This is a genomic window from Spirosoma soli (assembly GCF_042684525.1).
In the GTDB taxonomy this organism is placed as follows: Bacteria; Bacteroidota; Bacteroidia; order Cytophagales; family Spirosomataceae; genus Spirosoma; species Spirosoma soli.
This window is the reverse complement of sequence record NZ_JBHULN010000009.1, coordinates 1-115,343: the sequence shown is the minus strand read 5'-3', so window position 1 is coordinate 115,343 and position 115,343 is coordinate 1. Positions and strand designations below refer to the sequence as shown.

At 51.6% G+C, this 115,343-nt stretch carries 86 protein-coding genes and 1 pseudogene (1 of these 87 running past the window's edge); 38 read left to right on the top strand and 49 right to left on the bottom strand.

The genetic code is table 11. The annotated features are described in order from the left end of the window. The 4 genes from ACFSUS_RS15825 to ACFSUS_RS15810 form a co-directional block, all read left to right on the top strand. Positions 1-1,254: the 3' portion of an aldehyde dehydrogenase family protein gene (locus tag ACFSUS_RS15825; protein WP_381524208.1), read on the top strand. It extends 270 nt beyond the left edge of the window; 1,254 of the gene's 1,524 nt are visible here — the last part of the coding sequence; its start codon lies beyond the left edge, outside the window; its stop codon occupies positions 1,252-1,254. A gap of 104 nt (positions 1,255-1,358) precedes the next feature. Then, complete coding sequence (locus ACFSUS_RS15820) at positions 1,359-1,739, top strand: DUF779 domain-containing protein (RefSeq protein WP_381524207.1); 381 nt, start codon at positions 1,359-1,361, stop codon at positions 1,737-1,739. A 120-nt stretch (positions 1,740-1,859) separates the two neighbouring features. Beyond that, positions 1,860-2,294, top strand: a complete 435-nt coding sequence (locus tag ACFSUS_RS15815) for a DoxX family protein (protein ID WP_381524205.1) — start codon at positions 1,860-1,862, stop codon at positions 2,292-2,294. A gap of 36 nt (positions 2,295-2,330) precedes the next feature. Beyond that, entirely contained in the window at positions 2,331-2,528 is a 198-nt protein-coding gene (locus ACFSUS_RS15810) for a hypothetical protein (protein WP_381524204.1), read from the top strand. A gap of 294 nt (positions 2,529-2,822) precedes the next feature. On the opposite strand, the gene ACFSUS_RS15805 is transcribed toward ACFSUS_RS15810, so the two are convergent. Beyond that, positions 2,823-3,359 carry a hypothetical protein gene (locus ACFSUS_RS15805; RefSeq protein WP_381524202.1) on the bottom strand — a complete coding sequence of 179 codons (537 nt, stop codon included), beginning with the start codon at positions 3,357-3,359 and terminating at the stop codon, positions 2,823-2,825. Positions 3,360-3,618: 259 nt separating this feature from the next. Between ACFSUS_RS15805 and ACFSUS_RS15800 the strand changes: the two genes are divergently transcribed. Both ACFSUS_RS15800 and ACFSUS_RS15795 read left to right on the top strand, forming a co-directional pair. Further along, positions 3,619-3,819 (top strand): hypothetical protein, encoded by a 201-nt coding sequence (locus tag ACFSUS_RS15800; RefSeq protein WP_381524200.1) that lies wholly within the window; start codon positions 3,619-3,621, stop codon positions 3,817-3,819. Between the two features lie 70 nt (positions 3,820-3,889). Next, positions 3,890-4,069: a hypothetical protein gene (locus tag ACFSUS_RS15795; protein WP_381524199.1), complete on the top strand. Its 180-nt coding sequence runs from the start codon at positions 3,890-3,892 to the stop codon at positions 4,067-4,069. Between the two features lie 80 nt (positions 4,070-4,149). On the opposite strand, the gene ACFSUS_RS15790 is transcribed toward ACFSUS_RS15795, so the two are convergent. After that, positions 4,150-5,187 carry a spore photoproduct lyase family protein gene (locus tag ACFSUS_RS15790; RefSeq protein ID WP_381524197.1) on the bottom strand — a complete coding sequence of 346 codons (1,038 nt, stop codon included), beginning with the start codon at positions 5,185-5,187 and terminating at the stop codon, positions 4,150-4,152. 115 nt (positions 5,188-5,302) lie between these two features. Then, complete coding sequence (locus tag ACFSUS_RS15785; RefSeq protein ID WP_381524195.1) at positions 5,303-6,349, bottom strand: chemotaxis protein CheB; 1,047 nt, start codon at positions 6,347-6,349, stop codon at positions 5,303-5,305. A 172-nt stretch (positions 6,350-6,521) separates the two neighbouring features. On the opposite strand from ACFSUS_RS15785, the gene ACFSUS_RS15780 reads away from it, so the two are divergent. Beyond that, the gene (locus ACFSUS_RS15780; RefSeq protein WP_381524194.1) at positions 6,522-11,171 is read left to right on the top strand and encodes a CheR family methyltransferase; all 4,650 of its coding nucleotides are present in this window, start codon (positions 6,522-6,524) and stop codon (positions 11,169-11,171) included. Positions 11,172-11,270: 99 nt separating this feature from the next. Beyond that, complete coding sequence (locus tag ACFSUS_RS15775) at positions 11,271-11,705, top strand: response regulator (RefSeq protein WP_381524192.1); 435 nt, start codon at positions 11,271-11,273, stop codon at positions 11,703-11,705. 120 nt (positions 11,706-11,825) lie between these two features. Here the strand turns inward: ACFSUS_RS15775 and ACFSUS_RS15770 are convergent, their stop codons facing one another. Together ACFSUS_RS15770 and ACFSUS_RS15765 are read right to left on the bottom strand one after the other, a co-directional pair. Next, a complete protein-coding gene (locus ACFSUS_RS15770) occupies positions 11,826-13,391 on the bottom strand; it encodes a sensor histidine kinase (protein ID WP_381524190.1) in 1,566 nt (521 codons plus the stop codon). Between the two features lie 245 nt (positions 13,392-13,636). Further along, complete coding sequence (locus ACFSUS_RS15765) at positions 13,637-14,113, bottom strand: response regulator (protein WP_381524189.1); 477 nt, start codon at positions 14,111-14,113, stop codon at positions 13,637-13,639. Between the two features lie 202 nt (positions 14,114-14,315). On the opposite strand from ACFSUS_RS15765, the gene ACFSUS_RS15760 reads away from it, so the two are divergent. Continuing rightward, complete coding sequence (locus ACFSUS_RS15760; protein WP_381524187.1) at positions 14,316-15,980, top strand: M28 family metallopeptidase; 1,665 nt, start codon at positions 14,316-14,318, stop codon at positions 15,978-15,980. A 132-nt stretch (positions 15,981-16,112) separates the two neighbouring features. On the opposite strand, the gene ACFSUS_RS15755 is transcribed toward ACFSUS_RS15760, so the two are convergent. After that, positions 16,113-16,733, bottom strand: a complete 621-nt coding sequence (locus ACFSUS_RS15755; protein WP_381524185.1) for a thioredoxin family protein — start codon at positions 16,731-16,733, stop codon at positions 16,113-16,115. Between the two features lie 6 nt (positions 16,734-16,739). After that, the gene (locus ACFSUS_RS15750; RefSeq protein ID WP_381524183.1) at positions 16,740-17,231 is read right to left on the bottom strand and encodes a TlpA disulfide reductase family protein; all 492 of its coding nucleotides are present in this window, start codon (positions 17,229-17,231) and stop codon (positions 16,740-16,742) included. 437 nt (positions 17,232-17,668) lie between these two features. Here ACFSUS_RS15750 and ACFSUS_RS15745 point away from each other — a divergent pair, with 437 nt between their 5' ends. The 5 genes from ACFSUS_RS15745 to ACFSUS_RS15725 all read left to right on the top strand — a co-directional run bounded on the left by ACFSUS_RS15745 (position 17,669) and on the right by ACFSUS_RS15725 (position 22,903). Next, complete coding sequence (locus tag ACFSUS_RS15745; RefSeq protein WP_381524181.1) at positions 17,669-18,043, top strand: YtxH domain-containing protein; 375 nt, start codon at positions 17,669-17,671, stop codon at positions 18,041-18,043. A 266-nt stretch (positions 18,044-18,309) separates the two neighbouring features. Then, positions 18,310-19,617, top strand: a complete 1,308-nt coding sequence (locus tag ACFSUS_RS15740; protein ID WP_381524179.1) for an APC family permease — start codon at positions 18,310-18,312, stop codon at positions 19,615-19,617. Positions 19,618-19,682: 65 nt separating this feature from the next. Continuing rightward, positions 19,683-20,852: an LLM class flavin-dependent oxidoreductase gene (locus tag ACFSUS_RS15735; protein WP_381524177.1), complete on the top strand. Its 1,170-nt coding sequence runs from the start codon at positions 19,683-19,685 to the stop codon at positions 20,850-20,852. A gap of 42 nt (positions 20,853-20,894) precedes the next feature. Further along, positions 20,895-21,491: a hypothetical protein gene (locus ACFSUS_RS15730; RefSeq protein WP_381524175.1), complete on the top strand. Its 597-nt coding sequence runs from the start codon at positions 20,895-20,897 to the stop codon at positions 21,489-21,491. Continuing rightward, positions 21,488-22,903, top strand: a complete 1,416-nt coding sequence (locus tag ACFSUS_RS15725) for a glycosyltransferase family 39 protein (RefSeq protein WP_381524173.1) — start codon at positions 21,488-21,490, stop codon at positions 22,901-22,903. The genes ACFSUS_RS15730 and ACFSUS_RS15725 overlap by 4 nt, the downstream gene beginning before the upstream one ends. Before the next feature lie 3 nt (positions 22,904-22,906). Here the strand turns inward: ACFSUS_RS15725 and ACFSUS_RS15720 are convergent, their stop codons facing one another. The 8 genes from ACFSUS_RS15720 to ACFSUS_RS15685 form a co-directional block, all read right to left on the bottom strand. Then, on the bottom strand, positions 22,907-24,199 hold the full coding sequence (locus ACFSUS_RS15720; protein ID WP_381524171.1) for a sensor histidine kinase: 1,293 nt from the start codon (positions 24,197-24,199) through the stop codon (positions 22,907-22,909). A 95-nt stretch (positions 24,200-24,294) separates the two neighbouring features. Beyond that, the gene (locus ACFSUS_RS15715) at positions 24,295-25,665 is read right to left on the bottom strand and encodes a sigma-54-dependent transcriptional regulator (protein WP_381524170.1); all 1,371 of its coding nucleotides are present in this window, start codon (positions 25,663-25,665) and stop codon (positions 24,295-24,297) included. A 49-nt stretch (positions 25,666-25,714) separates the two neighbouring features. Beyond that, positions 25,715-26,083: a four helix bundle protein gene (locus ACFSUS_RS15710; RefSeq protein ID WP_381524168.1), complete on the bottom strand. Its 369-nt coding sequence runs from the start codon at positions 26,081-26,083 to the stop codon at positions 25,715-25,717. An 86-nt stretch (positions 26,084-26,169) separates the two neighbouring features. Further along, on the bottom strand, positions 26,170-27,324 hold the full coding sequence (locus ACFSUS_RS15705; protein ID WP_381524166.1) for an ABC transporter permease: 1,155 nt from the start codon (positions 27,322-27,324) through the stop codon (positions 26,170-26,172). 88 nt (positions 27,325-27,412) lie between these two features. Continuing rightward, a complete protein-coding gene (locus ACFSUS_RS15700) occupies positions 27,413-28,660 on the bottom strand; it encodes an ABC transporter permease (RefSeq protein WP_381524164.1) in 1,248 nt (415 codons plus the stop codon). 78 nt (positions 28,661-28,738) lie between these two features. Continuing rightward, complete coding sequence (locus ACFSUS_RS15695; RefSeq protein WP_381524162.1) at positions 28,739-29,401, bottom strand: ABC transporter ATP-binding protein; 663 nt, start codon at positions 29,399-29,401, stop codon at positions 28,739-28,741. 120 nt (positions 29,402-29,521) lie between these two features. Beyond that, positions 29,522-30,973, bottom strand: a complete 1,452-nt coding sequence (locus tag ACFSUS_RS15690; RefSeq protein ID WP_381524160.1) for a TolC family protein — start codon at positions 30,971-30,973, stop codon at positions 29,522-29,524. Positions 30,974-30,985: 12 nt separating this feature from the next. Further along, positions 30,986-32,245, bottom strand: a complete 1,260-nt coding sequence (locus tag ACFSUS_RS15685; RefSeq protein ID WP_381524158.1) for an efflux RND transporter periplasmic adaptor subunit — start codon at positions 32,243-32,245, stop codon at positions 30,986-30,988. A gap of 198 nt (positions 32,246-32,443) precedes the next feature. Between ACFSUS_RS15685 and ACFSUS_RS15680 the strand changes: the two genes are divergently transcribed. Both ACFSUS_RS15680 and ACFSUS_RS15675 read left to right on the top strand, forming a co-directional pair. Next, positions 32,444-32,995 (top strand): carboxymuconolactone decarboxylase family protein, encoded by a 552-nt coding sequence (locus ACFSUS_RS15680; RefSeq protein WP_381524156.1) that lies wholly within the window; start codon positions 32,444-32,446, stop codon positions 32,993-32,995. A gap of 2 nt (positions 32,996-32,997) precedes the next feature. Continuing rightward, complete coding sequence (locus tag ACFSUS_RS15675; RefSeq protein ID WP_381524154.1) at positions 32,998-33,801, top strand: mycofactocin-coupled SDR family oxidoreductase; 804 nt, start codon at positions 32,998-33,000, stop codon at positions 33,799-33,801. 128 nt (positions 33,802-33,929) lie between these two features. Here the strand turns inward: ACFSUS_RS15675 and ACFSUS_RS15670 are convergent, their stop codons facing one another. Further along, positions 33,930-34,715: a hypothetical protein gene (locus ACFSUS_RS15670; RefSeq protein ID WP_381524153.1), complete on the bottom strand. Its 786-nt coding sequence runs from the start codon at positions 34,713-34,715 to the stop codon at positions 33,930-33,932. Positions 34,716-35,023: 308 nt separating this feature from the next. Between ACFSUS_RS15670 and ACFSUS_RS15665 the strand changes: the two genes are divergently transcribed. From ACFSUS_RS15665 to ACFSUS_RS15655, 3 genes are read left to right on the top strand one after another with little or no spacing between them, the layout of a single operon-like run. Continuing rightward, positions 35,024-35,455: a MarR family winged helix-turn-helix transcriptional regulator gene (locus ACFSUS_RS15665; RefSeq protein ID WP_381524151.1), complete on the top strand. Its 432-nt coding sequence runs from the start codon at positions 35,024-35,026 to the stop codon at positions 35,453-35,455. A gap of 11 nt (positions 35,456-35,466) precedes the next feature. After that, positions 35,467-35,910 (top strand): organic hydroperoxide resistance protein, encoded by a 444-nt coding sequence (locus ACFSUS_RS15660; protein WP_381524149.1) that lies wholly within the window; start codon positions 35,467-35,469, stop codon positions 35,908-35,910. Beyond that, complete coding sequence (locus ACFSUS_RS15655) at positions 35,907-36,905, top strand: NADP-dependent oxidoreductase (RefSeq protein ID WP_381524146.1); 999 nt, start codon at positions 35,907-35,909, stop codon at positions 36,903-36,905. Before ACFSUS_RS15660 ends, ACFSUS_RS15655 begins: the two co-directional genes overlap by 4 nt. A gap of 44 nt (positions 36,906-36,949) precedes the next feature. Here the strand turns inward: ACFSUS_RS15655 and ACFSUS_RS15650 are convergent, their stop codons facing one another. The 3 genes from ACFSUS_RS15650 to ACFSUS_RS15640 all read right to left on the bottom strand — a co-directional run bounded on the left by ACFSUS_RS15650 (position 36,950) and on the right by ACFSUS_RS15640 (position 40,600). Continuing rightward, complete coding sequence (locus ACFSUS_RS15650; protein ID WP_381524144.1) at positions 36,950-38,032, bottom strand: DUF4421 family protein; 1,083 nt, start codon at positions 38,030-38,032, stop codon at positions 36,950-36,952. A gap of 444 nt (positions 38,033-38,476) precedes the next feature. Further along, positions 38,477-39,640: a chromate transporter gene (locus ACFSUS_RS15645; protein ID WP_381524142.1), complete on the bottom strand. Its 1,164-nt coding sequence runs from the start codon at positions 39,638-39,640 to the stop codon at positions 38,477-38,479. A gap of 63 nt (positions 39,641-39,703) precedes the next feature. Beyond that, positions 39,704-40,600, bottom strand: coding sequence for a chromate resistance protein ChrB domain-containing protein (locus ACFSUS_RS15640; RefSeq protein WP_381524140.1), 897 nt, complete (start codon positions 40,598-40,600; stop codon positions 39,704-39,706). A 52-nt stretch (positions 40,601-40,652) separates the two neighbouring features. Here ACFSUS_RS15640 and ACFSUS_RS15635 point away from each other — a divergent pair, with 52 nt between their 5' ends. The 4 genes from ACFSUS_RS15635 to ACFSUS_RS15620 are packed head-to-tail and all read left to right on the top strand — an operon-like array spanning position 40,653 to position 45,085. Then, positions 40,653-41,549: an SAM hydrolase/SAM-dependent halogenase family protein gene (locus ACFSUS_RS15635; RefSeq protein ID WP_381524139.1), complete on the top strand. Its 897-nt coding sequence runs from the start codon at positions 40,653-40,655 to the stop codon at positions 41,547-41,549. Between the two features lie 22 nt (positions 41,550-41,571). Beyond that, positions 41,572-43,332 carry a hypothetical protein gene (locus ACFSUS_RS15630; protein ID WP_381524137.1) on the top strand — a complete coding sequence of 587 codons (1,761 nt, stop codon included), beginning with the start codon at positions 41,572-41,574 and terminating at the stop codon, positions 43,330-43,332. A 26-nt stretch (positions 43,333-43,358) separates the two neighbouring features. Further along, a complete protein-coding gene (locus ACFSUS_RS15625) occupies positions 43,359-44,297 on the top strand; it encodes a glycosyltransferase family 2 protein (protein WP_381524135.1) in 939 nt (312 codons plus the stop codon). A 26-nt stretch (positions 44,298-44,323) separates the two neighbouring features. Then, positions 44,324-45,085, top strand: a complete 762-nt coding sequence (locus tag ACFSUS_RS15620) for a class I SAM-dependent DNA methyltransferase (protein ID WP_381524134.1) — start codon at positions 44,324-44,326, stop codon at positions 45,083-45,085. A 105-nt stretch (positions 45,086-45,190) separates the two neighbouring features. Here the strand turns inward: ACFSUS_RS15620 and ACFSUS_RS15615 are convergent, their stop codons facing one another. After that, positions 45,191-47,950: a glycoside hydrolase family 2 protein gene (locus tag ACFSUS_RS15615; RefSeq protein ID WP_381524132.1), complete on the bottom strand. Its 2,760-nt coding sequence runs from the start codon at positions 47,948-47,950 to the stop codon at positions 45,191-45,193. Positions 47,951-48,240: 290 nt separating this feature from the next. Between ACFSUS_RS15615 and ACFSUS_RS15610 the strand changes: the two genes are divergently transcribed. The 7 genes from ACFSUS_RS15610 to ACFSUS_RS15580 all read left to right on the top strand — a co-directional run bounded on the left by ACFSUS_RS15610 (position 48,241) and on the right by ACFSUS_RS15580 (position 60,473). Continuing rightward, entirely contained in the window at positions 48,241-52,398 is a 4,158-nt protein-coding gene (locus ACFSUS_RS15610) for a hybrid sensor histidine kinase/response regulator transcription factor (protein WP_381524130.1), read from the top strand. Positions 52,399-52,772: 374 nt separating this feature from the next. Further along, the gene (locus ACFSUS_RS15605) at positions 52,773-54,659 is read left to right on the top strand and encodes a 3-keto-disaccharide hydrolase (protein ID WP_381524128.1); all 1,887 of its coding nucleotides are present in this window, start codon (positions 52,773-52,775) and stop codon (positions 54,657-54,659) included. Between the two features lie 73 nt (positions 54,660-54,732). Then, the gene (locus tag ACFSUS_RS15600) at positions 54,733-56,901 is read left to right on the top strand and encodes a plastocyanin/azurin family copper-binding protein (RefSeq protein WP_381524126.1); all 2,169 of its coding nucleotides are present in this window, start codon (positions 54,733-54,735) and stop codon (positions 56,899-56,901) included. Positions 56,902-56,993: 92 nt separating this feature from the next. Next, positions 56,994-58,799 carry a glycoside hydrolase family 9 protein gene (locus ACFSUS_RS15595; protein WP_381524124.1) on the top strand — a complete coding sequence of 602 codons (1,806 nt, stop codon included), beginning with the start codon at positions 56,994-56,996 and terminating at the stop codon, positions 58,797-58,799. 263 nt (positions 58,800-59,062) lie between these two features. After that, positions 59,063-59,494, top strand: a complete 432-nt coding sequence (locus ACFSUS_RS15590) for a hypothetical protein (protein ID WP_381524123.1) — start codon at positions 59,063-59,065, stop codon at positions 59,492-59,494. A gap of 25 nt (positions 59,495-59,519) precedes the next feature. Then, positions 59,520-59,813 carry a hypothetical protein gene (locus tag ACFSUS_RS15585; RefSeq protein ID WP_381524121.1) on the top strand — a complete coding sequence of 98 codons (294 nt, stop codon included), beginning with the start codon at positions 59,520-59,522 and terminating at the stop codon, positions 59,811-59,813. Between the two features lie 255 nt (positions 59,814-60,068). Further along, positions 60,069-60,473 (top strand): GlcG/HbpS family heme-binding protein, encoded by a 405-nt coding sequence (locus tag ACFSUS_RS15580; RefSeq protein ID WP_381524119.1) that lies wholly within the window; start codon positions 60,069-60,071, stop codon positions 60,471-60,473. A gap of 149 nt (positions 60,474-60,622) precedes the next feature. Here ACFSUS_RS15580 and ACFSUS_RS15575 read toward each other — a convergent pair whose 3' ends face one another. The 13 genes from ACFSUS_RS15575 to ACFSUS_RS15515 form a co-directional block, all read right to left on the bottom strand. Further along, entirely contained in the window at positions 60,623-60,865 is a 243-nt protein-coding gene (locus ACFSUS_RS15575; protein ID WP_381524117.1) for a hypothetical protein, read from the bottom strand. A 468-nt stretch (positions 60,866-61,333) separates the two neighbouring features. Then, positions 61,334-62,788 (bottom strand): phytoene desaturase family protein, encoded by a 1,455-nt coding sequence (locus tag ACFSUS_RS15570; protein ID WP_381524115.1) that lies wholly within the window; start codon positions 62,786-62,788, stop codon positions 61,334-61,336. A 9-nt stretch (positions 62,789-62,797) separates the two neighbouring features. Then, positions 62,798-64,459 (bottom strand): hypothetical protein, encoded by a 1,662-nt coding sequence (locus tag ACFSUS_RS15565; protein WP_381524113.1) that lies wholly within the window; start codon positions 64,457-64,459, stop codon positions 62,798-62,800. A 14-nt stretch (positions 64,460-64,473) separates the two neighbouring features. Then, positions 64,474-65,892 carry a DoxX family protein gene (locus ACFSUS_RS15560; RefSeq protein ID WP_381524111.1) on the bottom strand — a complete coding sequence of 473 codons (1,419 nt, stop codon included), beginning with the start codon at positions 65,890-65,892 and terminating at the stop codon, positions 64,474-64,476. Positions 65,893-65,911: 19 nt separating this feature from the next. Beyond that, positions 65,912-66,802 (bottom strand): cyanophycinase, encoded by an 891-nt coding sequence (locus tag ACFSUS_RS15555; protein ID WP_381524110.1) that lies wholly within the window; start codon positions 66,800-66,802, stop codon positions 65,912-65,914. Between the two features lie 79 nt (positions 66,803-66,881). Then, positions 66,882-68,219: a RagB/SusD family nutrient uptake outer membrane protein gene (locus ACFSUS_RS15550; protein WP_381524108.1), complete on the bottom strand. Its 1,338-nt coding sequence runs from the start codon at positions 68,217-68,219 to the stop codon at positions 66,882-66,884. 19 nt (positions 68,220-68,238) lie between these two features. Next, complete coding sequence (locus tag ACFSUS_RS15545; protein WP_381524106.1) at positions 68,239-71,247, bottom strand: SusC/RagA family TonB-linked outer membrane protein; 3,009 nt, start codon at positions 71,245-71,247, stop codon at positions 68,239-68,241. A gap of 196 nt (positions 71,248-71,443) precedes the next feature. Further along, complete coding sequence (locus ACFSUS_RS15540) at positions 71,444-72,046, bottom strand: beta-class carbonic anhydrase (RefSeq protein ID WP_381524104.1); 603 nt, start codon at positions 72,044-72,046, stop codon at positions 71,444-71,446. 39 nt (positions 72,047-72,085) lie between these two features. After that, positions 72,086-72,538 carry a DUF4395 domain-containing protein gene (locus tag ACFSUS_RS15535; protein WP_381524103.1) on the bottom strand — a complete coding sequence of 151 codons (453 nt, stop codon included), beginning with the start codon at positions 72,536-72,538 and terminating at the stop codon, positions 72,086-72,088. Between the two features lie 5 nt (positions 72,539-72,543). Continuing rightward, positions 72,544-73,266, bottom strand: a complete 723-nt coding sequence (locus tag ACFSUS_RS15530) for a peroxiredoxin family protein (RefSeq protein WP_381524102.1) — start codon at positions 73,264-73,266, stop codon at positions 72,544-72,546. A 627-nt stretch (positions 73,267-73,893) separates the two neighbouring features. After that, complete coding sequence (locus tag ACFSUS_RS15525) at positions 73,894-77,079, bottom strand: efflux RND transporter permease subunit (protein WP_381524100.1); 3,186 nt, start codon at positions 77,077-77,079, stop codon at positions 73,894-73,896. A gap of 97 nt (positions 77,080-77,176) precedes the next feature. Then, the gene (locus tag ACFSUS_RS15520) at positions 77,177-78,343 is read right to left on the bottom strand and encodes an efflux RND transporter periplasmic adaptor subunit (protein WP_381524098.1); all 1,167 of its coding nucleotides are present in this window, start codon (positions 78,341-78,343) and stop codon (positions 77,177-77,179) included. A 56-nt stretch (positions 78,344-78,399) separates the two neighbouring features. Next, positions 78,400-79,740 (bottom strand): TolC family protein, encoded by a 1,341-nt coding sequence (locus ACFSUS_RS15515; RefSeq protein WP_381524096.1) that lies wholly within the window; start codon positions 79,738-79,740, stop codon positions 78,400-78,402. A 205-nt stretch (positions 79,741-79,945) separates the two neighbouring features. On the opposite strand from ACFSUS_RS15515, the gene ACFSUS_RS15510 reads away from it, so the two are divergent. Further along, on the top strand, positions 79,946-81,673 hold the full coding sequence (locus ACFSUS_RS15510) for a glutamine--tRNA ligase/YqeY domain fusion protein (protein ID WP_381524094.1): 1,728 nt from the start codon (positions 79,946-79,948) through the stop codon (positions 81,671-81,673). Positions 81,674-81,884: 211 nt separating this feature from the next. Here ACFSUS_RS15510 and ACFSUS_RS15505 read toward each other — a convergent pair whose 3' ends face one another. Then, entirely contained in the window at positions 81,885-82,493 is a 609-nt protein-coding gene (locus ACFSUS_RS15505) for a class I SAM-dependent methyltransferase (protein ID WP_381524092.1), read from the bottom strand. Positions 82,494-82,698: 205 nt separating this feature from the next. After that, complete coding sequence (locus ACFSUS_RS15500) at positions 82,699-83,238, bottom strand: hypothetical protein (RefSeq protein WP_381524090.1); 540 nt, start codon at positions 83,236-83,238, stop codon at positions 82,699-82,701. A 365-nt stretch (positions 83,239-83,603) separates the two neighbouring features. Between ACFSUS_RS15500 and ACFSUS_RS15495 the strand changes: the two genes are divergently transcribed. Then, complete coding sequence (locus tag ACFSUS_RS15495; protein WP_381524088.1) at positions 83,604-84,470, top strand: glycosyltransferase family 2 protein; 867 nt, start codon at positions 83,604-83,606, stop codon at positions 84,468-84,470. 64 nt (positions 84,471-84,534) lie between these two features. Here ACFSUS_RS15495 and metF read toward each other — a convergent pair whose 3' ends face one another. From metF to hisG, 12 genes are all read right to left on the bottom strand, one after another. Continuing rightward, positions 84,535-85,494 (bottom strand): methylenetetrahydrofolate reductase [NAD(P)H], encoded by a 960-nt coding sequence (gene metF / locus ACFSUS_RS15490; protein ID WP_381524087.1) that lies wholly within the window; start codon positions 85,492-85,494, stop codon positions 84,535-84,537. 51 nt (positions 85,495-85,545) lie between these two features. Beyond that, entirely contained in the window at positions 85,546-86,400 is an 855-nt protein-coding gene (locus ACFSUS_RS15485; RefSeq protein WP_381524085.1) for a phosphatase PAP2 family protein, read from the bottom strand. A gap of 50 nt (positions 86,401-86,450) precedes the next feature. Beyond that, positions 86,451-87,269: a phosphatase PAP2 family protein gene (locus tag ACFSUS_RS15480; RefSeq protein WP_381524083.1), complete on the bottom strand. Its 819-nt coding sequence runs from the start codon at positions 87,267-87,269 to the stop codon at positions 86,451-86,453. A gap of 64 nt (positions 87,270-87,333) precedes the next feature. Continuing rightward, positions 87,334-90,654, bottom strand: coding sequence for a UvrD-helicase domain-containing protein (locus ACFSUS_RS15475; protein WP_381524081.1), 3,321 nt, complete (start codon positions 90,652-90,654; stop codon positions 87,334-87,336). A gap of 75 nt (positions 90,655-90,729) precedes the next feature. After that, complete coding sequence (locus tag ACFSUS_RS15470; RefSeq protein ID WP_381524449.1) at positions 90,730-91,239, bottom strand: hypothetical protein; 510 nt, start codon at positions 91,237-91,239, stop codon at positions 90,730-90,732. A gap of 36 nt (positions 91,240-91,275) precedes the next feature. Next, positions 91,276-92,403: a histidinol-phosphate transaminase gene (gene hisC / locus ACFSUS_RS15465; protein WP_381524079.1), complete on the bottom strand. Its 1,128-nt coding sequence runs from the start codon at positions 92,401-92,403 to the stop codon at positions 91,276-91,278. Positions 92,404-92,433: 30 nt separating this feature from the next. Continuing rightward, entirely contained in the window at positions 92,434-92,943 is a 510-nt protein-coding gene (locus tag ACFSUS_RS15460; protein WP_381524077.1) for a peptide deformylase, read from the bottom strand. A gap of 13 nt (positions 92,944-92,956) precedes the next feature. Further along, entirely contained in the window at positions 92,957-93,748 is a 792-nt protein-coding gene (locus ACFSUS_RS15455) for a hypothetical protein (RefSeq protein WP_381524076.1), read from the bottom strand. 10 nt (positions 93,749-93,758) lie between these two features. Continuing rightward, complete coding sequence (locus tag ACFSUS_RS15450) at positions 93,759-94,943, bottom strand: aminotransferase class V-fold PLP-dependent enzyme (protein ID WP_381524074.1); 1,185 nt, start codon at positions 94,941-94,943, stop codon at positions 93,759-93,761. A 327-nt stretch (positions 94,944-95,270) separates the two neighbouring features. Beyond that, a complete protein-coding gene (locus ACFSUS_RS15445) occupies positions 95,271-95,531 on the bottom strand; it encodes a hypothetical protein (protein WP_381524072.1) in 261 nt (86 codons plus the stop codon). 32 nt (positions 95,532-95,563) lie between these two features. Next, positions 95,564-96,853: a histidinol dehydrogenase gene (gene hisD, locus ACFSUS_RS15440; protein ID WP_381524070.1), complete on the bottom strand. Its 1,290-nt coding sequence runs from the start codon at positions 96,851-96,853 to the stop codon at positions 95,564-95,566. A 90-nt stretch (positions 96,854-96,943) separates the two neighbouring features. Further along, complete coding sequence (gene hisG / locus ACFSUS_RS15435) at positions 96,944-97,804, bottom strand: ATP phosphoribosyltransferase (protein WP_381524069.1); 861 nt, start codon at positions 97,802-97,804, stop codon at positions 96,944-96,946. Between the two features lie 622 nt (positions 97,805-98,426). Between hisG and ACFSUS_RS15430 the strand changes: the two genes are divergently transcribed. The 6 genes from ACFSUS_RS15430 to ACFSUS_RS15405 are packed head-to-tail and all read left to right on the top strand — an operon-like array spanning position 98,427 to position 113,838. Beyond that, positions 98,427-98,855 carry a DUF3592 domain-containing protein gene (locus tag ACFSUS_RS15430; RefSeq protein WP_381524067.1) on the top strand — a complete coding sequence of 143 codons (429 nt, stop codon included), beginning with the start codon at positions 98,427-98,429 and terminating at the stop codon, positions 98,853-98,855. Between the two features lie 26 nt (positions 98,856-98,881). Continuing rightward, positions 98,882-100,591, top strand: a complete 1,710-nt coding sequence (locus ACFSUS_RS15425) for a hypothetical protein (RefSeq protein ID WP_381524065.1) — start codon at positions 98,882-98,884, stop codon at positions 100,589-100,591. Beyond that, the gene (locus tag ACFSUS_RS15420; protein WP_381524062.1) at positions 100,575-108,239 is read left to right on the top strand and encodes a hypothetical protein; all 7,665 of its coding nucleotides are present in this window, start codon (positions 100,575-100,577) and stop codon (positions 108,237-108,239) included. Before ACFSUS_RS15425 ends, ACFSUS_RS15420 begins: the two co-directional genes overlap by 17 nt. A 3-nt stretch (positions 108,240-108,242) precedes the next feature. Next, on the top strand, positions 108,243-110,249 hold the full coding sequence (locus ACFSUS_RS15415) for a fibronectin type III domain-containing protein (protein WP_381524060.1): 2,007 nt from the start codon (positions 108,243-108,245) through the stop codon (positions 110,247-110,249). 11 nt (positions 110,250-110,260) lie between these two features. Continuing rightward, on the top strand, positions 110,261-113,395 hold the full coding sequence (locus ACFSUS_RS15410) for a fibronectin type III domain-containing protein (RefSeq protein WP_381524058.1): 3,135 nt from the start codon (positions 110,261-110,263) through the stop codon (positions 113,393-113,395). Continuing rightward, positions 113,392-113,838, top strand: coding sequence for a hypothetical protein (locus ACFSUS_RS15405; protein WP_381524056.1), 447 nt, complete (start codon positions 113,392-113,394; stop codon positions 113,836-113,838). Before ACFSUS_RS15410 ends, ACFSUS_RS15405 begins: the two co-directional genes overlap by 4 nt. 24 nt (positions 113,839-113,862) lie before the next feature. On the opposite strand, the gene ACFSUS_RS15400 is transcribed toward ACFSUS_RS15405, so the two are convergent. Together ACFSUS_RS15400 and ACFSUS_RS29175 are read right to left on the bottom strand one after the other, a co-directional pair. Then, complete coding sequence (locus tag ACFSUS_RS15400; protein WP_381524054.1) at positions 113,863-114,927, bottom strand: sensor histidine kinase; 1,065 nt, start codon at positions 114,925-114,927, stop codon at positions 113,863-113,865. Between the two features lie 306 nt (positions 114,928-115,233). Then, positions 115,234-115,343: pseudogene (locus ACFSUS_RS29175) on the bottom strand (IS982 family transposase); the annotation flags it as partial.

The following is a 115,343-nucleotide window of genomic DNA, read 5'->3' as shown; positions in this document are numbered from 1 at the left end:
GTGATTGAACAGAATCTTGAGTTTCTGGCCCGCGTCGAAACGGTAGAAAACGGCAAAGCGGTTCGTGAGACCATGGCGGCTGACCTGCCACTGGTGGTCGATCACTTCCGTTATTTCGCCGGGGTTATCCGGGCCGAAGAAGGCAGCATGACGGAGCTGGATGCCGACACGGTGTCGCTGATAGTGAAAGAACCGATTGGCGTTGTGGGTCAGATCATTCCCTGGAACTTCCCGTTGCTGATGGCCACCTGGAAGCTAGCTCCGGCCCTGGCCGCTGGCTGCTGCGTCGTGATGAAACCCGCCGAGCAAACACCAACCTCTATTCTGGTCTTGATGGAATTGCTCGAAGGACTGATTCCACCCGGTGTCGTTAATATCGTTAACGGGTTTGGTCCGGAAGCCGGTAAGCCGCTGGCCCAATCGAAACGGGTGGCCAAAGTTGCCTTCACTGGCGAAACCACCACGGGCCGTCTGATTATGCAATACGCATCGGAAAACCTCATCCCAGTCACGATGGAACTGGGCGGTAAATCGCCGAACGTATTTATGGCATCCATTGCCGATGCCGACGATGAGTTCTTCGATAAATGTGTGGAGGGCGCGGTCATGTTTGCGCTAAATCAGGGCGAAATTTGCACCTGTCCATCGCGCCTATTGATCCACGAGCGGGCCTATGACCGGTTTATCGAGCGGGTTATTCAACGTACCAAAGCCATTAAAGTTGGCCATCCGCTCGATCCGGAGACGATGATGGGCGCGCAGGCCAGTAACGACCAATACGAGAAAATTCTGTCGTACATCGACATTGGCAAGAAAGAAGGCGCCGAAGTGCTGACCGGTGGCGGTGCCGCAAAGCTGAACAGCGGCCTCGAAAACGGGTATTATATTGAGCCAACGATTTTTAAAGGCAACAATAAGATGCGGATTTTCCAGGAAGAAATTTTCGGTCCGGTCGTATCCGTTGCTACGTTCAAAGATGCCAGCGAAGCCGTTGAAATGGCCAACGACACACTATACGGCCTGGGCGCTGGTGTCTGGACCCGCGACGCGCACGAACTGTACCAGATTCCGCGCCAGATTCAGGCGGGTCGTGTGTGGGTGAACTGCTACCACAACTACCCAGCCCACGCGCCGTTTGGGGGCTATAAAAAGTCAGGCTTTGGCCGGGAGAATCACCACATGATGCTCAACCACTATCGCCAAAGCAAAAACCTGCTGATCTCCTACAGCAAAAGCAAATTAGGATTCTTTTAACTACAAAGAGCGAAAGAGTGAATGAGTGAAAGAATGGTTTTTTTGAGCCCATCGCTCTTTCACTCATTCACTCTTTCGCTCTTTACTTCTTTCACTCTTTTGCCATGCATCGTATCGACATTACCCCGGCCGCAGCCGATGTTATTAATAAACTCCGCGCCCAGCACGGGCCGCTGATGTTTCACCAGAGCGGGGGCTGCTGCGACGGCTCGTCGCCCATGTGCTACGCCGTTGGCGATTTTATCATTGGTTCGTCGGATGTGTGGCTGGGCCAGATTGACGGTTGCGATTTCTGGATGTCGGGTGATCAGTTTGAGTATTGGCAACATACGCATCTGACCATCGACGTTACGCCCGGCCGTGGTGCCAGCTTCTCGCTGGAGATTCCGATGGGTGTTCGGTTTTTGATTCGCTCGAGGCTGTTTGAACCCGAAGAGATGGAAAATCTACAGCCGGTGCACATCGGGCCTCTGGAAGAAGCCTGACCGATTTTCTGAATAGTTGCCAAGCAAGCTGTCGACCGAATAACTATTTGGTAATCAGCTTGCTTTATTCATACTATAACGGTACATTCAGTACATATTCACTAAATCCGTTATATCACTATGAACTTATTACACCGAGTTGAGCACTGGGGCGACACGCATCACCCCGCCTGGACCGACGCGCTACGTATCATGCTGGGTTGCATACTGGTGCTGAAAGGCATCAGCTTTATTAGTGACACCACGTACCTAAGTCAGTTAGTTGGTGGTCTTCACTTCGATTTATGGCCCGTAATGGCAGTTCACTACATCGCTTTTGCGCACCTGATGGGTGGTTTTCTGATTGCCGTAGGTTGTATGACCCGGCTAATGGTGCTGCTGCAACTTCCGATACTGGTCGGGGCCGTTTTCTTTGTTAACATCAGCCAAGGATTTTCGCCAATAAATTCTGAATTATGGCTTTCGGTTATTGTACTGATGCTCTTGCTGTTGTTTCTTGTATTGGGTTCCGGTCGCTTTTCAATGGATGAATACGTCAAACAAAACGCCCGTTGACGGGTTAGGTCCTGAAACACGCAACGCGTCAACGTTATGGCAAAGTCAACAGTAGATAAGGTCGAGGAGGAGTACAAAGACCAACGCATTACGGGTGACCAGGACAATGGCACACAGCATGGCGAGAAAGGGAACGGCCGCTCGTCAACATCTCATAAGAGTGCCAGGCACTCGAAAGGAAACAGTAGCGCAGGCCATGCCACCGGTGGTAATAAAGGTGGTCACAGCAACTAAGCAGTTTAAATCAAGCAACAAAACGAGCCCGCAGATCATCTGCGGGCTCGTTTTGTTTGTACACCATCCTCCTGCCTGTTGAGCCTAGTTGAAGACTACACTCGGACGTTATCCGACGGGTGGCCTATGCCATCGCCAACCCCGTTGAGCATAGTCTCAGACTATGCTCGGGCGTTATCCGGTCTCTGACCGGTCCTATTACTAAGCGGATACTTTGAGCACAGTCAGAGACCTCTGCATCGGCAGACCGAACGAACGTATCCCTTCTTTGCCTTCTCAAGTAAAGTCGCCAGATCACTTCATCTGACCAACGTACAGTGACAAATTCAGTCCCACAAACGAGCGCCGGGCATTTAGGTTGCCAAAGCCGGTTAGACCAATGCCAACATCTTTTGTCGAAGTAATAAACCGAATTTCAGCGGGTACGCCCACAGTAGTGTATTTAATTGACTCGTAGACGGTTGTACCGTATATGAGTGGGTCAGGATCTGAATACAAGTACTTGCCCCGGTTAACGCCCCAAACGCCACTCAAGCCGGTGGAGAAACGAAATTTGCCGGCTTTCACTCCATACAGTAATCCCAGTTCATTAACCGAGATACCAGGCCGTATATCCGAAAAAACCTGACCGTTGGCCACATAGCGGGCCACCAAAAGGGTTGGCTTGTTGGTAAATTCATACCCTAACGCCATCATGCCACTAGGAAACTGGCTTTTGCCCAGCCCTACTCCCAACCAATAGTTGTTCTGATAAAATTTTTGTGAATAAGCAACGCTGGCCGTCAACAGGACAAGCACCGCTACACAACAGGAAGTAAAATACTTTAACATACGTAGAGAGGTTGATTCTACTGCAAAGTAAAACATTCCTATTCTGCTACCACCCAGCGCATCTTATACTTGCTGAAGTCTTATCGTATAGCCCGTTCTATGCTCGCTTTAGTTGGTAATAGTGCCTATATACGATTCGGCCAATATACACCCAACGTATGTCGGTTATTTAGGCGACACCGGCAAACAGTCTACTTAATATATGGTTATTAATCCAAACCTATGTTAGCGGTGATTGTCCAACAAAACCACAGGTATCATGAGCAAGCAAATCAGAACGCTATCGCCCAGCGCATCGTCGGGGGGTGGCAAAGGAGTGCAGGGGGGCTCGCATGAGCAACATATTGCGGCTGGCAAGAAAGGTGGTTCACACAGTACGGGCGAGAAGAAAAAAGCCGATGCCGACGATGGTCGTCACGATAATCCGGGGCGGCCTAAAGGTTCGAAGAACAGCAAATAAACCCGTAACGCCAACGGTTTTGTCGGCGTTTTTCAAGTTCAGTATAATCAGTTAACTAACTCAACACGTTATGAATCTTTTCATCAAACAGTATTCACCGCAGAATGGCGGGGGAAACAGCTCGAAAAACCAGAAAGAGGAAGGCAAAGCTGGCAAGAGCGGTAGCCACCAGCGCACTACGAAGAAAACCACCGAGAAGCCCGACGACTCGGTACCCGCAACGAAGAAAAACGCAAATAGTGTAGATTGAGAGCGAAGGGGTTGGGGCAGGGGGCGTAAGGCTCAGATTATAGTACCCTTTGCCCTACGCCCCCTGCCCCAACCCTTTCGCTAAAAAATATACCGGATCTCGCACCAGGGGATCTCCTGGCCTACCAACTGCTCGAACACCTCGACCATTTTGGCTTTTAGCTGGTGATCGTAGCGGATGTTCCAGCCGCCGTACTGGCTGCGTTTGTTCTCCTGTAGCTCCGGTACCCACAACAGCTCCTCAGCCTTGGGGTTGATGGCCAGGTTGGCCTGGTGCTGCCACTGATTATGGGTGAGGAAAATAACCTCGCACTTCAACTGTGCCTTCGCTTCGGGACGTAGTTGCTCGTCTAATTGACGGAACAAGTCGCGGTAGTCGTCGCGCCACTGCTTGCCCCCGTAGACAATGACAGGCGAAAAGTTAACGTGTACTTCGTAACCAGCCTCGTAGAAGTCGTTGATGGCGGCAATCCGTTTCTCGATGGAATCGGTGCGCACATCGACCAGCTTGCTGACGTGCGACGGCATTAAGCTGAACCGAATACGTACTTTGCCTTGCGGGTCGAACTCCAGCATGTCGCGGTTGACAAACTTGGTCGCAAACGTCGCTTTCGCGCGGGGGTGGTCGCGGTAAAATTCGAACACTTGCCGAATGCCGTCCGACAGGCCATAATCGACCGAGATGTCGGAGTTGCAACCGATGTCGTACGTCCAGTAGGTAGGGTCGGTCTGGTTAGCGGGCTTGGGCCACGCCAGCGTATGCACGTGCCTGTCGACCGTCGCCATGATTTCTTCGACGTTGGTAAACAGCGTAATCGGATTGATTTTTTTATGCCGGTCGACGTAGCAGTAGGCGCAGCCGCCAAAGCAGCCATTGGCCAGGCTAGGCGCAATGTAGTCGGAGCTACGGCCGCTCCACTTCACATCCTGCGTCTTAAGTTTGCCCAGCACCAGCACATCTGACTTGACCTTGAAGTAATTCATGCCCAGCTCAGGGAGCCGGTTGTGCTGCGCGACCTGCAAAGTCTCAGCCTCCGGGTACTGACTCATAATGGCCTCGCCCCGTTCGTTCAGGGCATCGGCGGTGTAAAGCACAAGGCTGGGCTTGAAATCAGGCATGAAAATACGTTGAGTGATACGTTAAAATAACACGCATGCCTGCAATATAGTTCATCAAAATTCACCGACAACTATCTGCTTTACAATGACTTATATAGAACTCTTCTACTCTTGATTAAGCAGAAGACTCACTGTTTTTTGTTAAATCAATTACAGACGCTGCGCTCATCTGCTCTTGCTTGTAGACTAGCTCGTGAAGCTTCTCGGCTCGTTCGCGTGTGTTGTCAGCCCGTCGCCGGAATTCCGCAGCCCCTTCATGATCGCCTGCTTCTTCGAGGAGCGTTGCCGACTGATCGAGGAGCATAACGGTTTCTTCCAGGCCGCGAATCGTATTCCAAAAAGCTTCTTCAACCGATTTGGTAACCTCCGCTAGCAGGGCACTCGCCGTGTAGGCGTGTCCTGTGTGACACCGGTACCGAATCAGCTTGCCTTCCTTAAAGCCAACCAGTGCCCCATGACATTCCGGACAGGTCAGGAAGGTTGGATTTCCCATGCTTAAGACTCCCATATTAAATGCATTCTCTTGCGCGGCAATTTGAACTTCAGTTTCAATTCGATCTTTCTCCGCCTGCGATATCGACGGCGCTTCCGGAGCCTCATCCTGAGTTAATTTACACAGCAACGAAGCTATTTCAGTCAGCGGAACAACGTAATCAACTTCGACAAACTCCATTACGCTTTCGGGCATACTGGCATACATGGCATCTTCAGGAGCCTGAACAACGCACAGACCGCCCATCCGCTTCACCGACCACATGCCGGAGGTGCCATCGTTGAGCAGGCCGGTCAGAACCACGCCAATCACGCGCGTACCGAAGGTATAAGCCGCCGAACGAAACAGCGCGTCAATGGATGGCCGAAACCGGTTCTCTTTAGGCCCCTTTTTTACAATAACGTGGTGGTCTTCAATTAATAAATGATGGTCTGGCGGGGCTACATACACATAGCCCGGCTGAATCACTTCATTATCCTTCGGGTGTACCGCTTTCAGGCGGCCCGCATGGTTCAGTACCTGAGGGAGCAGGCTCGTCGTATAAGGGGCTACGTGCTGAACCACAAAAATAGGCGTAGTGAAGCCCGCAGGCAGTGCACTTAATACTTGCTTCAAGGCGGTTACCCCACCGGCCGAAGCACCAATAACAATAATATCCCGATTGTTCATAACTTCCGTTGATTCGGCAACCCTGATTGCCCGCCTGGCAATTCAGTTGAACCTTTTACTCACTATTCCGAAAAAGATGCCGAATTTTAGGCTTTTAACGTCATTTTACGCTATGCCAAAATAAATAGTCAACATCTGAAATGACATTTGGTTTAGTATTAAACAGTTTTCCATGCCCAAAAAGATTAACCCCCGTAATCCTGAACCGTCAGCGCCGACCTTAGTAGTTGCTATTGGCGCTTCGGCAGGAGGTATAGAAGCAGTTACCGAGCTATTACAAAACCTGTCGCCTACAACAGGACTGGCCTTTGTGTATATACAGCATCTCGACCCAGAGTACGATAGCAACCTGGCGGCCATATTGAGCCGGGTAACCACCATGCCCGTGGTCGTTGCCCAGCACCAGCTCCGGATCGAACCGAATCATCTATACGTCATACCACCGGATCAGGACATGGAGGTAATTGACGGAGCGCTGACCTTATTGCCCCGCCAGGCTAAGTCGTCCATGCACATGCCCATCGACCAGTTCTTTATCTCCCTCGCCGAACGGCAGAAAAACAGCGCTATTGGCATTGTGCTCTCGGGAGTAGCCAGTGACGGCACCCTCGGCCTGCGGGCTATTAAGGTGGCGGGTGGCCTTACGTTTGCGCAGGACGGTTCAGCCAGGTTTCAGAGTATGCCCCGGTCAGCCATTTCTGAGGGCGTAGTTGATATGGTTATGGCCCCCGCCAACATTGCCAGGGAACTGGAACGACTCAGCAGACTGCCCCAGATTTTTCAGCCACTTGACGATGAAACGACCGATATAGTGCCGGAAATCACTACGGATGAGGATGACATAAAAGCTATTATCAAGTTTCTTCGGCGCACCACCGGCGTTGATTTTACGTATTATAAGATCACAACCATCCGGCGTCGGATCATTCGCCGGATGCTACTCCACAAGCTCAACACCCTCCAGGAGTATGCCGAGTATCTGAAACAGCATCCTGATGAAACATCGCTCCTGTACAACGACCTGCTGATCAACGTAACGACGTTTTTCCGCGACGAGCATACGATGGAGTACATCAAGAAAGAGCTGTTGCCGCGTATGATCAGCGATAAACTCCCGCGCACCCCACTCCGAATCTGGGTAGCCGCCTGTTCAACGGGGCAGGAAGCCTACTCACTAGCCATTTTACTGCTGGAAGTACTGGGCGATCAGGGGTTGAGCATCCCTATCCAGCTATTTGCCACCGACCTGAGCGAAGCCGCCATTGCCAAGGCGCGTCACGGTAGCTATACTCGAAGTGAAGTGGCCGATGTATCACCCAAACGCCTGCAACGCTTTTTTACGAAAGTTGACGACCACTACCGCATCAATAAGTCGGTGCGCGATCTGTGCGTGTTTGCCCCCCACAATGTGCTAAAAGACCCGCCCTTCTCACGGCTTGACCTTATCAGCTGCCGTAATTTGCTCATCTATCTGGACGGTTTCCTCCAGAAGAAATCCATTGCTACGTTTCACTATGCGCTGAACCCCGACGGCTATTTGTTTCTTGGGAAATCGGAGACGGTGAGTAACTCGGCAACGCTATTCGCTCAACTTGATAAAAGCCATAAAGTATTTGCGCGGAAAAACGATGTAGTCAGTCGTGCCAGCTTCGACATGGCCCTTCGCTTAGAGACTGACGGCCAAACAGAACCCTCCCGATCCAACGAACTCCGCTCATCTCCTTTAACCCGAAAAACAAACATGTCCTTTGGATCGACTAATGACCTGGATAAACTTGTTGATAGCTTGCTTATGCAACGGTTACCTCCTTCAGTAGTTGTCAATCAGGATCTTGATATTCTTCAGTTTAGGGGTTCCACAGGCTTGTTTCTGGAACCAGCACCGGGCAAAGCAAGTCTGAATTTGCTGAAAATGGCCCGCCCGTCGCTGGTCTTCGAGCTCAGGAATACCGTGCACAAAGCCCGCAAAGCGAAGCAGACCGTGCGCAAGACAGGCCTGGAAGTGAAGGTGAAAGATAAAACGCACCATGTGGCCATTGAAGCCATACCTATCAGGACGGATCTGGAAGAGCAGTTGTTTATTATTGTCTTCGAGGAAGTCCTTCCCATTCCAGGCTCCGTTACCGACCCCGCCGATGTGCGCAATGTTCGGATTAAACAGCTGGAAGAGGAGCTGGCCACGCTGCGGGAAGACATGCGGTCGATTATTGAAGATCAGGAAGCCTCTAACGAAGAGTTGCAATCGGCCAACGAAGAAATCATCAGCAGCAACGAGGAACTGCAAAGTATTAACGAAGAGCTGGAAACCAGCAAAGAGGAGATTGAGTCGACCAATGAAGAACTGCTGACCATTAATCAGGAGTTGCAGGTTCGCAACGATCAGCTATCAGAAGCCAACGAATACTCAGAAGCCATCTTCACGACCATTCGAGAAGCTACCCTGGTGCTCGACGAAGACCTGCGGGTGAAGAGCGCCAACAAGACGTTCTATAAACTGTTCGGGGTCAGCCAAGAAGAAATCGAAGGGAAGCTCATCTACGAATTGGGGAACCGGCAGTGGGACATTCCACAATTGCGGTTGTTGTTGTCCGACGCCCTCAGGCACAACACCGAGGTCGAAGGCTTCGAGGTTCGCCATACCTTCCCGCAGATTGGCGAAAAAATTCTTTTGCTCAACGCCCGGCGCGTAACCCGGCAGCAGGAGGCTATTCTGCTGGCCATTGAAGACATTACCGACCATCGGCAGGTTCAGCGCCTGATTGAAGAGCGGGAAGCCTGGTTACACAATCTCATCGATAAGGCGCCGGTGCTTATTTGGGTAACAAACCAGGTAGGCAACTATACATTCTTCAACAAAGCCTTACTCGATTATACGGCCCTCTCGCTGGAAGACGCCACCAGCCATGGATGGATACAGGCCATTCACCCCGACGATCAGGAGGCTTACCTGGCTACGTTCAACGAAGCGGCCGCAAAATACGAACACTATCAGGCCGAATACCGGCTCCGGCGACATGATGGGGAGTATTACTGGGTGCTCGAAAACGCCAAACCTTCGTTTGCACCAGCTGGCGACTTTACGGGCTACATTGGCACCTGTGCCGAAATTTATAACCGCCGGACTGTGTTGCAGGCCCTGGACAAGCGTACTCTCCAGCGAATTGACACTTTATTACAGGTTAAAAACAATCTCGAACAAGCTAAAAAAGAACAAACGCAGCTTGAGCCAAACACCGAGCCCTACAGGCTGTCTAAGGAACACGTTCAGCAGCTAGAAAAACAATTGCAGCGAATGATGGACAACACCTCCGACGTTATTACCCGTTGGGACACCAGCCTCCGCCTGCTATTTGCCAATTCATCGTTCGAAAGCAAAACAGGGGTACCAAACGCTGACCTGCTGGGTAAAACCAATCTGGAGATAGGCCAGCCACCCGAAATTGCCCAGCCTTATATGGCCACCCTCAGGGAGGTAATTAGAACGGGCAATCGCCAGAACCACTACAACTCCTTTCCGACACCAAAAGGAATTATTTACTTCTACTCCACCATGATTCCTGAACTTTCGGATGATGGTTCCGTGAAAAGTGTGCTGGTCATTGCCCGCGACATTAGTAATCTTTGGTTGGTAGAGGAGATTCAGCAAATTTCTCTAAGCCTTCAGGCCATACTCGACAGCTCACCGGCGGCCATTGCCCTGTTTAAACCTATTCGCGAACTTACTGATGAAGCAACGGATAAATCAGACCAGGTTAAGATTGTTGATTTTCAGCTGGCCGTCTGCAATCATAAGTTTGCCGAACTGGTTAACCAGCCGATTGATCAGCTGGTAGGTCAGACCATGCAGCAGTTAGCTTCATCGCTGTGGCAGGAAAACACATTCGGTGAATTTCTGACGGTTCTCACAACCGGCCAATCAACCTATATTGAGCAGCAGAACGGAGACCGCTGGATGGGCATCTCCCTGATGAAACAGGATGACGGCGTGGTGCTGACCGGTCTGGACATCTCCTCACTTAAGCTGGCCGAGCAGCAGCAGGAACTTTGGATGCAGGAAGTAAAAGACTCGCAGGGAACGATTCAGTCGCTGCAAGAGCTGCGCAAGCAGCTCCGTGAGCGTGGCGAGTTTTTGCGAGCCACAACGCACGACTTACGCGGCAACTTTGGGGTTATTCAGGGAGCGGCAACGCTTTTGGATATGATGGACACCGATGAAGATCGGGCGCAGATGCTAATGATGCTACAGCGTAACCTGCGTCAGGCAACTGATTTGCTGACGCAGCTGCTCGATTATTCGCGGCTCGAAGCGGGGCAGGAACGAGTAGAGCTAGTATCCTTCGATGCGGCCAATACACTCTGCGAGCTAGCCGAAAGCATGCGGCCACTGGCTAACGAACGGAACCTGGAGCTATTCATAGACGGCCCAAAGGAATTATGGGTAGAAGGCGATGCCATTAAGATTAAACGTATTGCCCAAAACCTGATCCTAAACGCACTGAAGTATACGCCGTCGGGGAAAATCACCGTTACATGGGGACTCGCTGAGGAGCAGCCAGACCATTGGTACTTCAGCGTTGAAGATACCGGGCCGGGCCTGTCGCCGGGTGTTATTCAGTCATTGACCAGTGACGCTAACGACCCTACAGGAGAAATCACAAACTCAGACACTCAGTTGGGAGAATCAACCTACCGGGCAATTTCGGGCGAAGGAATTGGCCTGGTCATTGTGAAGAATCTGTGTAAACTTTTACGTGCCACTATCGACATAAAAAGCGAGACTAATACTGGAACGCTGTTCCAAATATATCTACTACGTCAATAGGAAAAATAAATTAAGCTATTTGGCAAACCTCTTCCCTGTTTTATACGTATAAGGTGTACTGTGTACAGGGTATATATATAACGCTTATAAAGTATCATTATGGTGACAAACCGGTTAATTTATTTAGTCGATGACGCTGCAGATTATCGGTTTTTAGCCCAGCAGGTATTCAGCCGTTTTGTGCCGCAGGCGGAGGTTCGTTTTTTTATCAGTGGTGATGATTTATACCAGTGCAACCAAACAGAACAAGTGTATCCTGACCTGATTTTGATGGACCTGAACATGCCACCCGGCCTGAATGGTATTGACACAGTACGTCTGTTAAGACAATCTACAAGCTGGAAATTAATTCCCGTGGTCATCATGAGCAATTCGGCTTCCGACGAGGAGATGACGCAGTGCCTTGAAGCAGGTGCCAACTCGTTTCTGGCTAAAAGTTTGGACTTCAATCAAATGAAAGATACAATGGTATCGGTCAGCAACTACTGGCTGTCATTGAATCGAATACCATCCCGGCAAAGAGAGCTGATCTAACAAGAAGGCAACAACGAGTTCGGAAATCTTGGTCAGGTATAGTCAAAGATAATCAGGGATTGATCAGACGCTCACCATACCTGACTACACTTGACCATACTTACGCTCCCCTGCCCCTACTTAGGAAGGTCGTCCGGTGGGCAGCAGCACCACAAACGTAGCGCCTTCGTCGGGTCGGCCTTCGGCCATGACGAACCCCTGATGGTTGGCCACTACTTTTTGCACAATGGCCAACCCAATCCCCGTACCGCCATACTGATCGCTACGGCCGTGTAGCCGATGAAATACCTGAAAAATCTGGGTAGCCTGCTCGGGTTTAAATCCCTGTCCATTGTCAATCACTTCAATCTGGTCATACCAGATGCCGTGCAAAGCTTGGGGCAACTGCAATCGGCACTCCCGGCCCGGTAGGGTTCGGCACGTCATGTTAATCTTCGGAACCACGCCCGGTCGGGTGAATTTCAGCGCATTACTCAACAAGTTTTGAAACAACTGCCGTAATTGTGCCGGATCGCCTTTCAAGTGGTTCATCTGTGCCACATGAATAACGGCGTTGCGCTCCTCGATCATGGCTTCCAGATCATCGAGCACGCCTTGCAGCAAAGGGCCCATATCAACTGTCTGGAAGGCTTCGGGCTGAACCGTTAAACGCGAAAAAGCGAGAACATCCCTGATCAGCGCCTGCATTCGAGTAGCCGCTGATTGCAGCCGTTCTACAAGGTCCGCGCCCTGCTCGTCGAGCTGAGAAGCATACTGATCATGGATGAGGGTACTGAACGAGATAATCTTGCGCAGTGGCTCCTGCAAGTCATGGCTGGCCACGTAGGCAAACTGCTGTAAGCTCTCGTTGGAGCGGGCCAGTTCCTGATTCGCCAGCCGTAGGGCGTCGGCCTGTTGTTTCTGCTGGGTTACGTCCACAAATGACAGCACAATCCCGTCGGAAAATGGCTCAACGGCCAGCACGAACCAATTGTCTAACCCATCGTATGGATAGTGTATTTCTTGCCGAAATGGCGCTCCGGTCTCAACCACCCGGACGTAGCTATCCATCAGGCCCGCTTCCCGGTAGCCGGGAAAACAGGCGCTCAACAGTTGTCCCTCCAGCCGCTCGGGTGGCACATTGGCCAACTGCGCCCCCGCCCGGTTGACCCGCGTTATCTGAAAATCGATAATGTTAGTCTGTTCATCCCGAACGGGCCTGAGGGCATACATGCCGTTCATTGACCCATTGAGCAATCCTTCCAGTAAGTCGTTGGTTTGCTGAAGCTGCTGTTCGGCCCGTTTGCGATCGCTGATGTCATTGATAACGAGCAGAAAACCGTCGAGAAGCTTGGTGCCCGACAAATCAAGCCATTTGTTGAGATGAGGGTAAAAGCGCTCCCGCCGGAAAGAGGCCCCCGTTTCGACCAGGTGCACGTAAAACGGAAACAGGTCGGTATGAATCTCATCGGAAAAACGCTCGCGAAAGTTACGACGCTGAATAGCCTCAGCCGGTTCGTTAAAGATTTGCTCGTAAGCTAGATTAAAAAAGACAGCCCTGAAGTCGACAATAGCTCCTGGCTGATCAGCTAAACCCGGTTGCCGGATGGCTTCGTAGGCGATTATACCGCTGGGCGACGTCTGTAACAACTCGCCGAAGAAGTCACCTTGCTTTATATTTGTATGATTTGTGTTAACGCCTGCCATAGCAACGATACTAGCATTACCTTCCGAACGAATAGAAGCGGCAAATAAGAGAATTATTCATTTTTAGCACAAATGACATTTGCCGATTATAGAACCTTCAACCCTAACTTAAAAAAATTTACAGAGTACTTCTCGCCAGCGTTTGACTGCCATACAAAAAGCCCGGTTGAATTACAGCTGGCTCACCAGACGTAATTCAACCGGACCATCGACCATCTATAAGCTCGTACTCGAACTATGTCTTACTAGTAGCTGACCTGTTGTGGTAATGTAACCGACTCCCACCAGTACCGACGGAAATCCTCAAAGTAATTAAGCCACTGGCCATAAGATGATGGCTTTACCATATAAGATGCACTACGCAAATAGTAGGACTGCTCAATATCTTCGGGGTCAGCGGAGTGGCTCAACAAAATCACCGGCAGACGCCGTAAGGTGTGATGCTGCTTAATGGCCTCTAACAAGCCCCAGCCGTCTTCTCGTTGGGGCAAATACAAATCCTGCACAACCAATTCGGGGAGCTTTCTGCCATTGGCAAGGCAGGTGTTCAGGTACGTCAAGGTTTCATCAGCACCGCTGGTACGAACAACATCGACCCCAGGTAAAGTACGTTGCAGGGCCCACTGAATAATGAACCAGTGGTCGTCATTATCCTCAACCACCAGTATCGGGCCTCGTCGGTAACGAGTAGTCACTCCGATTGGTTTAGATAAGTAATTCATGTTTACAAAGAGGAAAGGTGAATTTGTGGACGTAATATCCTACGAAATTACTTTTTTTTAACAACTTGTCCCATAGATTTATTGAAAAAACAATTCACCTTTTACGGGCATAATGGTTACTTAGTTATCCCATGCGTTCGTCATAGCTTTGCATTACTGGAGCCAGGTAGTAATTTGGGATAGTCTTTCTCGTAAACTCTATATGATTCGTTTGATCAGTACGTCGCTGACGTTGCTTTCGGGACTGCTAACCAGCTCGCTGCTGGCGCAACCTAGTGTTATTCCGGCTGATGCTCAGCGTGCGGCTCAAGCTGTCCGGCCCGATGCCATTCGGGCGCACATGCGTTTTTTGGCCGACGACGCCCTCGAAGGCCGCAAGCCCGGCACGCGCGGGTTTGCCTTAGCGGCCAACTATGTACAAACGCAGCTCGAAGCGCTCGGCATGAAACCAGCCGGCGACAACGGCACCTACCGGCAGGCTGTTCCCCTACGTCGGTGGCAAGTGCGCGAAGGAACCAGTACGCTCACCCTGACCCGAAACGGCAAAGAACAGCCCCTCGCCTACGGCCGAAACTTTATCCTGAGCCCCAACCCCGACCTTCCCGCCAGCGACGTATCCGCACCGGTTGTCTTTGTCGGCTATGGCGTTTCGGCCCCCGAACTAGATTATGACGACTACGCGGGCATTGATGTAACCGGAAAAATTGTGGCGTTCGTGAACGGTGCCCCGGCTACGTTTCCCTCCAACCAGCGGGCTTATTATTCGTCGGCAAAAGCGGAGAACGCCGTCGCGCACGGGGCCGTGGGGGTGCTTTCATTTAACTTACCAACCGACTTGCAGAACCGCCTTCAATCGGCGGCTCCCCGCGCCCGGCAGGGCATTTATCGCTGGATGGACAAACAAGGCAACCCGCAACGAACGTTTCCGGCCCTGAAAGGTACAGCCTCGCTTAGCGATTCGACGGCCCGGTTGCTATTTGCCGGAGCCAGTACGTCCTTCGACGATGCCCTGCTGAAAGCCCGCCGAAACCAACCCCAGGCGTTTCCCCTGAATGTGTGGATACGGATGCAGACGCAGACGGAAGTAGTTGAAGACGTAGCGGGTCAGAACGTAGTGGCGCTGCTTCCCGGCTCTGATCCGGTGCTGAAAGATGAATACATCGTCTACGTAGCTCACCTCGACCATTTGGGCATTGGGCGCCCCGTGAAAGGAGATTCCATCTACAACGGCGCCCACGATAACGCATCGGGCGTAGCGATCAATCTGGAAACGGCGCGGTTGTTTGCGTCACTTCCCAAAACACCGCGTCGGTCCATTCTTTTTGTGGGCGTAACGGGCGAAGAAATGGGCTTGCTCGGCTCTGACTTTTTTGCCAGCAACCCAACCGTACCCAAAGAGAAAATTGTGGCGAATTTGTGTCTGGATATGCCGTTCTTCTTTCACCCCCTGCTCGACATCGTTCCCTATGGATCAGAGCATTCGAGTATGGTAAAGGAAGTGACAGCGGCTGCTAAATTTGTCGGCGTTCAAATTGCGAAAGACCCCATTCCGGAGCAGGCGGTGTTCATGCGTAGCGACCACTTCAGCTTTGTGCGGCAGGGTATCCCGGCGATCTACGTAAAAAGCGGCTCGCAAACGGGCAACCCCAACCTCGACGGTACCAAACTCAACCTCGACTGGCGGGCCACCATCTATCACTCGCCCCAGGACGATATTAACCAGCCGTTTGATTTCAACGCAGCCGCCAAACACGTACAGCTCCAGTTCCTGATTGGCTATTTAACCGCCCAGGCCGACCAGCGCCCCATCTGGAACCAGGGCGATTTCTTTGGAACCAAGTTCGGCAAGAGCGCAGTGAAGCCGTGAATATTCTTTAACACAGCGGCACAGAGAACACTGAGGTCTATTGATGAAGCTGTTCAGGACTTAGTGACTTTTGTGTTCTCTGTGCCTTTGTGTAGAATTATTTTGTCGGCATAACCTCCCAGCATAAGCGGATTACACCCCTTTCCACTTTATCCCGCAACCGATGGCCCGGGCCGAAGGCGTTGTGACCGGCTTACCCGCCAGCAGTTCAGTAACGGCCGTTTCTACGTATTTTTTGTCGGCGGCAGCGGCATCGCGCTGGTTGTTGTCAATGGCCCCGATGTAAGCTACTTTATACTCATTCCCTTCCCGCTTCACGACAAACATATGGGGAGTATTAGAAGCCCCGAAGGCCCGGGCCACCGCCTGGCTTTCGTCGTACAGATATGGGAAGGCATAGCTCTTGCTTTTAGCCCGCTGTTGCATCGCATTGTAGGAATCCCCCGGCGACCGTTCGGCGTCATTCGACTGAATGGCTACCACGGGATATCCTTTGGGGGCAAACTGCTCGTTCAGGGCAATAATGCGGCTTTCGTAGGCTTTTGCCACCGGACAGGTGTTGCAGGTAAACGCAATGATGTAGCCTTTCACATCCTTCTTGTCGGCCAGCGATACCGTCTTACCGTCCACGTTTTTCAGTTTGAAATCCTGAATTGTATCGCCCACTTTATACCCATCCGACGCGTAGCGGGCACTCATTAATGCAATGGTTAGCAAAAAGGCGCAGATTGGTAACACAGTGTGTTTTTTCATGTTCGTTTACAGTTTGTATTGGTTGATAATGGAGGCTAATTCTCCTTCTTTAACGGGTTTATTGATGAACTGACGTATTTTTTGTTTCCCATTGAGCACTAACGTCATTGGCAACGCGCCCGACCATTCGGGCGCTAATTTATCAATCCACGCATTCGGATCGGGCTCATCGAGCAGCACAACCTGCGAGCGAATCTTCCGCTTCTGCACAAACGGAATAACCTTGGTTTTCAGGTCGGCCTTATCATCCATACTGACCAGCAAAACCTTCACTTTCTTTGCGGCATTGGCCTGCCGGGCAACTTCAAATTCAGGCATTTCTTTCACGCAGGGGCCGCACCAGGTTGCCCAGAAGTTAACCACATACAAGGTGTCGTTCGGCTGGCTGATCATCTCTTTTAATCGATCGAATTTGACAACAGTTACCGACTGGCCGAAACCTGATAAAGCCGCCAGCAATAAGGTTAAAAGAAATACGCTAAAAACAAGCTTCCTCATTATAAACTGCAGTCAACTGCTATAACTCTTCTTGATACCCTTCGTAACGTAAAAAGTAAGCCACTATTTTCTGCTAAGTACTTGTTTCTTAGACGAATTACCAATACAGGTTGCTTGTAAAACTGCCTCATCACTGTAGCAAAAATCCTATTAGGTTAATATAGTATATATCAAGATAAAATAGTATCACTTTAAATAGAAAATATCATATTAAATATTTATAATTTACAAATGTACTTATATACACTTGTCTACGCTTATGGGTAAAACTTTACTCACTTTACAGATCACCTCGGCCCCGATTATATCAACTAAATTAAATCAATACACTGATAGTCAATATATTGCACAAATATAAATTAAAAGCCTAAACGATGGTACGCTTTTCGTCCTGATGGCTTGCGAAAGTCTGTTTTTTCATTCACTACATTGCAACTATGAAATTTAAGATTGCAAATCGTAACGAAGATCTGTTCACTAGCAGCGAATTAGCGCTGGGCGTGCTGGCTGGTGTTGCCTTAGGATTAGCAGCGGGGATATTACTGGCTCCGAATTCGGGAAAGGACACCCGCGATAAGATAGCTGGTGCTGTTAATGATCAGGCTGAAAACCTGAGCGATCAGTGGAATAAAACAGCGACTAAAGCGAAAGAGGCCTTTGATTCGGCCAAAGCCAAGGCTGGCATTGCGGTTAACAAGGCCGCCGACACCGCCGATAAGCTATCAGCCAAGGCTGAAAGTAAAGCGGATGATCTCGCTGATGAAAGCCGATCGCTGCTCGACCGCGCAAAGGATGCGCTTAAGATTAATTAATACGTTTGCTTTCTGATTTACTCAACGACATGAAAGAAACCCCCGGTCTGAACGATCGGGGGTTTCGCTTTTAGTTATTTTCACGAACCAGGGCTTTCTTATAAAAGAAACGCAGATGGCAACGGCCACCCCGCAAAGAAGACTGAGTAGAGTTTGAAACTTTGCTTACAGCGCTTACTCAAACGGCTCCTCAACTCTGCAAAGCTGTCTATTTTGTCGAACGGCCCTGATCCCGTAATTTGCCCGTTCGCTTAACGTTAGCCAATTTGAAATCACAATCACCGGCCAGCTTAGTTCGGGGCATTCGTCCCGTTGATTTCGTTGCTCTCATCATCAACATCACCATTGGGGCGGGTATTCTAGGCTTACCTTCAAAAATATACTCCCTCGTTGGTACGTATAGCTTACTGGCGTATGGCGTCAGTGCGGGTGTCGTAACGCTCATTATTTTATGTTTCGCGGAGGTAAGCAGCCGGTTCAGCGGCACGGGTGGACCGTATCTCTACACCCGTGCCGCTTTTGGCCCGTTGGTAGGCTTTGAAGTCGGCTGGTTGTTCTGGCTGTCGCGGGTGGCCTCGTTTGCGTCAATCTGCAATTTATTTGTGAGCTACGCGGCTTTCTTCCGCCCTGAACTAGGGACTGGTTGGGGCCGAATTGGCCTTATAACGGTTCTGGTCGTTGGCTTAGCCGCCATCAACTGGATCGGTGTCCAACGGTCAGCAAGGGTCAACAACATGTTCACCGTTAGCAAACTTCTGGTCATTGGGCTATTTGCCATTGTAGGGTTATTCTTTGTTGACAAACACGCCTTCACGTTTCCGGCCATGCCCGATTATAAGCCCTTTTCGCAGGCCGTTCTGCTGTTAATTTTCACCTTTTCCGGCTTCGATGTAGCGGCCATTCCCTCCGGCGAAATTCAAAAGCCCGAACGCACCGTCCCCATTTCATTATTGATCGCTATTGGTACGGTAACGGTGCTGTTTATGGCCGTGCAGATTGTCTGCATTGGTACGTTGCCGAATTTAGCTGGCTCGGAGCGTCCACTAGCCGATGCCGCCCAACGATTCATTGGCCCGGCAGGAGGTTTATTTATCACCGTTGCCGCACTCGTTACGGCCCTCGGCACCCTCCACGCGCTGATGCTCACCGGGCCGCGGCTGTTGTTCGCCATGGCCGAACAGGGGCAGCTACCGGGTGTATTGGCGGCCACGCATTCCCGCTTCCGCACGCCCCACGTAGCCATTTTAGTTACGGCGGCTCTCAAACTGATTCTAGCCGTAACGGGTACGTTCATCTACGCGCTTACGCTCAGTACCCTTATTCGATTGTCCTACTTTGCGCTGACTTGTGCGGCCCTACCAGTGCTCCGCCAACGAGAAAACAAGATGCCCAGCGAAACCCCAGTAGCCCTGTTCACCGTGGCCGGGGGTAGTGTGATTGCCCTGCTTGCTGTAGGCTTGTGCGTTTGGTTATTGAGCAACAGTTCCGGGCGCGAGGCCCGCGACGTCGCCATTGCGGGGACACTCGGTTTACTCTTATTTGGCGCAATGCGATGGAGAAAAGCTGGTAGTTAACGCGTATTTCCCCGAACTTTGCGGACTTTATCTAACCGACGATATTCGTTCAGTACTTATTTTTCATGCTTTCAACGCCTATTCAACCCGTTTCCATCCGTACTCCTCAACGTGTCGCCGAAATTGCCTGGTTCGACGATCTGTGCGGGGGCGATACGCAGTACCTCAGCGTATTGGATGGCGAACGGCGGAGTACTTTTAAACACTGCAGCGACATTACCTTAACCGCCGACCGGCTGGGCTACAGCAATGTGTTGTTGCCCACGTCGTATACGGTTGGGCAGGATGTGTTGACCTTTGCGGCTGGCATTGCCCCTCAAATTAAAAACATCAGCCTGCTGACGGCCATCCGGTGTGGCGAGTTACACCCGCCCATGCTGGCCCGTGCGCTGGCGTCCCTGGATCACATGCTGGAAGGCCGCCTGACAATCAACATCATTAACTCCGATCTGCCAGGCTATCGGGAAGACGCCGACTTTCGCTACCAGCGGTGCGCCGAAACGATCGAAATCCTAAAACAAGCCTGGACCAGCGACCGGATTGAACACGACGGTCCGGTATACGGCAAGCTGAGTATGCCCGCCGACCCGGCCAAGCCCTATCAGCAGAACGGCGGTCCCCTACTCTACTTCGGTGGTACGTCGGACGGGGCGCGGGACGTTTGCGCCCGCTACTGCGACATGTTTCTGATGTGGCCCGAAACCGAAGAAATGCTGTACGGCAACATGCAGGATGTGTCGGCCCGGGCGGCCCGGTACGGTCGGCAGATTGACTTTGGCCTACGTATCCACGTCATCGTTCGTGAGACCGAAGCCGAAGCCCGCGCGTATGCCCGGAAGCTGATGTCCAAATTTGATCCGGATCGAGGAGCCCAAATCAAAAGTCGGGCGCAGGATTCGTGGTCGTTGGGCGTGAAGCGGCAAAACGCGATCCGTGAATACGCCGACGATGAAGGTTTTGTGGAACCCTTGCTGTGGACCGACATTGGAAAAGCCCGCTCGGGTGCGGGTGGGGCGCTTGTTGGTGACCCAGACCAAATTGTTGAGAAGCTAAACCGCTATATGGACATGGGCATGCGGGCCTTTATCCTGTCGGGATATCCGCTGCTGGACGAAGCGAATCTGTTCGCTCGTTATGTATTGCCCCGCCTGCCGAACGTGTCGATGCCGAAACTACAAGGCCGAATTCCGGATCAAACACCCGTTACGCCCCTGACAACGGGCGTATTACGGTAATGCTCCGGTACGGTACACGCCTTTTCAACCATGCGTAGCTCTTTGAATACTTCTCTTGCCAAAGCGTTGTTTTCAACGAGTTGCCGGCGCTACTGGACTACGCAGGTTGTTTATGTTGCCGCAAGCTGTCTGATACTGCTGGCGATCCTTAGCTTGCCCATGAACAGGGCCTGGCTCGCTGGCACCATCGGTACGTTTTATCGGCAACGGCAGCTGCTGGGTACCCGTACGGATCTCGACAGTCGGAAGCGGGCGGGCTATGGCGTGGCGTATACTTACACTTCGCTCATCCGGCAGCATTGCAGACCAGGTGATTATTTCCTGATTCCGCCCCAACGGTATCTGATTCAGAATGCCTACGCTCAGGACAAGGCGACTGGATTTGCCTGGATTTACCCGAGCGTTTTGTATTACCACCTCGGCAAGTCGGTTCATTTGCTCGAAATGACCAGTCCCGACTCGTTGTTACAACGGGCCACGCATACGTTTGGGGTACAATCCAATAAGCTGGTTCTCTTAGCCATCACCGATCAGAACCGGGCAGCAGTGTTAGCTCAGTTTCGGCGATATGACCCGCGTTTTTTTGCCTACACGCCCGACCAGGCCCGACGTTACTACAAAGCCCAGGCAAAACCATGAGTCTGTCCCTTGCCTTTGTCATCATCACTCAGTTCCTGATTGGGCTTGGAGTTGTAACTCGCCTACGGGCCGTAACGAATGGGTATAGTTTGCTGGGATTAGCCATGCTGGTCGGTCTGGGCGTCAGTTCAGCGCTGCCGTTCGGTCTGGCGTTTGCGCACCTGCCCATTGCCCCAACGCCTATGCTGATCGGATTAGGCGTATGGGCGGCTCTATCGCTGATCCTATTACGCAATCAATCGACGTATCTCCGAAAGGTATTTGCGCCGAATCGGCTCTCGGTACGATTATGTGAACTGCCTTTTGTGGCCTTCTGGGGGTATTTGCTATTCATCAGTGCCTGGAAATGCGCCTGGTTTCCCGTAACGCCTTTTGACATGCAGGTTGGCCCGGATCTGGTTGCTACGTTTGCGGTGCGCGAGCAAACGCTGGCCTCTTCCGTGTTCACCGAACATCTCCCTTCCGTTTCGGTGCTGAGTAACCAACCCTTCTACGCACCGTTTACCGCTATGCAGCAAGTGATTTATTTGCTGGCCGTCGACTCAACGGGCCCGTTTGCGTTCGGAAAAGTATGGCTGACCGTGTTGGTTGTTGCTTTTGGGCTGTTTTTCTATGCTGAACTGCGCGAGCGGATACATCCACTGCTGGCCGGTTTACTTTTAACCTTACTGGCCTGCACACCCGAACTGTTTGCCTATACGTTTCTGGTACAAACCGACTGGGCCAACGCGGCCTTTCTTGCGTCGGGAGTACTCTTATTCCAACGCTATCTTGACTCGGCCCAACGAGGTTCGCTTATGGGTAGTGTTTTGATGTTAGCCCTGGCCTGCTGGACACGTACTGAAACTATATTCTTTGTGCTTCCTGGCGCCTTACTGGTGTTTATCAATAGGATTCGTTCGTCCCCGGCTGTTGGCCTGATTCAATCCGCTGGTTTATTCCTGGCGTGTTTGGTGCCCGTGCTTTTCTGGAACTACGGGTTTCTGCGGGGCTGTGTGCCGTTGCCTCCTCAGATTCACTTAGGCCAGCTTCATGACGTGGCCGGAAATCATTTACAGCACCTCGTGGCAATATTCGCGGGTATGAACAAACAAGTTGTTTTCAACGCCAACCACTGGAGTTATGCCGTGCCTATCTTCTTGTTGCTTACCACGCTGAATCTGGTTGTTTTTCGGGATAAGAACGGCCTGCCCGTGCTGATCTGGCTGCTCAGTATCTACCTCCTGTTTGGATTGCTGATTCAATACGTAGACGGTGCCAACATCCCGTACACCTTCCGGCGTGGCTTTTTCAAACTGCTTTTTTTGATGTATATCTATTTGAGCAATACGACTTTATTCGATTGGCTCTCGGTCCGGCTTTATCAATGGGAAGGTCGCCCCGCAGCTTCATTATCTACTCCTCAGCCATAAGCGTTATATCGTTGTCGGCCCAACGTTAATCAGAAACTCGGTCCATCCGCTTTCATCTGTTTTGAGGGAGAAATGGAACCCGTGATTCAACAGAATTTCGCGGGCGATGGTCAAGCCAATACCCTGACCTTCAGGTTTGGTACTGTAGAACGGGTTGAACAAGTTAGCCGCAACATCCTCCGGAATCGGCTGACCGTTGTCACGGATGCAGAGTCCGTCCTGCTTACTGATCACCTCAACGGATTGCCCCGGCTGGCAGGCTTCGATGGCATTTTTGATGATATTTACCAGCACCTGCTCAAGCTGCTCAACATCGACTTGCTGAAGATTGGCTTCATTAGCATCACACCTGAGTAAGACGCCCCGAGCGTCGGCTTGTGGTTGCATCAGCCGAGCTACGTTCCGGGTAATTTCGCTCAGATCGGCCAACCGTTTCTGGGGTTGCGGCAAACGAACGACATCCGCGAACCGACGCATGAACCGGTTTAAGCGGTCGTTCCGCTCAATGGCCACTTGAACGGCGTGTTGCACATCGGGCTCGCTGACATACGTGTGCGTAACGTCTAAGATAGAGTTGACTGCGCCAATGGAGTTGTTCACCTCATGCGCCATCATCCGGATCACCTTGCTGTAGGCCTTCTTTTCAGTCGCCAAAATCTCGGGCGTCAGCTCTTCAATGATCAAAAACGACCGCCGAAAGCCCCGGTCCATGAAGTAGGACCTAAGTACTTTATACGTTTCAATGCCGTTGGGTTTCATCACCCGAGACTCGCCGTCGGCCAGATCACTCATTTGCGCGAGCAGCGAATACCCAAGTTCGATCAAGGGCTTACCGACAACGGCATCGGTCTTAACGTTCAACAGCTGGCAGGCTCTGGGATTGATAGACGCGATACGTTCGTCGAAGTCAAAGATGAGAATGGCGATCGGGGCTGCGTCGATGAGTTTATTCAGGAAAAACTGCTGTTCCACTTGCCGGGTTCGCTCCTGCCGAAGCTGGTCGATCATCAGGTTATACACCGTTATCAGTTCGTCTACTTCCCGGTTACCCGTTGGCACAAACTTGACGGTAAAGTCTTTGTCCCGAATGGCTTCAATGCCCGATGCAATGAACTGCGCCGGCTGCCGGAATTGCTGGTAAATACTGATAGCCGCGACAATGGAAAGCAGGAGGCCAATCTCGCTGGCAATGAACAGCGGTTTATTCTGTCGTAAAACCAGAAACAACAACCCACCCATGGCCAGGTGAATTACCAGAATATAAAGCAAATACCGGGTGCGAAAACTAACGTGCATATTTTTTACACACGGAGAAAAGGAGTAAACACAGAGCGCACAAAGTTTTTCTCCGTTAGCTCTGTGTTTACCTCCTTTCCTCTGTGTTTGTTATTTCACTCTTCAACACTATACGGAATACTAAATTTCTCTAGTCGGCGGTAGAGTGCAAAACGGGTAATGCCCAGCGCCCGCGCTACCTTTGCCACCCGGTTCTGATGAAACGCCATGGTCCGCACAATCATCTGGTATTCCATTTCGTCCAGCGTCATCGTTCCGACCGCTGGCAATGAAACAAGTCGGTCCTGCGTGACAGGCTGCGCAATCTGTCCCTGAAAGTCCTCGGCCTGTAGCTCGTCGCTCACCGAGAGTAAGACCGTACGCTCCACCACGTTTTTCAATTGGCGAATGTTGCCGGGCAACGACAACTGTTTGAGCCATTTCATGGCGGCCGGACTCACGCGCAAATCGGGCCGCCCGTAGATCGTTTTCAAGTTGTTGACGAAATACTGAACCAGCAGCGGAATATCACCGGGGCGTTCGCGCAGGGCGGGCAGCTTAACCGTAACGAGGTTGATTCGATAGAACAAATCCTCGCGAAACTGCCCCTTGGCGACCATCTCTTCGAGGTTACGATTCGTGGCGCAAATCACGCGCACATCCACCGTTCGGGGTTTGCTACTGCCCAGCGGCTCAAACGTCCGATCCTGCAACACCCGTAGCAGTTTTACCTGACTGGCCGGGTCGAGATCGCCAATCTCGTCGAGAAAGATCGATCCTTTGTGGGCCAGTTCAAACCGCCCCACGCGATCGGTTTTGGCATCGGTGAATGCCCCGCGCACATGGCCAAAGAGTTCACTCTCGAACAACGTGGCCGATATTCCGCCCAAATTAACCTTCACGAAGGGCTGGCGTTTTCGGCGGCTATTCTGGTGAATGGCTTCGGCGATGAGTTCTTTACCCGTCCCACTTTCGCCCGTAATCAGCACCGGGGCATCCGTGGGGGCAACGCGCCCAATCGTGGCCAGGATTTCCAGCAGTTTAGCGTCTTCGCCGACAATGTTGTCGAACTGAAACTGCTGGTCGAGTTTCTGGCGGCTGGGCGACGCCGTCTTGGTTTGCGACAGATTCAGAGCCGTATGAACCGCCTGAAGCAGGTACTCGTTTTGCCAGGGTTTGGTAATAAAATCTTTCGCTCCGGCTCTCATGCCCTCCACGGCCAGTTCGATACTTCCCCAACCGGTAATCAGAATAACCGGAACGTTGGGAACCCGTTCCCGAATCTCTTTCAACAAGCGCAGTCCATCGTTACCCGACGTATCGACCGAGAAGTTCATGTCCAGCAGCACTAGTGCGGGGGTTTCTTCGTCCAGCACGGCGCGGGCTTCAAACGGTCCATCGGCCAGGCGAACGTCATAGCCTTCCTTTCGAAAGAGTAGCGCCAGGGACGTTTGAATGGCTATATCATCGTCAATAATGAGGAGCATAAATGCAAAGGCTCGGGGCAGAGGGTTAGGGCTCAAAAGTGAGAGTTGATTACACTGACGGGAGTAGAGCTTTTTGAAAGTCGGTAATTTTTCGGCTTAGCTCATCTAATCGACTAAACAACGCTTGCTTTGTCTCCTCAACGATATACCCCCTGCGTTGCACAACAATTATAATGTTCGCGCATTCGTAACAAGATCGACGAGCGTAATTCAAGAATTGATAGAACTCTTTTTTCGATATTGATCCGGCCCCTTCAGCGATGTTATTAGTGATGCTTAAACCAGCACCATGTAGTTGCTCGGCAAAACGAAAAAGCTTCTTGTTTTCCAAACTGTCCGCGATATCAAATAACTCATCACCAACCTGAATACTTATTTGCCATATTTCTAAACTTTCAAAACGGAAATTTCTTATCATGACTGGTATACGTTACGGTTAGGCCGCTAAAATACGATTTTACCCCATGCCCTTAACCTTTTGCTCCATGCCCCAGCCCTACGCACTTACTCCTCATGCAGCGCCGTAGCGGGTTGGATCGTGGCCGCCTGACGACTTGGATACAGCGCGCAAAGCGTTACGATACCATAGATAATAACAGCTGAAATCAGCATGGCCATCAGGTAAACGCCCGCTTCAAGATCGAACACGTTGAGCATCGGAAACTGTCCGGCCAGCACCAGGCCGATCAATATAGCAAAGGTAGCGAGTACCCATATTTCGCCAACGAACTGGCTTGAAATCCCCACTTCAGTGGCTCCCAAGGCCCGACGCAACCCAATTTCCCCACGCCGTTTGGCAATGCTTAAATTGAGAACGCCAAATAGACCGAGCGCTACATTGATAAGCAGAAAACTGCACACGATCAGGAAGATGATGACCGGCACCAGCGTCAGGTTATGCTGCGTTTTACGGGAGTCGGCCAGGTAATTGACCTCTACGCTCCACCCGTTTACCATAGCCGTTACGTCTTTCACCAACTTGGCTTCAAAGACGGCATCAGTGCCGGGTTTAACCCGAATCAGCATGGTCTTATCCCAACTGCTGTTCTCGTCCACCAACTCAAAATAGGCTGGCTGGTCGGCCATAAACTCCCCTTTCGACTTAAAATTATCAACAACGCCTATCACCTTAAGACGGTCGCTGATGATTTTCCCCAGTGGATTTTCATTGGCAAATAATTCTTCTTTGGCTTTCTGATTGATGACAACCGGGTTGTACTTACCAACACTATCAGCCTCCCGGTACCACCTTCCTTCGACAACCGGCATGGCCAGTGTTTTGGCGAAATTTTCGTCCGTTGAAAACGTATGGGCCACTGTTTTGGCTTTGTTATACTCGATTCCGTTGTTCATGGTATTGGCCGAAAACGGAAAGTTATTGCTCATCCGCGAAACCGATTCTACCTCGGCATAGCCTTTCAGCCGTTGAAAGATAGCCCTGGCTTTGTCGTCGACGTCCGTAGTGTCCTGATTGTTGTTCAGGTCAATAGCCCATACATTTTGGTACTCAAAACCCAGGGGCTGGCTGTAATTCCTGACATTGACAACAATCAGCGTGGCCAGTCCAAACAGCACCATAAACGAAGCCCATATCTCAACAATGAGTAGTGTATGCGCTTTTTTCTTGTTCCAGATTAATCGAATCAGATGACGTATCATAATGATTAATGAGTGAATGAGTGATTGTGTGAATCAGCGAAACAGAACCGCCGATGCGGAGTGAAAGCTTTAGCCGCTCTTTCACTCTTTAAGATTTTAACGCTTCAGCAATGTTAAGTTTCGACATTCGGAGCGCCGGTGCGACACCCGACAGGAGTCCAAAAACCAGGCAAACCAATAAGCTGACCAGGAACACGTTGACGTTGATGGTCAGATCGGCGTAGGCGATCCAGCCACTGCTGTTGATGAACTTAATGATGACAAACGTCAATACCAGCGCGATGGCCCCACCAATGAACGTGATAAAAATGTTTTCGACAATAAACTGCCATAAGAGTGTCCGTATAGGCGCACCAAACGCTTTACGGACGCCAATTTCGGAAGCTCGCTCCATGATGCGACTAACGTTCACGTTGACCAGGTTAATAGCGGGCAGGCCCAATAGCATGAACAAAACAAAGGTGATAACCCCAAAGAAAATCGCTCTAAGACCGGGTCCCCCATCGAGAAGCTGGCTTAAAAAGTTTTGCACGTAGGGTTCACATTTCACTTCCAGCACGGAAAACTTGAACCCATCCTGAACAGTTGGTAACGGAATTCGGCCAACGCGGTCCTGAAATTCCTCCTGGATCGTCGGTATGTCTTTTTTCTCTTTGGCTAGGACTACAGCCACATAACCACCCCGCAAGCCGCTTTTCTGATAGTTACTTTTAGGAGCTGTGTAGGGGAAATACACGTCGGCGTAGGTAAAGATTCGGGTAACGGGGCTACCTTTCACTACGCCAATTACTTTATAGTGAATGTTCTCAATCTCGACATCTTTACCAACCACTGACGCATCGGTTTCTTCGAAGTACTGCCGTTTGAAATCATCCGTAATCACCGCTACGTTGTCGCCGTTCGTAATATTCTGTTCGTTATAAGGCTTTCCCTCCAGGAAGTTAAACTCCATAACCTGCCAGAAATCAGCGTCGGTAAACTTCGTATTGAGCTTTATCTTTTGAGAGCCGACATACGCGTTTGAGGTGTTAAATATCGTGCAAATGGTTACGCGCTCAGGCGTTTTGAGCGACCTGGCATAGTCCGTCAAAAAACGAAAACTCATCGGTCCCATGTTCCGGGAGCTCCGGCTGGAATCCGTTTGCATCATTTGCTGGATGTACAGCGACCGGTCCCGATTTGTTTCGGGGTAGTGCGTCCCAAAGAGGTGATCCAGAAACGAGGTGAGTACCATAAGCACGGTCAGCGTCAGGCTGATGCCAAACAGGGTAATGAAGGTATAGAATGGGTGCCGCAGCAAGACCTTCCAGGCAATTTTGATATAGTTCAGTAGCATGATTAAAGAGCGAATGGGTGAAAGAGTGAATGAGTGATCCAGCCTTTTCGCTCTTTCACTCATTCATTCTTTCACTCTTTATAAAACTTGTGTTCCGTCGAAAAGCCGGATGAGCCGGTGTGTACGTTTAGCCATCTGTTCGTCGTGGGTCACCATCACGATGGTAGCGCCGTCGTTGTTCAGGTCCTGGAGAATATTCATGATCTCGTTGCCCATGGCGCTGTCGAGGTTCCCCGTTGGTTCGTCGGCCAGAATGATGTTTGGGTTACCGACAATGGCCCGGGCAATGGCCACGCGCTGCTTTTGCCCCCCCGACAACTGGCTTGGAAAATGCTTCATGCGATTGCTCAGTCCAACTTTCTCAAGCGCTTCCTGGGCGTTATCGCGACGTGGCCTGCCATTGGTCGCACGGTACAGCAGCGGAATCTCTACGTTGTCCAGCACAGACAGATCGTTGATCAGGTGGAAGCTCTGAAAGATGAAGCCAATCTGCTGATTACGAAGCCGGGCCAGTTCCTTGTCTTTGTATTGCTTCACAGGTTGGCCATCGAGTTGCACACTGCCTTTTGAGGGTTCGTCGAGCAGCCCCATTACGTTGAGCAAGGTACTCTTGCCGCAGCCCGAAGGCCCCATGATGGACACAAATTCGCCTTTTTTAATATCCAGATTAATGTTGTTCAAGGCCAGCGTTTCGATACTGCTCGTCCGGTACACTTTTTCGATGTTTTTCAGGGTAATCATGGCTTTTTTGGTTGGGAGAAGAGCTTGGGGCTGGGGGCCTGCCTGGGGCTGGGATAAACTTACTATACTATAGGTAAGCTCTTAACCCCAAGCCCTGCGCCCCCAGCTCTAACCCCTTCACTATTTAATTTTTTGGTTCGTTTCAAAATCATACAACGTCAGTAGCCGGAGCGTATAAAACGCCTGCCAGTAATCGCGCAGGGCCAGGATGGCATCCCGCCGGGCCCGGTCCTTTTCCTGGGTAGCAATGCTCAAATCGGTCACGCTCAGGTCGCTTAACTTGAAACGATCCTGGGCGATCTGGTAACGGTTCTGGGCGATTTCGTCGGCTTTCGCGGTCAACGTAGCCTGTTCGCGAAGCATCTGCAACAAGGTCACCTGCGTGTAAATCTCCTGTTCAAACGTCAGCTTGTCCTGCTCTACAGTTTGCTGGGCCAGTTCAAGATCGGCCTTGGCCGTTTCTACCAAAGCCCGCGCGCGGCCCCAGGTCGTAATCGGTAACGTAAATTGAAGGGTAACATATTCGCGGTTCTGCGGGCGGACGTACACATCGCCAAGACTTGGCCCCTGGTTCGACAGGCCATAGCCAGCCGTCAGCGACGCGTTGAAGCCGTTGTTCTTGCGTGCCTTTTCCAGATCCCGGGTAGACTGCATCACCCGTCGACGGAATCCAATGGCCGCCGACCGATTCGCAAAGGCTTCATCGAGCGCTCGCTTTACGTCTACAACTAAACCCGGAATCTGATTCGGAACCGCCAGGTTCAGCGGACTCGGCTGGCCATTCACCTCATCGCGGAAACCAATAAACGATTTTAGTTTTAACGTAGCCACGGCCGCTGTCTGCCGGGCTGATGCCAGATCTTTTTCGGCATTCAATACCCCCAGTTGCAGTTGCAGCAGGTCGTTCTGCGACACCTTACCCAGCTTCAGTTTATGCAGGGCAATGCGGTACAGGGTATCATTGTTGGTGCGGTTGGTTTCGGCAATTTGCAGGTTGACCTGGGCGACTAACAGATCGAAGTACAGATTGGTGGCCGTCAATGACACCTGTTCGAGGTTTTCAATGAATTGCTGATTACCCTCAGCAAAGAGCAGCGGTTCAATACGCCGGTCCCACCGCATTTTATTGAACTGAAACAACGGTTGTTCGATGCCGATACCGAAGGGAATACCGTTGTAGAGGGTATTATTCTGGATAAAATTATCAAATCGTTGCAGTTGTTTTTGCACAAAAATGCTGCCGCCAGTTAAGGCTATGTTTTGGCTCAGCGATAAGTTGAGCAGTGAGTTATTGTTCGATACGGGCTCGAACTGAATATTTCCGTCGGGCTGAACCACCTGTATGTACGAGCGGGTGAAGTTAGGCAACGTACCGTCTAAACTCAGCTGTGGCTTAAACTGAGCCAGAAACGAGCGGAACTGCCAGCGATTGGTACGTAGTTGGGTACTGGCTCGCTTGGAAGCCACGGATTGCGCCTGCGCGAGTTGCAGCACTTCGGGCAGGGTAATTGTCTGGGCCAGCACGGGTCCCGTCAACCAGACGCCCAGCAAGAAGAGATAAAGTTGGTTCATACAAATCTGGGCTTACCGTTTTGGCTCAATGGTGATTTCTTCCAGATGATCGTACTCGCTCAGGTCGGTCAGAATGACCCGCTCCCCTGCCTGCAAACCATGTTTGATCTCCACAAAATCGAAATTCGACAAACCAATCTGTACGTCCTGCCGACGCGCTACGTTCCCGTCTTTAGACAGCACATATACATACTGCTTACGTTTACCCTTAAACGTCGGTCCATTGGCCACCCGAACGGCCCTGGCCACCCGGTCAGTAACCACGTAGACGTCGACTTTCATGTTGGGCCGAAGCGAGGCATGGCTGTTATTGTCCAGCTGAACCACGAACTGCACGACGCCATTTTTAACCGCCGGTTTCACCTGCGTAATCTGGCCGCGCAGATTGGTTTCGTTCACCTTCACAATGACCGGCAAACCCGGTTTTACTTGTTCAGCATAGACGTCGGAACACGAACCTTCCACCCGGAAACTCGCCAGATCAGCGAGCTTGGCCAGCATTTCTCCTTCGTTGACGGCCGACCCGATGTTTTCATTCACCCACGTCAGTACCCCCGGCCGGTCGGCAATGATGTCGGCCTGCCGAATCTTGTGGGTTAACTCTTTCAGGTTCTTTTCTTCGATCTGCGCCTGCAGCGTCGTTTCGCGTAAACTAGCGCTCATCGATTGCCGGTTGTACGTCAGATCGTTCTCCAGCTGTTTTTTTTCCAGTTCAGCAATGCGTAGTGCATTTTCGGCTCGGGTCACGTCTTCGGCTGTGCTTCCGCCTACTTTCTGCAAGCGTCGGGCATCGTCCAGCTCAGCCCGCAGCCGGTTGATATTGAGCAGCTTGATCTGATCATTGACTTCCGCATCGTACAGACTTTTGTTCAGTTTCATGCGTAGCTGGTCGATGCCGTTTCGTTTCAGGGCCAGCTGGTCGTTTAGCTTCTCCTGCTCAATTTCGGTCAGCGATTTGTCGAGATCCATAATGGCCTGACCAGGTTTTACGGCGGTACCGGGCGTTAACAATACCCGCCGGATACTGGCCCGGATCGGGCTCGTATAGATTTGTTCGTATGCCGGAATCACCTCGCCCGTCGCGTTAAGTGAGTTTTCAACAGGGCCTAGTTCGGCCGTTGCGGTTCGAATCTTATCGGCTTCCACGGATGTTTTGAGCGCATCCCGAAACCAGGTTAAAGTGACGGCTATAGCAACGATGACCATTCCGCCTACAAGCCAGTTTTTATTGCGGGAACGGGTCGCTACTTCGGGGGCAAGTTCTCTGTCCATATACTTGTACGCTTTGCCTCTAGAAAGCCAATTAACGTACCAATACGTAACATTTTAATCATCAGCCTATTACGCTAAAGTAATCTTTTAAAATCTGTGCGATTTCGCACAACCCTTTGCAAATTCGCACAATAGCACATGGGGCAAGCGGATAGTCTTCTTCTCTCGCTTTATATTTAGCCCCTAAACTCATCCGTTATGCCCCGTATCCATCCTTTGCAGCCGGACGAAGCAACGCCCGAAGTTCAGGCGGCCTTCGACCAACACGTTGCCGACTACCCCGGTAGTCGCATCACCAACATGAAGGCCACACTCGGCCGCTCGCTGCTTTCGTTTCAGGTGTACATGCAATGGTATCCATTGTACGAACAGGTGAAAGCAATCCTGGGTAACCGCCTGGCGTATCTGTACGCTCACTCTATTTCGGAGGGATCAAATTGCCCTTTGTGTACTACCTTCTTCCGGCGTATCATCATTGATAATGGCGAGCAACCCGAAGCGCTTCAACTGACGGCCCATGAACAACTCCTGCTTGATTTTGGCAGTGAGATGGCTCAGCACAAAGGCGAAGTAGCCGACGAACTCTACGACCGGGTTAGTGTCCATTATACCGACGAACAGCTTGTTGTGCTCGTGGCCTTCGCCGGCCAAATGATCGCTACCAATGTGTTCAACAACGTATTACACGTCGATATTGACGAGTATCTCTATCCGTATTTACCTATCACCCCACAACCGGCTACGCGTTAATTATGTCTGATTTGCAAGGAAAAGTAGCGTTCATTACGGGAGCCGCTCACGGGCAGGGTCGCGCGGTTGCATTAGCCTTAGCGGCTGAAGGGGTGCACATTGTCGCCTTCGACCTGGCGAAAACCTTAACCTATCCGGGTTACGCCATGGGGTCGACGGGAGAGCTGGATACATTGAAGGCGGAGTGCGAAGCGCTCGGGGTTCAGTGTTTACCCGCAACGGGCGATGTTCGTAGTGATGACGATATTCGCCGGGCCGTTGCAGCCGCTCAGCAGCTGTTCTCGCGCATTGACATCTTGTTCAATAACGCGGGCATCTGCGCTTATGGGCTGGTCCACGAACTCCCGGAAGAAGAATGGGATGCCATGCTCGACATCAACCTCAAAGGGGCCTGGCTGGTAGCCCGGCGCGTGATTCCCCTGATGATGGACCAAAAAGCGGGGGTTATTATCAACAACTCATCGATTGCCGGGTTACGGGGCATGAACCGCCTGAGCCATTATGCGGCCTCAAAGTGGGGACTGGTTGGCCTAACCAAATCATGGGCGATCGAACTGGCACCCTACAACATACGGGTGAATTCCATTCATCCAACGGGTGTCAACACACCCATGAACGATGGATTAGCGGAATTAGAAGGTACCACTACGCAGGAAATAGCCGAACGGTCGGCGGGTAATCTACTGCCTGTGCCCTGGGTTGAACCGGAAGATGTATCGGGCATGGTGCTGTATCTGGTATCGGACAAAGCGCGGTACGTAACGGGTTCACAATTTGTGCTCGATGCGGGTTTGTTGACCCGATGAGTTGAAGTGGCCAAGTGTTATCAGGAAGTGCTCAGGCGCTTGACAATACCTGACCATTTCCTGATAACACTTGGCCATTTCTTAACAACCCTTGTTCACTCCCTGACCACAAATGACCTGATTTATCTTCAGAATTTTGCCGTCAGACCCAACTTCAGGGCCGATACGCCATACCCGACTTCGGTGAAGCCGCCAATGTGTTCGCTGAACATATACCGGGCGCCCAGGTGAATGCCAATAAATAAACCACTGTTGTAGCCGTTGCCGTAATCGTAGTACGAATAACCGTATGAATCCCGATAACTCGCGTGGCGGAACCCTAACGTAGCGCCTACGTATGGATCAAACTTCTGGTCACCTACGTTGAGTGCTTCGCCTAAATGGTAGGAAGCCCGGGCACCCGCGTAAATGAAATTATAACCGCCCGAGTAATAACCGTAGTTGTAGCGGAAGTAATCGACGGAACCCCCTACCGAAAAGTTGTTCTTTACGTCTACTTCAAACGATGCGCCGAGTGGTAAACCGCCCCCGTAGTACGTCAGTAAACCAACGCCCAGATTCAGGTATTTATCGCGGTGACTCACCGATGACCGCCGACTTGGCGCGCTGTAGGCCGACGTCCGACGAGCGGGCGTACTGGCCGCAGGAGTAGCCGTTGGTTGCGACTGAGGCTGGTTAGCGGCAACCGCTTGGGCCGGGGCGGACTGCGTCTGCGGAGCCTTGGCTGGAGTAGCCGCAGCTGTACGCGTTGGTGACGTAGCCCGTGGTTTTACGGTCGTTTGAGGGCGGCTGGCGCTCGTTGTCTTTTTGGCTGGGGCTGGTCGGCGCACGGCCGATTGCGCTAAGCTGGTCGCTGTGGTGGCGATAAACGTTAGCAGCACGGCTGCCAAATGAATAGTAACTGTTCGATTCATGATTGCTATTGATTAAAAAAAGGTTGATTCGATGTTGCGGCCAAGGCATTAATCTCTAAAGCCGTAGCAAACTTAAACGCCCAATCAGCCGTCCACCAGTTCGATCTGAATCAATTGCGGGAAGTGGAGAACAAACCGGGTATTTAGCCACCTCAAACGTTTTTGTAGATTGACCGGGCCGGCGCGCTAACGTTCGTCCGACAAACCATCGGGCTAGTTGTTGCGCCTAACCTCATAAATATTGGGATCGGCTAAACTTTCTTAGCAATATCTTAGTTAATATATTGTGCACAATATAATTGTACAACATGGACCGACTAGCCCTTAGCAATCAGATTTGTTTTCCACTATACGCGCTTTCGCGTCAGGTAACGGCTTTGTACCGGCCTTTGCTGGAGAAATTAGACCTGACGTACCCGCAATATCTGGTCATGCTCTTACTATGGGAAACGGATAACGTAACGGTTGGAGCAATCGGCGATCGGCTCCTGCTGGACACCGGTACACTAACGCCTTTGTTGAAACGAATGACCCAAAAGGGCCTTATTACCCGAACACGTAATCCGGCCGATGAACGGCAGGTCACCATTCAGCTGACAGATAGCGGTCGGGCCATGCGGAATCAAGCCATTCATATTCCCGCTGAACTGCAGAACAACCTGAACCTGGACGATGCCCAGGCGGTCAGTTTACACCATCAGTTGGTAACCTTATTAACTCAACTTTCAAAAACAGAATAACCCGTAAAGCTATGTTTCAATCCTTGTATACGGCCCACGCTGTCGCCACTGGCGGACGTGACGGCCACGTAACGTCATCGGATAATGTACTGGACCTGGACGTCCGTACCCCCCGCGAATTAGGTGGCCCCGGTGGCGCTTTCACCAATCCTGAACAACTGTTTGCCGCTGGCTATGCTGCTTGTTTTGACAGTGCGTTGAATCTGGTGATCCGAATGGCCAAAATCAAAACCGGTACAACCAAGGTAGGCGCCCACATAAGCCTCGGCAAACTCGAAACGGGTGGCTTTGGACTGGCCGTTACGCTCAGTGTTAACGTGCCGGGCGTTGAGCAGGCCGTTGCCGAAGATCTGGTCAACAAAGCTCACGCTGTTTGTCCGTATTCAAACGCCACCCGTGGCAACATTGAGGTAACCCTAAGTGTAACGAACCAGGAAGCCGACGTACAGGTATGAACAGCCAACAGATTATTTTAGCATCGCGCCCGAACGGGATGCCCGATGCCTCAACGTTTCGACTAGAAGACAAACAACGGCCCGAGCTAAAGGCTGGAGAGGTGGTTGTTAAACCCACCCATTTCTCCGTCGACCCGTACATGCGCGGGCGGATGAACGATGCAAAATCATACATTCCGCCTTTTCAGGTGGGCGAACCACTTTCCGGTGGGGCCGTCGCCGAAGTGACCGACAGCAAAGCCGATGGTTTTGCTCCGCGCGATGTGGTGACCGGCAACTTGCCCTGGGCTACTGAAGCTGTTGTTCCGGCCAATGGCCTGAAGAAGATCGATACGAAGCTAGCCCCGGCCAGCTATTACCTCGGCATTTTAGGCATGCCCGGTTTGACGGCTTATTTTGGCTTACTGGACATTGGCAAGCCCCAACCGGGCGAAACGGTTGTGGTGTCGGGGGCAGCCGGTGCCGTGGGCATCGTTGTGGGACAGATCGCCAAAATTCAGGGATGCCGCGTAGTGGGCATTGCCGGTTCGGACGATAAAGTAGCGATGCTCACCGAGCAATTTGGCTTTGATGCTGTCGTGAACTACAAGACGGCGCCCGACTTAACCAAAGCCATTGCCGACGCTTGTCCAGATGGCGTTGATATTTATTTCGACAATGTGGGTGGTGAGGTTTCAGATGCAGTGATTGCCAACATCAACTTCCACGCCCGTATTCCGCTCTGTGGTCAAATCGCGTTTTATAACACGACCGACGTTCCAGTCGGTCCGCGCATTCAACCCATGCTGCTCACCCGGAGCGTATTGATGAAAGGCTTCATTGTCGGCGATTACAAAGAGCGCTTCAGCGAAGGTGTTCGTCAATTGGCCGCCTGGGTTAGCGAAGGAAAACTCCGTTATACCGAAACAACCGTAAAAGGCTTCGATAAACTACCGGAAGCGCTGCTGGGCTTGTTTTCCGGGCAGAATACCGGCAAAATGATTGTTGAAGTATAATCCGCAGTAAGTAGGCTGGCCGGGCTGGCGGTCAAGCGGCCAGCCTACTTTATTCCCGGTATTTGCTTAATAATTCCTTTGGGCTGATACCGAATCCGTTTCCCGACTACCAATCGAAAATAGTCAACATCCGTACTAACCAATTCTCTGGAGAAGGCCCGGTTAATGAGGGTACTAGACCCATACACCCCACCATAGAAGATATCGGTACTGTACCCCACCGTTACTGATGCGACCCCTTCCCACCCTGCCCGCCAATGGGTCGACACGATCTGCCGCTCCCCAATGCTTTGCTGAAACAAAACAGACATGCCGGGCCGTAGTGTAAAACTTGAAAACCAGTGATTTTTAAAGACAAACGTCTGCGTATATCCAGCTTCGACACCCAGCGCTAATGTGTTAAGACGATGGAAGCCTGATTCCGCCGAAAAATCTTTTTGTAAAGCGGTTGGCACCCAGGACGAATCGCCTTGCACATGCTGATAAGTAGCAAATCCACCTATTACCCACGTACCCGCATTCCGTCGTTGCCCCTCGCGTTGCAATAGGGTCGCCGGAACCGACACCCGCAGAGGGTTGAACTGATACAACACATGGCTTATCACCGTCTGGGTTCGTAAGTCGTTCCGATAAGGATAAGCCGCATGATGATCAAACCAGTCCGATTGCAGTACATCAGGGTTATTTAGGTAGAACCCACGGTAAAATTGATATTGAGCTGAAAACCAAAAGCGACGGTTATTGAGATTAACGGTGGCGCCGAAAGGTTTTGTCTTTCCACGCTGAGCAATGTTGTAACCTAGAAAAGGAAGCTTAACGGTTATCTCTGTGCCTATCCATTTATAATCTATGCCGAGTCCCAGTGTCCAGGCCAGATTCGGTTTATAAACCAGGGATTGTTGCCGACCGAGTACCCGTAAGGTGTAGTCCTGCCGGTCGCTGACGACGTAGAGGTGCAGCCGCCGATAATAGGTCGTTATATAAGCTCGATCAACCCGAGGAGTGCTGGTCTTCAGTAATGTATCCAGGGGTATGCCTAATACCCGCATGCCTTGACTAAAGTTTGTCAAGGGGCACCCCGTTAGCAGCAAAACCAGGACTATTCCTTTAGGCAACACGTTTCTCATGCTTAAAAGTAAGCAGCTTCTTTTCCATATTGTTACGCTTAAGTTATGTACTACGTTTGTATTCAGTGCACTATCTATAAACAGGAGGCTTTCTTTTGGCGCTACAGCCCACCTGCCGCTTTTCCAATTATCTTGCGCTCTATCATGTAAGGCCTGAGGAACAGCAGGCAAACATTGCATTTTGTAAAGACGCCGAGATGGCTTGCCCTGAAGTATCCAGACCGCAACCTCCTGCAAGTTCTTCATACTCTGCTTCGTCTTTTAACGAAATCAACGCCTTTGCCCTGCGTTATTACTTCGATCCGCTCGCGGAATAGGTCGAGTAATTGATTAGGTAGTCCCTTTTTCTGACAAACGAGCAGCGTTTCGCCGGGTTGGAAGTGACTTACTCTCTCACCAACGTCTTTAACTACGCTCAAGGACTCACTACCGGTCCGGTATCAGCTATGGTTGAAACGCCTTTATGAGAACCCCCAACACAGCCGCACCGAGAATCAGGTATGGCTCGGGAAGTTTCTTGAACCGCCACAACAACAGTCCCGACAGCAACGCCAGCCCAATGGCGAATCCATCAGTTAACGAACGCAATCCAAGAATGACAACTGCTCCGGCAATGGCCCCAACGGCAGCGGCAGTAACCCCCTCCACAAACGCCTTCAACGCAGGCAGTTTACCGTAGCGTCGAAAATACGGCGCTGGTAATACCGTCAGCAGGTAACAGGGCAAAAACGTGCCCAGGGCCGCTACGCACGCCCCCGGAAACCCTTCGACCAGGTAGCCGATGAAACCAACCGTAATCACCACCGGCCCGGGCGTAATCATGGCGACCGCTACCGCGTCCAGAAATTGTTGCTCATTGAGCCAGCCGTATTCCTTTACAACCCCGCTGTACAGAAAAGGAACAATGGCCAGCCCGCTCCCGAACACGAAAGCACCGGCTTTGGCGAAAAACAAAGCAAGGGAAGTCAGGTTGACCGGCAATGAGGTTGTGCTGACCTGCGCCAATAACCCAAAAGCAGGGGCAGCCACGGCCTTCGTGGTCAAGAAGCGCGTTCGGGGTGGGGCTTTCACGAGCCAGACCAGTGTACCCGCTCCCAGAAACAGCCACATGTTCTCATCCTCCGTCCAGACGGTCAGCCCCGCCGACACGCCAAAAATTCCCCATAGCAGCCAATCCTGCCCCAAAGACTTATTAGCCAGTTTGTGCGTACTGATGGCAATGATGCCAATAACGGCCGCCCCCACACCGTAGAAAACGGCCTGCATACCCGGCAGCCCTTCAAAATGAACATAGGCCCACCCCAGGGCAACCACCATCAAGAAAGAAGGCAGCACAAAGGCGATTCCTACTAACGTAGCGCCCAGGATTCCGTAGTGTACGTAGCCCAAATAAATGGCCAGTTGAGCGGCCAACGGCCCCGGTGCCAATTGCGCTAGTGCCAGGCCTTCTTTGTAGTCCTCGTCTGAAATCCAGCGTCGATGCTCAACCAGGTCACGGTGCATATACCCGACTAACGCAACCGGGCCTCCAAAACCCAGGGTACCGAGTCGCAGGAAATAGATAACAAGCTCACGAAGAGAATAGACAGGAGTGACACCGTTGCTCATAATAGCCTACTATATTAAAGGCTACAATGCTACAACGTCTGCCCGAAGTAGGATAGAACAGAATTATCTATTTGTCTGTCCTTTACCTTTCCCGGCGTTTTTTCGGTACTCCGAAGGGCTCAGACCGGTAAATTTCCTGAAGATTCGGGTGAAATGACTTTGGTCGGAGAAGCCGGTGAGGTAAGCAATCTCAGCCATCGAGTTCTTCGACGTTTCGAGCAGCTGAATGGCCTTTTCAATGCGGAGCTTACGAATGTATTCCCCGAACGAGAGGTTATCGAAGTACTTGGCGAACTCACGCGACAGGTACGTCGGATTAACCTGCAGCTCGTCGGCGACCGCTTTCAGGCTCAGGGTTAAATTGGTATCGACGTGATCCTGAATGATGGTTTCGAGCTCTGATTTCCAACTGGGCAGCTTCTTTTTTCGGCCCGGCGGCTGAATGTATTTGTTAAAAACCTGGAGTAATAAATTTTCATTGGGTTGCTGCAGGTGTTTTTCGTGTTGCAGGTGCTTGGCCCAACTGTACAGTGCGTCGTAAATCATCATGCCTTTTTCCAGCAGTTTATAATCGTCTTTCGTGTTGAAGGCCAGTCCCGCCGAGATGGCCCACAAACCGGCAGCCTGTTCGGCCAAACTATGGTTGTCAGTATCGGCCCCGCGAATGATGGGCGCTAGGGTGTGCAAGGCAGAATCGTTTAATTTGTACTTTTTCAGAAAGTAATCGAATGTGCACTCGCTGCCGTAATGCGAAAACTCGGTGTCAGGAACGTCGAATGGAGTGGCCCCTAAAGCTGCGGCTTTGGTCAGCACCTGGTCGGCGGGCACGAAAATGATTTCGGCCGACGAGTCGATGAAGCGCTTAATCAGCCAGGGGCAGGCGATTCGGTCAATCTTGGGGCGTTCGCGGGTAATCCATTTCATAAAGCCAAGTATACGCTTTCCCGCCGTAATGTCCATAGTTGCTCGTCCTGTTCGATTAGTTGATCTTTGTAACGAATACTCTTTACCTATGCGTAACCTGTACAAACTCAGCATTTTCTTACTCCTTACCGCCACGCAGCCAGGCTTTGGCCAAAACGGTATTGTTGTGTTTCAGTCTGACTTTGGCCTCAAAGACGGGGCCGTCTCGGCCATGAAGGGAGTGGCTCTGGGCGTATCGTCGGAGTTAAAGCTGTTCGATTTAACGCACGAGATTCCGGCTTATAACATCTGGGAGGCTGCTTACCGGCTTTACCAGACAGCGCCTTATTACCCGGCAGGTACGGTATTCGTGTCGGTATGCGACCCTGGCGTAGGCACCGAGCGAAAATCAGTGGTGTTGCAAACCAAGTCGGGTCATTACTTCGTGACACCCGACAACGGTACGCTCACCCTCATTGCCGACCGCTTAGGCATTGGGGCGGTTCGTCAGATCGACGAGACCACCAACCGACTCAGGAATTCCGACGAATCGTACACCTTCCACGGCCGGGATGTGTATGCTTACACGGCGGCCCGGTTGGCTTCGCGCACGATTACTTTTGAGCAGGTTGGCCCTACCCTACCCAATGAGGTCATGCGGCTTCCTTACCAGAAAGCCGAGGTAATCGGCGCAACGATAAAAGGGAATATTCCAACGCTCGACCCACAGTACGGTAACATCTGGAGCAATATACCCCGTTCTCTTTTTCAGCAACTAGCCGTGAAACCGGGTGGTACGGTCCGGGTGCAGGTTTTTCACGACAAGAAAAAGGTTTATGACAAACGCGTCCGGCTGGTAAACACCTTTGGCGAAGCGCCTTTAGGAACAGACGTTGCCTATTTCAACAGTTTACTCAACTTTTCGCTGGCTGTTAACCAGGGCAATTTCTCCCAGAAATATAAAATACAGAGTGGGGCAGATTGGCAACTTCAGGTAAGCCAATAAACCTGAACCAAGACGATCCATTATGAGGCCCATTATTCACTATCAGGGAGACGTGTACCAGGGGCTACGGGCCTTCGTGCTCAGCATAGGTCCTTTTGCTGGGCTGATCTGGTCGGTGCTTGGCGTAGTGTTTATCCTGCTGCTCGTGTTTGGTGCGCTCTATCCATATTTATACGCGGGTTCAGCCGCCCGAAAGTTGCCCGCAGGACAGGGGATCTCGTCCGCTTTTCCGGCATTACTTCTGGTTGGCTTATTTGTGGTAAGGCTACCCGCGCTGGGCTTTGATGAGCTGAACGTTGATGAAAGTCAATGGATTGCCAGTGCCGCCACACTGGTCGATGATCCCCGCTTTTACGAATCGGTCGATGGAACTACGAGTGGCCCGTTGAATGTGTACCCGTTGCTGTTGATCCACTACCTGGGTTTAGGCATTGATTACGCCACCATCCGATTAGTGGGCTTGCTTCTGGTCGTGTTACCTGTCACGGCCTTGTTGTGGGCTACGTTTCGGTTACTATTCGGTCAGACTACGGCCCGACTGGCCATGCTGCCAGTTGCCATTGGCTTTGGGGTCAGCAACCATCGGGATACGCTTGCGTTCAACAGCGAGCACTTCCCTACTCTACTTCTGGCCCTGGCCCTTTACCTATCGGCCCGTTTGTGGATGAATCGGTTGTCGTGGATTGGCTTATTCGCTCTAGGTATCATTTTAGGATGCGTTCCGTTTACCAAGTTGCAGGCAACCCCCTCAGCATTCGTATTGGCGGCTGGAGTCGTAGTTTTACTAGGGTCATCCCAGCGTTGGTGGTCTGTTGGCTGGCTGCTGGCGGGTGGACTGCTCCCTAGTCTTTTGCTCATCATTTACCTGTGGCAACTCGACGCCCTTACTTATTTTTACCAATCGTACATTGTGTCTAATCTGGGCTATGCCCAAACGGGTAGCTACCACCGGGGTATCACAAACTGGTGGCGTAAGCTCACTTTTCTGGCTCCTCGTCTGTACGGCTCGGTTGCCTCAACCCGGTTCTTTTTTGGCACGCTCCCGCTTGTTGTTGCTGGGGGAATTTGGCTGGCCCTGAAACGCCACCTGCCTCCCCGCCAGTTAGGCTTATTTAGCTTTTCGTTGCTTTGGTTCATCGTAACGGTGTATGCCACTTTGCAGCCGGGTAATATCTTTGAACATTACCAGATACTGGCTTACGTGCCGGCTTTTTGGCTGGCAGGGCATGCGTTATCGGTTTTAACAGGCAATAGTTTACCCACCCGGCTTCCCGTTTGGCTTGGGGCGTGGGTTTGTCTGTCGGTACTGATGCCCGGTCTATACCTGGCCATACAGCGTAACGCTGGCATAACCAGCCTAACTACGGCTACTCCACCTCTCTTTCATCCAGCTGTTGTCAGGGCGATCAAAGCCGTTAGCCAGCCCAACGATAAAATGATTGTCTGGGGGTGGTACAACCGGCTGCACGTCGATACGGGCCTGTTGATGGGCACTCGCTTTATTCCGTTATACTACCCCCTCCTGCCCGGCGACCAGCAAGCTTATTATCTCAACGTTTTACGACACGATCTGCGGCTCAACCGGCCGGTGGTTATTGCCGACGTATCGGCCCTGCGCGCCGAAGAAGCCCAGCAGAAACCAGAACGTTATCCACTCATCTGGAATGTGATTCGGAACGAATACCAGTTGAAAGCAACGCTGGACTCGGTGCGTATCTTCGTCCGTCGCGACCGATCTGCACCAGTGGCAACTAGCTCGTCATCCATGTACCATCGAAACTGATTAGCTTTACGCGCCGTATCCATTCCATGCACTTATCCGTCGTTATACCCGTCTACAACAGCGAGCGAACCATTAGTCCATTGGTCGATCGTCTACAGGCGTGTCTGGCCGAGAAAACGTTTGAAATTGTTTTGGTAAACGACGGTAGCCCCGACCTGTCCGAAGCCGTTTGTGAAGAACTTGCCGATACGTATACCAATGTTCAATTTGTGTCGCTTCGCCGGAATTTCGGCGAGTTCAATGCCGTCTTGTGTGGCCTAAACTACAGTCGGGGGCGATTTGTGGCCATTATAGACGACGATTTTCAAAACCCACCCGAAGCGATTCTGACACTGCTTCAAACCGCCGAAACAGGTGATTTCGACGTAGTATACAGTCGATACGAGCAAAAGCAGCACCACTGGTTTCGCAACTGGGGCAGTCGTTTGGTCAATACCCTGACCACGTACTCGCTCGGTAAGCCACGTGATCTGTACTTGTCGAGCTTTAAACTTATTCGGCGAGAGGTCGTCAACGAGATCATCCGCTACCGAGGCCCCTACCCATACATTGACGGACTGATTTTTCGGGTAACTCGCAATGTGGGTAGTGTTGTTGTGCCACACAATGCCCGCTCAGAAGGTCGCTCAAACTATACTGTTCGTAAGCTAGTATCCCTCTTTCTGAACGTGTTTATTGGCTATTCACTCTGGCCGATCCGGTTGTTTACAGTGATCGGCGCGACTCTGTTCGGACTAGGTCTGCTGAGTGGGTTGGTGTGCGTAATAAGTTGGCTCTTACTAGATTTCGCTATCACTAGCTGGGCCATCGTGGTGTGGGCAATCCTTACCGGGCTGGGAATACAGCTGTTATTCCTGGGCGTATTGGGCGAATACCTGGGTAAGTTGTTCATGGCTCACAGTGGCCTGCCGCCCTACGTGGTGAAGCTTGAAAAGCCTCAAACGAAACTAATGTCCTCTCGCTAATCGCTATTCTGGTCAGTTCCTTTCCCATGATCGACAAACGTGACGAATTTGGAAAAATGTTTCGGCTCGAACAACGGCTGTGGTGGTACCGGATCCTGCACGAATCCGTCGAACGCGCCTTACTGAAACAGTTCGGCTCGCGTCGGGACATTGCCATTTTAGATGCCGGTTGCGGAACGGGCGGCCTGCTTGATTTCCTGCGTCGGCGGGGTTACAAACACCTGCGGGGTATCGATGGCTCAGCCGATGCCGTCGCTTTTTGCCACGAGCGCGGTCTAGACGTTACGTTAGTCAACCTCAACGAGCTAGCTTCCGTTACGCCCCAAATCCAGTACGACGCCATTGTTTGCAACGACGTATTTTGTTATTTCGACGACCCGGCCCTGCACCAGCTAATATACCAACTGGCCCTTCGGCTGAAGCCAGGCGGTTTGCTGATTAGCAACAACAACGCCTTTAACGTCTTTCGTGGTCAGCACGACATAGCAGTCGGCAGCATCCGCCGGTTCGTCCTTGCCGACTTCGAGCGCCTGGCGCCAATAGCCAATTTGCAGATTTTGTCCAGTACCTACTGGAGTCTGGCCCTCTCTCCGTTAATTTTACTGATTCGGCAGTGGCAAAACTGGCAGCTACGCGCCGGGTGGCGAAGTGCTGACCAGCCCGCTTCAGACGTTTATTTCCCCGGCGAATGGGTTAACCAAACACTTTATAAGTTGGTACGTGCCGAGCAACAGTGGCTTCCCCAAGCCCCGTTTGGTAGCTCACTGTTCGTGACGTTCAAGAAATAAGGGTAGTCTTACTATTGTATGGGTAAGCGCACCGTATAAGCATATAGAAGCCGTGCTACGCTATCAGTCTTTAGACATAGCACGGCTTCTGTACGGAGAAAAAACTTACTTGAAGTTAAAGTATAGTACGCCCTGCTGCGTGTCGAGCCCACCGTTGGCAAACATCAGATTCGATTGGCTCTGGGGACCAAGTACCGACGGCTGCTGAAATTTGGTGCCGATGGCGGGAATACCATGCATGAACGAAATGCCACCCGCGGGGAAGCCAGGCACCGTGTTAGCATTGTTAGCCGCCTTAGGCGACGTCGGTGTCAGCATCCGCAGGAACAGATTATCGCTACCCGACAACACGGTAAAGTCACTTTCTTTGGTTTGAACACGCGCCCCGTAAAAGTTGGCGTAATAGCCTTTGAACTCCGGATAATCCCACCGTTCACCGGTTATCCCATCATTATACGGTTTGGACCAGAGCCCCAGTGTACCACCTTTCATTCGGTTTCGCCAGACACGGTAAGGACCTTTCCCGAGCAAATTCATCCCCGTTACGTTCGCTTCCGGGTAATCAAATGTAATACCCATGAACTCCATTGTATTGTCGGGTCGGTATTGGTACGCCAGTTTTAACCACCCCGACGGATACAACGTCCAGCTGGCTTTGAATCGGTTCTTACCATCGTAGGTTAGTTCCACTACGTGGGTACCCAGCGTATCGTAGTGCCGCAGGGATTTAAATTTGGCTTCGCCGTCAATCAGGACCGGTCCGTTCTTTAACGAAACCGTTTTATTGCCGTTTTTAGCGCTTTCCAGCCTTCCTGTTTTCTTGTTGAGCACAATGTCTACCCCAGTTGCACTCAGTGTCAGCTGGTCTCCCTCCTCCCGAGCGGTCACGGTACCCGTTCCGGCGTTCATCAGCCGTTTGGCCACCTGTTCAGGCGACGAGACAGGCCACGACCAGGTGTTAATCTCGCGGCCGTAAGGATCGCGAGCGGTGACGTAGAGAACGTCGTACTGCGCCCAGGTCGTCGGCAAAGGTACCGTCAGCGTACCGTTTGTTTGGGGTTTAATGTCGGGAGCCGTCAAACTCCCCGCCAGCACGGTTGTATCGGTGGCGTTCAGTCCCGTGAACTTCTTCAATTTCCAGCGGAACGTGCAGCGATTCAGATTGGTCTGATAAAACCGATTTTCGACGGGAAAGCGGCCATCAAAGTTGGCCGTAATGAATCGTTTGGGAAAGAAAACCGGCGACCAGATTTCTTTGATGGTATAAAAGCTTCCTTCTTTCTCGCGATAGGGCCCCACAATCCCGTCCGCGCCCGAATTCCCTTTTGTGTCCAGCTCGCCCCCCTTGTCCGTTCGAACAATACCCTGATCGCAGAAATCCCACAGAAAACCACCCGCCGACTGCGGACTGGCCCGCATCAGGTTCCAGAAATCGTCCAGACCCGCGCCGTGCCCGCCATCGTATAATCCGTGTAAGAACTCAGTAGGAAAAAACACCTCACGTCCGTTGAAGAACGTATTTAGGCCGTAGTTGTAATTAATGTAGTGCTTTGTATTCGTTCCGTAGCGGTTGAGCCAGGGGTGAATGATCGGCCGTTTCTGAATATCGTAGCGCGGATAGTCGGGCACGAGATTGAAGTTGAAACCGCCTTCGTTGCCGTTTGCCCACATCACAATGGAGGGATGATTTACATCGCGCACAATCAGCTCCCTGACCAGTTTCCGACCCACCTGCGTGTCATAAGGTGGATATTGCCAACCAGTTAACTCGTCGATCACAAACAGGCCCAGCGAATCACAAACTTCCAGAAAATGCTTGTCGGGCGGATAATGTGACATCCGTACGGCATTCATGTTCATGTCCTTGATCAGGTTAACATCCTGAATGCTCAACTGCCGATTCGTGGTGCGCCCCGTTGTGGGCCAGAACGTGCCCCGGTTGACGCCCCGGAACATAACTTTCTGCCCATTCACGTAAAAGCCGTCTTCCTCGCGTAATTCGACCGTCCGAAAGCCAAAGGTTTCCGTCAGCGTATGCAAGACCGTCGTTTTGTTTTTCAGACTGACCTGCACCCGGTACAGATTCGGAAACTCGGGCGACCAGAGCGCCGGGCTTGCAAATCGCCCCCGAAGCCGGACGGCCGTATCGCCCGGCTGGATAGTAGCAACCACTGGCTGACCAACGGCTTGCCCGCGCCGATCGGTTACCCGGGCCTCTATCGTAGCGGCTGCTTTTAATCCGTCGGCAAATACGTCCATGGCAAACGATCCGTCGGCTTTAGCATCAATGGCAGTTCGTTCAATACGTTGCTGCGGGAAAGCTTCCAGCGAAACCGGCCGAAAGATGCCACCGAACACCCAGAAATCAGCACCCCGTTCGGCTTCGTTCACGCTGCGGTTGGCCGATATCTTACTCACCCGTACATCCAGCTGATTCGACTGCCCAAATTTTAACAGTGGTGTTACGTCGTAGCGAAATTGGTAGAACCCACCCTGGTGTACGGCCCCGGCCAGCTGACCGTTAATTTTCACTTCTGTGTCGGTCATGGCACCGTCGAACACGATAAAAACGCGTTTCTGCTGCCAGTCTGCGGGAACGGTGAATGCATGCCGATACAGACCTACTTCCAGCGAATCTTCTTTCTCGTTGCCGTAATGATACGTGCCAAATCCCTGCAGTTCCCAATTCGACGGCACTGGAATGGTAGTCCACTTGCCGCTGTTACGGCCGCTTGTGCATTGAAAGTCCCAGTTGACGGTGTTATCCTTACCTGTTCCGGAGAGATACCTGATTTGAGTTTTCTGAGCCAGCACCTGATGCGCCAGCAGTATACACAGGAGCAGATTGCGGATTGTAACTTGCATAAAATTAAGCTGAATGATTAGATACGTTGAAGAGGCCAAAATAGTCCTGATTTTTGAATATTTTTATAAGTTAATGGCCCGCTGATTTTTTATGACTGATGCGATTTCTCACGATTTAATTCAATAATCTACCTGGAAGAGCCAGGCATTCATTTTAGAAGTCAGGGTAAATCATAGTAATCATAAAAATCAGCGGCCGATCGTAAGTAAGTATTCAAAAGATTATCTTTTACTCTTTTCAACGTACTATTAAAATGCTACCGATCTAACGTATGGGTAGGCTGGTTTTTGTGAAGTATAAAATAGTATCGCTTTTCTTTATTTTCTGGGGTTGGACATTGGCTGTTCTGGCTCAGGCCTTGCCTTACTCCTTTTTCCGGCTAACCACCGAGCAAGGGCTATCCAATAATCAGGTTAACAGCATAACCCGGGACAGCCGTGGGTTTTTGTGGATCGGTACGATGTCCGGCCTGAATCGGTACGACGGCTATTCGTTTCGGGTGTTTCGGCACTCGCTCCGCGACTCAGCATCTATTCCCAATAATTACATCAATCGGCTGTTTGAAGATCCGCTGGGGCGAATGTGGGTAAAAACCCGGGTTGGCGATGCCGTGTATGACCCAGTCACCGAACATTTTCACCGGAATGTACGGCCCTTCTTACAGGCCGTTGGACTGCCCATAACCACAACGTTCAACAGCGCCCGTAAAGATCGGCAGGGCAATTATTGGCTACTAACGAGTAATGGGTTGTATTACTACCGAACGACCACGAAGCAGATCGAGGCCGTGCATCATCGCCCCAAAGTTACCAGTACCCCCGCCGATAACGACCTGACTGCCTTACAGGAAGACAGCCGTGGGGTTATATGGCTTGTTCATCGGTCGGGTCTGTTAGAAAAGCTAGATTCCCGAACGCATCGGGTAACGTACCGCTCAGAGGCATTACGTCAGGAAAACAAACGGGAGCTGCACGAATATAAGTTGATCATTGATGCCGATAATGATTTGTGGCTCCACGTGAACGATACGGATAAAGGCGTCTTTTTTATCAATACAAAGACGAATCAGTTAACCCATTTTCAGCAGAACGCGCGCCAGACGCCCCTCAACAGCAATCTGGTTCGCGACATTACGCAGGATGAACAGGGTATGATCTGGATCGGTACCGACCACGGGGGAATTAACCTGATCGACAAAAAGACATTTGCCGTTCGTTACCTGTTGCACGACCCAACCGACGAGACGAGCCTGAGCCAGAATAGTATCTACGATTTTTACCGCGATTCCGAGGGCGTCATCTGGGTAGGCACCTACAAACAGGGAATCAGCTATTACCATAAAAACAGCGTACGGTTTCCGCTGTATCGGCATCGGGCTTCGGACCCCGGCAGCCTCAACTACGACGATGTCAACCGGTTTGTTGAAGATGCTAAAGGCAACCTTTGGGTGGGCACCAATGGCGGAGGGCTGAGCTATTTCGACCGCAGCACCAACCGCTTCACCCCATCGGCGGCATTTTCTAAAGTGGCTGGCCCCAAAAGTGTGATTGTCAGCTTACTCATCGATCACGAGCAAACGTTGTGGGTAGGCACCTATTACGGTGGACTTTATGCCATTAAAGGTAACCAGGTAACCACGTATAAGCATGATCCGGCCAATCCGGCCAGCATCGCCAGCAACAACATATGGGAGATCTTCGAGGATCAGCGACATGACCTGTGGATTGGTACGCTTGACGGTGGTCTGGATCGATTCGACCGTCGTCAGAACCGATTTTACCATCACCGCTTTGCCGACCGCACGTCTGTTTACTCAGACTATATCTCATCCATCATGCAAGACCGGGCCGGTAATTTGTGGTTCGGTACGGCCAATGGCATCGATGTGCGGGACAGCCGCTCAGGGCGCTTTCGGCATTACGCCAACTACAATAACGACCCTAAAGGCTTAAGCAACAATAACATCACCTCCTTGCTGGAAGACAGCCGGGGCATTATCTGGGTAGGCACCAATGAGGGATTGAACTTTTTCGACAAGGCGACCGGCACATTCTTTGCCCTTCGGCAGGAAGACGGCCTCCCCGACAATACCATCCTGAGCCTCATTGAAGACGCCAACCAGGCCCTTTGGATTGGTACACCCAATGGCCTGTCTCAGCTATCTGTGCGCCAAAACCAGGCCGGTCAGAAGACTTTTGTATTCAAAAACTACGACGAAGCGGACGGCTTGCCGGGACGGGCCTTCAACGAAAGTGCGGCTTTTAAAACCAGCCGTGGTGAACTGGTGTTTGGCGGCCCGAACGGCTTTACCATCTTCCGCCCCGAAACCTTCCGCACCCAAGCCCGGCGCCCTCCGGTAGTACTCACCGATCTTCAGATCTTCAACAACTCGGTCCGGCCCGGCCAGGAAGTTGACGGCTCGGTACCGCTTACCCAATCCATTACGGAAAGTCCGGCCATTACGTTAACGCACCGGCAAAACGTGTTCTCCATTGAGTTTGCGGCTTTGAACTTTGTGCATCTCGAAAAAAACAAGTATCAGTATAAGCTGGAAGGCTTTAACGACGACTGGCTCACCGCCGACAACCGCGATCGGAAAGCAACCTTTACCAACCTGAATCCCGGCGATTATGTGTTTCGGGTACGGGTTTCAAACAATAACAGCGGCTGGAACGAGGATAGTATTCGCCTGCCGATCACAATTTTACCACCCTTCTGGAAAAGCGCCTGGGCGTATGTGCTCTACGCCTTGTTTATCATTGGCGTTCTGCTACTGGCCCGGTGGATTCTGCTGGAACGGGCGCGGCTTAATTTCCAGCTAGAGCAAGACCGTCGGCACGCGCAGCAGATGCACGAATTAGACGAAATGAAGCTCCGGTTCTTCACTAATGTCAGCCATGAGTTCCGTACGCCTTTAACACTCGTTATCAGCCCACTGGAGCAGCTGATCAAAAAAGATGACGTTCCTGCTGGTCAGCAGCGGCAGCTTCAGCTCATCTACCGCAATGCCAAACGATTGCTCAATCTGGTTAATCAGCTGCTGGATTTTCGCAAAATGGAGGTGCAGGGGCTAACGCTACGCCCAACCCGTCAGGACATTGTGGCTTTTTGCCGGGAGATCTTCTATTCCTTTTCGGACCTATCGGAGAAAAAGCAGATCCACTTTACCTTCGACTCCAACGTGGCTGAGCTTGAAACGGTATTTGACCAGGAAAAGCTGGAGCGTATTCTGTTCAATCTGCTTTCCAATGCGTTCAAATTTACCCCTGAGCACGGTAAGGTAGCCATCACCCTGCATCTGCCCGCTGTGGCAGCGCAGCCCGCCGAAAGCAGCGAAAACCAGTGGTTGACGATACAAGTTACAGACACGGGTATTGGTATTACCCCGGCGCAGCAGGACAAAATCTTCGAGCGTTTTTTCCAGAGCGACCTACCAGACACCCTTATCAACCAGGGTAGCGGCATCGGATTAGCCATTACTAAAGAATTTGTGCAGCTGCACGGCGGCACCTTGTCGGTTGAAAGTGAACCTGACCGGGGCAGTACGTTCACGATTCGATTACCGGTTCGGACGGAATCCGAGTTGGCGGCCCTTTATCAACCCGTTCGGGAAACGGTTGAACCTACAGAACCTTTCGTTGTAGCCGAGGCTCCACCGGTTAAAAGCGCCGGTAAGAAACCGGTGATCTTGCTTGTGGAAGACAACGAAGATTTTCGCTTCTACCTGAAAGATAACCTGAGTCGCCAGTATACGCTGCTGGAAGCGGCAAACGGCAAAGAGGGTTGGCAGCTGGTGCAGTCGCACCTGCCCGATCTGGTCGTGAGCGACGTTATGATGCCCGAAATGGATGGCATCACCCTCTGTCGCCGAATCAAAGCCGACCGGCGAACCGCTTACATACCCGTCTTGCTGCTAACGGCCCGCTCGGCAGAAGAACAGAAGCTGGAAGGCTTCGCCACCGGAGCGAGTGATTACATCACCAAACCGTTTAACGTCGAGATTTTACACGCCCGAATCAGGAACCTGATTGCTCAGCAAAACCTACTCCTTAAAGCACTCCAGCCCTCCATGAACATTTCGCCGGGGGAAGTAGAAGTTACGTCACTGGATGAAAAGCTGATTCAGAAGGCATTAAGTATTGTGGAGAAAAACATGGCGAACCCCGACTTTTCGGTCGAAGAGCTAAGTCGCGAACTAGGCATGAGCCGTGTTCACCTTTATAAGAAATTACTGGCCTTAACGGATAAATCCCCTATCGAGTTTATTCGCACCATCCGAGTACGTCGGGCCGCCCAGTTGTTGGGAAAAAGTCAGCTGACGGTGGCAGAGATAGCGTATCAGGTCGGTTTCAATAACCCCAAAAACTTTACGAAGTATTTTAAACAGGAGTTTGGCGTGATTCCCTCACAATACGCTACGGAGAAGCAGAAGGAAACCACCGAATGACAAGTTAGCTGGCAGTCACCGCTGTACGTTAACAGATCATCGGTTGGGACCTCTCGGATAAAAAAACGGCTTAAACGGCCGAACCTACCTTTATTTAACAAATTAGCCCCTACTTATTAACAAATAACTCCGTTTTTAACTACGCCAACGCATTACTTTTGATCCAACTAAACATAGGTTTTATACTACTGTTTGTAGCGTTTGACTGAATACGCACTTATATTGACTATTCCTTCCCTTGCCTTCGTTTACTATTTAGTTATCAGAAACTTTCTACTCAGCGGATACTCGAAATACTCCCTCGATTTTTGGGAGCATTTCGAGTATTCAGCATTGTCCGCTTTCTTTACGTGTCATACGTCCCATTATTAGCTATGCAACGCATCTTTTGTTGTTCTCTTTTGTGTTCTGCTCTCTCGGCGTTTAGCGTCTCGGCGCAACCCAACGAATTACCTTCCGCTAGTATCAACTTACAAACTCTCAATGATTTTAAACCGGTTGGCAACAACTGGAAAATTGTCGGCGATGCTTTCTACGATTACACTAAAGAAGGCAAGGGAAACACGAAATCAGGTACGGGTGTCGTCGTTAACGATCTCTCCGGAAAAAGTAAGGACCACCTCTTTACCAAAATGGAACATGGCGATCTGGAGCTGGAGCTGGACTTCATGATGGAGACAGGGTCTAATTCGGGGGTTTATTTACAAGGTCGCTATGAGGTGCAACTGTTTGACAGCTGGGGCGTTAAGGTACCTAAGTCGAGTGATTGCGGTGCGATTTACGAGCGGTGGGACGAAAGCCGTCCCGAAGGCCAGAAGGGGTATCAAGGTCACCCGCCTACTCAAAATGTGAGCAAAGCTCCCGGTTTGTGGCAGCATTTACAAATTGTGTTCAGAGCCCCTCGCTTCAACGAAAAAGGCGAGAAAACGGCGAATGCCCGCTTCCTGAAAGTGATTCAGAACGGCGTTACGGTTCAGGAAAACGTAGAGGTGACCGGACCTACCCGGGCGGCTGCGTTTCAAGACGAAAAACCAACCGGGCCATTGATGATCCAGGGCGATCATGGCGCGGTAGCAATTCGTAACATTCGCTACAAATCGTATGGTATTGAGCCAGTTACTTTAACCAACATGAAGTTAAGCGCGTACGAAGGCAAGTTCAAGTCGGTTAACGACTTCGCGTCCTTGACCCCGAAGCGTGAGATGGATCTTGACGTGTTAGCGCATCAGGTGCCCGGTAGCCGTGACAATTTTGCGGGTAAGATTACCGGCACGATCCACATTCCTCGTTCGGGAGAGTACCTGCTGTATCTCAATCTCCCCTGGATTCCGGCGGAGGTGAACACGAAGGTGCGTAACGGGGCCGGTGAGCTGAAGATTGCGGGTAAAAAAATCATGACAATCGAGCCGGAAGATGGCGGCAAAGCCTCCACCAAAGTGAAACTGGAAGCTGGAGACTTCCCCCTTGAATTGGCATATTATAAAAATTTTGGCCTGTGGTACGCCCGTAGTAATGATATTACATTAGCCGTTGAAGGCCCTGGTGTACAGTACACAACGCTAAATCAGATGATTCGGGCGCAGGAGCCAGTGGGCGAAATTTCGTTGCTGGCCAAAGGAGAGCCGGTTATGCAACGCGGTTTCATAAATCATCGGGGCATTAAGCACACGCACACCATCTCGGTGGGCGAACCAGGCGATGCTAACTATACTGTAGACCTTCAAAAGGGAGAGTTTTTACAAATCTGGCGCGGTGATTTTCTGGAAACAACGCCAATGTGGTATGGTCGGGGCGAAACGCAGTTATCGGTGCCCCTGGGCAGTGTAATCGAGTTATCTGGTAAGCCATCGCTTGCCGTTATGACCGACAAAAATGCGGCCTGGCCCGATTCGAACGCGACGTATACCAATCTGGGTTACGACATTGACAAAACAGGCCGTCCTGTTTTCAAATACACACTTGCCGGGGCAAATGTGCGGGAGTCGTTTACGACGGAAGAGGAAGGCCGCAAGTTGTCGCACTCATTTACGGTTATGAACCAGCCTAAAGAAGCCGATATCTGGTGCCTGGTAGCCGAAGGCAATGATATTACGGAGTTGCCTAATGGCCTTTACGCCATCAACGACAAACAGTATTTTATTCAACTGCCGGGCAAAGAGAAACCAGTTATCCGAAGTACGGCGCAAAACAAAAAGGAACTATTGCTGCCCGTAAAACCGAACGGCAACAACGGCAGCGTATCTTATTCAATTGTCTGGTAAGAACCTTACAAAATCCATAAGGTCTCGAAGACGGCTCCAACCCCTCGACTTTTAGGCCTCCCTACATACTCCTATGAATATCAAGTATCATTCCATATATCGCTTAGCCAAAACCGCTCTGTTTGCGGCTGGCCTTGTTTGTCTCAGTCAGTTACCGACCTGGGCGCAGATTCAGTCTAAAACCGGTCAGCCTGTTAGTTCGAGCAGTAAACAACCGGCTCCGGCTCCCAAAGGCCTGGCTAAAGTTGACGCTGATCCTGAAAAAGAAGACGACTTTTATAAACTGATTTCGCTGCCCGTTCCCGAAGACATAATTCTGGAGGTAGGGGGCATGGCTACCCTACCCGATGGAAACCTGGCCGTTTGTACGCGCCGGGGCGAAGTCTGGATCGTTTCTAACCCGTACGTTTCCAATTCGGGGCGCCCCAGTTACAAGCGATTTGCCTCTGGTTTACACGAACCGCTGGGACTCGCTTACAAAGATGGCGACATTTACGTTACTCAACGTAGTGAAGTAACCCGCCTGCACGACAGCGACGGCGACGGACGCGCTGACTCCTACGACAAAGTATATTCCTGGCCTCTTTCGGGTAATTACCACGAATATTCCTACGGGCCAACCTTCCTGCCAAATGGCAACATGCTGGTCACGTTGAACGTAGGCTGGAGCAATAGTTTAGGTCATGGCGTGAGCTTAGTCCCCTGGCGCGGCTGGACACTGGAAATTACACCCGACGGGAAAATGACTCCTTTTGCGGCTGGTATGCGTTCGCCGGCGGGCTACGGTATGAACGCGGCCGGTGATTTCTTTTACACCGAAAACCAGGGTGACTGGGTAGGCTCCGGCCGCATTTCGCAGGTCGAAAAAGGGGATTTCCTGGGCAACGCCGAAAGCCTGCGCTGGACGGGTTTGCAGGGATCTCCCCTGAAAATTAAACCGGAAGACGTACCGAACACGGGCGAGCCACTCTACGATGTGTCGAAGAAGTTTACGGCGTTGAAGGCCCCGGCCGTTTGGCTGCCCCACGGCATTCTTGGCATTTCGACCTCTGGTCTGTTACTGGATAATAACAAAGGTAAGTTTGGTCCGTTTGATGGGCAGCTGTTTGTGGGCGATCAGGGTCAAAGTATCGTATCGCGCGTTGACTTCGAAAAAGTTAAGGGCGATTATCAGGGGGTTGTCTTTCCGTTCCGTGAAGGTTTCTCGTCGGGGGTACTTCGGCTGGTATGGGGGCATGATGCGTCGATGTTCGTGGGCATGACGAGTCGTGGCTGGTCATCGACGGGTAAAGAGCTGTTTAGTCTGCAACGAGTAGTCTGGACGGGTAAGATGCCGTTCGAGATGAAAACGATCCACGCCATGCCCGACGGCTTTGAAATCGAGTTTACCGAACCGGTCGACCAGGAGCTGGCTGCTGACCCGGCGTCGTACAAAGTGACCGGCTTTAACTACAAATACCACGCGACTTACGGCAGTCCGGTTATCAACCGGGCCGGTTGTCCTATCCGCGGCATTGTGGTGTCTAAGGATGGTCTGAAAGCTCGGTTAGTCGTTGATAGCCTGCGGTTGGGGTATATCCACGAGATCACAACCAATGGTGTTCGCTCTACAAAAGGCCGCGCTCTGCTGCATAACGTCGGGTATTATACGTTAAACAACTTGCCTGACGGTGAACGGCTGATGCTGGCGAGTGCCGCTCCTAAGCACGATCACTCGGCCATGGCCATGGCCTCTACTTCGACAGCTCCACCGATCAGCACAAAAGCGACCGGCACCAAGTCAACAGCGGCTAAGCCAGCAGCGGGCGCTAAAACGGCGGGTAATCTGATGGCCAAGCGCGTAACCGAGATGCCTGCATCCTGGGGTGAGCCAGACTACACCATTAACATGGGCACCAAGCCAGGGCTTAAGTTTTCGCCCGAGCAGTTTCAGGTGAAGGCGGGCAGCAAAGTGCGGGTGGTCTTCAACAACGAAGACGACATGCTGCACAACTTTGTGGTTGTGACTCCCGGGTCAGCCATTCAGGTGGGTGAGCTGGCCATGAAACTTGGCCTTGAAGGGCAGGAACGGAATTACATTCCACAAACGGATAAGGTGTTACACCACACTAATCTGCTTCAACCAAATACCAACGAATCCATTTATTTCATGGCTCCCGAAAAGCCGGGCGACTACATGTATGAATGCTCCGTACCGGGGCACTTCTACATCATGCAGGGCACCATGAAAGTGGTGAAATAGAGCCGATATTAGACAAACGATTCTGACTATACGTGCCTGCAACCTGCTCTGATTGCAGGCATGTTTTGTTTTTTCTTCTTCCTTATTTGCTCATGTCTTTTCAATTTTCTCTGTTTAAGTTGCTCTGTAGCCTTCTGCTGGCTCACCGATTGATTACTGGAGCTGCATCAGCCCAGGCGCTTTCCGAAGCGATTCGGCTCAACCAGATTGGATTTTACCCCAATGCCTCAAAAATTGCCGTGGTCGTTGGCGAGGCCCAAGGAAAATTTCAATTGGTGACCCCAGATTTAAAGAAGGTTGTTTTCACGGGTACGTTGAGTGCTCCTCGACAAAATGCCATCTCCGGTAAAACAACCCGTATCGCTGATTTTTCGGGGTTTACTAAATCAGGAAGCTACGTAGTGGTGGTTCCAGGGTTAGGTCACTCCTATTCGTTCGACATCCGGTCCGACGTTCACCGGGCGGTGACGATTGGGGCTATCAAAGGATTTTATTACCAACGGACGGGCATCGATCTTCTCCCCATCTATGCCGGGCAATGGGCTCGACCAGCCGGGCATCCTGACACCCGCGTGCTGATTCACCCGTCGGCGGCTTCGGAAGGTCGTCCGGCCGGAACGGTGATTTCATCGCCCAGGGGCTGGTTCGATGCGGGCGATTACAACAAATACATTGTTAACTCGGGCATCACGATGGGCACGTTGCTCTCGCTCTGCGAAGACTTCCCGGACTATGTTAAAAATCTTGATACCAACATCCCTGAAAGCAGCAACAAGGTTCCGGATGTACTCGACGAAGCGCTCTGGAACCTGCGCTGGATGCTAACCATGCAGGACCCGGCGGATGGCGGAGTGTACCATAAATTAACCAACCCTTCTTTCGACGGCATGATTATGCCCGACAAGGCGACTAAAGACCGGTATGTCGTCGCGAAAGGCATTACGGCTGCGCTCGATTTTGCCGCCGTGATGGCCCAGGCAGGTCGCGTACTGAAGCCCTACAGCCGTGAATTTCCCGGTTTGTCGGATTCGTGCGTGGCAGCCGCCAAAAAAGCGTGGGCATGGGCCAAAGCCAATCCGGATGTAGCGTATAACCAGCGGGAGATGAACTCGAAGTTTGATCCCGACGTAACGACCGGTGGCTACGAAGACCGTAACGCCAGCGATGAGTGGATCTGGGCCGCGGCTGAACTCTACGTCACGACCAAAGATGACGCCTATTACACGGCTGTCAATCTGTTTCCGGATAATCGAACGCCTATACCATCCTGGCCGCAGGTTCGGACGCTGGCGTATTATACCCTCGCCCGGGCTGGTAATAACTTAACCGCTATTGGCAAAAAAGACCTGCCCCTAGTGAAGCAACACCTGACCACTATGGCAGACTCGCTCATTAGCGGTGCCGATCGCCAGGCGTTCCAGACGGTGATGGGTAAATCGGCTCGGGATTATATCTGGGGCAGCAGCTCCGAAGCTGGCAATCAGGGCATTGCGCTTATTCAGGGGTACCGGTTTACCGATTCGCCCAATCGTGCCCGCTACCTTCAGTACGCCCTGGGCAACCTCGATTACTTGCTCGGACGTAATGCCACCGGTTATTCGTTCCTGACTGGTTTTGGCGACAAAACCCCTATGCATCCTCATCACCGCCCGTCGGTTGCCGATGGTATTGAGGCTCCCGTGCCTGGTCTGCTTTCTGGCGGTACGAACGCCAATGCAGCCCGGCAGGATAAGTGCGCGGGTTACACGACTACCGTTGCCGACGAAGTGTACCTCGACGCCGACTGCTCGTATGCCTCCAACGAAATTGCCATTAACTGGAATGCCCCTATGGTTTACCTGGCCGCGGCATTAGAAGCGTTACAAATGGATCAAAAAGTCATTCCCGCCCGCAACTAGCGTTTGTTTGCTTTGTTTGCCGTAGTCTGGAGACTACGCTCAACTGAAGGCCCTTTCCCGTCTATACGCCCATCTACAGTCCTCTTTCCGGGGCTCTGGATGGGCGTACTCATTTTAATCCCCGAATCTGCTCCTTGGGCAACTGTTTTAAGCAGTTGGTACATGATCACCTTCATCTGACGGGCCTGCTTCCACAATTTTGTCACAGCAAACCAGCAACTACTGGTCAACTACTTTCTCTTTTAACCAAATAAACAAATACGATGAAATCATTTTTTCCGCTCTATCGCTCATTACTGATGGCCCTTTTCGTGGCCGCTTCGCTGACCGCCTGTAAGAAGGACAATGAACCTGCCCCCGATGTAGCCACTCGCGTAGCCGGTACGTATACCTTTTCCGAATTAACCTACGGCGGACGCACTGTGCCAGCCAGCCAAACAAACCTGAAAGGCAACGTAACCGTAACTCGTCAGACAGCCTCTACGATCTCTATGGCGCTCGATATCACGTCGAAATCAGACGACGAGCCATTTTTGGTAGGCTCAGTTGACGACATCGCCGTAACCGACGCTGGTAACGGCGACGTGGAATTTAAAGCTGACTCCGACAAAATAGCCAGAGCCAGCGGAAACAAACTCATCATCAACGGCACCGACGATAATGACGTTGACTTTACAATCACTGCCACCAAATAATTATCTATAAATCCATTCATTACTCATGCAACGCTTAAAGAAGTATACCTTACTGGCAGTAGCTACCCTTACCCTGTCGAGTTCACTTACCAGTTGCGCCACTGTCTTCGGCGGACGCGTCACTGAGCATCAAAAGCGCAAGCCCATGCCTGGTGAGCAGCAGCGTCAGGTTCGGGTTGGGGCTCTGATTGCCGATATTCTGTTATTCTGGCCCGGTACCATTGTTGACTTCGCGACGGGTGCCATTTACAAGCCCCAACAAGGAGTAACCGCTCAGAAGGTTCAGTCTACAGCAACCGAGAAAGCTACCAAGCAGTAACAAACAGCTCTAAAGCAATAAAGCCCCAGTGATGCCATTGGGGCTTTATTGTTTAGGATAGATACCGAAGAAAATAGAGTTAGCAGTAAATCGTACCATAACGTATTGCTCATTAGCTACTTAGTCTACTGCCAAGTTCAATCCTCTACGCTCGGATAAGACTTTTGCGTAAGTTTTTGGGACCATTGCGCTACTTCCAACTTACTAATTCGTTAACCTTTGCAGCGTCGGTTCATAAACCACCGACCTTTACACATGGGGATTACCTTAGAGCAAGCTGAAGTTGCCAGTCAGGCGGCAAAACAAAAAGCGCAGGAATTAGGAGTGAAAATGAATATTGCTGTAGTAGACACAGGTGCCAATCTGACAAGTTTTGTCCGGATGGACGGGGCCTGGCTAGGATCAGTTGACATTGCTATGCGCAAAGCCAGAACTGCCCGTTACTTCGACATGCCCACCGGCGAATTAGGCAAATTATCGCAGCCGGGTGGTGCCTTGTTCAATATCGAGCACTCGAATGGTGGCCTCATTACCTTTCCGGGCGGCATACCCATCTTGAACGGTGATGAAGTAATTGGTGCTATCGGTGTATCGGGTAGCACAGTCGAAAATGACCATACGGTGGCACAGGCTGGCGTTGATGCCCTAAAAAATCAGTGAGAAAACAGTGAGGAGTGTATAATTTAACTACTTCTCTCGCAACGTAGAACCAATCGATATTATGTCAAAAGCCCGTGGAGACATGGGCTTTTGCAGTATCGGAGTTGACGCCCCAGAGCAGCCTCTGCCTAAGGACTATTTAGACGTTTTTATGGTAACGACAACACCTTGAAGCCATGCAGCAGTAACTGTTCTGCCATTTTGGAGGAAACGACCCAGAAAAAATCTTCTTTATTCGTAACGATCTGGTACATATCCGCTTGTTCAGCGTTTCGCAGCTGTGCATAATCGCAAGCTTGCTTTAAATTTGGGAATGCAGCAATTGATGAGGCCTCGTCAGCTGATGTCACCTCAACAATATCTAGCCAATTCAAATAAATCGGTGAGGACATAGTAGTAGTCAGTTGGCTTTTGAAACAACTTGACCGAATTGTTAACCAAAACTGTGCCGTAACACATACGTAACGTGAATTAGTTGCGATTTCTGCCCTTTATATTAGAACACATATCGAGCTTACGGAGCCTGACAAATATACAGATACGAATAAGTTAACCCTTTAATTATCAAATAAATAGACTAAATTTCGTAAATGTACTGTTATAGTTTACTGTAAACGATAATTTGTATACATATATAAAAATAGCTTGGGCAGCAGTACCAAAGTCAGCTGAACAATCACTATACTCTCTCTGACGAGCAAGTAACCAAGACTAACAAAAACTATGCAAAAGTCTTGGTCACGCTTTGTAGGTACTCCAATTAGGGGGTACTTGAAAGCTGTTAGGCGTGCCCACAACTCATAACGAAGAGCCCTACAGAGCGGCCAGTCATATACTACCTGCTGCGGTTGTAGAGCCCTTTAGCCGTTCGATAGCTGAATGGTAGGGGTAAGATGGAACACATCTGCTAGCGCCCGGCGGGCGGCATGATAGCCGCACATCCCATGCACTCCGCCACCGGGTGGTGTCGACGATGAGCAGACGTAAACACCTGATGCAGAGGTTCGATAAGGTGAGAGTCCGATAACGGGGCGGGTGTATAATTGGCCAATGTCAATAATGCCACCGTTGATGTCACCCCCAATGTAGTTGGGATTATAGACTTCCATTTGGGCAGTATTCATCGTATGACGTGCCAATATCCGGTCCCGAAACCCTGGGGCAAAGCGTTCTACTTGTTGTTCAATAGCGTCAGTTCGGTCAACCGTTGACCCATTAGGCACATGGCAGTACGCCCAGGCCGTGTGCTGACCTACCGGGGCCCGGGTCGCATCGAACAAACTAGGCTGCGCCAGTAGCACAAATGGCTGATCGGGATGGTGCCCGACAGACGTGGCTTGTTCACCAGCGGCAATTTCCTCGAGTGTGTTTCCCAGATGAATGGTGCCCGCTTGCCGACACTCTGGTGCTGTGAATGGAATAGGCCCGTCTAGCGCCCAATCGATTTTGAACACGCCCATGCCGTAGCGGTAACGTTTCAGTTGCCACCGGTATAAGGGAGAAAACCGTTCTCCAGCTAGTTGCAGGAGCTGTTTGGGCGTTACGTCGAGCAGAATAGCTTGTGCAGGCGGCAATTGACGGAGTGTCTTAACGGGTGTATTGGTTTCAATCGTTCCCCCAATAGACCGAAAATACGAGGCAAGTGCGTTGGCAATGCTTTGGGAGCCGCCTTTCGGGATGGGCCAGCCCCGCAAATGGCCTGCAGTCATGAGCACGAGCGCAATGGCCGACGTAGTCAAATTCGTGAGGGGCTGAATAGCGTGTGCCGCCATACCGGCGAACAACCCCTTTGCTTCTTTTGTCTGAAAGCGTTGGGCCAGATAGGTAGCTGCGGGCAAGGCATCCAGCCCAAACCGCGCCATGTCGAACGGATGCTTTGGAAAACGCAGCGGTCCCAATACGTCGGCCGCCATCGCTGGCCAGTCCCGCACCAGCGGCTCCATCATGTGCTGATACGTTTTTTCGTCGGCGCCCAGCGAATGAGCCGTTTCCTGCACGGAACGGCTTAATGCTGACGCTGTCCCCCCGTCGAAGGGGTGAGCCGCCGATAAGGGTGGATAAATAAATTCCAGCCCGTGCTCGGTTAAGGGTAAACTCTGAAAAAACGGTGAGCCAGCGGCTAATGGATGCACCGCCGAACAGATGTCGTGAACAAACCCCGGCAAGGTTAATTCAGCGGAACGTAAGCCCCCACCAATTTCCGCTTTACCTTCTATAAGTAGTACCGACACGCCCGCCTGTTGCATGGTGATGGCAGCGGCTACCCCATTCGGCCCCGACCCTACTACGACAGCATCGTATGTTGATTGACTCACTGGTTTCTGTTAATACGTTCCGGCCCGCAAGGTACTCTCCGACAGGGCATACTTTCGATTTACGCGGTCTAATACCACATAAATTGATCGTTTCTTTTCATCGACGCCGGTTAAGACAACCCGAGACCCATCCGTCGTTTGGTAGCGCAGAATCATCCGGTTGCGTTTACCATCTTCCCGACGCGCTTCCGATTTGATGCCTTTGGTGCGCCGGGTTGATCGGGCAATAAGGTCAATTTTAGTATCTTCCGGGCCAATACTGGCCAGCGCTTCCGCCGGAATCCAGTTGTCGGTTGGTTGTTTCTTCTCCCGCTTTTTCGGAACACTTCCTTCGCTATCGCCTTCGCCCCGTTCACCACGGCCATTTGACGGACGGTATTTGTCCTGTAAATACAAGACATGATTGATTGGGTCGGCATCGTAGTAGAATACCCGCTGCCCACCGGCTACGCCCGTTAGTTCAAAGGTTCGGTTGAGGTCGCGCATGGGTGAACCGCCCCCGTTGGAGAGGTCTAAAGGCACCGGCCGATTCACTTTAAAGGTCAGCGTCGACCACTTCTCAAACGTAGCCTCCTGCCAACGTAGCGAGTCGGTTGGCGAGTAAGGTATCTCTTTACCGTTGAGCTTAAATTCCGTTACGGCATAATTGCCCCGCAGTTCGGGCACCCCTTTCTGGGCGGGTTGTTTGTAGGGGTCATAGCGGAAGTTGACGTACTGCAACCAGAACAACAGCCCCAGAAAAACGCCAATGACCGCCGTTTTCAGGCTGATCCGGGTGATCTGTTGCCAGGGTTTCGCGAAGCTGGGGTAATAATAGGTTGGTACCGTAACCTGCTCTTTAATCAGTAAACTGTACAGATCACGGACGTAATACACCAGCAGAAAGCCCGCCAGCACGACGAAATATGAACTGTAGCCGTGAACGCCCCCGTCGTAGGCCAGGTTGACATACACAATGTCGGCTAAAGCGCCGAACAGGAGTACCGCTCCCCAAAAGGTCGTTGCCCGAAAGAATAAAAGCGCTCCCGCCAGCACCTCCACAACGCCCGTAAACACTTCGTACCAGGGCACAATTCCGATGGACAGCCAGTAAATCTTCTGGGCGGTCAGGTCGCCAAAGTTGGTATTCAACAGGCCTAACGACGGATAGGGTAACTGCGTGGGCATGAGCTTGGTAAAACCAAACCCGATGATGCCAATGCCAGCTCGGTACCGGGCAATTACCCGCAACCAGTAATACAGCAGGTTATACTCCAGACGTTTCCGGTCCAAAGCTGTCCAGACTAACCCGACGACCGTCGATACGAGCAGAAGAAATACCCATTCGCCATAACCCATCCACGACGGCCACCATTTCGCTCCCCCCAGCAGGTTTGGCTGAAAGCGGGCAATGTCGTATAAATCACGGTAGTGTAAGTGCAGCCAGTCGAGTGAGAACAGATTCCGGTACCAACCCACGTTCGTCGGAATCGAGAAAATCACAAAGAAGACAAACGCAATCCGAAAGGCGATTTTCTCGCCCGTAGTCCAGGGTCGGCGCGTCGTGCGGGTAACTGACCCTGTTCCTGCTGGAGCATCCGTTCTGGTTGAGGATGCGGACAAAACCGATTTAATCCCTCCTGGTACTGGCTGGTAGACCGGATTGGTAAGGGTGGTTTTTAGAGTGGACATGGCAGAAAGCGGGGTTAAAGTTTCAGCGTGCCGCGCCGACCGGCTTTGGCTGCTTCGTTGAGTAAGTACTTCTTGTTAACTTTATCCAGCACGACATAAACCGAGTCCTGGCTTTCGTTCAGTCCCGACAGAATAATTTCGTTGGGCCCTGAGCGCTCATAATGCAGTTGCAGGGTTTCGCCCACGTAGTTTGGGTTCCGGTTGGAGAGCGTCAGCACGTGCCGCAGCGAATCAACCTGGTAGCTGTAATAATGCCGACCCGCCGAACCGGCAAATTCGTACGTACGCGCGGCATCGGCTGCGTGAAGCTGTTCGGTATTGGTCTTGTCGAGCCGAACGGGACGGTTTGATTTAATACTAATCGTGTTCCAGCGCTCGAATACTACGTCCTGCCAGCGTTTTGAGTCGGTTTTGGAGTAAGGCAGCACTTTATCGGCCAGCTTAAATTCGCGGACGTTATACAACCCAGCCGCCCCAGTCAATCCGGGTGTTTTAGGGTACTGGTACGGATCAGTACGGTAGGCGCCGTAGGTCTTATAGCCGTAGAGCCCCACGGCAAACAAGAGAAACGCTCCTTTCAGCAGCGGCCGGACTACCTTCCAACGACCAGCCCAAACAGGTACGAACCGATTAGGCACCGTTGGCTTCTCCAGCGACACCAACCGCACTAGTCGGATGGCATCAAAAGCAAACAGAAAGAGGGCAATCGTAATCAGATAAAAGCTGTATACGTATTCCCCACCTTCGTAGGCCAGGTTCGACATGAACACGTTCCCCGTGAACGGGATAATTATCAGTGTGCCAATGGTAGCAGTTTTGCGGTTAAGCAGTAACAAGCCACCAATGATTTCGACCAAACCCAGAAACGACTCATACGACGGCACAATTCCCAGGCTTAAGGAAAACAGTTTCCAGGCCGTAAAATCGCCGTAAGCCGTGTTTAGGTTACTGATCGACGGCAGGGGTGCCTGCATGGGAAACAGCTTAATGAAGCCATAGGCAATGACACCGATGGCCAGCCGATAGCGCAGAATCACCCGCAGCCCATAGTACAGGGCATTGTATTCGGTCCGCTTCGTGTCCCGAATGCTCCAGATCAACGTACCAACCAACGCGATAAGCGCCACAATTGCCCAGTTGGCAAAGGTGTCGTCCGGACCGATGAAGCGGGGTGCGTAACGCGCTAAGTTGAATACATCCTGGTAGTAATTGGGGCCCCAGTCAATGGTCAGCAGATCCCGATAAAAATGCCAGTCCAGTGGTACAACCTGAATAATGAAGTAAAGAAAGAAGAACCGGAACAGCACCCGCTCGTAGCCCTGCCATTCAGATGGCGGCTGAGCTGTGGGCCCCCAGTTGTCTCTCGTCGTTGTGCCCTCTGCTAGGTCTCTGTCCCATTCCGACACCAGGGCAGTGCTTGTCAGTTTGCTCATAGTTGAGTAGAATTTATAGCTACTTGGCCGGTTCGTTCGGACGCGGAGGTTGCTGATTCAGCACTTTGCGGGCTTGTAAGTCAAACTTCTGCCCCTTACCCAGAAAGAAGAATGGGCCTCCCGTGCTATTCTGACCAGATGGGTATTTAGCATTGTTGGCAATCTGCTCGGCGGTGTAAACCCCGACGTATGAATTACCAATTACCTCAAACGTATTTTGCTGCACCACAATGGCGGTACTTTCGTCGATACCCAGGCCCAGTAGTTCAGGACGAGTCTTAATGACGTCAATAAGGTCAAACTGCCGGTTTCGGCGTAGTACGTGCTGGTCGATTGTTACGTTGTGAATGAAATCGAGCCCCTGCGTGTGATCGCCCACCATGATCGAGTTCCCTTTGGTATCGCCCCGCACCATGAACGACCCCAGGATCGTAGCGCCCGCCGACGTACCACCGATGACTCCACCCCGAGCCAGCAATGCGTTAAACTCTTTGTGTGACAGGGTATTGAGGTACGAATCGGCCAGCCGCCAATGCCGACCACCCACGAACCAGACGCCCGTGGCTTTCTTCAACGGCGCGACGAATGATTCCTGATTGGCCACCTTCGGATCGCGGGTGTGCAAAACCGTTATGTTTTTGACGCCCAGATTCCGCAGCTTTTCGGTTTCCCTTGGGGCTTGGTTAGCCGTTGAGTCGTCGCCTGCCGTAGGGATGATGACAATATCAGCGGCAGCGGCACCACCTGCGAGTTCAACAAAACGCCCCCAGATTTCAGGCCCCATATTGCCACCACCGACAATAACGAGGGCCCCTTTTTCGGGACCAACGGTTTTTGATGTTGTTTGCGCCAGTCCAGAACTTACAATGAATAAGACAAAGAGGAAGGTTAAAATACGCTGCGTGTTCATGTTGTGTTAGTTTTTAGAGGTTATAGCTCCGACAAGAACGGTCCGCCGTTGCGATGTCGGAGCTACGTAGCACCACAGTTTAATACCCTTTATTCTGCGTCAGTGCTTTATCGGCCAGGATTTCACTGTTTGGAATAGGCAATACGTACTTGTTCGGATCAGTAATGTTCAACACTGTCCCGATTCGTCCTTTCCGGCCCAGGTCGAACCAGCGGTCAGTTTCGAAAGCGAATTCAACGCGCCGTTCGTCTTCAACTGCCTGAACTAGTGTCTCTTTTGTCGAGGCCGTTGAGAGCGGTACGCCAGCCCGATCACGGATGGCGTTCAAGTCGGCCAGGGCAGCGGTCGTATTACCCAGCTGAGCCCGCGCTTCGGCCCGAATCAGATACAGTTCAGCAATGCGGATCAGGTAAGCCGGATCGGTACCGATTGGGTTTCGGTAATACAGCTTGCCATACCACAGATTGCCCGGGGGAGCCGTTTGCGCAATCAGTTCTTTGCGATTACCGCCCACCTTCGGGTCGTTCAGCAGCGTAACGAGTTGAGCAGAAGGTGCCCACTCCCGCCGACCACTCAGCGCCGGTGGTAACCACCAGTTGCTATGACCGTTCTTGAACGAATTCGAATACGCGATCTCGAATACTGATTCAGTGGTGTTAACGGCATTGTTGGCAAAAAAGGCACTGTAGGGCTTCACGAGCTTATACGATGCGTCGTCGATCAATTTGGTGGCGTATTCTTCCGCCTTGTCCCACTCCTGCCGGTACAAATGGTAGCGAGCCCGCAGCGCGTAGACAGTTTTCTTCGTGACCCGATTGCGGTTAGTCGTATTGCCCAGCAATGGCTCAGCCGCCGTTAAGTCTTTCAGCACTTGCGCATACGTCTCGTCCAATGAACTTCGGGAAATGCCGGTGTTATCCTGCGGGGTATACGTAGGTTTTAGAATAAGCTGCACGCCCCCCCAGCCTCTAGCCAGATCGAAGTACGACAAGGCGCGAATGGCGTACGCTTCCCCCAGAATCTGGTTTTTCCGGTCGGCCGTTAACAGCGGGTCATTCAATGGCGGCACCGTTTCGAGCAGGTAGTTGGCGGCCAGGATAGTTCGGTAAATGGCACTCCAGCCCGAACCTACGTAGCCGTTGTCGGCCGTTAGTTTGCGCGAAGTGATTTCCTGCGGAGCCCCCTGCGACCCGGTCCACTGCACATCCCCCCCGGAGAGGTACGATAGGGCCGGGAAATTAGAGCCGTAGTAGCCGTCGTTGCCGAGTCGGTTATACAATCCGTTTACGGCCGCTTCGGCGGTGCTGGCATTAGTAATAGCCTGTGATTCATCGACCTGCTGCTCGGGTTGTACGTCTAAGAACTGCTTGCAGCCTGTTAGCAATAAGAAAGAAAATAAGACTAATAATTTGTTCATAACCGATACGGCTTTCGTATTAAAGTGTCAGATTCAGCCCAAACTGGCCGGTACGTGGTTGTGGGGGCGTTCCAAGGTCATAGCCCTGGACGGATTGACTGGACGTTACGTTCACCTCCGGATCAGGTCCTTGATAATTGCTCAGCAAGAGCAGGTTGGAGCCGTTATAGTAAATCCGCGCCGAGGCCACGCCAATCTTGCGAAGAATCGACTTGGGAATCGAGTAGCCAAACACGACCGAGTTAAGCCGTAGAAACGATCCATCTTCCACAAAACGGCTGATCGGATTGAGGTTATAGTTGTTGCCTTGCGTAGTCAGTCGGGGTACGTCGGTGATGTCGCCCTCTTTCTGCCAGCGGTTCAACTGATTTTTGTTGATAGCCCGCCGGTCGTCACGCGTACCGCCCGACTCGTGGAAGAACCGATTGGCGTTGAAGACTTTGTTGCCCGACTGAAAATTGAAGAAGACTGACAGATCGAAGCCTTTGTACGAAAACGTGTTGTTCAGACCACCGAAAAACTTGGGTAAGGCAGTGCCATAAAACTGCTTATCGGCTACCGTAATAGCACCGTCTTTGTTGACGTCTTCGTAAACGGCATCGCCCGTTTTGGGGTCAACGTACAGTTGCTTATACACAAAAAATGAGTGGTAAGGCTGCCCCTGCGCCAGTCGCTCAACGGCATAGCTGGCATCAATGGGAATCGACAGCTTTTCGACCCGACTGACGTTAGTCGCAATGTTAAAGCTGGTGTTCCACTGGAAACCCTGCTTGTTGATATTCAACGTATTGAGTGCAAACTCAAGGCCCCGGTTGCTGATTTCGCCGTCGTTCTTGTAGATGCTGGCAAAACCCGAACTCTGCGCCAGTGGCACTTGCAGCAGCAGGTCGTACGTGTATTTGGAGTACGCATTGACTTCCAGTCCAATGCGGTTGTTCCACAATCCTACGTTCAGGCCGATATTAGCTTGTCGAGTCGTTTCCCACTTCAGATCCGGGTTGGCCAGCTGCACCGGAAACGTACCGGGATTATCCTGGTAGTTGAAGCCACCGCCCCACAAGCCGCGCGATGCGTAATTGTCAATGCCGTTCTGGTTGCCCGTCCAGCCGATGCTGGCCCGCAGTTTGAGATCGCTCAGGAAGCTGACGTCCCGCAGAAAGTTCTCCTGCTTCACCTGCCAGGCCACACCCGCTGACGGGAAATAGCCCCAGCGCCGGTTCACCCCAAATCGCGACGAAGCATCGGCCCGTAAGCTCGCTTCCAGGAAGTATTTCTTGGCAAAATTGTAGTCAACCCGCCCGAAGAAAGATACGAGATTGTATTGATTTCGGGTTGACGAGGAAGTCGTGACCGACGCAGACGTAATTTGCTTGAAAGCATCCGACGGAAAATTTGTACCCTGTGCCTGCGTTTGCGTCGACACATTACCCTGGACCGAATTGCCGAGTAAGGCCCCGAACGAGTGGTCCGTGCCAAACATTCGGCGGTACGTTAGGGTCTGTTCATTGATCCAGACGGTGTTTTTGCTAATGCTTGAGGTGGCTAAGCCCTTGCTGGCACTACCCCGGTTGGTGAGCGTGTTCCAGTACTCGTATTCGTTGTAGTCGTTATAATCAAGGCTCCAGCTGCTGCGAAGTTTCAGCCCTTCAATAATGTCCAGCTCGCCGTACAGATTACCGATGTAACGCGTACTGGTCGAGTTCATGTCGGTATTATTGATCAGCACGTCGAGGTTATCGAACCCGGCCCATTTGCCATACGTACCATCAGCGTTGAACTTCGGCAAGTACGTCGGCGTGTGAAGTGCGGCCTGCAAAATTCCGCCCTGAGGCCCGTCGCCAACGCGCGCATTGGTCCGGGTTGACTGCGACAAGATATTGCTGTTTCCGATGCGGATGCGGTCGGTCAGATCGTGGTCCAGGTTTAATTTGAAGCTGGCCCGCTGAAAATCGTTGGTGCGCAGCGTGGCCTGCTGACTAGTGTAGCCTCCACCGAGATAAAATCGGGTATGCTGGTTTCCGCCAGACACCGACAGGTCGTAATTCTGGAGGACGCCCGTCCGGAAGATGTCGCCCAGCCGATCATAGGTTTGCTGCTCTTCGGGTAACCCGCGCCCGCCTTCTGATTTTGGCCGGAATGGGCGAGTTTCAAATGGCTTACCATCGTTTTTCCAGGCTTCGTTGATGAGGGTGGCGTGCTCGGGTCCGGTTACCAGGTCCCAAAGCTTAGGAGCCCAGGCCTGTCCTACGGCGGCATTGAGTGTCACCTTTGTTTTGGCATTGTAAGCGCCCCGCTTGGTAGTTATTACAACAACGCCATTGGCGGCACGCGCTCCATAGATTGCCGTGGCTTCGGCATCTTTCAGGATAGAAATTGACTCAATATCAGCGGGGTTGATGTCAGCCAATGGATTGTTAGCCTGCCCCTGCGTCGTAATTTTCTGTAATGACTGGTTGTTGACAAAAACGCCATCCACCACGTAGAGCGGATCATTGCTGGCGTTGATCGAGGTAGATCCCCGAATCCGGAAATAGATACCATCGCCTGGCACACCCGTATTAGCGCCAACCTGTACACCAGCCGCGCGGCCCTGCAACTGCTGGTCGAAACTAGCTACCGGTCGGTTTTTAACTTCGTCGGCATTAATTTGCGTTACCGACCCAACCAGGTTTTTGCGGTCCTGCGTGCCATACCCTACCACTACAACCTCATTCAATTGCGAGGCCGATTCCTTTAATTGTACGTCGAGCGTTGATTGGTTGCCGACAGCGAGGTCGGTAGTTTGATAACCAATGGCCGATACGACCAATACATCGCCCGAGCCAGCGTTGATGGTATAGCGCCCGTCTGCATCGGTTGACGTGCCTTTGGTTTGATTCTTTAGCACCACGTTTGCACCTGGCAGCGGCTCTCCATTCTCCGTTCGGACAATGCCCGACAAAATGCGCCCTTGAGATGCAGTTGTCTGTGCCAGCAAACAACCATACGTGAGCAACCAAACTGCCCAGGTATATAAAATTTTTTGCATTACTTTGTATTGATTTGTGATAGAATGAGGCTTGTCAGAGCCTTGTTTGCGAATCGGCCAGGATGGTTGCAGCCATCCTGGCTTTTTCTTGGTAGGTAAACCAACCAGTTGCAGCCAGCTGATTTACCCTGTATTGGCTACTACTTTTAATTTTTCGTCAGGTATTGACCATTTTCCAGGCCCCTCCCCAGTGTCTTTACGCTGCTACGCCCGCTTCGGTAGCTTCCGGCACCTCAATCAGACGTCCCGATTTTACGTCGTAGATATAGCCATAAACCGGAATGTATTTCGGCACCAGTGGGTGACGCTTAATGCGCTGTACATCTTCCACTACGCTGTCGGCCAGGTTGCGAATGGTTAGAAACGAAATAAAGCGTGCTTCGTCAGAGCCCCCTTCTTCTTCAACATTACGCCATCCTTTTTCATCGACCGTAGCCGTTTTCAGGCTTTTAGCCAGTAAATTGCGGATAACATCATCGGTGAAATACTCCATACCACAATCGGTATGATGGATCACAAACCACTCGCGGGTACCCAGCAGCTTGTGCGAGATCACCAGCGAACGTATTGCATCGTCACTGGCCCGTCCGCCCGCATTCCGGATCACGTGGGCGTCCCCTTCTGACAAGCCAGCGTATTTTGCCGGATCGAGTCGGGCATCCATGCAGGTCAAAATCGCGAAATGACGACCCGGAGGCAAGGGCAAACTCCCTTTGTCGCCAAAATTTTCGACGTACGTTTCGTTCGCGGCCAGCACTTCCTGTAAAACCTGACTTTGCGTTTCTGCTTGAACTGACATAGTGCTTAGGATGATTGGGATTGAGTGAATTGATAAAGTCTAGAAGCTCGTTGTATTCGGCGAAAACCAGCGATGGTAATAAGTGTACACATAGCAACCTGCACAAAAGCCCAACAGCGACTCCAGTCCCGCAAAAATGGCCAGTACACTACTCAGGATACTTGTGTTCCAGCCGAGCCCATGCGCTACGAGAATGCTCGCACCGAATACAAATCCGATGCGAGCGGCAAATCGTTTAGGAGCCTGATCGGTACCTTTGAAGGGCAGATGAAACTGCTTCACTAACCACCCGGCCACAGTTCCAAACGGGCTGTATTGACCCGTGTTAAAGGCCCGTAATCCAAAATCTACGGTCAATAGCGCTATCAACCAGACTACGTTTGTTAGCAAATAAGCCAGCGTTGTCAACAGGACCAGAAAAGCAACCGTACGCACCTTACTCTCATTTACCTGTACACCATCCGTTGGGCACACAATCGATTCTCTAGCCATACGATTTAAAAGTTAATGAGCTGCGAACCAGCAACGGCCAACATACTTAGTAGCCAAAGCGCAAAAAAGCTTCGCGAATAGGGGTTCAATGCTTCCTCGGGCTCATTGATAAATGCCGGTGTTACCGTTCGGAGCGACTGTACCTGGTCGACGATAGCCTCCAGATCGAGTGGACTATCAAAGTTTTCGTCCAGATGATGGTAGACGATCCGGCGGTCCTGATCAATTACGTAAAGCGCTGGAATAAAGGCTTCGTCTGATATGCCCGACACACGGTCCCAGACGGGGCTATCTTCGTTATACACCCCAAACTGACGTGACACCTGCAAATCAGTATCGTGCGCAAACAGAAAATTCAGGTCTTTCCCTTGCCGTCTGAGCGCTTTCGGTGACTCATTCGATAGCACAACCAGTTCGACGCCTAACTCCTGAAGCGATTCGTTGAGCTTCACGAGCGAATCCAGGTAGGGACTGGCGTATCGTCCCCAGCATGGGCAATAGAAACTTACCACTACGGGCTTTGTATTGACCAAATCCAGCAGGGACACGGTTGGCCCTGGTGATGGGTAATTGAATAACGACGCCCGCCAATCGCCCGAGCCACCGGTCAGATTAAAGAACGGCGATGTATCACCGGTTACTAGTGGACTGATGTCTCTGTTGGTCTGGCGAGGCTTACTTACATACGATCGGATCTCACCTAATTCATTTTCAAATTCGAGTGTCATTGTGTTTGTTGTTATATATGAAAATCAGTTTGTACTCCTTTAAGAATCAAGTTGTATGAAATGCTGGTTAGTGATGCCCGACAACAGTTGTGTATCGTTAGCATGGCGTTTTCTGCGTTATACCCTATTACCATATATATTCTATCTATTTAGTAGGTTAACTATGTAAATAAAAATAATTTTAAGAAATCCATAAGTCAGGCACGACCCAAACGGTTGTTGATAACTCTCTATTTCAAGTGAATTCCCTGATCAGTTCTTTATACACTGGTCTTGAGAAAGGTAAACAGGCAGGGTTGGTCTTTGCGAATTGCTAGCAACAACAACAGGCCATCAGGGAAGCGGGCAGGATGACGCACATTCGTAGCCGGGACACAGAAGTCTCTTGGTGAAGAGCCGGTCGGAAAGTTTGCGTGTTCATGATGAAAATGGGCGTTCTGGATTTTCAGCCGATTAAGTTCATGGGCAAAGGTGAAAATCAAATTTATGTTTCGCAAGCATTTTTCAAAAAAATTTATGAAATACAGGTAAAAATTAGGTTAGACAACTCGTTGACTATCAAGTATTAATCCCGATAGACTATTGATTAGTCTATCGGGATTAAGGACTAATAGGAGTCTATTCTACTTATGCGTGACTATGGCTCTCCTCTTCTTTTGGCGCGGGTTTCGCCTGTTTCTTAAGGGCTTCCAGTCCTTTCTTGCCGTAGGCCAGCCGTGTAATACCCACGTACAGCACCGGTACGACAAAGATAGCCAGCGACGTAGCAGCCAGCATTCCGCCTAGCACAGTGCGGCCAATTGTTACCCGGGCAACCGCCCCTGCCCCGCTCGCGATGGCCAGCGGAACAACCCCCAGAATGAAAGCCAGCGAGGTCATCAGAATCGGTCGCAAGCGAAGCCGAACCGCTTCGATGGTGGATTCCAACAGGTCTTCACCGCGGTCAACCCGCTCTTTGGCAAACTCCACAATCAAGATGGCGTTCTTAGCCGCCAGACCGATCAGGGTGATCAGACCAATCTGCGCATACACGTTATTGTTCAGGTAAGGGAATAGCGTTAGCGCGAGAATGGCACCGAGGGCTCCAATGGGCACCGATAATAGTACGGAAAACGGCACTGACCAGCTTTCGTACAGAGCTGCCAGGAACAGGAACACGAAGCCGATGGAGAGCATGAAAATGTAAATAGAACTACTTCCGGCGTTAATTTCCTCCCGACTTAAGCCCGAGAAATCGTACGAATAGCCTTCCGGTAGTACTTTATCGGCTACCTGACGTAACGCTTCGTTGGCCTGACTGCTACTGTAGCCCGGCTTAGCGCCACCATTTAACTCTACCGACCGGAACAGGTTGAAGTGAGAGATCAACGGTGCGTTTTCAATGACAGTTGTGGTCATGACGTTACTGATCGGGATGAGTTGACCACCCCCATTGCGCACATAAAACTGGCCCAACTCTCTAATGTCTGACCTATACATGGTATCGGCCTGAGCCACGACCCGGAACTTGCGACCGTAGATAATGAAGTCGTTCACGTACTGACTACCCAGATACGTCTGTATGGTTCGGTAGACGTTAGCCACCGAAACACCTAGTTTTTTACATTTATCCCGATCCACCTCCACGCGATAAGCCGGGGTTTTTGCGGTAAAGTAGGTGAACGCCCGGGCGATTTCGGGTCGTTTATTGGCCTCAGCCAGGAAGTTTTGAACGACGTTATCGAACGTACGAACATCGTCGTTGGTCTGGCGCTGCTGTATCTCGAAAGTGAAACCCGAACTTTGACCAAGGCCCGGAATGGCCGGTGGCTGCACCACCTGAAGCCGGGCATCGTTCAATCCGGCGAAAGCCCGTTGCAGTTTCGGTACCAGCGAATCGGCCTGCATCCCGTTTTCGCTACGTTCTTCCCACGGTTTTAACTGAATAAATACCGTACCGCTATTCGACTTAGAGGCAAACGTAATCGCGTTCAGACCGCCCAATGCCGAGAAGTGAGCCACGTAGGGCTGCTTCTTGAGAATGCTCATGACATTGTTGAGCACGGCCAGACTTCGCGAGGTTGACGCGGCTTCCGGAATCTCATAGGTCACAATCAAACGTCCTTCATCTTCGGTCGGAATGAAGCCCGTCGGTTTGGCGCGGAACAATAAGCCAGTGCCAATGTAAAGTACTACGAGCCCAACAATGACCAGGGGGGTTGCCTTAATCAGTCGTTGTACGGCACTCGAGTACGAATTCGTGACGCGCTCAAACCATTGGTTGAACTTAAAAAAGAACTTGTTCAGGCCTTTCGCGTTTTCGTCGATGTGCATAGGCCGTAACAGCAGCGTACAAAGCGCTGGCGTGAGCGATAAGGCGACGAAGGCCGAAATCAGGACGGAAACGGCAATGGTAATGGCAAACTGCTGATAGAGTCGCCCGACAATACCGGGTATGAAACCAACCGGCACGAAAACGGCCGCCAGAATCAGAGCGATGGCAATTACCGGCGCCGAAATCTCGCGCATGGCCTCCATCGTGGCCTCTTTGGGCGACTTCCCTTTATCAATATTAGCCTGCACGGCCTCTACTACCACAATAGCATCATCGACCACAATCCCAATAGCCAATACAAACGCAAAGAGGGTGAGCGTATTGATGGTAAACCCGAGCGGAACGAACAAAGCAAAGGTGCCGACAATCGATACGGGAATGGCCAGGAGCGTAATGAGCGTTGCCCGCCAGCTTTGCAGGAATAGAAACACGACCAATACCACCAGCACCAACGCTTCGAGCAGGGTTTCGACCACCTCGGAAATAGACACCTGAATGACTGATACCGATTCGAAGGGAACCACGTATTCAACATCTTTGGGGAAGGTCTTCTTCAGATCGTCCATTGCCTTGTAAACCCCTTCGGCGGTGGCCAGGGCGTTACTGCCCGGTAGCTGATAAACCAGCAGATAAGCCGCCCGCTTTCCATCGACAAACGAGTTACTGGCGTAGGAAAACTTGCCAAGCTGCACCCGTGCTACGTCCTTCAAATACACCAGCGAGCCCCGCGCCGGGTCACTACGCACGATAATGTTGTTGAACTCTTCTTCCTTACTCAGACGACTATTGGTGAAAACGGTGTACTCAAACGCCTGTGATGTCGGCTGTGGCGGTCCCCCTACCGAACCGCCCGCCACCTGCAGGTTTTGCTCCTGTAAGGCGGCCACTACGTCGTCGGAGGTCATTCCCAACTGCGCCAGCCGGTCTGGTTTCAACCAGATCCGCATGCTGAAGTCATCGGCCCGGCTGAAAATATCCCCTACTCCTTCTACCCGCAACAGGGCATCGCGGATGTAAATATTGGCGTAGTTGTCCAGGAACGAGACGTTGTGGGTGCCCTTGGGCGAATAAATCGCGACCAGCATGAACAACGACGGATTCCGCTTCCGAACGGTTACCCCCAATCGGGTCACCTCTTCGGGCAACTGAGGTTGGGCAATACCGACGCGGTTCTGCACGTCGAGGGCGGCAATGTTTACGTCCGTTCCCACATCGAACGTAACGTTCATGCTCATCCGACCGTCGTTGGTAGCATTGGTTTGTACGTAGCTCATGCCCGGTGTTCCGTTCACCTGGGTCTCGATGGGCGTGGCTACGGTTTGTTCAACGGTTTGCGCATCGGCCCCGGTATAGGTACTCGTCACCTGAACAACCGGGGGAGTAATGTCAGGGTACTGACTGACTGGTAACGTTAATAACGCTAAGATTCCTAGCGCTACGATAACGATCGACGCAACTATGGCCGTAACGGGTCGGTTTATGAATATTTCTGCAAACATAGGTCTGTTCGTGTTGGCAACACCGGACCGCAAAACGGTATGAGTGTTGTTGCAGCCCTTAGGCTACTATTAACAATTAGCTAGCCACTGATAGCTCTTACCGTGCGGAGGCAGCCTGACGATTGCTGGAGTCTGGTTTTGCCCCCCCTTGTCCAGGCTGGCTAACTTTTACTACGGCTCCTTCTCTAATTTTCTGAGTTCCTTCCGTTACGACCATCTCGCCTTCGTTCAGTCCATTCCGAACCACCACTTTGTCGTTGATACGCGCTCCTAAGGTCACTTTCTTCTGTAGAACCTTGCTGCTGTCGCCGACGACATACACAAAATATTCACTCATCTGCTCGGTTACTGCCTGATAGGGAATTAGCAACTGGGGGGTGGGCGTACTGTTCTTCACCCGAATGTTACCGTTCAGACCGACCCTTAATTCTTTCTTTGGGTTTGGGAAAGCAATCCGCACCCGCAACGTACCGGTTTGCGGATCAACCGCGCGGTCAACGATCCGCACCGAACCTGGATACGGATACTTACTCCCATCGGGCAGTATGAGCATCAAAGTAGAATCCCGGATTACGTTTTTCTGGTTTTGCAGCCTTAAAAAGCGCGAAATCTCAGATTCGTCGGCCTGCACATCGGCCGAAATTGGATCATCGGCCGAAATCGTGTTCAACGGCGTTGATCCCGGTGCTACAGCAGCCCCTAACCGCACCTGCGAAATACCGATGGTACCATCCAGCGGAGCATAGATGGTCGTATACTTCAAATTCGTGGCCACCTGCCGAATGTTAGCCTGAGCGGCTGCTACCTGCATTTTAGCCGTTTCCAACGTTGCAATGGCGTTATCGACCAGTTGGCGGGCCACGGCATCCTGCTGCGCTAAAGTGTTATACCGATCGGCATCTTTCTGCGCCCGATTCAGGTTCGCTTTCTGCACATTCAGGTTCGCAACCGCCTGGTCGTAGGTAGCGCGGTATTGCTGAGGGTCAATGGTGTACAGCTTTTGCCCCCGCCTGACCCGCTGACCGTCCTGAAAGAAAATGCCGGTGATGTTACCGGCAACCTGCGGTTGAATCTCTACCTCACGCAAGGCCGTTACCGTCGCCGGAAATTCATCGTAGTACGTAGCATTTCCTTTCGTTGCTTTTATGGCTGTAACCGCCGTTGGCGGAGGAGCCTGCTGTTGCTGTGCCTCTTTATTGCCGCTACAAGCCGTAAACAGCAAGACAATTCCTGATATAATAAATGAATTAATATAGTGGTTCATGATGCCGAAGCCTTGAATGTGTCTGCTTCTTTTTAGTGTGTAGCCTTACCAGTGGGTTAGAATCGAATCTCGCCCAGCGCCCGCTGCACGTCTAACTTGCTGATTAAAACAGAATATAACGCATTAAAAACATTGAGTCGGGCCGTTCGCAGGTCTGCTTCGGCAACCGTTACGTCCAGGTAGGCCCGTATGCCCGATCGATACTGGAGATTCACAACCCGGTATACATCTTCGGCCAGGGCCAGATTTTCGCGCAGGGCCAGATAGTTCGCCAAATTTCCTTTATAGTTTGACAGAGCCTGGGCGTACTCCGCATCGACGGCACTCCGCAACGCGGCTAAATCCCATTCCAGCCGATTGACCTGCAGCTCGGCAATTTTCAATTGCTGGATTCGTCGCCCCCCCTGAAAAATAGGCAGGATCACCGATAAGCCGATCAGTGAGTTTGGGAATGATTGGTTATATAACTGCCCGAAAAAGTTGTTCTGATACAGCAAGTTATAGTTAGCATTTGCATTAACCGTAGGTAGGTATGCCCAGCGATTATAGCGCACGTTAGCCTCCAATAACTGCCCCTGCGATTGTAGCAGCTGGTACTCGATGCGATTCTGCGGATTCGCCAGCAGCGTAGTATCCAGGGCGATCTCGTTCGTTAGCTGGAGCGTATCATAGGTCACGTTCAGGGGTATCGTTGGCGGGTATCCCATCAACTGCTTAAGTACCTGATATTTGGCACCAACCTGATCGGTATATTGCTTCCGTTGCGCTAACGTATTATTGAGCGCAATGCGGGCTCGTTGCGGGTCCGTTTTGTCAACGATACCACTCTGGTACTGGTTGCTGGCATCCTGCAAACTCCGCTGCAGTCGCGCAATATCTTCGGTGAGTATATCGACCTGCCGCTGGGTCAGAATTAAATCATAAAACGCCTTACTTACGTTCACCACCACATCAATCTTGTTGCTGACAGTTGCCTGAGTCGCCTGCAGGCGATACACATCGGCCGTTCGGCTGGCCAGTAACAGATCGCGACTAAATACACTCTGGGTGAGTGAAAACGACACCGTCGACGTGTTTTGAGCCCCCAGCGCGACGGGGCGACGTTCGCCCGTGGTGGCATCAGGAATAAGCGTAACCGGCAGTTGCAGGTAGTGCAGTACGTTGTAACCGGCATTCAGTTGTGGGTACCAGGCCGACAACGTACTGCGAACGGTTCGGTCCGCAATTTCCTGATCGATAACAGACTGCCTAACAAGTGGTTGATGCTCCAGGGCGTATTGAATACAGGTCGGCAGATTTGCCTGTTTACCTAACGAATCAAGCTTTTTCTGGGCAAACGCTCCTCCCGAAAAAACACTAAACAACGTGTAAATGATCGTAAACCAACTTTTTCTCATAGGGAATGTGGGGACGACTGTTCCCAGCCAGAGATAGTACACATTGTTGACTATCTACCGGCTACTTCTCTTCTACTCATTTCCTGACCAATTTGTTCGTTTTACCAAAAAAATAGACAGCCCAGCTTCACCTCTCCAGCGGACTAGCGCTTGTCAAACCCACCCAATCGCCGTAATTTCGGGGCTTTATCAGTTACCCCGACTCATGACGGAAGCCCACAGAGAATTTGAGGAACGTAGCAATGCCGGAACCTCACTTAATTTTATTGAACAAATCGTTGAAGAAGATATTGCCGCCGGTAAGAACGGGGGACGCGTACACACGCGTTTTCCGCCCGAGCCCAACGGCTATCTACATATCGGTCATGCAAAAGCAATCTGCCTGAGTTTTGGTCTGGCCGATAAATATGGTGGACAAACGAACCTCCGCTTTGATGACACCAACCCCGTTACAGAAGATACGGAATACGTCGACTCGATCAAAAATGACGTACACTGGCTCGGTTTCGATTGGGAGAACGAGTTCTATGCATCTGATTACTTTGACCAATTGTATCAGTTCGCTGAAACGCTCATTCTAAAAGGTTTGGCCTACGTAGACGACTCAACCGCCGAGGAGATTGCTGCTCAGAAAGGAACACCCACCGAACCGGGCCGGGCCAATCAGTATCGCGACCGTAGCGTCGACGAAAACCTTGATTTGTTCCGACGGATGAAAGCAGGTGAGTATCCCGATGGGGCAAAGGTGCTACGGGCCAAAGTCGACATGGCTTCGCCCAACATGCAGTTGCGTGATCCGATCATGTACCGAATCAAACATGCGCACCACCACCGGACGGGCGATGCCTGGTGTATTTACCCGATGTACGATTTTGCGCACGGGCAGTCCGACGCCATTGAGCACATTACACACTCGCTCTGTACGCTTGAGTTTGAAGTACACCGCCCGCTTTACGAGTGGTTCATTCAGAAACTTGACATTTTTCCGTCGCGCCAGATCGAGTTTTCGCGGCTCAATCTGACCTACACGGTCATGAGTAAGCGAAAGCTGAAGCAGTTGGTTGAAGAAGGTCATGTTACGAGCTGGGATGACCCCCGCATGCCAACGATTGCCGGCTTACGTCGTCGGGGCTACACGCCCGCCAGCCTTCGCGAGTTCTGCGACCGCATCGGTATCGCCAAGCGCGACAACCTGATTGATGTGGGTTTGCTGGAGTTCTGCATCCGCGAAGAGCTGAACAAAACGACTCATCGCGTCATGGCCGTGCTCACGGATGGCCGCCCCGACGGGAAGCCGTTAAAGCTAGTCTTAACAAACTATCCCGAAGACAAGGTTGAAGAACTGAACATCGAGAATAACCCCGAAGAGGCCGAGATGACGTATCGACGGGTGCCGTTCAGCCGGGAGCTTTACATTGAGCGCGACGATTTCATGGAAAATCCACCGAAGAAGTTCTTCCGGTTGTTTCCGGGGGGTATGGTGCGCCTGAAAGGAGCCTATATCATCAAGTGCGACGAAGTGGTGAAAGACGACACGGGTGAGATAACCGAAATCCGGTGCACTTATATTCCGGAAAGTCGCAGTGGTTCTGACACGTCAGGCATCAACGTAAAAGGTACGATCCACTGGGTATCGGTCCCTCATGCCGTGGAGGCCGAAGTCAGGTTATATGATCGACTGTTTTCGGTTGAGAATCCAGCCGCCGACGAGCGGGAGTTTCTGGAATTGCTGAACCCAAATTCGCTGGAAGTGGTGCGAGCCTTTGTCGAACCCGCGTTGGTAGAAGCGGCCCGCAGCGGTACGCAAACCAACTTCCAGTTTATGCGCAAAGGTTATTTCATTCTGGATTCCGACTCAACCCCCGAGCGCCCCGTGTTCAACCGGACGGTTACACTGAAAGATGGCTGGGCCAAAGAGCAAAAGAAAAGCTGATTACTTAAGATCAATCAGTAAAGCTGTTTAACCGCTATTGTCTGAAAAAGAAAACTCCGCCCAGTTAATGCTGGCGGAGTTTTCTTTTTGGGTTTATATATGTTCAGGACAGTATATCCTTACATGGGTTCAAGTCGTCGACTAGCCGCTATGCTCGCCGGCAAGGGGTTTCACCAGGTCAATTACTAAGGCTTACTCTAACAATTAACAGCTATTTGCTTGCAATCCGGAAGATGGCCGATGTTTCAATGGTCGTATCCCCTTCCGTTGTGGCTTCGCAGTAGCCTACCATTGGGAAAGGGACATACTCTATGAACTCGCGCAGGTTTGTAAAATAGTCGGTGCCGTAGCGCTGGGTGCCTTTATAAAACACCAGGTTGTTGATAAAATATTTATTAGGAAAATGCTCAGCCATGATGCTAAACAATTCGTTCAGTTGAGGTAGCACGTACCAGGTTAATTCAGCAAACAGGATTGCATCGCAATGGCTGTATTTCGCCAAATTTTTCACCTCATCTACGGCAAAGTTAAGATGAGGAAACAACTCTCGGGCCCGGCTCACAGCGGTTTGAGAGACTTCAATGCCCTGGGGGCTAATACCTGTTTGTAGATAGATTTGTTGGGTATAATAGCCCAATCCACTGCCACACTCCAGCAGCGAGCGGATACCAAATTTCTTTAAGTGTTGAATCCCCGCCAGCCGGGCATAAGGATTCGGTTGTTGATCCTGCATCCACGGTTGGTCGAACTGCTGGTACATCTCTTCAAATTGTCCTATAAACTTTCCATCCTTTATAACATAATCGTGATAACTGCTCATTTTTCAATTATTTGCTATGATTATGGATTAAAATTCCATTAAAAAACGACAAAATAATTGTCTCAGTGCATGTATCTATAGGTCTTTTTAGTAAAAAAATAGCCAAACGCATCACCAGCGTTTGGCTATGTAAGTCTTGTAGGAAGTAAATCGTGGTAGAAGTCGGTGTTACGCCAGCTTTACGTAATGGACCAGAGATTGATAACTACCTCATTTCGTGCAACTCTTTCAACTCCAGAATGCAGGTCCACTGTTCCGAATCGAGCCACTGCCGAATCGTCATGTCGATGAGGTTGTTCTCAATGGCATAATCCAATGCTTCCATTACTCGGCGGTGTTTGTGCTCCGAATGTCCAACCTGCGTATAATAATCTTTGAGGAGTTGCTGCTTATCGGTGTTCAACAGCGAATAGTTCTCCCCGGTTTTGGAATCCCGTAACAGAATAGGATACGCATTCCAAAACTCCATTGCGGCTTTTTCCCGATCCAGATCAAAGAGGTCTTTGCCGACCTCATCGGTCAACACAAAGAAGTCCATGTAGTAGTACCCAGCTTTATTAAGGTTGAGGATCAACCCCCTATCAACTAGATTACCGATTTCTTCGGCTGAAAAGCTTGGCCCTTCGTGACCAAACTTATACATGGCAGCATACTGCCGCGTGTGAGTTAAAAACAGAAAAACATACTGATTAGGTGTAATGTTGTACCTCGCCAGAGCATCGAGATTAATCTGAATAGTATTCATTATGTAGGCTAAGTAAGTTACCGGTGTAGAGAATATCCACCTTAAAAAAGGTCTGAGTGTATGTAAATAAATCACTCATCCTTTTGTCGGCAAGTTAACATTAATCTTGATTTACACAACACATTATTTGGCGTTATACGTGTAATACCAAATAGAATACTAATCATCTATACATAATAGTCTATTAGCTTTATAATGTCTGGGTTAATGAACGCTAACTAAATACCATTTCATAGAATAAATCGGGTTGTTGGCTAACAACCGTTAACCTAACCAACCTACTCTAGTTAACAACAATACCTGAAGTGAATTTCATTTACGATAGACGCGTCTATCATTTTTGAACAGAATCCCGACTATAAGCCATGTTCAGTGACCAAATCTCGGTAGTTATTGTCACCCATAACCGGGTGGATACCCTATTAGATACGTTAGAAAAATTACAGTCTTTACCCGAAAATCCGCCCTTGATTGTCGTTGATAATGGCTCTACCGATGGAACCGCGAACCAGGTGTGCACCGTTTTTCCGGCTGTTACCGTGTTGACACTGCCGCCTGGGCTTGGCTGTGTATCACGTAACGAAGGCATTCGCCTGGCTAAAACCCCGTTGGTAGCTCTTTGCGACGACGATTCGTACTGGGCACCGGGCGCACTGACCCGCGCCATCCAGTGCTTTAACGACTACCCACACCTGGGCGTATTAGCGGGCCGGGTATTGCTTGGCGAAGAACAGCGGCTTGAACCGGTTTGCGAAGCGATGCGCGATAGTCCTATATCAGACCCGCGCCCGCTGCCTGGTCCAGCCATTTTAGGGTTCGTGTGTTGCGCGGTTATTATCAGGCAAGCAGCTTTCTGGTCAATTGGGGGGTTCCATAAGCAGTTCGCGATTGCGGGCGAAGAACGGCTTTTTTCGGCCGACATGCGTTCTAAAGGCTGGAGTTTAGCCTACGCAGAGGACGTCTTGGCGTATCATTTCCCCTCCCCGGTTCGGAGCACGGCCCGACGCACGCATTTGTTAACCCGCGATACGCTGTGGTACTACTGGTTACGTCGCCCCTGGTACTACGCGTTGCGACATACGCTACACATCTACCAGAAAAGCCGCGTTGATGAGAATGTGCGGTCCGGCTACCGCGAAGCGATTCGCCAACTTCATCGATTCCTGTTTGAACGCCGACCGGTTCCGCACAATGTTGAAGAGCAGCTATTACGCATCGAAAGCTACTATTAATAGAAAACTCACTGATCGTCATTCAGTAGCTGGTAACTATCAACGATCAATGACGATCAGTGACTTAAAACACCTCGCGGGCAATCCTCATGATGTTGTCAGATTTGCCCATAGTGTAAAAATGTAGCACGGGCGCGCCCCCCGCCAACAATTCGCGCGACTGCTGAATGCTCCACTCAATGCCAACCTGCCGGGCCTGCTGGTCGTTCTCGCAGGCTTCAACGGCCTGAACCAGGTCGGCGGGCATTTCGAGGTGAAAGATTTTAGGCAGAATCTGAAGTTGTTTACGGGTACTCAGTGGCTTCAGGCCGGGGATAATTGGAATGGTAATGCCATGCTCCCGGCAGCGTTTTACGAAGTCAAAGTACTTCTGGTTGTCGAAAAACATCTGGGTCACAATGTAGTCCGCTCCTTTATCTATCTTTTGTTTCAAATATTCAAAGTCAATATCATGGTCGGCGGCTTCGAAATGTTTTTCGGGATAGGCCGCCACGCCGATGCAGAAGTTGCTGGGAGCCAGGGGGGTATCTTCTTCGTGCAGATAAATTCCCCGGTTCATATTGGCCACCTGTTCAACGAGTTCGCTGGCGTATGCATACCCGTTTTCTTTCGCTTTGAAGGTCAAAAACGGCTTAGCCGGATCGCCCCGTAAGACCAACGCATTGTCGATCCCCAGATAATGCAGGTCGATCAGGAAATCTTCCGTTTCCTCGCGGGTGAACCCGCCACACAAGACGTGCGGCACGGGGTCTACGTTGAACCGGTGCATAATGGCGGAGCAGATACCGACCGTACCGGGCCGTTTGCGGGTCACAATTTTCTGAATCGTGCCATCGGGTAATGGCCGCTCAATGTACTCTTCGCGGTGGTACGTAACATCAATAAACGGTGGCTTGAATTCCATGAGCGGCTCGATATTGTCGAGCAGACTCTTTAGGTTATCGCCTTTGATAGGCGGAATAACTTCAATGGAAAAGATAGGCTTGCCATTAGCGGCCTTTATGTGTTCGGTAATTTTGGTCATACGTTGCAGATGCCCACTACATTCCGGGGTGTACATTCACTTTTTCAGGTGCTAGCGAATTGTCAGGCAAATATACGCTCCATTTGCGGAGCCATTGCTCCAGGGTCGTATGTTGATTTGATGACCTGGCTTATTTTTGCTTTTCACCTCGTGTAACTTCGGAATCCCCCAGCCAACCAGTGCCCCAAAGGCTGCGCCAACCAGAATATCGCTCGGATAATGATAACCCGCTTCGTAGCGCATCACGCTGGTTGTTGAGGCCAGGCCGAGCATCACCACCCACACGACGGGTTTCAGTTTAGAATTCGGGTAATAATGCCGAAACATTTCAGCGGCAAACACGGCCGTCGCAAACGAAGTACCGGCATGGCCCGAAAAAAACGACTGCCGGGCATTGGGGGTTAGTTTAGGATCTAAGGGCACGTCAGGGTTATAGACGTAGGGGCGAGTACGCAGCACAATATTTTTTACGGTTTGCTGAACAAGCGTGGGCAGAGCCAGCACTTCGAGGTACATCACCGGCACCGTTACCCATTGCTTGTATCGAAACAGCGTGGGCAGCGCCACAAGCCCGGTGGCAACAAAATTAGCCGTCAGTGCCTGATCGCTGATGTCAAACGCTCTGGGCGACCAGCGGTACGTGGCTCCTCGATCGAAGGCATTGATCTGGCTGCGGTCAAATCGGCTTAGGTCACTGACTACGTACGGCTGCACCTGTTGCTCCAGCACGAGGGCCGATATACCCGCAGCACCCGATAGGCCAATCAGACTGGCATCGACTTTCCAACTCAATTGATACGGATTGGGTTTGCGTTGCCGAACCGGTTGTACAAGGGTGTCCTGACCCACCGCAACGAATACGTGCAGGCTTAGCAGGAAGGAAAGAAGGGAGCGCTTTATAGTCAAGAAAGTAACGAGAACGTTAATCAGCAAACTTACGGATAAACAGAAGACAACTAACGAACCTCAAGCCGCACATAGACTCCAGTAGCGAGACTATTACTCCACGGTTGTACATCAAGTCGGCGGCCCAGTTCACTTTTATTCTTCACTTCGTGCAATTTTGGAATACCCCAGCCGATCAACGAGCCAAAGGCGGCAGCTGCTAGTAAATCGGACGGATAGTGTTCTCCCCCTTTATAACGTAGCGCAGCGGTGGCGCTGGCCAGCCCGAGCGACCCTACCCAAACGACGGGTTTAAGTCGGGACTGCGGAAAATAATGCCGGAACACCTCGCTCGTGAACACGGCCGTCGCGAAGGCGTTGGTTGCATGGCCCGAAAAGAAGGATTGGCGGGTGCTGCGGTCCAGTTTCTCGTCCAGCGGTACGTTGGGATTGTAGGCATACGGTCGAATCCGCTGCGTGATATTCTTGACAGAGCGTTGCACGCCGTTAGCCAGTAGCAAGGTTTCGATATACATCACCGCCACGGTTTTCAGCTCCTGCCGCATGGGTTTTGTGCCCAGGGTAATAAGCCCCAGCATGGCCGCATTGCCCGCCAGGGTAACATCACTCAGCCGATCGGCCCGGGGGCTAAACTCGTACGTAGCCTGCCGGTCGAACGAACTGATATTCGCCCGGTTCAGTCGTGCTACTTCGTCAGCGGTCACGACGTTCACCTGCGATTCCAGGATCAGTGACGTAATTCCAGTAGCGGCCCCTACGCCCAGTAACCTTAGGTCGCGGCCCGTACTCAGCTGGTAGGGTGATGTTTGTAGGGAAGTGCCGTTTATGGCTGAATCTGGCGACTGTGCCAGGCCAACCAGCGATTGCATGGTCAGCCAAACGGAAAGAAAAAACGCGCTATGTTTCAATCTGTTTCGTATAAAAAAGACAAGCTTACACCACCCGAATGACCTCTGGCTCTTCGCCCAGGTACACCAATCGACCTTCGACTTCGGGGAAACCCATCTCGCGGTAAAGACCGGTAAAATAACGTAAGGAACTGATTGGATCAGGGGTCTGTGGGGTCACTGACTCATATTGAATCAAAACGACACTCCCGTCGGGATAATGCACAACCCGGTGCGGGGCTCCGTGCAGGCGCTTATTACTTAAGATGCTCCGGTCGGTGTCGACCCGTAGCGACGAATCAAATAAATCAGCCAAAGCAGGATGCGACAAAATAGCGATCAGGCGTTGCCTTAATTCGGCACACTCAACGTTACGAACCAGCCCTTCACTGACCAACCGTCGCAGGGACTTGTCCACCGAATCGGGCCCTTTAATGAGGCTCAAGGCGGCACACAGCTTACGGTCGCGTTCGCGGGTACGTTCAAACGTGGCCACATCGAACACCCGATCGGCCTGCCGACGTAACTGGAGGTCTTGCCCCCGATGGCCACTAATGACGTCGTCCAGCACAATTTCGTCGATGTCATCGCTCGCCTTTTGGTGGGTTAAGCCGTCGCTGCACTGGCTGATTTCGTAGGTCGACTGCCCTTCCTGCCAGGCATAGCCGCAGTTTCGGGCCACTTCGCTGTCCTGTAGAAACGCGTGTAGCCAATAACTAACATCTTTTCGGCTCCCTCCTTTCGTGAAATCCGACGCTTCGCCGATCACGTACAACCGATCCGTGGGGCGCGTGAACGCTACGTAGAGCAGGTTCATGTTCTCCAGAAATGTCCGGGTCACTTCCTCTTCGTATTGGGCAGCCACCGCTTCGGGGGTTCTGGTCAGGCTACTACTCGTGATGGCCGGGGCCGACAACAGTCGGGTAATCTCGCCGGTACTACTCTGGTGGGCCAGCAGATCGGCCCGTACTGAACTTAGATCAAGCCAGATCGTGCTGTTCCGATTGGGTTCAACAGACCAGTTGGCAAACGGAATGATAACGACCGGAAACTCTAACCCCTTCGACTTGTGAATGGTCTGGATGCTAACCGCATTACGGGCATTGCCTTCCACCGAAATCTTCTGCCGGACGCTTTCCCAATACAACAGAAAATCGCTGAGGTGGCCACTCCGTTTCTGGTTAAAGGTTAGTACTTCATCCAGGAACCGGAATAGAAACGGATTATGCTCGGCCTGATTAAACAAGCCGAATTGAGCCGTCAGTCGTTCGGCTAGCTCATAGGGATTTAGCTGGCCAAGCGCATACGGATCAAGCGGGTACCCTTCGTCGGACAAGTAGTCATACACGGCTGAAATGTCGCTTTCGGCTACGGCACGTAACTTTTCCGTCAGGGCATCGTCCGGAAAGATTCCCTGCACCACCCGGTGAAACAGATATAGCAGCTCATAGCGCAATAATCGCTGATCGGGCCGTTGCAACAGCTGCATTAACGTAACGAGCCATTTAACCGGGTCCGAAAACTCCAGCGATAGCGAGTCGGCCGACACCAGCGGAATCTGTCTCGCATTGAGTTCATTAGCCAGGGCTTTGGCATGTGCTTTCTTTCGGCAAAGGATGGCAACATCACCGTACTGGTAGCCGTCGGCCAGGGCTTTATCCAGATGCTCCATTGTTTTTTCGAGCATGATGATTGTCAGATCTTTACGGGCCTCTTCATCTTTAGCGACGAAGTCAATCTGCACATGGCCTTCTTTGCGGGCGTTCGGCTGGGCAATCTGATGAAATTGCTGCTCGGCATCGAATACATCGGCCAGCTTCGGATGCTGGTAGTCAAACCGTCGGGCGGTAAAATCGAAGAAATCGTTATTGAACCGCACGATCGGTTCCGCACTACGCCAGTTCGTGGTCAGCAACTCGGGCCGGAGATGACCATCCAGCATGTCGATGCGGTCAGCCGTCCAGGAGCCGGGGTTATGGGCTTCTTTCAATGTATTCAGGTCCTGCCGGTGCAGCGCCACAATCTGGTCCATGTCGCCCCCGCGGAACCGGTAAATGGCCTGCTTCCCATCGCCCACGGCTAAATTGAAGTGCTCGGCCCCCAAGGCGTTTTCAATCAGGGGCAAGAGGTTGGCAAACTGAAGCCGCGACGTATCCTGAAATTCGTCGATCAGGATGTGGTTATATTTGGTACCAAGTCGTTCATATAGAAACGGCACCGGCTCCGACGCGACAATACCCAAGATTTTCTTGTTAAACTCGGAAATATGCACGCGGCCGTCTTTCCGGAGCAGATCGTCAAATTCAACCCGTATTTGCTTGAGCAGGGCCAGTTTCTGCAAATGAGGCAGTAGGCATTCGAACAAAGCGACCTGCTTACCACGTTCATCGCGGATAGTGTTGACCTGCGTAATACAATCGCACAATTCAGCGGCCATGCTCTCGATCATATCCTGAACGGGCTTCGGCGCTTTCTTGACGTACCACTCCCCCTTGCTTACCGCATTATGGACCCGCGTGCCCGGTTCTTTTCGGGCGTCCCCGTTGGCAATGGCTTTCAGGTACCCGCCTACGCCAGAAGCTCCGTAGGCAAAATCGGTTTCGTCCAGGCCACCCTCACTGATCAGTTTCCAGGCGCGTTGCCCGTAGCTAATAATCTCATTTTCTGTCTGTTGATTATATTCCAGCAACTGCAACCGAATGGCACGCAACGCGCCCGGCGACAACTGCTGGGCGGCATTAACGGCTTCGTAGAATTGATCGGAGGTCAGGTTTTTACCGAACTCTTTCAGCAGTTCGGGCAGCATATTCCAGCTTTTTCCTTCGGCCGCCGTGTGGGTGTAGTACTCACTCAGAATGGTCGTGATTTCGTCCATTTCTTCGGTACCGGCCTTTTCGATCAGGTTGTCGATGGCCAGTTCGAGCACTTCGTCGGTCTCCATCTCCACATCGAACGAATACGGCAAGCCCAGTTCGTCGGTGAATGCCATCACCACCCGCTGTGTGAAGGAGTCAATGGTAGTGACACTGAAATCGGCGTACCGGTGGAGTATCGTTCTGAACACGGACGCAGCTTTCTCGCGCAGTTCCGCCCTGGCAATCTCGAACGCACCGGAGCCAGGCGTGAGGTCATAGAGTTCCGTAACTAGTTCGTTCAGTAGCGGCAATTCTTTACCCCCGCCGATGTCCGACAACCGTTCCAGGATTCGGTTCTTCATTTCATTGGCCGCTGCGTTGGTAAACGTAACCGCCAGAATATGCCGAAAATAGTCGTCGCGCCCACCCGGCCGTAAGGCTAGCTTCAGATACTCTTTAGTGAGGGTGTACGTTTTCCCCGAACCAGCCGACGAACTGTATATTTTAAACATGTAGCAGTTGATCAGTCGGTAGATTAGTCAGTCAAACGTCAGTGTTATTATCGTGGGTTAGACTGACTAATTTACTTAAAAATTATATCGTATGCCCAAGCCTGTATTCAGATTCAGGAAGAACGGGGCCTGAAGGAGTTCTACATACAGTCCTCCTTCCAGGAAGAATGAATAGGGTTTACCCACCGGAAAATATTCTAAGCCGCCAATGCCTGACCCACCGATGGACAGCGCATTTTCGTATTCGCCGTTCAACCGGGGCGGGTAATAACGACGCGTGTTTATTTGACCGCCAAAGCCGTAATAACCACGTAGACTTTCGCTGCTGGTTAACGATTTATGCCAGATATAATGCCCCTGAACGGCTAAGCCGACACTTCGGTAATCGCCGGAACGATAACTACGCTTATTGCCGTAAATTCCCCCGTAGGTACCAATATTGAGGTCGAAGGCGTGATTGCTACCAAAATATTTTCGGATGTTCACTCCAGCTGGTTCACCCACCCGGAAACCAACCGACCAGTTGTTGTACTGAGCCTGGGCCTGATTCGGCCAAGCAAGCCAACTTAGTAAAGTGGCTGTCATCAACAAAAATACGTTTCTCATAAGAAGTACTGATCACTACGAATTTGACACTAATTCAGGCTTGGTGGCAACATCGCCCGTTCCAAGGGGCAGCTCAGCCGAAACTGGGCTACTGCTCATGTGCCGCAACACCGCCAGTAACCGCTCATTTTCGTCTCGGGTACCCACTGTTATACGCAGACATCCGTCGCACAGTTTTACCCTCGACCGATCGCGCACAATAACCTGCTGCTCAATCAAGTGCTCAAACGTAGCTTGGGCGTCAGTGAACTGTACGAGCAGGAAGTTGGCATCAGACGGATGAATGCGTTGCACGGAAGGCAAAGAACGTAGATTTTCGGCCAAAGTTTGCCGTTCCGCCAAAATCTGAGCGACCATTGCGTTTTTGGCCGATTCGTGGGCGAGCGCTTCCAGTGCCAGTGACTGCGTCGGAGCCGAGATGTTATAGGGCGGCTTGATTTTGTTCATGACCCGAATTAGCTCCTCAGACGCAAAGCACATTCCCAGTCGAAGGGCCGCCAATCCCCAGGCCTTGGAAAACGTCTGGAGCACCACCAGATTAGTGTAATTATCCAGTTCGCTCGTCCAGGAAGTTGTGTCGGCAAAGTCAATGTAAGCTTCATCAACAATCACCAGCGACTGCTGAGCCGCTTCCAGAATGGCCCGGATCGCTTCAGCCTGTAACAGATTGCCGGATGGATTATTCGGTGAGCATAACCAAATGAGCTTGGTTTCGGGCGTAACAGCTGCCAGCACGGCCTCCACGTCGACCTGAAAGTCGGGCGTCAGTGGCACTTTAATGACGTTCACATCATTAATTGCCGCCGACACTTCATACATCCCATACGTGGGCGGCATAATCAGGATATTGTCATGACCCGGCCGACACGTAGCACGTACCAGCAAATCGATTGGCTCGTCGGAGCCGTTGCCCAGAAAGATTTGCTCCGGCCGCACGCCCTTGATTGGTGCGAGCCGCTGTTTGATGGCCCACTGGTGCGGATCTGGATAGCGGTTATACTCGCCTGTCGAGGTAGTCGAGCCCAGGGGGTTTTCATTGGCATCCAGAAACACGCCCTCCTTACCGGTATATTCATCGCGGGCCGACGAGTAAGGGGTTAAACCAAGAATGTGCGGACGCAGGAGCGCTTGAAGGTTGAACATAAAAACGTGACTAGCTACTAATTATCTAAGTTACTTCTCTATTTCTGACGGGGTTGGTCGCCAACGGAAGGCCTGCTGATCGACCGCCCGCATGGTGCAAAGTACGCCATTCAAATGGTCGAATTCGTGCTGAATCAATTCAGACATGGCCCAATCCGTTACGTTCCAGGTGTGGGGCTGCCAATGTTCATCGCGATACGTTAGGGTTAACGAACGATGTCGACGCACGCGTACCAGTAAATTTGGAAAACTCATGCAATCGTCCCAGAGTTCGTCGGTTTCGTCGCTGACAGACACATAGTCGGGGTTAATGATCACCTGTGGCCGGTCGACGTTCAGATAGATCAGCCGTTTCATAATGCCGAGTTGGGGAGCCGCAATCCCTCTACCGAACTGGTACTTAGCGCGAATCTCCTCCATAACGTTGTGCAAGTCAGCGACCCACCCAGATACCATGGAAAGTTCTGATTCCAGAACAGGGTCGCAGTTTTCGTATAAGCGAGGGTCGCCTAACAGTAACAAATCTTCGAGGTGTTTCATAAAATGAACAGGCTCATTTTTCGGCGCAGACATCAACTATGGCTACTGCCTTTTCGGGCACAACTTTATTAATGAGTGGCTTATAGGTTATCGTAGAGAAATAAACGATGTCGCCCATATCAGGCTGATCATCAATCCGTAGCACAAGAAAGGTTTGGGTATCAACGTAAATATTGACTTTCTCATCGCGTCTGGAAGCTTTATTTCCATTAGTTACAAAGCCTTCCAACAAGTAACACGTTCGATTATCCTGCATCACATTCTTGATCAAGCGCCAGTTAGTTACTTGTCTGATTGTCCAATTCTGGCTAATTTCTTTATTCAGCAGAAGGCTGGATATTTTACCGGATGACGTTCCAGATATGCCTACAGCTGCCCCAAGAGATGATATTAATGATTCTTCATCATATGCTTTTTTCTTGGGTCTGTACGTCCACCAGCTTTTAACTTGTTTCCCAAAAGCAGCAATTGTATAACAACTGTATGGCTTTTTGTCTAGGTCGAAATGAAACTTAAATTGCTGTTTCTCCCGGACGAAGGCCGTTCCAAAATTGATTGCCGCAAGTTTGACCTCTGGAGTAATGCAATCGAGCAAGGTTTTATCCTTTTTAACACCCCTCCTTTGGACGGTACCTACATCCTGATAAGTCTTGGCAGATGCATAGGTAGCATACATTCGCTCGAGAATTTGCTTACCCGTCATTACCTGCCCAAAGGACGATGTTAGAGACAGCCACTCACATACAACAATAATGGCAAATCCGGCAAGACGTCGTGTTTTCATGTACCCTATTCCTTGTTTCATGTCGTATAGATCATACCAGAACACGTTTCAGCGTATCAGCAACCCTATCAATTTCATCATCCGTGTTAAAATAATGCGGAGAGATGCGCAGGGCAGCCGTTTTCATTCCTTTCCGGTCGTAGTCCAGAATGGCAGCTCCGTGCGTACTGATTGACGTATTGATCCGCTCAGCCTGCAAGGCAGCCCTCAGTTCGGCGGCTGTTTTTCGTTCGCTGAACAAAGTGATGATGCTGGCTAATCGTTCGCCCTCGTCTAACAACCGAACCGTAGGTATTGCGTCTAGTTGTGCCCTAAGGTTCCGGCACAGTTCGGCATTTCGGCGAGCGATGGTGTCTAAACCAACCTTTAGAGCGTACCAGTGCGCTTCGGCAGCTCCCAGCACCAGCGCATGTGGAAATTCCCAGTCTTCGAATCGGGCGGCCGTTGGCACAAGCGCAAACGCATCGGCCGACTCCCACGTTGAGCCACGCAGGTCAACGAACAACGGAGCCATCCCGCGCTCCAACACCTTGTCAGATACGTACAGAAAACCCATGCCGCGCGGTCCACGCAGGTATTTACGACAGGTAGCAGTCAGAAAATCGCATCTTATAGCCGTTACGTCTACGGGCAATTGCCCTACCGACTGGCAGGCATCAACCAGATAAAGAACATCGTGCGTCTGGCATAACTGGCCAATTGCCTCGACGGGCTGGATCAAACCGGAGTTGGTAGGCACGTGCGTAACCGCCACCAGACGAGGGCGTAATGATTTGATCTTCTCGGCCATATCGTCCACCGAAACACCACCTTTGGGTTCGTCTGCCGCCCGCACAACTTTAACGCCAAATCGCTGCTGCAACGACAAAAACGCGATTTGATTCGATACGTAATCATTTATGGTTGTCAGAATCACGTCTCCCCGCTCGAACGGAATCGATGACAAGGCACGGGCGTACGAATCGGTCGCATTGGCCGTGCCGGCTATGTTGTCGGGGGTTGTAGCAAGCAGTTCAGCGGTGGCGGTATAGAAGTCGTGAATGGCTTCTTTGCGCAGTTCGGCCGCTTCATAACCACCGATTTCGGCTTCGAGCGCTATGTGATTAGTGATCGCGTTGATTACAGGTTGGGGCATCAGCGAAGCTCCTGCATTATTGACGTGAACGACCTGTTGAGTACCCGGTGTATCGGCGCGAAAAAAGGAAAGATCAATCATGCGTTTATAATATCGGCCAGTGCAATGAGTTGCAGCCCATCAATACCGGCGAAGTCAGCTACATTATGGGTAAGCACAGGCAAGGTATACAGTAACGCCGTGGCCGAATAACTTCAGTAATGACTGCCTGACTAATGGGTAATACAGAAGCATTCAGAAATAGCTGCTCAAGTTGGATCTTTTGCTCTAGTTTAAGCTTGTGATACCCTAATACTTCTAGTTTGGTGACTAGAGAGAAATACAAGATACCTTCTTGTGATTCCAAATACGTTCGTAAGGCCTCGTAGTTGGGCTCAACGAGATAAATGAGGATATTACTATCAAGAATCATTCCTCCCGGCCATCTAGTACTCGATCCCAGCTACGTACTTCCCGCTGCCATTCGGATGGGTCGCCAAATGACTCGCCAACACCTCCACTAGCCGCTATCTTTTTGGCCGCATTAAAAAAAGTTTTCAGCTGCTCTTTCTTTGTCTGATCGCTCAAGTCGGCTTTCTCCTCAACGACTCGCCCATTTAATTTGGGCAATAACTGCAATAGAAGCGCTTCGTCTTCAGGTGCATCAATTTCGATGGTTAGCCGACTCATAATTCATTACTTTTTAAGACAAGATAATAACATCAGGCTGGATTTGCTTCAGCCAGGCTCGCTAACCGCAAACTCACTGCCCGCTTGTGCGCGTCCAGCGATTCCGCTTCCGCCATCGCTTCAACGACCGGACCGAGGTTTTGTAACCCCTCTGGCGTGATGTGCTGTACGGTGATCTTCTTTACAAAGCTATCCAGCGAGACACCACTGTAGGCCCGCGCGAAGCCATTAGTAGGCAAGGTGTGGTTGGTACCCGACGCATAATCACCGGCTGATTCGGGCGTGTAGTTGCCCAGGAAAATAGAGCCCGCATTGATAATTTTATCGGCAACAGCCTCGGCATTCTCCACGCTGAGAATCAGGTGTTCAGCCGCATAAGCATTCAGTAAGTCAATGGCGTCAGGCTGGCTTTCGACCAGAATGATTTTGCTGTTTTCAAGCGCCTTAGCAGCCAGAGCCTGCCGCGACAGTTTATCCAGTTGCGTCTGTAATACCAGATTGACCAGTTCGACGAACCGCTTGCTGGTCGATACCAGCAGCACCTGACTATCAGCGCCGTGTTCGGCCTGCGATAATAGATCAGCGGCTACAAACCCCGGGACGGCTGAATCATCGGCATAAACAGCCACTTCGCTGGGCCCGGCAGGCATGTCGATGGCCACCCCTTCTTTAGCCACCAGCATTTTGGCAGCCGTTACGTATTGGTTACCAGGGCCAAAAATTTTGTAAACCTGCGGCACAGACTGTGTTCCATAGGCCATAGCTGCAATAGCCTGCGCGCCCCCAATTCGGAAAACCTTTGTGACACCTACCAGCTTGGCAGCAAAGTAAATAGCGGGGTGGTTACTCGGGGTGCAAAGAACAATTTCGCGGCAACCCGCCAACTGAGCCGGAACACCCAGCATCAATACTGTACTGAACAGCGGGGCGGTTCCTCCCGGAATGTACAGTCCAACCTTTTCAATACCCACGCTCCGACGCCAGCACGTAACACCCGGCATCGTTTCTATCTTTTCAACAGGTTGTTTCTGGCGCTCGTGAAACGTGCGGATATTCTGGTAGGCTTGCCAGATGGCCGCTTTCAGTTCGTCAGAGAGTTGCGCTTCGGCCGCATCAAGTTCGGTTTGATTAACAGCCAACCCCTGCTGTGCCAAGTCGATTTTATCAAATTTCTGGGCCAGTTCAACCAGAGCCGCGTCGCCTGCTGCCCGAACTTTAGCCAATATCGGCGCTACGATTGATTCAATCTGCTGCGTCGACTGCACGGGTCTGGCTAACAGAGCAGGCCATTCGGCACGTGCGGGAAAAGGAATAATTTTCATACTCAAATGGTAAGTAAGCCGATAAGTAAGTGGTAAGTTACAAGTACGATTGTGCTAATCTTACCTACAACTTGTTCACTTATAACTTCTTTAGTAAATCATTTTCTCAATCGGGATCACCAGAATGCCTTCGGCTCCGGCGGCTCGAATGGCTTCAATGTTTTCCCAGAACTCGTTCTCGTTCAATACTGAATGCACCGAGCTCCAGCCTTCGGTAGCCAGTGGCGTAACGGTTGGGCTTTTCATGCCTGGCAGCAACGCGGTTATCTGACTTAGGGCGTGATTGGGTGCATTCAGCACGATGTACTTATTGTTTTTCGCAGCCTGCACCGATTTGATGCGAAACAGCAGTTTGTCTACTAACGTCTGCTTATCGGCATCAAGTTCAGGGCGAGCGATGAGGATGGCCTCCGAGCGGAAAATCGTTTCTACTTCTTTTAAGCCATTACTCAGCAACGTACTCCCCGAGCTAACAATGTCGCAGACGGCTTCGGCTAAACCGATGCTGGGCGCAATCTCAACCGACCCGCTGATTTCGTGAATTTCGGCCTGAACGCCTTGATCAGCCAGGTAATTTCCCAACAAATTCGGGTAAGACGTAGCAATGTTCTTACCGTCCAGGCTTTGAATGCCTGTCCACTCAGTACCGCGGGGCACGGCAATCGACAATCGGCACTTCGAGAAGCCCAGCTTATGCACCGTTTGTACGGGTCGGCCGGTCTCTACCGCTACGTTTTCGCCAACGATACCCAGATCAGCCACGCCATCTTCGACGTAACCGGGAATATCATCGTCGCGCAGAAACAGAAACTCGGCGGGAAAATTAGAAGAAACGGATTTGAGTTTACCGGTTCCATAATCGAAGCGGATGCCGCATTCTTTAAAAAGCTGGTACGAATCTTCGCTCAGCCGACCGGATTTTTGCAGGGCAATACGTAATACTGAAGACATTACTGGAAGTACGATAGATGAGTTATGATGCATGAGTTAAGGCACACACAGCTAACTCGTTGCTTATAAACTAACACCGATAGCGACGGGCGTCGGTTTTAGGTTGAAAAATTGAGACAAAAGTAAGGGAAAACGATGGTTTGATGGTCTAACCCGGGCCGCTGAAGCGGAATCAAACCGTTAGGCTTAGCAGCCGCGATGATGGCGACGATGTCGAAAAGGCGAAGTGACAGCCCAGTTGAAGATCATGCGGCAAAGATAACGTCCAAATGACGTTAATCAAAAATTTGGAGAGCTCTCAGACGTTTGCTATGCGCCTGTCCAATGGCCCACAGCGTCCTACGACTTTGGCGGATAACGTATTGATAATCGGTTAACTTGTGGTCAAAAACGATGGCATGAATGCCTATGTAAAACATACGCTTCAGCTACACGTATTTATACGTGTTTATGTAAAAAAGATAAAGCAATTACTAATTCACAAATATCTGCTTATCAATAAATTAACAACATAACCGTATCCTGACGTAGTTCTCCTCTCATATATTTATCCGATTGACTGAGGCAGTTCGACTGGGTAGCTTTGGCTTACGTTTTAGCACCTACTCAACCTGTTTTCATCGTGAAATATCTTCCGCTCGTCTTGGGCATCGTCTGTATACTGGGGGCAAGTTATCGGCTTTACCGGGGTACGTGGCTTTTAATAAATGGGCAGTTCGTCGAGGGAGTTGTTATTCGTAACGAAAAAAGCTCGGGTAAATCGACAGTGTACTACCCAATCGTGCAGTTTCAGACACCTGCTGGCCAGACGTATGAGTGCAAAGGCCAATCGGGAACGTATCCGGCTGAATACGAGGTCAATGACACCGCCGTCGTTCATTATAATCCGGCTCAGCCTACAGACGCCTTCATTGGCAGCTTTTTCGGTCTTGTGCTAGGGATGCTGTTCTCCCTTGCTTTGGGTGCTGTATTCGTGTGGCTCGGATTACGAATAGTGCGTCGACCGAAAGCACAGGCTATTGAAACCTCAGTAACGCTATCACGCAACTAGCAGTAGCCCGTTATTCTCTGGTCTTTATGCAACAACTTCTACAACGCTTTTTAACGGTCAGCTTACTGGTCCTGAGGATTAGCCAGTCAGGTAAGTTGCTGGCGCAGGATACCATCCCCAAATCGCCTGGCCTTATTAAAGTTACAGGTGGTCTAAACGCTTATGCTGGGTTTTATACAGCTACTGGCATTGCCGCCCGTAACCAGACCTCGCCGTTTGGCCTTAGCGGTTCCGTAACGGTTACTTTGCCGGGCGGAATTTCGTTGCCGTTCTCAGCCGTGCTGGGGAATCAGGGAAGCAGCTTCCGGCAGCCGTTTAACCAGTTTGGGGTGTCGCCGAACTACAAATGGGCAACCGTTCATGCCGGATACCGAAACGTATCATTCTCGCCGTTTACGCTGGCAGGCCACACGTTTCTGGGCGGTGGTGTCGAATTGAATCCCGGCAAACTACGGCTGGGTGCGATCTACGGCCGATTTAATAAAGCCATCTCGACCAATCTGGCGGAGCCCGACATTATTCCAGCCTATCAACGTACCGGCTATGCCGTGAAAGTGGGTTATGGCAAACCGGGCAATTACGTTGACCTCATTATGCTACGCGCCAAAGATGACTCGGCTTCGATTGCATCGGTGCCCCAGTCGGCCAGCCAGACCGTTGCTCCCGCCGAGAACTTGGTGGTAGGGGCAACGTCGCGCCTGCTGATTATCAAACACATCACGGTAGAGCTTGACGCGGCCGTGAGTGCCTACACCCGCGACGTGCGCAGTAGCGAAGTGTCGGCCGAAGGCAGCAGTGCCGTTACTCGCCTGTTCGGCCGGTTGTTTACGGCCCGGATCTCCACTCAGCTTACCCAGGCCACACAAGCCGCCATTGGCTACCGTACTAAAAACGCGGGAATCAAGCTGCAATACAAGCGCATTGACCCCAACTTCCAGACCATGGGTGCGTACTACTTCCAGAGCGACATCGAAAGTTACGCCATCGCCCCCAACCTGACGCTACTAGAGGGTAAGCTACGGCTGTCGGGTAGCTACGGCGTTCAGTACGATAATCTGGCTAAGAACAAGAATGCACGCACTGGCCGACAGATTGGCTCACTGGTGGTTAGCTACAACCCCGCTACGAAGTTTGGCATCGACCTGCAACTGAGCAACTACGGCATCAGTCAGCAGGCTGGTCTACGGCCGATTATTGATACACTTAAACTGGCGCAGAATAATCTCTCCGCTACGATTAATACGCGCTATACTATCCAGAATGAGAATATGGTGAATCTGTTTACGCTAACCGCGACTCGTCAGCAGCTTAGCGACCTCAATCAACGCACGGCGGCCTTTACCAACAACACCAATACAAACCTGAACCTGGGGTATTTCTACCAGCAAGTGAAAAGCGGGTTAGGTGCGAATCTGATGGTTTCGTACACACAGGCCGATCTTGCCCAAGGTATGAAAACCCAGTTTTATGGCCCCACACTAGGCCTGACTAAATCCTTCTTAACGAATAAGCTAAGCACGTCCGTTAATGGCAGCTACCTCATCAACAAACAGGACGATGAACTCGGCGAAACGCTGAATGGCCAGATCATCAACGCATCGGCAAATGCCGGTTATCAGATTGGCAAGCGTCAGAATATAAGTCTCCAGCTCGCCTATCTGAACTCAAACACAGGGGTTGCTGAGCAACAGTATAATGAACTTCGAGGCACTTTCGGCTATGGCATTTCTTTCTAACCACACCTATGCTCGCCCATGGCAAGCCCGTCAATGGGTTGGCTGGGTGCTTGCGTTGATCACTGGCTTGATGCAGGCGGCCCAGGCCCAGAATCAGGTGCATGTGCTTATCAATGTCAATCCGCCTTACAGCGCCTACTTACAGGATTATGCGGGTGCGGGGCAACAGGTGCAGATCCGGCTTATCAATACATCAGGCCGCCCCTTGCCGATTCGGTTACAGGGCAGTGTGACGGGTGACAACGGGGTTTCGATCCGAACCTTACCTAACTACAGACCGCCTATCCCGTTCACCTTGCCGCCGGGCACCACGTTGCTGGCCCGTAAAGACCTTGAAGGGCTTTTTGATCTGAACCAGTTTACGGTGGAAGGGATGGATAAGAACCTGTTGTATCAAGGTAAGCCACTACCCGAAGGGAATTATCAGGTTTGCGTACAGGTATTTGACAACCGAACGAGCCAGGTCTTATCGGCGGGTGAGCCATTGGGCTGTTCGCCCCCGTTTCCGGTGAGAGCCATTGAGCCTCCTATCCTGATTGCTCCCCTCTGCGATGGTGACGTGCTGCCGACCATACCTCAGGCTACTGTATTTACCTGGACGCCCCCCGCGGGCATCCTGCCGACGCAGGTTAGTTACACACTTCGCATCATCGAGCTACCTCTGGAAAACGTTGACCCTAACGTATTTATCGACGCGGTCGCGCTGCCGCCTTCGGGTATCGAAGTTAAAAACTTGCCGACTAGTACATTCCTGTACGGCCCCCAATACCTACCGCTGAAAGTAGGTAAACGCTATGCCTGGCGCGTGCAGGCCGTGGACAAGTTCGGCAGGCTGAATCTGCTCAACGATGGCAAAAGCCCGGTTTGCGCGTTCCGGTACGGACCCGCCGAACTGCCGGTAGCCGCTGTGCGCCCGGAGCCGCAGTTGGTTTTTGTTACGCCAGAAGAAGCCAAAGGAAAGCAATTGCCCAAGATACCCGTCGGTGTTGGCAACCTGTTCAAAATGAGCTGGAAAGCCGAGAATGCGTTTGTTAGTCAACTGCTTAAAACGTTATCGATCAGTAAGCATCCGACAAAAACCTTGACTGACCAGCTGCCCGACTTAACCTATTCGCTGCGGATTTACGACCGAAAAGGGAGTAAGCTGGTCTTTAGCCGCCAGATGAAAACCGAGTATCTGGAAGCCGAAAAAACGGAGTTGCCCGCTGCGTTTGTGACCGGCAAAGACTATCGCGCTGAGGTCAGTCTGCTGGGGCTGAGCCCAGTTCAGCTTAAGAAATTAGGCTTGCCCGAAGACGGACGTATCGAAGCTGAACCGCGCTTGTTTACGCTCGTGGCCGAAGACAAAGGCGACCCAACGGATAGCCTCACGGTCAAGGGAACGCTGGCGTTTCGGTATCCGGGCGAGACGGGTGCGGCCCATATCCTACCCAATACCAAAGTGACACTCCAAAAAGTGTTCCCAAACAAGTACCGGGGTACGATTGCCTATGGCGAAACCGACGCGCAGGGTAATTACAGCATTCGGGTCCTTCGTTCGTCGGTGCACGGCAACGATTCTACCCAAAGCCAGACCCGCTGCTTAGTTGAGGTAGTGAACCCATTCATTCAACCGCTGGCCGACGCGGGGTATTACCAGAACTCAGAAGCTGGTACGTTTCTCATCAATCGATCGCAAACGGGTTCTTTTACCGTAGAAGGCGTTACGTATCTGGCCGCTGGCTATCGGCTGGCCGTAACCGTCCGGCAGGCTTACAAGAACTGGCCGGGTGCTACCGACGTGAAACTGGATGGGAAACAGGTCGTTCTGTATCGTAAACCAGGCGTGTCCAACTACGACAAATACCGCTTGCCCGTAGAAGGACAGGTTGAGAAAAGCAATCTGGGCGGTACTGCCAACGTCAGCGTAACCACACAAGGCGGTCCACTAATTGCTGAACTGTCAACAAACCCTCAGGCGAATGGGACGCTCATGCAAACCGCATCGCCAGTGGGCCAGAAAGTGGTGAATGGGACAGCGGGGAATACCCCCGCGAATAAACCTGGTAAAGTATCCGCCGAAACAGCGAATAAGAACGAAGTAGAAAAAGCGGGGTATATCTACATCGGAACGGCAACGATTAAAGCCGATGGCAATGCCTACGTAGCCCAGTTTGACCGGCTTACCTACAGTGTAGCCGCCTACGACCGGTATTCTATTTACTGCCCCGACTGTGGGCAGGAGCCTCAGGATGCCGAGTCGTTCTCCTTCCAGGCACCTAAAGCGAAGCTGGTTCCGCAGCCCGCTAAGGTGGAAAGTTACACGTTCAATATCCAGACAACCGAAGCGCCGACGATCACCTTCACGGGTAGATTAAACTACAAGTTCGCTGATAGCGGCAAGCAAGGCGCTCAGGTGAAGCCACTCGGCAATACGCAGGTGCATTTGCAGGTCGTGTACCGCAACGCCAACGGGGGTACATTCTCGGCCACGACTCCCAATTATGCAGAGTTCACCGACTTTCATCAAGGGTTCAGCACTACGCTGGACACCAAAGTGACCACAGCCGATGGCTCATTCAGCTTCTCGGTCAAAATGACCAAACCCCTGAAGCTGGGTGCCCAGCCTGCTACACAGGAAACGGGAAGCGGTGAGTTCAAAAATCCATCGGCTGTCTTCATCCGTGCCCTGCGGGTGGTTGTCGATAATCCCTACTACGCTAGTCCAGTCGAAACCTATGGTGACGATGCAACTGAGCAACTGAAACCCTTAGAAACGTATGACCTTGGGCCGGTAACGGCGCTGGTGCGAAGTTATAGCCTGAACGTGCAGATCAAATCGGACACGACTGGCCTCTCTAAAGTACTGGTACAGCAGGCGGGTATCCGGCAGGAGCTATCCGGTGTGAAGGTATCCGTCTTGCGGTATCCCAAGTCTACATTCCCGGGTGGACCTAACCTGCTTCCTCCTGTTGACGAAGAAACCGGTATAAAAACAACCCAGAAATTTAACGGGATAAATTATACCGTTATCGCCACCGACAAATCGAATGCCGATGGAATTGTAAGCTTTCCCAGGATGGTGATGGCCAACGGTAAAGAGGATGCGTATTTCATTGCTACCGAGTCGAGCGTCGATGGCCTGAATAACTATACGCTCGTCTCGCTCAAGCGGATCACGGTGAACGAAGGTTGGGGAGCAGCCTATACGGCTACACCCACCGATGCCGAGAAAAAACAGGCCGAAAAGCTGGGTAAAGTGATAAAAGGCGGAGCCGATGTTAACTGTAAAACCGTATGGTACGTCAGGCATCAGGAAGTCGGTGGAAGTTACACTAAACTCGGCCCGTATTACCTGACCAACCCGGAGCATGCCAAGCTGATCGCGTCGTATAAGGAGTTGAGCGCTAAAGACCCCAGTTACGATGTTTACCCCTACGACCTTTGCGATAAAGCGGATACGTACTGGATTGGCGATAAACTACACGACAGCCCGATTAACAATAAGGTACTGATAGACAGAAACGTTTCTACCGGCGTAGTCAGCCCTGAATTTGCGGATCAGTACAAGCCGTTCACCTCCGACGTAGTACAGCGGTTCCTGGCGCCGGGCCAACCTGTCGTTAATGTCCGGGTGGTTGATAAGACCAACCCAACCCAGGGCGTAAAAGGGGCGGCTGTTCGTCTGACCTATATTGACACGAAAGGGAATGCGCAGGCAGCCATCAAGTATACCGGCGAGAACGGCTGGATAGCCGCTCCCTTTGTGACTACTCCGGGCACCAACGCCATTCTTAGTATAAAGGCTGATGGCTATATCTTCAACGGCTATGCCACCGCTGACCAGGATGATGCCCCGGTAACCACTGTAAATGAGCAGAAGGTTACCATTGGAACGTTGCTGCTAGGACAGAATGCTTATTACCCCCGGATGTTGATGCAGCCTAATACCCGCATTGTTGGCTGGACAGTTGACACCGATTCGACGATTGCAAACGGAGCGGCCAAACCGTCGGTTGAGGCTTATGTGCAGGTTGACGACGGGTTCTACAACAAAACCTGGTGGTCGTCAACCAAAAAAGCCTATCGATTCGCAGCCTACGCGCCCAGTGGCAAGGCCGATTCGCTGAAGATATACCCAACCAACATTAGCTATTTCAACGAATATAGACTGGTAAAAAACCTGCCGAAGCCGGTACCGAGTGATGTGGCAGGTGAGAAAGGCATATCGATTATCAACGCGGGAGAGGTGCCCATCTACCAGCGCGATCATCGCATCGACTTCATCCTGGTGGATAAGCTGGGTAAGAAGCCCGTGCAGGGTGGAATGGTGAAGCTGTTCGGCCGCAACGATCCCAAGTCAACCTTTGGGCCGAGTGATAACCAGGGTATAGTGTCGACTCAGTTCAAGAATGTATCGGTCGAAAACCTCTTTGTGGAAGTTTCGGCACCAGGCTACGTCACAAAAACCCAGTCGGTCACCAACACCGAGTCGAAATCATCCAAGATTCAGTTGGTGTTCATGGAAGCGGCCAACCTAATTAAGGGTGTTGTAGTCGTGAAAACGGCCGATGGCAAGGAAAAGCCGTTACCAGGAGCTGAAGTGTTTGCGGTTGGCGGCAGCAATGCGCAGACGCCCTACAGCACCACAGCCGGTCCGGGCGGGGTGTTTACGCTGGCGGTGGGCAAGCAATTTTCGGACCTCACCATTCAGGCAACGTACCGTGAAGAAGCTGTGTCGGGTGTCAGCGGTTCGTTTAACCTTAACGGTGGCAACAACAATGTCACGGTGATCATGAACGGCGGTCAGAGTTACATAGGTGCTACCGAGAAGAACTACAAGCTACCGCAGGCGGCTAACACTTCGCTCAAACTAACCCTGACCACGTTTGATAAGTACAAAATCTCAACCATCTGGGGTTTTCCGATCAAGGTTGAGTCGTTTACGGCGCTGGCTAACAACTACGTACAGGTATCGGGCGAGGTAGAACTGAGCAATTCTAAATTTGGGCCGTTCGGCATCATCGACCCTGATGTTCGTGTACGTTTTGAGAAAGTGCTTTTCAAGCCCGGTACCGCCGATCCTACACAGGGGGAGCCAGTAAATGCCAAGATCAAGCTCAACGTAGGTATTCTGGATAACCTCGGCTATTACGATAAAGCTTACAAACCCGGTCAGACGCCCCTTTACAATGTTCGGCTAACGGCTTTAGACGGTGGCCCCTCAGGAGGTAATTTTCAGATCGAACGGCGAGAAGGCAGTCCGTTTGGGGTCGTATACGCGCAGGCGCAGGTGATCGATAACTCGTTTAAGTTCTCTGAGAATTTGTTCAGTTATGAAAAAGGCCAATTTTTCCTCTACGACCCCAAACAGGATGGGCAACCGGGTATCCGACCGTTTGTGGTGGCCTTCGACTCGGACGGATCGGGTATTAAGCGCACCAATTTTGGCCTGTGCCGCAAAGACGGCAAGCCAATGACCGTGAAGCTGCTGGCCTTCGATGCGACGAGTAGTCTGGAAGGCTCACGGTTGGTGGGCGACGAAATTCAACTCAACCCGACGCTCAAATGCATGATAAAAGACGCTCAGCCAGCCAGTATTTCCGTCACCATTGGCAAACTCGTCCTACGGAATAGCACTGTCGACGCGAAGTCGGGAGATACGCCCCTTACGTTTGCCCTGGCCGGTAGCTGGAGCGTCGAGATACGTAACTGGAGCCTCGATTACAAGAAAGGAGGTTTCTATTCGACCGAAGGCGTAGTGAAAACTGGTAAAGTTGATGTCCCCATTTCGCTCTTTAACCTACGCGCTGATTTCCTGAAAATTGAAGCGGCCCCAACCAGCAAGCTGTCGCTGGCGGGTCTGACCGACCTGGCCGTGAATGGGCAAGCCTTTTTCGGTTACGATGCAGCCACGGGTTCTGATATGAAAGGGCACTGGTCAGTGGTCGTCGTGCCGAGTGGTAAAGGTGGTTCGGCGGCAAAGCTAGGCCCCAACTCAGGTTTACCCGGCCTGGACAAAGGACTTGATTTTGAAACGATTTCACTACTGGACAATGGCGAAGACGTACTGACCTTCGGTGCGGGCAGTAAATCGGTCGACTTCTTTGGTGGCGTGGTTCAAGTACGGCCCAAGACCATTGAAACGGGTAAAGATTACTTCGCCTTTGACGCGGGCATGTCGACTAAAATTCCCAACGCGCCCAAGGACGTGCAGATGCGATTTACCTACTCGCGGCCCGCTGGTCAGCAGAAAGTTGCGCTGAAAACGACTATTCCGGCCGAATACGTCATTGACACCAAAGGCCAGATTGCCTTCACCGCAGGTGATGAGGTTAGTAAAGATGGCGGCCAGAAGAAAGCGTTTTATTTCGCCAACGGCGTGATGGCCATTCGGGGGATGGCCGAGGAACCGGGTAAATTGAAACTCGGCGATCCGTCCCACAACGCCATGCTACTGGTGCATTCGGTAAAGAATGGCTTTACCCATATCACGCACGACCGCGACCTGGACCTCAACAACGAAAGCGTATTGCTGTCGCTGACGAACAAACTCTTGGAAGAAGATACCTGGAAAGCAAAGCCGTTGGCGATTGATATGGGGGACAAGACGTTTCAATCTATGTATTGCCACCAGCGGGTAAACGGTACCCAGTGGGAACTACTCAAATTTTCGGGCATTCCGGGGGGATTTGATGGTCTTGACCCTACGGAGCAGAATCGGATAGCGTTCACGGCCTACGGCGAAATCAAAGCCGAAAACCAGAAATTTAAGCCCAAAGGCATTGACTCGGGCAATGGCAAGGTAGGCAAAGACGGTGATAAAATCGGCGCTTCGGGCGTTGGAACGCCATTTGGCAACCTGGAGTTGGTGTACGACATGAGCGAAAAGCGGTTTACCGGCACGCTTCAGGTTCCCGGCCTGGCCATTGGCGAGGAAGGCATGTCGGCCATGGGCACCGCCCAGGTTCGCTTCGACCCCAAAGGATTTTATTTCGTACTGGGCGGCATGGTTAAAGACGTACCCATCATTGTGCCGGTCGATCTGAAAGGGGGCGTCATGGTCGGTTGGTACGCTTCCGACGACATTGGCGAAGCGAAGGAAATTTTGTTTGCCTATAGCCACCGCAAAGCGCTACCCTGCGCCTTCAAAGCGGGTTTTAAAGGATTCTTCTGCATCGGTGAAGTGCCGATTCCCGTCATTGGCTCCTACAAGTCAGAACTGGAAGTGCCAGGGGTTGGCGGTTATAAAGTGGCGATGGATGCCTACGTCGACGGTTACCTCTTCGGCAATTACGATGGCGGGGTACTCACCTGGGGGTCAGGGCTGGGTGTCAGCAGCCATGCCTATGCCTACGGAAAAGTGCTGGTGGTGTCGGCCTCCGGCGAGACCTACATGAGCGGCTCAGCGGATGCGAACATGACCCTCCAGAGCGGCCAGGTAGCCATTGACCTCACCATGAACATGTCGGCGGGCTTCGCCGTGTCGCTAACCGTTGATCCACCCGGCACTATGTTGGATGCAACTGTACCCGTTAGTGCTGATTTCTGTCTAACGCTGAAAGGTCATGCCGCCTACAAACGGGGCGATGGCTTTTCACTGAAACCCGACGTCGACTGCAAATTCGAGAAATGTCCGAGTGGCTGCATCGTTGCCGAAAATCCTTAAACCATGAAAACGCTTTTTCTCTTCTGTTTACTGACCGGCCTGTTGGGATTAACTACCAGGGGGTACGCTCAGTTTCCAACCGCCAAAGCAGGTCGTTACGGGGTATTTGTGCAGATGGACAATCTGCTGCATGGGCCTCGCTACGTCTTGGAGCGGCTGGAAACGAACACTCGTTCTGCCAACACAGGTTGGCAACCCGTATACACGACTGACGAACCGCCCCGTTCGGCCGACGTATTACTGTCGCGACTGACGTTGCTCACCCGGAAGAATCCGTTGTATGAACTACCAACCGATTCGTTGACCCGGTTACTCTTCGACCGGTATGTCAATGCCGCCACCGCCGATTCGCTGGAAGCCTATCGCTGGAACCCACAGTACCTCGAAGCCTTTGGGTTAGGGTATCTGGATACCGCGGTGGTGCAGGGTCGCCGGTACGATTACCGCATTCGGCCGCTTAACGCCGGGGGCGATGGGGCCAGCCGCAGTCCTGTGACGGTAACCGTACCCGGCAGCAAACCCGCCGTACAGAGCCATTCCCTGCGCCACGAGGCAACAGGTTCTGTCGTTAAGATTACCTACCACCTCAAGCGCCACACCCCCGACCTGGCCGGTGTAAAAGTGCTGCGCGCTACGTATGCCCAAACTGATTTTGCCGATTGCGGGGCGAACTGGGGGTTTGTCCGGGGTAAGAAAGATTCGGTCTTCCTGATTGTTACCGACGACAATGTTCGCCGGAAGATGCTGTATCAATACGTGGTCATTCCGATTGATATATTGGGCAACGAAGGCCAGCCCTCCGATACGCTGACCGTTGCCAACCTCCGCCATACGGATGCCCTGCCGACGATTCTGTCGGTGAAAGCCCAGTCGGTGGAAGCGAGCCAGGCCATTCGCCTGTCATGGCAGCTGTCGTCTACCAAAGATCTGCGCTCGGTCGAGATCTGGCGAGCGAACCGTTTTGATGGGCCGTACGTACGCTATGGCTCAGCCGCCCCTACCGATACCGTGTTCATGGACACCCGTGTGGAGCCGATTGAGGGTTATTACTACCAGTTACGCCCGAACGGAACCTGCGATCAACTGTCTGCATCGGTGCGCGTGCCGGGTATGCTCAAGGCAAGCCGCCCGGCCGTGGTGGCTCCTTCGTTCCTGCGGGTGTCAGAAGTGCGGGATACGCTACGGTTTACCTGGCAACGGGCTGATTTCGACACGCGCGGGTATTATCTCTACAACTCGACCGATCCTCAAACGCCCATGCAACCGTACTCTGGTTTAATCGAATCTCGCGATTCGGTGATTACCTATGCGGTGCCCATGCGTGACCTGGCCCTGAGTACTGGCTATCGGTGGGCCGTTGCCGCCCTTAACACCAGCTACAACCAGGGGCCCCTCAGCAACGAAGTCCACTCGGCCATGCGCTTACCCGAACGAGTACCCACCCCGCTTAATCCGGTTGTATTACGGCAGGAAAAAGGTATACTGGTTGTCTGGGATAACATGAAAGACATTGATACCTATATCACCGGGTATGCCGTGTACCGGCAGGAAGAGAAGGGCAACGAGACCGAGGTGTATCGCCAGCGGTCCGATGAGCCCGCTCGCAATGCCTACGCCGATACGACGGTACAGGCGGGTAAACGGTACACGTATCGGGTCAAGGCTTTTCGATTCGATCAAAAAGAAAGCGCCTTCAGCACTACAGCAACGTTTTTCCAGCCCTTACCACCGGTGCTGCCGTTGCGTGGCGTCAAAGTGCTAACCAGTAGTCAGGGTGTCCGGGTCGCCTGGGATGAGCCTATTGATCAGACGCTTGACAAAATTGTGGTGTACCGGTACACCGACAAGACCGAACGCCCCCGGCTGATTGGGACACTCCCCGGCCGCCAGACGGAATACCTGGATCGGGATGCGACGCCCGGCATCGCGTATTACTACACCCTGGTCGCCGTGCAAACCGACAAACGAGAAAGTGAGCCAACCGACCCAATTGGCGTTGAGTGGCGCTAATCCATAAACTTATGCAAGCACGATATTTACTTCTCGTTATTGGCTGGCTACTGGCCTTTACCCATGCAGTCGCCCAATCCAACGCCCCCACGAACTTGCGGACGACGACCATTGCGCCCAATCAGGTTGACCTGACCTGGGACGATAAATCGACCAACGAAACCAAGTTTGAAATCGAGCGGTTGGGGTTAACCGGCAGTTTTATAAAGATTGGCGAAGCTTTTGCCAACACCCCTTCGTACCAGGATAAAACCGTAACGAGCCTGAATACGTACAGCTACCGCGTTCGGGCGGTGTTTGCAACGAATTCATCTACGTATTCCAATACGCTTACAGTCAGCACGCCACAGGAAGCACCGGGAACGCCAACGGGCTTTTCGGTAACGCTACAGGGTAGCAGCATTCGGATTAGCTGGAGCAATGGCGGGGGTGGCAGCGCCGACAATTATCGGCTGGAACGCGCAACCTCACCAGGTGGACCGTTCCAGCTCTATCAGACCATCCCGTACAGCCGAACTCCTTCTTATATTGATAACGGAGTTTTGCCGGGGCAACAATACTGCTACCAGGTTCGGGCGCAAGGCGGGGGCGGCAATTCGGCGTTTACAAGCGCTCTCTGTGCCACCTTACCGCTAGCACCGACCAACGTGAAAAACCTGAAAGCAACAGCGCAGAGCAGTACATCTGTCAAAGTGACCTGGGATCGATACGGCAAAGAGTCGGGGATTACCATTCAGCGGAGTGTCGGACAGAATGGCTCGTGGACAAACCTGACCAATACGCTGGCCGATGGGGGCGAATACATCGACAACACCGCCCAGCCCGGCACCGAGTATTGTTACCGCATTGCCGAAGATGGTCATGAGGTGTCGGCCAAAGCCTGTGATACAACCCCGGCGGTAGCGCCCGTTACACCTACCGGCCTTACGGTGTTGTCTATCGTTACCGATCAGCTTCAGGTGTTCTGGACGGACATCAACGTGGTTCCCGTTACGTTTGAAATATCAAGATCTGACAAACCCGGGGGAACGTACAGCGTCATTCAGCCCAATTACGGGGCCAAAATCTTCGATGATAAAAATCTCTCCGCTTCGACGCAGTACTGCTACCGGGTTCGGGCCAGAAACGGGTCGACCTATTCCGGGTATAGCCAGGAAGTGTGCGGCACAACGAAAACGCCAGCACCTACCGCTCCTGACGCCCCGGCCCGACTGGAAGCAAAAGCACTGGCTTACAATCAGATAAGCCTACAGTGGGCTGACCTGTCCAACAACGAAAAAAAGTTTCAACTCGACCGAAGTATTGACGGAGGACGAACGTTCACGAAACTTCGCGATCTGGATGAGAACACGACAACATACGTCGATCAGGAAGTGCAGGGCAATCAGCAGTACTGCTACCAGATTCGGGCGGTAAACGACGTAGGAACCAGTGCCTACACGGCCCCGCCGGCCTGCGCCACTACGCCCGCTCCACCCGCAGGAATCCCCCAAAATCTGGTCGCTAAGGCTCTATCAACAACGCAGATCAACCTTACCTGGCAAGCCGTAGCGGGAGCCAGTGGTTATCAACTCGAACGTAGCCCAAACGGCAATGACAATTGGCAAAAGATTGCTGATCCAGCGGCTAACGCAACTAGTTATACCGATGAGAGCCGAACACCCAATACACGCTACTACTATCGAATCCGGGCTCTGAACGCGGCTGGTGTACCCGGCGATTATTCGAACGTAGCCAGCGATACTACGCCCGACCTACCGCCAACGCCCCCAACCGGACTGACGATTACCGCCGTAGCTTACAACCAGATCAGCCTGAAGTGGGACGATAAATCGACCAACGAAACGAACTTCCGGATCGAACGTTCGTCGGATGGGACTAGCTGGAGCAAGCTCACCGACGTTGGCGAGAATACCACCACGTATAACGACCAGACGGTTGCGCCCCAGACCCGTTATTATTACCGCGTGCTGGCCTTTAATGCGGCCGGGTCGTCAGATTACTCGAACACGGCAGATGCCACCACGCCCGCGGGTCCACCGGCGGCTGCGCAAAACCTGACCGCCACAGCGACTTCAACGACGCAGATCAGTCTTACGTGGGGAGCCATTGCCAATGCTGAAACGATCGTGATCGAACGTAGTCCGGACGGTAACAGTGCCTGGAACTCGCTAACGACTGTTTCGGGAGCCACAACCAGTTATATCGACAATGGTCTGACGCCCAATCAGACGTATTTCTACCGAATTCGGGCATCAAACATCAGTGGTACGGGGCCGAATAGTAACGTCGTCAGCGCCACCACCCCTGACGTACCACCTGCTCCCCCAACCAGCCTGACCGCCAGCGTCATATCGCCGACACAAATCAATCTCGCCTGGGCCGACCGGAGCACCAACGAAAGCGCCTTCGAGATCGAGCAGGGTAACAGTACGACCGGTACGTTTACCAAAATTGCGGATCTCCCTGCCAACTCGTCTACGTATGAAGTGAAGGGACTGACCGATAACACGGCCTACTGCTTTCGGGTCCGCGCTAAGAACGCAGCTGGCTTTTCCGCCTATACCGAGCCTGCTTGCGCGACAACGCCCCTCGCGCCACCCGCTACCCCAACCCGGCTAACCGCCCAACTACAGGATTATGACCAAATTCGGTTAAGCTGGGACCCCCTCTCGCCCAAAGCCGTAACGGTCGTGATCGAACGCTCAAACGATCCGAACACCGGCTTTACCGAGCTGGTCAGACTGCCTGCGTCGCAGACCAGTTACTTTGATATGGGCCTCCAGGAGTTCACTACGTATTACTACCGCATCTACGCCATTAATGCGGCCGGTAATTCGGGCTACTCCAACGTGGCGATGGCCCGTGTTGAAGAAGTAATCATTGGCGTCGAAGACGAATTATCGACGCACACGACTCTGTTTGTCAGCCAGCGGAATCTACATGTGGTCACCGACTGGTACTCGTCCATGCGCGCAACGATACGTCTCATGAGCCTTTCGGGCCAGCCCCTGCTTACGGACACGCGCAAAGTGAATCCGGCCGATGCCTGGAGCTACACCGTCGATCGGTTACCCGCCGGGATATACATCATTGCCATTGTCGCGGACGGCCGTTCGCTTTCTAAACGAATTGTTGTACCATGAAAAAACAATACTACCTGCTGCTGTTATTGTCCCTTATGGAGCTGGGAAGCTGTCAGCCTAAAGTTGTTACGCCCATTACGGATCTGCTGGCCAAAGTCTGGAAGGCCAAGACCGTGCAGGAAGGTGACTTGCTGGTCTTCAGCCTGGGAGCCACCACGAATATTAAACCGGGCTACGCTGGCTTTCGGCTCGATTTAAGTCAACCCAACAAGGCTAGTTTGAAAGATATCGACGGTCGGCTCGTGACGGGTACCTGGACCGTCTCGACGGATAACAAACGACTGATCCTAAACAACCTCAATCCTAAACCGACTAATACCGGTGGGATCATAGAATATTATATCCTGGAAACGCCTACTGAAGCCTCTCTACAGCTCGAACGAACAGCGGAGAGCCGCAAGACAGGGAATACCATCGACAAATACGCCTTGATTCCGGAATAAGCAAGGTATTATGCAACGCGAATCCTATTTAGCAGCCACAGTAAGCTCTTCAATGGCGGGTGAAATCAAGGGCACCCGTACCAGAAACATCTGGTCATCCTCATGCACCTCCACCGGCGGATGCTCCAGCAATTTATATTTCATCATGATGTTCTGTAGGCCAATCTGGCTGGATTGAACCGTATTCTTCTTTTTCTGGATGTTATTCTCGACGTACAGACTGCCCTCGCGGGTGTAGAGTTTGATCGTTAGCGGACGTTTAGCCGAAATAACGTTGTGTTTGATCGCGTTCTCGAACAGAACCTGCAACGTTAACGGCGGCAGCAAATAGGCCATGTAACGGGCTTCAACATTTGTCTCCAGAAAAATCCCATCCGTGTAGCGAGTCTTCAGCAGATGAAAGTAAGCCTGGATAAACTGAATTTCGTCGGTCAGCGGGCAGAGGTCGCGGGTGTTTTGCTGTAACAGATACCGGTACACCGACGAAAGCTCGTCTAGAAAGCGTTCGGCCTGACCGGCATCGCTCGTGATCAGCGACGACAGGGAATTCAGATTATTAAACAGAAAGTGCGGATTGATCTGCGTTTTCAGCGATTCGAGCTGGCTCTGCAAATTCACTTTTTTCAGTTCCTGGGCTTCCGTAAAAGACACCTTCCAACGCTGATACAGATAAATTCCTTCGTAACAGGCCGCTAGCTGAATAGTGCCCACCAAAGACACGAGCGTATTGAAGAAATACGGTTTAAACAGCAGGTAGTCTTCGGAAGGCCAAAGGCCAATCTGATGGTAGAAAAACGTTTGTGTGATCCGGATGACGCAGCAACAGACCAGAAACCAAACCAGTTGGTAAAACACTCGTTGACGCGTTTGTGCCAGCTCGGGGTACCGCCGACGCGAAAAGATAATACCCCACCGGTTGCATTCCCAAACCAGTACGGTTCCCAGCAGAAAAAACAACGGAATACGCCAGTCGTCGGGATAGGAAACGTTGGTATAGCCATACATCATCCACTGCCCGGTCAACGCCAGTAACGGGACGCCAACAAGGCGCATCCACTTGTCGTTCAACTGCTGCATTCTTCCACTCATAGAACCCGCTTACTCAAGGGCAACGGATAAATACGACAACATTATATGGCTTACGTGCTGGTACCTGCAAGATCGACGCTTGAAGAACTCACTAGTTCTTTTAATTTTATGCAGGCCCTTTGGCTGAACCATTTCTTTTGGGACGTAAAAATAAGCGTTATCGTTGGCTTCGACCACCCCTCTCCTTTTTCGGCTCCGCTTTGTCAGGCTCCTACTGTAAGGCGTTCGTGGGAATTGACCGTCACAATGGTCAAGAGAAAAGCCGTTAGCCGACCAAATCACTATTTAATTAATCTAAGTTGTATGTCATAAGCTTGTTTCGAGGGCATAGGCCAACAGAAACAAGACAAGCTTAATCAGAAAACCCGCTTCCGTAACGGCATGAATCTTCTTGGGAAAGCGCATCGTGATCTGAC

Excerpts from the sequence above, each read along its gene's own strand:
- ACFSUS_RS15820 (WP_381524207.1), top strand. The coding sequence starts at position 1,359 with ATGCATCGTATCGACATTACCCCGGCCGCAGCCGATGTTATTAATAAA.
- ACFSUS_RS15815 (WP_381524205.1), top strand. The coding sequence starts at position 1,860 with ATGAACTTATTACACCGAGTTGAGCACTGGGGCGACACGCATCACCCC.
- ACFSUS_RS15810 (WP_381524204.1), top strand. The coding sequence starts at position 2,331 with ATGGCAAAGTCAACAGTAGATAAGGTCGAGGAGGAGTACAAAGACCAA.
- ACFSUS_RS15805 (WP_381524202.1), bottom strand. The coding sequence starts at position 3,359 with ATGTTAAAGTATTTTACTTCCTGTTGTGTAGCGGTGCTTGTCCTGTTG.
- ACFSUS_RS15800 (WP_381524200.1), top strand. The coding sequence starts at position 3,619 with ATGAGCAAGCAAATCAGAACGCTATCGCCCAGCGCATCGTCGGGGGGT.
- ACFSUS_RS15795 (WP_381524199.1), top strand. The coding sequence starts at position 3,890 with ATGAATCTTTTCATCAAACAGTATTCACCGCAGAATGGCGGGGGAAAC.
- ACFSUS_RS15790 (WP_381524197.1), bottom strand. The coding sequence starts at position 5,187 with ATGCCTGATTTCAAGCCCAGCCTTGTGCTTTACACCGCCGATGCCCTG.
- ACFSUS_RS15785 (WP_381524195.1), bottom strand. The coding sequence starts at position 6,349 with ATGAACAATCGGGATATTATTGTTATTGGTGCTTCGGCCGGTGGGGTA.
- ACFSUS_RS15780 (WP_381524194.1), top strand. The coding sequence starts at position 6,522 with ATGCCCAAAAAGATTAACCCCCGTAATCCTGAACCGTCAGCGCCGACC.
- ACFSUS_RS15775 (WP_381524192.1), top strand. The coding sequence starts at position 11,271 with ATGGTGACAAACCGGTTAATTTATTTAGTCGATGACGCTGCAGATTAT.
- ACFSUS_RS15770 (WP_381524190.1), bottom strand. The coding sequence starts at position 13,391 with ATGGCAGGCGTTAACACAAATCATACAAATATAAAGCAAGGTGACTTC.
- ACFSUS_RS15765 (WP_381524189.1), bottom strand. The coding sequence starts at position 14,113 with ATGAATTACTTATCTAAACCAATCGGAGTGACTACTCGTTACCGACGA.
- ACFSUS_RS15760 (WP_381524187.1), top strand. The coding sequence starts at position 14,316 with ATGATTCGTTTGATCAGTACGTCGCTGACGTTGCTTTCGGGACTGCTA.
- ACFSUS_RS15755 (WP_381524185.1), bottom strand. The coding sequence starts at position 16,733 with ATGAAAAAACACACTGTGTTACCAATCTGCGCCTTTTTGCTAACCATT.
- ACFSUS_RS15750 (WP_381524183.1), bottom strand. The coding sequence starts at position 17,231 with ATGAGGAAGCTTGTTTTTAGCGTATTTCTTTTAACCTTATTGCTGGCG.
- ACFSUS_RS15745 (WP_381524181.1), top strand. The coding sequence starts at position 17,669 with ATGAAATTTAAGATTGCAAATCGTAACGAAGATCTGTTCACTAGCAGC.
- ACFSUS_RS15735 (WP_381524177.1), top strand. The coding sequence starts at position 19,683 with ATGCTTTCAACGCCTATTCAACCCGTTTCCATCCGTACTCCTCAACGT.
- ACFSUS_RS15725 (WP_381524173.1), top strand. The coding sequence starts at position 21,488 with ATGAGTCTGTCCCTTGCCTTTGTCATCATCACTCAGTTCCTGATTGGG.
- ACFSUS_RS15720 (WP_381524171.1), bottom strand. The coding sequence starts at position 24,199 with ATGCACGTTAGTTTTCGCACCCGGTATTTGCTTTATATTCTGGTAATT.
- ACFSUS_RS15715 (WP_381524170.1), bottom strand. The coding sequence starts at position 25,665 with ATGCTCCTCATTATTGACGATGATATAGCCATTCAAACGTCCCTGGCG.
- ACFSUS_RS15710 (WP_381524168.1), bottom strand. The coding sequence starts at position 26,083 with ATGATAAGAAATTTCCGTTTTGAAAGTTTAGAAATATGGCAAATAAGT.
- ACFSUS_RS15705 (WP_381524166.1), bottom strand. The coding sequence starts at position 27,324 with ATGATACGTCATCTGATTCGATTAATCTGGAACAAGAAAAAAGCGCAT.
- ACFSUS_RS15700 (WP_381524164.1), bottom strand. The coding sequence starts at position 28,660 with ATGCTACTGAACTATATCAAAATTGCCTGGAAGGTCTTGCTGCGGCAC.
- ACFSUS_RS15695 (WP_381524162.1), bottom strand. The coding sequence starts at position 29,401 with ATGATTACCCTGAAAAACATCGAAAAAGTGTACCGGACGAGCAGTATC.
- ACFSUS_RS15690 (WP_381524160.1), bottom strand. The coding sequence starts at position 30,973 with ATGAACCAACTTTATCTCTTCTTGCTGGGCGTCTGGTTGACGGGACCC.
- ACFSUS_RS15685 (WP_381524158.1), bottom strand. The coding sequence starts at position 32,245 with ATGGACAGAGAACTTGCCCCCGAAGTAGCGACCCGTTCCCGCAATAAA.
- ACFSUS_RS15680 (WP_381524156.1), top strand. The coding sequence starts at position 32,444 with ATGCCCCGTATCCATCCTTTGCAGCCGGACGAAGCAACGCCCGAAGTT.
- ACFSUS_RS15675 (WP_381524154.1), top strand. The coding sequence starts at position 32,998 with ATGTCTGATTTGCAAGGAAAAGTAGCGTTCATTACGGGAGCCGCTCAC.
- ACFSUS_RS15670 (WP_381524153.1), bottom strand. The coding sequence starts at position 34,715 with ATGAATCGAACAGTTACTATTCATTTGGCAGCCGTGCTGCTAACGTTT.
- ACFSUS_RS15665 (WP_381524151.1), top strand. The coding sequence starts at position 35,024 with ATGGACCGACTAGCCCTTAGCAATCAGATTTGTTTTCCACTATACGCG.
- ACFSUS_RS15660 (WP_381524149.1), top strand. The coding sequence starts at position 35,467 with ATGTTTCAATCCTTGTATACGGCCCACGCTGTCGCCACTGGCGGACGT.
- ACFSUS_RS15655 (WP_381524146.1), top strand. The coding sequence starts at position 35,907 with ATGAACAGCCAACAGATTATTTTAGCATCGCGCCCGAACGGGATGCCC.
- ACFSUS_RS15650 (WP_381524144.1), bottom strand. The coding sequence starts at position 38,032 with ATGAGAAACGTGTTGCCTAAAGGAATAGTCCTGGTTTTGCTGCTAACG.
- ACFSUS_RS15645 (WP_381524142.1), bottom strand. The coding sequence starts at position 39,640 with ATGAGCAACGGTGTCACTCCTGTCTATTCTCTTCGTGAGCTTGTTATC.
- ACFSUS_RS15640 (WP_381524140.1), bottom strand. The coding sequence starts at position 40,600 with ATGGACATTACGGCGGGAAAGCGTATACTTGGCTTTATGAAATGGATT.
- ACFSUS_RS15635 (WP_381524139.1), top strand. The coding sequence starts at position 40,653 with ATGCGTAACCTGTACAAACTCAGCATTTTCTTACTCCTTACCGCCACG.
- ACFSUS_RS15630 (WP_381524137.1), top strand. The coding sequence starts at position 41,572 with ATGAGGCCCATTATTCACTATCAGGGAGACGTGTACCAGGGGCTACGG.
- ACFSUS_RS15625 (WP_381524135.1), top strand. The coding sequence starts at position 43,359 with ATGCACTTATCCGTCGTTATACCCGTCTACAACAGCGAGCGAACCATT.
- ACFSUS_RS15620 (WP_381524134.1), top strand. The coding sequence starts at position 44,324 with ATGATCGACAAACGTGACGAATTTGGAAAAATGTTTCGGCTCGAACAA.
- ACFSUS_RS15615 (WP_381524132.1), bottom strand. The coding sequence starts at position 47,950 with ATGCAAGTTACAATCCGCAATCTGCTCCTGTGTATACTGCTGGCGCAT.
- ACFSUS_RS15605 (WP_381524128.1), top strand. The coding sequence starts at position 52,773 with ATGCAACGCATCTTTTGTTGTTCTCTTTTGTGTTCTGCTCTCTCGGCG.
- ACFSUS_RS15600 (WP_381524126.1), top strand. The coding sequence starts at position 54,733 with ATGAATATCAAGTATCATTCCATATATCGCTTAGCCAAAACCGCTCTG.
- ACFSUS_RS15595 (WP_381524124.1), top strand. The coding sequence starts at position 56,994 with ATGTCTTTTCAATTTTCTCTGTTTAAGTTGCTCTGTAGCCTTCTGCTG.
- ACFSUS_RS15590 (WP_381524123.1), top strand. The coding sequence starts at position 59,063 with ATGAAATCATTTTTTCCGCTCTATCGCTCATTACTGATGGCCCTTTTC.
- ACFSUS_RS15585 (WP_381524121.1), top strand. The coding sequence starts at position 59,520 with ATGCAACGCTTAAAGAAGTATACCTTACTGGCAGTAGCTACCCTTACC.
- ACFSUS_RS15580 (WP_381524119.1), top strand. The coding sequence starts at position 60,069 with ATGGGGATTACCTTAGAGCAAGCTGAAGTTGCCAGTCAGGCGGCAAAA.
- ACFSUS_RS15575 (WP_381524117.1), bottom strand. The coding sequence starts at position 60,865 with ATGTCCTCACCGATTTATTTGAATTGGCTAGATATTGTTGAGGTGACA.
- ACFSUS_RS15565 (WP_381524113.1), bottom strand. The coding sequence starts at position 64,459 with ATGTCCACTCTAAAAACCACCCTTACCAATCCGGTCTACCAGCCAGTA.
- ACFSUS_RS15560 (WP_381524111.1), bottom strand. The coding sequence starts at position 65,892 with ATGAGCAAACTGACAAGCACTGCCCTGGTGTCGGAATGGGACAGAGAC.
- ACFSUS_RS15555 (WP_381524110.1), bottom strand. The coding sequence starts at position 66,802 with ATGAACACGCAGCGTATTTTAACCTTCCTCTTTGTCTTATTCATTGTA.
- ACFSUS_RS15550 (WP_381524108.1), bottom strand. The coding sequence starts at position 68,219 with ATGAACAAATTATTAGTCTTATTTTCTTTCTTATTGCTAACAGGCTGC.
- ACFSUS_RS15545 (WP_381524106.1), bottom strand. The coding sequence starts at position 71,247 with ATGCAAAAAATTTTATATACCTGGGCAGTTTGGTTGCTCACGTATGGT.
- ACFSUS_RS15540 (WP_381524104.1), bottom strand. The coding sequence starts at position 72,046 with ATGTCAGTTCAAGCAGAAACGCAAAGTCAGGTTTTACAGGAAGTGCTG.
- ACFSUS_RS15535 (WP_381524103.1), bottom strand. The coding sequence starts at position 72,538 with ATGGCTAGAGAATCGATTGTGTGCCCAACGGATGGTGTACAGGTAAAT.
- ACFSUS_RS15530 (WP_381524102.1), bottom strand. The coding sequence starts at position 73,266 with ATGACACTCGAATTTGAAAATGAATTAGGTGAGATCCGATCGTATGTA.
- ACFSUS_RS15525 (WP_381524100.1), bottom strand. The coding sequence starts at position 77,079 with ATGTTTGCAGAAATATTCATAAACCGACCCGTTACGGCCATAGTTGCG.
- ACFSUS_RS15520 (WP_381524098.1), bottom strand. The coding sequence starts at position 78,343 with ATGAACCACTATATTAATTCATTTATTATATCAGGAATTGTCTTGCTG.
- ACFSUS_RS15515 (WP_381524096.1), bottom strand. The coding sequence starts at position 79,740 with ATGAGAAAAAGTTGGTTTACGATCATTTACACGTTGTTTAGTGTTTTT.
- ACFSUS_RS15510 (WP_381524094.1), top strand. The coding sequence starts at position 79,946 with ATGACGGAAGCCCACAGAGAATTTGAGGAACGTAGCAATGCCGGAACC.
- ACFSUS_RS15505 (WP_381524092.1), bottom strand. The coding sequence starts at position 82,493 with ATGAGCAGTTATCACGATTATGTTATAAAGGATGGAAAGTTTATAGGA.
- ACFSUS_RS15500 (WP_381524090.1), bottom strand. The coding sequence starts at position 83,238 with ATGAATACTATTCAGATTAATCTCGATGCTCTGGCGAGGTACAACATT.
- ACFSUS_RS15495 (WP_381524088.1), top strand. The coding sequence starts at position 83,604 with ATGTTCAGTGACCAAATCTCGGTAGTTATTGTCACCCATAACCGGGTG.
- metF (WP_381524087.1), bottom strand. The coding sequence starts at position 85,494 with ATGACCAAAATTACCGAACACATAAAGGCCGCTAATGGCAAGCCTATC.
- ACFSUS_RS15480 (WP_381524083.1), bottom strand. The coding sequence starts at position 87,269 with ATGCAATCGCTGGTTGGCCTGGCACAGTCGCCAGATTCAGCCATAAAC.
- ACFSUS_RS15475 (WP_381524081.1), bottom strand. The coding sequence starts at position 90,654 with ATGTTTAAAATATACAGTTCGTCGGCTGGTTCGGGGAAAACGTACACC.
- ACFSUS_RS15470 (WP_381524449.1), bottom strand. The coding sequence starts at position 91,239 with ATGACAGCCACTTTACTAAGTTGGCTTGCTTGGCCGAATCAGGCCCAG.
- hisC (WP_381524079.1), bottom strand. The coding sequence starts at position 92,403 with ATGTTCAACCTTCAAGCGCTCCTGCGTCCGCACATTCTTGGTTTAACC.
- ACFSUS_RS15460 (WP_381524077.1), bottom strand. The coding sequence starts at position 92,943 with ATGAAACACCTCGAAGATTTGTTACTGTTAGGCGACCCTCGCTTATAC.
- ACFSUS_RS15455 (WP_381524076.1), bottom strand. The coding sequence starts at position 93,748 with ATGAAACAAGGAATAGGGTACATGAAAACACGACGTCTTGCCGGATTT.
- ACFSUS_RS15450 (WP_381524074.1), bottom strand. The coding sequence starts at position 94,943 with ATGATTGATCTTTCCTTTTTTCGCGCCGATACACCGGGTACTCAACAG.
- ACFSUS_RS15445 (WP_381524072.1), bottom strand. The coding sequence starts at position 95,531 with ATGAGTCGGCTAACCATCGAAATTGATGCACCTGAAGACGAAGCGCTT.
- hisD (WP_381524070.1), bottom strand. The coding sequence starts at position 96,853 with ATGAAAATTATTCCTTTTCCCGCACGTGCCGAATGGCCTGCTCTGTTA.
- hisG (WP_381524069.1), bottom strand. The coding sequence starts at position 97,804 with ATGTCTTCAGTATTACGTATTGCCCTGCAAAAATCCGGTCGGCTGAGC.
- ACFSUS_RS15425 (WP_381524065.1), top strand. The coding sequence starts at position 98,882 with ATGCAACAACTTCTACAACGCTTTTTAACGGTCAGCTTACTGGTCCTG.
- ACFSUS_RS15420 (WP_381524062.1), top strand. The coding sequence starts at position 100,575 with ATGGCATTTCTTTCTAACCACACCTATGCTCGCCCATGGCAAGCCCGT.
- ACFSUS_RS15415 (WP_381524060.1), top strand. The coding sequence starts at position 108,243 with ATGAAAACGCTTTTTCTCTTCTGTTTACTGACCGGCCTGTTGGGATTA.
- ACFSUS_RS15410 (WP_381524058.1), top strand. The coding sequence starts at position 110,261 with ATGCAAGCACGATATTTACTTCTCGTTATTGGCTGGCTACTGGCCTTT.
- ACFSUS_RS15405 (WP_381524056.1), top strand. The coding sequence starts at position 113,392 with ATGAAAAAACAATACTACCTGCTGCTGTTATTGTCCCTTATGGAGCTG.
- ACFSUS_RS15400 (WP_381524054.1), bottom strand. The coding sequence starts at position 114,927 with ATGAGTGGAAGAATGCAGCAGTTGAACGACAAGTGGATGCGCCTTGTT.